At 40.4% G+C, this 87,575-nt stretch carries 68 protein-coding genes and 1 tRNA gene (1 of these 69 cut by a window edge); 41 read left to right on the forward strand and 28 right to left on the reverse strand.

Going from position 1 to position 87,575, the window contains the following annotated elements; all coding sequences use genetic code 11:
- From BCU68_RS09365 to BCU68_RS09415, 11 genes are all read left to right on the forward strand, one after another.
- On the forward strand, nt 1-674 hold the 3' portion of the coding sequence (locus BCU68_RS09365; protein WP_102564507.1) for a carbohydrate porin. The gene continues 610 nt to the left of window position 1, outside the view; only the last 674 of its 1,284 coding nucleotides appear in the window; the start codon falls outside the window, past its left edge; it ends in the stop codon at nt 672-674.
- A 137-nt stretch (nt 675-811) separates the two neighbouring features.
- The gene (locus BCU68_RS09370) at nt 812-2,812 is read left to right on the forward strand and encodes a methyl-accepting chemotaxis protein (protein ID WP_102564508.1); all 2,001 of its coding nucleotides are present in this window, start codon (nt 812-814) and stop codon (nt 2,810-2,812) included.
- Nucleotides 2,813-3,033: 221 nt separating this feature from the next.
- On the forward strand, nt 3,034-4,041 hold the full coding sequence (locus tag BCU68_RS09375; protein ID WP_102564509.1) for a LacI family DNA-binding transcriptional regulator: 1,008 nt from the start codon (nt 3,034-3,036) through the stop codon (nt 4,039-4,041).
- Between the two features lie 18 nt (nt 4,042-4,059).
- On the forward strand, nt 4,060-5,307 hold the full coding sequence (locus tag BCU68_RS09380) for an extracellular solute-binding protein (RefSeq protein WP_102564510.1): 1,248 nt from the start codon (nt 4,060-4,062) through the stop codon (nt 5,305-5,307).
- A gap of 63 nt (nt 5,308-5,370) precedes the next feature.
- Nucleotides 5,371-6,360 (forward strand): sugar ABC transporter permease, encoded by a 990-nt coding sequence (locus tag BCU68_RS09385; protein WP_102564511.1) that lies wholly within the window; start codon nt 5,371-5,373, stop codon nt 6,358-6,360.
- Between the two features lies 1 nt (nt 6,361).
- A complete protein-coding gene (locus BCU68_RS09390; RefSeq protein WP_102564512.1) occupies nt 6,362-7,255 on the forward strand; it encodes a carbohydrate ABC transporter permease in 894 nt (297 codons plus the stop codon).
- A 14-nt stretch (nt 7,256-7,269) separates the two neighbouring features.
- Nucleotides 7,270-8,619 (forward strand): GH1 family beta-glucosidase, encoded by a 1,350-nt coding sequence (locus tag BCU68_RS09395; protein WP_102564513.1) that lies wholly within the window; start codon nt 7,270-7,272, stop codon nt 8,617-8,619.
- Complete coding sequence (gene ugpC, locus BCU68_RS09400) at nt 8,619-9,710, forward strand: sn-glycerol-3-phosphate ABC transporter ATP-binding protein UgpC (RefSeq protein WP_102564514.1); 1,092 nt, start codon at nt 8,619-8,621, stop codon at nt 9,708-9,710. Before BCU68_RS09395 ends, ugpC begins: the two co-directional genes overlap by 1 nt.
- A gap of 65 nt (nt 9,711-9,775) precedes the next feature.
- Nucleotides 9,776-12,190, forward strand: a complete 2,415-nt coding sequence (locus BCU68_RS09405; protein ID WP_102564515.1) for a glycosyl transferase — start codon at nt 9,776-9,778, stop codon at nt 12,188-12,190.
- A gap of 112 nt (nt 12,191-12,302) precedes the next feature.
- Complete coding sequence (locus BCU68_RS09410; RefSeq protein ID WP_102564516.1) at nt 12,303-15,383, forward strand: GH116 family glycosyl hydrolase; 3,081 nt, start codon at nt 12,303-12,305, stop codon at nt 15,381-15,383.
- Between the two features lie 150 nt (nt 15,384-15,533).
- Nucleotides 15,534-16,556: a LacI family DNA-binding transcriptional regulator gene (locus BCU68_RS09415; RefSeq protein ID WP_102564517.1), complete on the forward strand. Its 1,023-nt coding sequence runs from the start codon at nt 15,534-15,536 to the stop codon at nt 16,554-16,556.
- Nucleotides 16,557-16,681: 125 nt separating this feature from the next.
- Here BCU68_RS09415 and BCU68_RS09420 read toward each other — a convergent pair whose 3' ends face one another.
- The 5 genes from BCU68_RS09420 to BCU68_RS17220 all read right to left on the reverse strand — a co-directional run bounded on the left by BCU68_RS09420 (nt 16,682) and on the right by BCU68_RS17220 (nt 20,983).
- Nucleotides 16,682-16,933, reverse strand: a complete 252-nt coding sequence (locus tag BCU68_RS09420; protein WP_102564518.1) for a hypothetical protein — start codon at nt 16,931-16,933, stop codon at nt 16,682-16,684.
- A gap of 43 nt (nt 16,934-16,976) precedes the next feature.
- A complete protein-coding gene (locus BCU68_RS09425; protein WP_102564519.1) occupies nt 16,977-18,170 on the reverse strand; it encodes an MFS transporter in 1,194 nt (397 codons plus the stop codon).
- A gap of 185 nt (nt 18,171-18,355) precedes the next feature.
- Entirely contained in the window at nt 18,356-19,012 is a 657-nt protein-coding gene (locus BCU68_RS09430; RefSeq protein WP_102564520.1) for a nitroreductase family protein, read from the reverse strand.
- A gap of 132 nt (nt 19,013-19,144) precedes the next feature.
- The gene (locus BCU68_RS09435) at nt 19,145-19,909 is read right to left on the reverse strand and encodes a hypothetical protein (RefSeq protein WP_102564521.1); all 765 of its coding nucleotides are present in this window, start codon (nt 19,907-19,909) and stop codon (nt 19,145-19,147) included.
- 207 nt (nt 19,910-20,116) lie between these two features.
- Nucleotides 20,117-20,983, reverse strand: a complete 867-nt coding sequence (locus BCU68_RS17220) for a WYL domain-containing protein (protein WP_102564522.1) — start codon at nt 20,981-20,983, stop codon at nt 20,117-20,119.
- 275 nt (nt 20,984-21,258) lie between these two features.
- Here BCU68_RS17220 and BCU68_RS09445 point away from each other — a divergent pair, with 275 nt between their 5' ends.
- From BCU68_RS09445 to BCU68_RS09460, 4 genes are all read left to right on the forward strand, one after another.
- Nucleotides 21,259-25,026 (forward strand): ATP-binding protein, encoded by a 3,768-nt coding sequence (locus tag BCU68_RS09445; protein WP_102564523.1) that lies wholly within the window; start codon nt 21,259-21,261, stop codon nt 25,024-25,026.
- The gene (locus BCU68_RS09450) at nt 25,023-25,664 is read left to right on the forward strand and encodes a hypothetical protein (protein ID WP_102564524.1); all 642 of its coding nucleotides are present in this window, start codon (nt 25,023-25,025) and stop codon (nt 25,662-25,664) included. The genes BCU68_RS09445 and BCU68_RS09450 overlap by 4 nt, the downstream gene beginning before the upstream one ends.
- On the forward strand, nt 25,665-26,903 hold the full coding sequence (locus BCU68_RS09455; RefSeq protein WP_102564525.1) for a hypothetical protein: 1,239 nt from the start codon (nt 25,665-25,667) through the stop codon (nt 26,901-26,903). It begins immediately after the preceding gene.
- 230 nt (nt 26,904-27,133) lie between these two features.
- Nucleotides 27,134-27,763: a hypothetical protein gene (locus BCU68_RS09460; RefSeq protein WP_102564526.1), complete on the forward strand. Its 630-nt coding sequence runs from the start codon at nt 27,134-27,136 to the stop codon at nt 27,761-27,763.
- 122 nt (nt 27,764-27,885) lie between these two features.
- On the opposite strand, the gene gcvP is transcribed toward BCU68_RS09460, so the two are convergent.
- Nucleotides 27,886-30,765: an aminomethyl-transferring glycine dehydrogenase gene (gcvP, locus tag BCU68_RS09465; RefSeq protein WP_102564527.1), complete on the reverse strand. Its 2,880-nt coding sequence runs from the start codon at nt 30,763-30,765 to the stop codon at nt 27,886-27,888.
- Nucleotides 30,766-30,769: 4 nt separating this feature from the next.
- Nucleotides 30,770-31,150, reverse strand: a complete 381-nt coding sequence (gene gcvH, locus BCU68_RS09470) for a glycine cleavage system protein GcvH (protein ID WP_102564528.1) — start codon at nt 31,148-31,150, stop codon at nt 30,770-30,772.
- 267 nt (nt 31,151-31,417) lie between these two features.
- Between gcvH and BCU68_RS09475 the strand changes: the two genes are divergently transcribed.
- The 6 genes from BCU68_RS09475 to gnd all read left to right on the forward strand — a co-directional run bounded on the left by BCU68_RS09475 (nt 31,418) and on the right by gnd (nt 37,720).
- Nucleotides 31,418-32,041, forward strand: a complete 624-nt coding sequence (locus BCU68_RS09475) for an XRE family transcriptional regulator (RefSeq protein ID WP_102564529.1) — start codon at nt 31,418-31,420, stop codon at nt 32,039-32,041.
- A gap of 208 nt (nt 32,042-32,249) precedes the next feature.
- Nucleotides 32,250-33,380, forward strand: coding sequence for a glycine cleavage system aminomethyltransferase GcvT (gene gcvT / locus BCU68_RS09480; protein WP_102564530.1), 1,131 nt, complete (start codon nt 32,250-32,252; stop codon nt 33,378-33,380).
- Nucleotides 33,381-33,476: 96 nt separating this feature from the next.
- Nucleotides 33,477-33,815, forward strand: coding sequence for a 50S ribosome-binding protein YggL (locus BCU68_RS09485; RefSeq protein ID WP_102564531.1), 339 nt, complete (start codon nt 33,477-33,479; stop codon nt 33,813-33,815).
- A 225-nt stretch (nt 33,816-34,040) separates the two neighbouring features.
- Nucleotides 34,041-35,543, forward strand: coding sequence for a glucose-6-phosphate dehydrogenase (zwf, locus tag BCU68_RS09490; RefSeq protein ID WP_102564532.1), 1,503 nt, complete (start codon nt 34,041-34,043; stop codon nt 35,541-35,543).
- 4 nt (nt 35,544-35,547) lie between these two features.
- Complete coding sequence (pgl, locus tag BCU68_RS09495) at nt 35,548-36,270, forward strand: 6-phosphogluconolactonase (RefSeq protein ID WP_102564533.1); 723 nt, start codon at nt 35,548-35,550, stop codon at nt 36,268-36,270.
- A 1-nt stretch (nt 36,271) separates the two neighbouring features.
- The gene (gnd, locus tag BCU68_RS09500; protein ID WP_102564534.1) at nt 36,272-37,720 is read left to right on the forward strand and encodes a decarboxylating NADP(+)-dependent phosphogluconate dehydrogenase; all 1,449 of its coding nucleotides are present in this window, start codon (nt 36,272-36,274) and stop codon (nt 37,718-37,720) included.
- A gap of 93 nt (nt 37,721-37,813) precedes the next feature.
- Here the strand turns inward: gnd and BCU68_RS09505 are convergent, their stop codons facing one another.
- The 3 genes from BCU68_RS09505 to BCU68_RS09515 form a co-directional block, all read right to left on the reverse strand.
- A complete protein-coding gene (locus BCU68_RS09505; protein WP_102564535.1) occupies nt 37,814-38,263 on the reverse strand; it encodes an exoribonuclease R in 450 nt (149 codons plus the stop codon).
- Between the two features lie 190 nt (nt 38,264-38,453).
- Nucleotides 38,454-40,502, reverse strand: a complete 2,049-nt coding sequence (locus BCU68_RS09510) for a metallophosphoesterase (RefSeq protein WP_102564536.1) — start codon at nt 40,500-40,502, stop codon at nt 38,454-38,456.
- Between the two features lie 281 nt (nt 40,503-40,783).
- Nucleotides 40,784-42,154, reverse strand: a complete 1,371-nt coding sequence (locus BCU68_RS09515) for an endonuclease/exonuclease/phosphatase family protein (RefSeq protein WP_102564537.1) — start codon at nt 42,152-42,154, stop codon at nt 40,784-40,786.
- A gap of 340 nt (nt 42,155-42,494) precedes the next feature.
- Between BCU68_RS09515 and BCU68_RS09520 the strand changes: the two genes are divergently transcribed.
- From BCU68_RS09520 to BCU68_RS09545, 6 genes are all read left to right on the forward strand, one after another.
- Nucleotides 42,495-43,253: a RecX family transcriptional regulator gene (locus tag BCU68_RS09520; RefSeq protein ID WP_102564578.1), complete on the forward strand. Its 759-nt coding sequence runs from the start codon at nt 42,495-42,497 to the stop codon at nt 43,251-43,253.
- A 95-nt stretch (nt 43,254-43,348) separates the two neighbouring features.
- Nucleotides 43,349-44,749: a TolC family protein gene (locus BCU68_RS09525; protein WP_102564538.1), complete on the forward strand. Its 1,401-nt coding sequence runs from the start codon at nt 43,349-43,351 to the stop codon at nt 44,747-44,749.
- Nucleotides 44,749-45,942, forward strand: a complete 1,194-nt coding sequence (locus BCU68_RS09530; RefSeq protein ID WP_102564539.1) for an efflux RND transporter periplasmic adaptor subunit — start codon at nt 44,749-44,751, stop codon at nt 45,940-45,942. The genes BCU68_RS09525 and BCU68_RS09530 overlap by 1 nt, the downstream gene beginning before the upstream one ends.
- Nucleotide 45,943: 1 nt before the next feature.
- Entirely contained in the window at nt 45,944-49,129 is a 3,186-nt protein-coding gene (locus tag BCU68_RS09535; RefSeq protein WP_102564540.1) for an efflux RND transporter permease subunit, read from the forward strand.
- Nucleotides 49,130-49,169: 40 nt separating this feature from the next.
- Nucleotides 49,170-49,847: a response regulator transcription factor gene (locus BCU68_RS09540; protein ID WP_102564541.1), complete on the forward strand. Its 678-nt coding sequence runs from the start codon at nt 49,170-49,172 to the stop codon at nt 49,845-49,847.
- 3 nt (nt 49,848-49,850) lie between these two features.
- Nucleotides 49,851-51,113 carry a HAMP domain-containing sensor histidine kinase gene (locus BCU68_RS09545; RefSeq protein WP_102564542.1) on the forward strand — a complete coding sequence of 421 codons (1,263 nt, stop codon included), beginning with the start codon at nt 49,851-49,853 and terminating at the stop codon, nt 51,111-51,113.
- 34 nt (nt 51,114-51,147) lie between these two features.
- Here the strand turns inward: BCU68_RS09545 and BCU68_RS09550 are convergent, their stop codons facing one another.
- Entirely contained in the window at nt 51,148-51,672 is a 525-nt protein-coding gene (locus BCU68_RS09550; protein ID WP_102564543.1) for a metal-dependent hydrolase, read from the reverse strand.
- A gap of 254 nt (nt 51,673-51,926) precedes the next feature.
- Between BCU68_RS09550 and BCU68_RS09555 the strand changes: the two genes are divergently transcribed.
- Entirely contained in the window at nt 51,927-53,156 is a 1,230-nt protein-coding gene (locus BCU68_RS09555) for a M20/M25/M40 family metallo-hydrolase (protein ID WP_102564544.1), read from the forward strand.
- 138 nt (nt 53,157-53,294) lie between these two features.
- Here BCU68_RS09555 and BCU68_RS09560 read toward each other — a convergent pair whose 3' ends face one another.
- The 5 genes from BCU68_RS09560 to BCU68_RS09580 all read right to left on the reverse strand — a co-directional run bounded on the left by BCU68_RS09560 (nt 53,295) and on the right by BCU68_RS09580 (nt 59,301).
- Nucleotides 53,295-54,494 (reverse strand): multidrug effflux MFS transporter, encoded by a 1,200-nt coding sequence (locus BCU68_RS09560; protein WP_102564579.1) that lies wholly within the window; start codon nt 54,492-54,494, stop codon nt 53,295-53,297.
- A gap of 199 nt (nt 54,495-54,693) precedes the next feature.
- Entirely contained in the window at nt 54,694-56,253 is a 1,560-nt protein-coding gene (locus BCU68_RS09565; RefSeq protein WP_241901330.1) for a carboxylesterase family protein, read from the reverse strand.
- Between the two features lie 36 nt (nt 56,254-56,289).
- Nucleotides 56,290-56,508 carry a DUF2798 domain-containing protein gene (locus BCU68_RS09570; protein WP_102564545.1) on the reverse strand — a complete coding sequence of 73 codons (219 nt, stop codon included), beginning with the start codon at nt 56,506-56,508 and terminating at the stop codon, nt 56,290-56,292.
- 313 nt (nt 56,509-56,821) lie between these two features.
- Nucleotides 56,822-57,751: an aminoimidazole riboside kinase gene (locus tag BCU68_RS09575; RefSeq protein WP_102564546.1), complete on the reverse strand. Its 930-nt coding sequence runs from the start codon at nt 57,749-57,751 to the stop codon at nt 56,822-56,824.
- Nucleotides 57,752-57,855: 104 nt separating this feature from the next.
- Nucleotides 57,856-59,301: a sucrose-specific PTS transporter subunit IIBC gene (locus BCU68_RS09580; RefSeq protein WP_102564547.1), complete on the reverse strand. Its 1,446-nt coding sequence runs from the start codon at nt 59,299-59,301 to the stop codon at nt 57,856-57,858.
- Nucleotides 59,302-59,509: 208 nt separating this feature from the next.
- On the opposite strand from BCU68_RS09580, the gene BCU68_RS09585 reads away from it, so the two are divergent.
- From BCU68_RS09585 to BCU68_RS09605, 5 genes are all read left to right on the forward strand, one after another.
- On the forward strand, nt 59,510-60,496 hold the full coding sequence (locus BCU68_RS09585; protein ID WP_102564548.1) for a LacI family DNA-binding transcriptional regulator: 987 nt from the start codon (nt 59,510-59,512) through the stop codon (nt 60,494-60,496).
- Nucleotides 60,497-60,673: 177 nt separating this feature from the next.
- Nucleotides 60,674-62,290, forward strand: a complete 1,617-nt coding sequence (locus tag BCU68_RS09590) for a glycoside hydrolase family 32 protein (protein WP_102564581.1) — start codon at nt 60,674-60,676, stop codon at nt 62,288-62,290.
- Nucleotides 62,291-62,760: 470 nt separating this feature from the next.
- On the forward strand, nt 62,761-64,152 hold the full coding sequence (locus BCU68_RS09595) for a carbohydrate porin (protein ID WP_102564549.1): 1,392 nt from the start codon (nt 62,761-62,763) through the stop codon (nt 64,150-64,152).
- A 175-nt stretch (nt 64,153-64,327) separates the two neighbouring features.
- Nucleotides 64,328-64,759 (forward strand): copper resistance protein NlpE N-terminal domain-containing protein, encoded by a 432-nt coding sequence (locus BCU68_RS09600; RefSeq protein ID WP_102564550.1) that lies wholly within the window; start codon nt 64,328-64,330, stop codon nt 64,757-64,759.
- A gap of 269 nt (nt 64,760-65,028) precedes the next feature.
- A complete protein-coding gene (locus BCU68_RS09605) occupies nt 65,029-66,633 on the forward strand; it encodes a BCCT family transporter (RefSeq protein ID WP_102564551.1) in 1,605 nt (534 codons plus the stop codon).
- A 219-nt stretch (nt 66,634-66,852) separates the two neighbouring features.
- On the opposite strand, the gene BCU68_RS09610 is transcribed toward BCU68_RS09605, so the two are convergent.
- Nucleotides 66,853-66,943, reverse strand: a tRNA-Ser gene (locus tag BCU68_RS09610).
- A gap of 322 nt (nt 66,944-67,265) precedes the next feature.
- Between BCU68_RS09610 and BCU68_RS09615 the strand changes: the two genes are divergently transcribed.
- A complete protein-coding gene (locus tag BCU68_RS09615; RefSeq protein WP_102564552.1) occupies nt 67,266-67,949 on the forward strand; it encodes a MaoC family dehydratase in 684 nt (227 codons plus the stop codon).
- 60 nt (nt 67,950-68,009) lie between these two features.
- Here the strand turns inward: BCU68_RS09615 and BCU68_RS09620 are convergent, their stop codons facing one another.
- Complete coding sequence (locus tag BCU68_RS09620) at nt 68,010-68,831, reverse strand: phosphate ABC transporter substrate-binding protein (RefSeq protein ID WP_102564553.1); 822 nt, start codon at nt 68,829-68,831, stop codon at nt 68,010-68,012.
- Nucleotides 68,832-68,966: 135 nt separating this feature from the next.
- Here BCU68_RS09620 and BCU68_RS09625 point away from each other — a divergent pair, with 135 nt between their 5' ends.
- Nucleotides 68,967-69,308 (forward strand): DUF3024 domain-containing protein, encoded by a 342-nt coding sequence (locus BCU68_RS09625; RefSeq protein WP_102564554.1) that lies wholly within the window; start codon nt 68,967-68,969, stop codon nt 69,306-69,308.
- Between the two features lie 100 nt (nt 69,309-69,408).
- On the opposite strand, the gene rnb is transcribed toward BCU68_RS09625, so the two are convergent.
- Nucleotides 69,409-71,415 (reverse strand): exoribonuclease II, encoded by a 2,007-nt coding sequence (rnb, locus tag BCU68_RS09630; protein ID WP_102564555.1) that lies wholly within the window; start codon nt 71,413-71,415, stop codon nt 69,409-69,411.
- A gap of 386 nt (nt 71,416-71,801) precedes the next feature.
- Between rnb and BCU68_RS09635 the strand changes: the two genes are divergently transcribed.
- Together BCU68_RS09635 and BCU68_RS09640 are read left to right on the forward strand one after the other, a co-directional pair.
- A complete protein-coding gene (locus BCU68_RS09635; protein WP_102564556.1) occupies nt 71,802-73,763 on the forward strand; it encodes a DEAD/DEAH box helicase in 1,962 nt (653 codons plus the stop codon).
- A 231-nt stretch (nt 73,764-73,994) separates the two neighbouring features.
- Nucleotides 73,995-76,391: an EAL domain-containing protein gene (locus tag BCU68_RS09640; protein ID WP_102564557.1), complete on the forward strand. Its 2,397-nt coding sequence runs from the start codon at nt 73,995-73,997 to the stop codon at nt 76,389-76,391.
- An 88-nt stretch (nt 76,392-76,479) separates the two neighbouring features.
- Here BCU68_RS09640 and BCU68_RS17035 read toward each other — a convergent pair whose 3' ends face one another.
- The gene (locus BCU68_RS17035) at nt 76,480-76,722 is read right to left on the reverse strand and encodes a hypothetical protein (RefSeq protein WP_102564558.1); all 243 of its coding nucleotides are present in this window, start codon (nt 76,720-76,722) and stop codon (nt 76,480-76,482) included.
- A 362-nt stretch (nt 76,723-77,084) separates the two neighbouring features.
- Here BCU68_RS17035 and BCU68_RS09650 point away from each other — a divergent pair, with 362 nt between their 5' ends.
- Nucleotides 77,085-77,765 carry a hypothetical protein gene (locus BCU68_RS09650; protein ID WP_102564559.1) on the forward strand — a complete coding sequence of 227 codons (681 nt, stop codon included), beginning with the start codon at nt 77,085-77,087 and terminating at the stop codon, nt 77,763-77,765.
- A 51-nt stretch (nt 77,766-77,816) separates the two neighbouring features.
- Here BCU68_RS09650 and BCU68_RS09655 read toward each other — a convergent pair whose 3' ends face one another.
- From BCU68_RS09655 to napF, 6 genes are all read right to left on the reverse strand, one after another.
- The gene (locus BCU68_RS09655; protein ID WP_102564560.1) at nt 77,817-77,951 is read right to left on the reverse strand and encodes a TIGR02808 family protein; all 135 of its coding nucleotides are present in this window, start codon (nt 77,949-77,951) and stop codon (nt 77,817-77,819) included.
- Between the two features lie 13 nt (nt 77,952-77,964).
- Nucleotides 77,965-78,540, reverse strand: coding sequence for a NapC/NirT family cytochrome c (locus tag BCU68_RS09660; protein ID WP_102564561.1), 576 nt, complete (start codon nt 78,538-78,540; stop codon nt 77,965-77,967).
- A 30-nt stretch (nt 78,541-78,570) separates the two neighbouring features.
- Nucleotides 78,571-79,035, reverse strand: a complete 465-nt coding sequence (locus tag BCU68_RS09665) for a nitrate reductase cytochrome c-type subunit (RefSeq protein ID WP_102564562.1) — start codon at nt 79,033-79,035, stop codon at nt 78,571-78,573.
- 87 nt (nt 79,036-79,122) lie between these two features.
- A complete protein-coding gene (gene napA, locus BCU68_RS09670) occupies nt 79,123-81,612 on the reverse strand; it encodes a periplasmic nitrate reductase subunit alpha (protein ID WP_102564563.1) in 2,490 nt (829 codons plus the stop codon).
- A complete protein-coding gene (locus tag BCU68_RS09675) occupies nt 81,609-81,914 on the reverse strand; it encodes a chaperone NapD (RefSeq protein ID WP_102564564.1) in 306 nt (101 codons plus the stop codon). Before BCU68_RS09675 ends, napA begins: the two co-directional genes overlap by 4 nt.
- Before the next feature lie 79 nt (nt 81,915-81,993).
- A complete protein-coding gene (gene napF / locus BCU68_RS09680; RefSeq protein ID WP_102564565.1) occupies nt 81,994-82,470 on the reverse strand; it encodes a ferredoxin-type protein NapF in 477 nt (158 codons plus the stop codon).
- A 256-nt stretch (nt 82,471-82,726) separates the two neighbouring features.
- On the opposite strand from napF, the gene narQ reads away from it, so the two are divergent.
- Together narQ and BCU68_RS09690 are read left to right on the forward strand one after the other, a co-directional pair.
- Nucleotides 82,727-84,433, forward strand: coding sequence for a nitrate/nitrite two-component system sensor histidine kinase NarQ (gene narQ / locus BCU68_RS09685; protein WP_241901341.1), 1,707 nt, complete (start codon nt 82,727-82,729; stop codon nt 84,431-84,433).
- Between the two features lies 1 nt (nt 84,434).
- The gene (locus BCU68_RS09690; protein WP_102564566.1) at nt 84,435-85,067 is read left to right on the forward strand and encodes a response regulator; all 633 of its coding nucleotides are present in this window, start codon (nt 84,435-84,437) and stop codon (nt 85,065-85,067) included.
- A gap of 100 nt (nt 85,068-85,167) precedes the next feature.
- Here BCU68_RS09690 and BCU68_RS09695 read toward each other — a convergent pair whose 3' ends face one another.
- A complete protein-coding gene (locus BCU68_RS09695) occupies nt 85,168-86,295 on the reverse strand; it encodes a fatty acid desaturase (RefSeq protein ID WP_102564567.1) in 1,128 nt (375 codons plus the stop codon).
- 185 nt (nt 86,296-86,480) lie between these two features.
- Between BCU68_RS09695 and BCU68_RS09700 the strand changes: the two genes are divergently transcribed.
- On the forward strand, nt 86,481-87,017 hold the full coding sequence (locus tag BCU68_RS09700; RefSeq protein ID WP_102564568.1) for a GNAT family N-acetyltransferase: 537 nt from the start codon (nt 86,481-86,483) through the stop codon (nt 87,015-87,017).
- 35 nt (nt 87,018-87,052) lie between these two features.
- On the opposite strand, the gene BCU68_RS09705 is transcribed toward BCU68_RS09700, so the two are convergent.
- A complete protein-coding gene (locus BCU68_RS09705) occupies nt 87,053-87,256 on the reverse strand; it encodes a hypothetical protein (protein WP_102564569.1) in 204 nt (67 codons plus the stop codon).
- Nucleotides 87,257-87,575: the final 319 nt, after the last annotated feature.

Below are 87,575 nucleotides of genomic sequence, written 5' to 3' on the forward strand. Positions count from 1 at the left end.
TGGGGTTTGTTGGTGCGGTTGATTCTGAAGATGGCGCGCTTGGTAATGATAGCGGTCGATACGCAGTCACGGCAAAACTGCATGGCATCAATGCTGGTATTGGTAATTTAGATTTTTATGCTAACTATGGTTTTGCGTCTGATGAAGCGGATGCAGAGGTTGTCGATAATACAGCATGGTTAGTCGGTGCAAAGCTAGGCTTAGGATCTTCAAATAATCTTGTTCTAAAATACGGTGATGATGCTGATAGCTCAGTGTTTGAGCTTAGAGATGATTACCAAACATTCTATGCCAGTATTGAGGGTGGTTATGCAGCGAGCGATCAGTTCATTATTGATTACTTAATTTCTTACAAAGATAACTCATCAGATGCTACAGATTTTACTGATAATAGTGAATATGCCGTTATCGTACGCCCACAATACCAATGGGATGATGTGCATTCTACTTGGTTAGAAGCTGGCTACGGTATGGTCGATTTTGATGATGATAGTGAAGAAAATGCTTGGAAAGTAACGCTATCACAAAATGTTTCACTAGGTGGCTTACCGTGGAGTCGCCCAATGGTTCGCTTCTACGCAACGGTTGGTGATAAAGAAGTGAAAGGTGCAGGTAAAAAAGCGGAAACGTTTGATACCGCTTCATTTGGTGCAATGTTTGAAGCGTGGTGGTAATCACCTCGTTTAGTTAATTAGCTGGCCATATATTGGCTCTCAAAGGCAGATTGTGAGAGCCACTTTAAAGATATAGTTTTAACTCCATTGTTGGGCACGTAATTAGTGCCCATTTTTTAAATATTATTGGTGCATTTATGAGTTTAACATCTCTTGTTTCTCGCGTGTATTTAGGTTTCTCTTTACTAATACTGACCATAATAAGCGCGTCATGGTTCTCTATTTATACCAATCAAGAAATTAACGCTCGCATTAATATAATAACTCAGCAATCCACACCATTAATGATTAAATCGGCAGAGCTTAATATCGCTTTGTTGAATATTAATAGAAGTCTCACCCCTTATTTTTCTGCAATATATGTTGATGAATTAGATGCGTACCAAAGTGATATAAACGCAGCTATCAGTGTATATCAGCAACAATTAGATTGGTTTGTTTCTGCTAATTATCAAGCAGAAAGAAATGGTTTAGTTTCCAATACTTCCGCTTCAAGTAACAAGATAGTGACAAAAATCGAGGAACTTTATTCACAAAATTACCAATACCTCGATACCAAAGATTTTAGCCAATATTCACAATCACAATTTCAGCTATTGGCTGGGCAATTAAATGAAAATCTTATTACCGCCTTATCAAGATCGTCAACGACAGCAGAGCAACAGGTTATTGAAGCCGTACTTGCACAAATGAGCTTATTACTTGCCGAAGCCAATGAAGCTTTTGCATTACAAGACATGATGGAATTACGCAGTATCACCCGCCGCTTTGAGAGTCGTCGTGAACGCCTAGATGCTGCTATTACGACATTTAAACTACAAGTTCCAACCACGTACTCTCGTGTTGAAAATTTAATGACGCGTTTACTTAATGAAATATATGAAGACAACGGGGCTGTCGCACTTCATCTGAACACGCAGGAGCAAGCTGAAACCTTGGTGCTTTCTAGAGCGGAGTTTGAAACTTACATCGATCAAACTTTATTAACCATTGATGCTTTGGCCGATAACGCAGTGGCAATGTCTGAACAGTTAGCTTTAGAATCCACACAGCAAGCGGAACATGCACGTATTGGGGTGATTACTATTGCTTTATTATCTGTTTTATTTGCCACCTTAGTTGGTATGCACATCGCTAGAATGATCCGAACACCAAGTCAACTACTTGAAAATGCACTAGAAAAGGTTGCTAATAAAGATTTATCGTCATGCGTTAATTACAAAATAAATAATGAATTTGGTCGTGTTGCTAAGAAAGTTAATTTAGTGATAGATCATCTTTCCTACATGCTTAAAGAGTTGATTCAGTCATCGACCGCGCTCAATAAAGCCTCTTTAGATAACCAATCCATTAGTGAAGCCTTAAGCTCTGATATCGATCAGCAGACGGCTCAAACCATTCAGGTTGCAGCCGCAATGGAGCAGATCGAATTATCAATCACAGAGATAGCCACATCGACCAATGAGACATTAAGTATCGTCACTCAAGCGGTAGAAAGTTCTAATTCTGGTCAAGTGAGTATGAACGATAATATTGAACTCGTTGAACAGCTATCTGAAAAGCTGTCATTTTCAACGAAAACCATCCATCAACTTGAGCAAGAAAGTAGCAGTATAGAATCGATTCTAGATGTTATCGCTGGAATTTCAGATCAAACCAACTTATTAGCGCTAAATGCCGCCATTGAAGCTGCACGAGCCGGTGAGCAAGGGCGAGGGTTCTCAGTGGTAGCCGATGAAGTTCGCGTTCTAGCAGCAAAAACCAATGCATCAACACAAGAAATTCAACACAAGATTAATCAACTTCAACACAGCTCAAACCTTGCAGTTGTCCAGGTCAATGAATGCGTTAATTTCATGAAAGATTGCATTGTGCAGTCAGGGCATGTGAACGATTCATTAGCTTCTGTACATGACTTGTTAGGTCAAGTGGAAAGTCGCACGCACCAAATAGCCTCTGCAACGACAGAACAACAGTCAGTATCTCAAGAGGTTACAGCCAATATTAGCGGCTTACATACGCTTGCGGTGCGTAATACCGAACGGGCAAAAGAGTTGGCTAGCCATAGTCAAAGCTTAGAGGTCATGGCAGAGCACCAAGCAAAATTAAGTGGTCAGTTTCAGTTAGTCAAAGCGTAGTTTCGAATAGAAAACAGGCATTTCATGAAACTGATATGAAATTGTTTCATGGTGTAGATGAGAAATTGTAGCTAAGCGCAATATTTAGTGATTTATCATTTTTAGTTATTTTTCGGTGTGACGATTATCACGCAAAGCAGTCGGTAAATATTGAATAATACCTATATGAAAGCGATTTCAAAAATTGATTATGGGTTGGCAATAAATTATTGAGGTTTTGTGTGGCGACAATAAAGGATGTATCAGAAAGCGCAGGTGTTTCCCAAGCGACAGTATCAAGAGTGATTAATGGTACGACCCGAGTGAGCCACGACAAAAAAATTAAAGTGGAAAAAGCGATAAAAGATTTAGGTTATCGCCCGAACTCAATTGCACAGGCATTGGCATCTAGTCGCACTGGCAGCATTGGTATTATTGTTCCAGAACTTGGTGGTCCTTTTTACTCTGGAATTTTGCATTGTATTGAAGAGCAGCTACGTCGCTTTGGTTATCACGTTGTTGTTACTGCTGGGGCGAATACAGAGCAAGCACAAAAAGAATCGGTTGAGTTTTTACTAGGTCGTCGTGTCGATGCACTGATATTACATGCTCAGCAGTTAACCGATGATTATTTAATTGGTTTAGAAGATTCAGGAATGCCTGTGGTTTTGGTTAACCGCTTTATTCCTGAAATGATCACGAGCTGTATTGAAATCGATAATGAATTAGGTGGCAGGTTAGCCGCGCAGTATCTGCTTCAGATGGGGCATACCAAGATAGCTTGCATTACCGGACCACTTGATAAATCAGATGCTCGTGGACGATTACAAGGTTACAGAAAAGCATTAGAAGAAGCAGGGATTGACTACGATGAATCTCTGATTTCAGAAGCGGGCTTTACCGAAGAAAGCGGAGTCAGTGCGATGAAGAAGCTCTTACGCAGACAGTGTCAGTTTACCGCTGTTTTTGCTTCTAATGATCATATGGCATTTGGCGCCTTTGAGGTATTAAAAGACGCAGGCTACTCCGTACCTGAAGATGTCTCTCTGATTGGTTTTGATGACATTATTTTTGCTCGTTATTTAACACCAGGGCTGACAACGATTAATTTTCCAATAGAACAAATGAGTATAGAAGCAGTACAGCTCACGATACAAAAACTTAATAAGAATAAACGCGATGTGAATTTCAAACTAACCCCTTCACTTATTGTGAGAAATTCAGTTAAGAACCTACACCATACCCTATAAAAATTTTAAGGACAAAAAATGAAATTTAAGACTTTAGCGTTAACTAGCGCTGTTGCTTTAGGACTCGCAACCACGGCACAAGCAGCCAATAACTCTGAGATTCGTTTCGATGGTTTCCCTGACTTTGATAGTAGTTTAAAGGTATTGCTACCAGATTTCGAAAAAGAGACAGGTATAAAAGTGGATTACCTGATGAATAACCATGGTGATCACCATACTAAGTTGACAACTAACCTAGCAACAGGCTCAGGTGCTGGTGACGTTATTGTTGTTGATGTGGAAAAAATTGGTCCTTTCGTTGCTTCTGGTGGTCTGGTCAATTTATCTGAAAAATATGGTGCAGATAAATACGCAGAGAAATTTGCACCTTATGCATGGGCTCAAGGTAAAGGCGCTGATGGTGGTGTTTATGGTATGCCTGTCGATCTAGGTCCTGGTGTTATGTATTACCGTACTGATGTATTTGAAAAAGCGGGTGTTGATCTTGATGAAGCAATCAAAGATTGGGACTCTTACATCAAAGCTGGTGAAGCGCTGAAAAAACAGAACGTACAACTTATTGCTTCCGCCGCTGATGTCGCGCAAGCCATTATTTTCACAACGGTACCTGAAGGTGAAGGTCTTTACTTTGATGCCGATGGCAATTCAGTCGTGACATCTGAGCGTTTTGTGCATGCATTCACGGTAGCAAAAGAGATTCGTGATAAAGGCTTAGATGCTCGTATTACCGCTTGGTCAAACGAATGGTATGAAGGTTTCCGCACCGGTTCATTTGCAACTCAACTTTCTGGTGCTTGGCTACTTGGTCACCTAAATAACTGGATTGCTCCTGAGACAAAAGGCAAATGGCGAGTATCAAACTTACCTGATGGTATTTACGGAAGCTGGGGTGGTTCTTTCCTTTCAATCCCAACGCAGTCTGATAACCCAGATGAAGCTTGGAAGCTAATTGAATACATGACAACCGATCGTGAAGTGCAACTTAAGCACTTTGAAACCATCGCAGCATTCCCTGCCAATATCGACACTTACAACGATGATCTTTTCCAAGAGGAAGTTGAATTCCTTGGTGGTCAAAAAGCACGTTTAGTCTTTGCTGAAGTAGCGAAAAATATTAAACCAGTCTCTCCAGCACGAGGCGATCATGTTGCTCGCTCTATTGTGTTAGAAAACGCGTTAATGGAAGTACTTGATGAAGGTAAAGACATTAAAACAGCACTGGCTGAAGCAGAGCGCCTAATTAAGCGCCGTACACGTAATTATTAATAATAAGCTGTAATTTATTTGGGTAGGGGGGGCGAGTCTCCCCCTAGTTAAGAGGTCGTTACTATGAGTCAAGCATCAAGTGAAGTAATGCAGGCAACTTATGGGCAGCGTTTTTTTTCTTTCATTAATTTGAAAGCGCTTACACCGTATAGTTTCTTGTTACCATTTTTGGTTATTTTTTCAGTTTTTGGGATTTTCCCTTTATTGTTTTCAGTTTATCTATCCTTTCACGAGTGGAACCCTGTAGAGGGGATGGGTGCAATGAAATTTGTAGGTTTTGATAACTACTCGATTGCATTAACGGACCCATGGTTGTGGCGTTCACTTAAAAATACATTGTGGCTAGCGGTGACATCAGGTGTTGCACAGCACTTAGTGGCGATTCCTGTTGCGTATATTTTGGTATCAATGGGTGATCGTTTCCGTCATTGGTTAACGTCTGCATATTTCTTACCATTTATTACTTCAACCGTTGCGGCATCGTTAATCTTCTTCAACATGTATTCACCAGGCTCGGGAATCATTAACCAAACCTTGATAGCACTAGCAGATAGCTCTTTATTTGGTTGGGCATTCTCTTGGGTTAATGACTACCAACCAATACGTTGGTTAGATGATGCGACATTAATTAAGCCTTCTATCGCAATCATGATTTTCTGGAAGTACACCGGTTTTAATATCGTACTTTACACCACAGGTTTAATGACGATACCGAAAGATATTCTTGAAGCTGCTCGTATGGATGGTGCTAACGCTTTCCGTCGATTCTGGAATATTTCATTGCCAATGATTCGTCCATTTATCTTCTTTGCTATCACAATGACGATTATTGGTAACTTGCAGTTGTTTGAAGAACCATTTGTCTTAACGCGTGGCAGTGGCGGTACAGGTCAAGCTGGTCTTACGATTTCAATGTACCTATATAAAGTCGGTTGGGAGTGGTTAGAGATGGGCACTGCATCAGCAATCTCATGGTTATTATTTGCACTTATCGCCAGCTGTACATTAATTCAATTCTTATTCTTTGGTAAGAAAGGGCTAGGGGAACAATAAGATGTCGACAACAACGAATACAAATACCTCGCCATTGAGTGCCTTAGTGCCAAGCGATCGTATGATACATATTTTGACTAAAATCGCGATGGTGATGTTGGGCATATTGCTTATCATTTCAGCCATTATTACCGTCTTTCCATTTATTTGGTCAGCACTGCTTTCAACCCGTGATCGTTCAGAAATTTTTGGTACCGGCATTAGCTTTGCGATTGGCGATAGTTTAATGATCAACTACGCAAAGCTGCTTGAAATCATGCCGTTTTGGAAAGCAATGTTTAACTCTATTTACGTTGCATTCCTAGGCACCACGATTTCACTGCTGTTTTGTAGTATGGGTGGTTATGCTTTTGCGGTCTTTAAGTTTAGAGGCAAAAACGTTCTGTTTGGTATGTTAGTTGGTTCGATGGCTATTCCACCAGTACTGAGTCTAATTCCATACTTCATGATCGTTAAGTTCTTAGGTCTACTGGATAATCATATTGCGGTTTGGCTTCCATTCACGACGACGCCATTTGGTATCTTCTTGATGCGCCAACATGTTATTGCTTCTATTCCTAAAGAGTTATTGGAAGCGGCAAAACTTGATGGTGCTGGTGAGTTTAGAACTTACTGGAGTGTTGTGTTACCTCTGATGAAACCAGCGCTAGCGACACTGGCAATTGTACAGTTCGTTTTCTTCTGGAATATGTTCATGCAGCCGTTAGTGGTACTGAATAACCCTGATAATTATGTCATTACTCAAGCATTGCGTAGTGTTCAAGGGATCCCGAATACGCCTTGGGGTGCAGTAATGCTAGGTACGACAATTTCAATCCTTCCACTTGTTATTACTTATCTATTTGCCTCAAAGCAGATGATCAGTGGCTTAACATCTGGTGCAGTAAAAGGTTAGGTTAGAGGCATTATATGAATAAATACCAATTACCAACCGGTTCAAAGTTACTAGAGAAAGACTTTGTGTTTGGTGTTGCTACCTCTTCCTATCAAATTGAAGGTGGAGTCGAAGAAGGCGGTCGCACGCCTTCTATCTGGGATACATTTTGTAAAGTCCCAGGTGCGGTTCAAAATGGTGATCATGGTGATGTCGCTTGTGACCATTACCACCTATGGAAACAAGATATAGAAATGATCCAAGGGTTAGGTGTTGATGCTTACCGCTTGTCGATTGCTTGGCCACGCATCATGCCAGAAGACGGTGTTGTTAATCGTGAAGGACTAAAGTTTTATGAGCAAATTATTGATGAATGTCATGCTCGAGGAATGAAAGTTTACGTCACGTTATATCACTGGGACTTACCTCAATACTTGGAAAACAAAGGTGGTTGGTTAAATCGTGAAACCGCTTACAAGTTCGCCAATTATGCTGAGGTTGTTAGCGCTTACTTTGGTGACAAAATTGACGTTTATACCACGTTAAATGAACCTTTTGTTTCCGCTTTTCTAGGTTATCGTTGGGGGGAGCATGCTCCGGGTATTCGTGGTGAGAAAGAGGGCTTCTTAGCTGCGCACCACCTAATGCTTGGACATGGTCTGGCAATGCCAATATTGCGCAATAATGCACCGAAAGCTAAGCATGGTGTGGTCTTTAATGCCTCCCCTGCTTATGCACTGACTGAGCAAGATCAAGGTGCGGCGGATTACTGTGATGCTGAGAATTACCAGTGGTTTATTGACCCAGTATTAAAAGGTCAGTACCCACAACTGGTCCTTGATCGCCAGCAAGCGAATTTACCGATGATTTTAGTGGATGACTTAGCGATCATAAGTGCTCCAGTCGACTATATAGGCATTAATTACTACTCACGTAATGTCGCTCGTTATAACGAACAAGGTGATATTGAGGCAGTTAAACAAACGCAAGCGGAACATACCCATATTGGTTGGGAGATTTATCCGCAAGGTTTAACCGATCTATTGATTCGTTTGAATCAGCGTTACGAAAATTTACCACCGATTTACATTACTGAAAATGGTTCAGCTGGCAACGATCAATGTATAGATGGTCAAGTCATGGATGAACAGCGTGTTCGCTATTTTCAAGGACACTTAAACGCATTACATAATGCCATTGAAGCCGGCGTCAGAGTTGATGGCTATTTTGCCTGGAGCTTAATGGATAATTTTGAATGGGCGTATGGCTACGAACAGCGTTTTGGCATTGTACATGTCGATTACCACACCCAAAAACGAACGTTAAAACAGAGTGCAATTGCTTATCAAAATATGCTGCAAGCGCGTGCTGAGGAGAATAAATAATGGCTAAAGTAGAATTTAAAAACATCAAGAAATCATTCGGTGATGTAGAGGTAGTAAAAGAGTTTGATTTTACCGTTGAAGATGGTGAGTTTGTCGTATTCCTTGGCCCATCGGGTTGTGGTAAATCGACCACATTGCGCATGCTAGCTGGTCTTGAAAGCATCACTTCTGGTGATATCTACGTTGGTGGCAAATTGATGAACAAGATTGATGCCAAAGATCGTGATCTAGCCATGGTGTTCCAAAGCTACGCACTATATCCACATATGACGGTATACGAAAACATCGCCTTCGCTCTAAAGCTTAAAGGTATGCCAAAAGCCGAAATTGATGTTGAAGTATTAAAAGCGGCAAAAATGCTAGAGCTCGATCCACTACTTGATCGTAAACCTAAAGAGTTATCTGGTGGTCAACGTCAACGTGTTGCGATGGGGCGTGCAATGGTCCGCACACCGAAAGTTTTCTTATTTGATGAACCACTATCAAACCTTGATGCTAAGTTACGTGGCGTGATGCGCGAAGAGATCAAACAACTTCACCGCGAACTTAAAACCACCACCATTTATGTAACGCACGATCAAATTGAAGCGATGACACTTGCTGACCGTATCGTTATTTTGAAAGATGGCTATGTGGCTCAAGTCGGCTCACCAACGGATGTATTCCAACGTCCAGCGAATAAGTTCGTGGCTCAGTTTATTGGTAACCCATCAATGAATATGCTTGAAGCAAAATTAATTGATAAAGAAGGTGAATTCTTTGTTGAGCTAGGTGATGTGCATATTCCACTCCCTGAGCGCTTTAAAGCACATGCATCGAAAAACGTAGCATTACACTTTGGTGTTCGTCCAACCGATATCCACCTTCGTGCTCAGCATGTCGATCACGACCGAGTTTTAGCATTCCCTGTGAACATTAAAGATAAAGAACTGCTCGGCGCGAGTATTTTGCTAAAAACAGAAATTGGTGGTCAACCGCTTATGGTTGAAACTCAAGCAACAGAAGTGGAAGAAGACACCCTAACTTTGTATCTCGATCTGGATGCTTTCCACCTATTTGATGCGCTAAGCGAGAACTCTCTAGCAAGCTAACTCAGCCTTTACTCTATTAATTTTTATTCAGCTCCTTCCGTATATGGGAGGGGCTAGGGATAGTGATGATGAAATTTGGATATTTTGACGATAATAATAAAGAATACGTAGCAACGACACCATGTACGCCGATCAAATGGTGTAACTATGTTGGTACGCTTGACTTTGGCGGCATTGTAGATAGCAATGGTGGTGTGCTTTTGTGCAAAGGTGATCCGGCTCTAAACCGTATTACTAAATACATAGCACAGTTACCAAACTCTGACTTTAAAGGTTCGACTCTATATTTAAAGGTGCGTGATGAAGCAGGCAATGTTGAGGTGTTTTCGCCTTTCTTTACGCCAACGCTCAAGCCATTAGATAAGTTCGAAAATCACACAGGGCTTTCTTATACCACTATACTTGCTGAAGCTTATGGTGTTCGTTGTGAAGCGACCTTCTTTGTGCCAAAAGCAGATAAAGTGCTGCTACAAGATGTCAAAATCACTAATATCTCAGACAAAAAACTGCACATTGATGTGGTTCCTGTGTATGAATTTACTCACTTTGATGCCTTAAAGCAGCTACTAAATGCGGACTGGGTGCCTCAAACCATGACTTTAAAAGCGCATCAGCAAGAGTCCGGTCATACGGTACTTGAGCAATATGCCTTTATGAAGCGTGATTATGCGGTGAACTTGATGACAGCCGATCGCCCAGCCACCTCATTTGATGGCGATCGTCAGTCGTTTTTAGGTAATTTAGGCTACGGCAGTTGGGCAGCACCAGAAGCACTTAACAATGACGAGCTTGGAAATACGGAATGTTTACGTGGCGATAATATTGGTGCGTTGAACTTACGTCTTGGTTGGGTTGAGCCCGAGCAAACAGAACGTACGATCATTCAACTGACCCAAGACGATAATCTAGCATCTGCAGAACCTATGATGGCGAAATATCGCGATCACAGCATTGTTGATAGCGCATTTGCTGAGTTATCTGAGCGCTGGGATAGCTATTTAGACGCTGTTCAAGTTGAAACGCCAGATCCTGCCATGAACTCAATGTTGAATATTCATAACCCTCGCCAATGTCACACCACGAAAAACTGGTCACGTTACTTGTCATTATATCAGTTAGGTTATGGCGCTCGTGGTATCGGTTTCCGTGACTCTTCGCAGGATACATTGGGCGTTATTACTCACATGCCTGAAGAAGCACGTGAGTTCATCGAGCGCTTACTTTCCGTTCAAAATACTGATGGTTCAGCCATGCACCAGTTCTTCCCATCAACGATGGAAGCTAATGCTGGTGACTCGCGTGAAGAAGAAGACCGCCCTGATTACTATGGTGACGATCACCTGTGGATCATTTATGCCGTTACCCAATACGTAAAAGAAACCGGTAATGCCGAGTTTTTGAATAAAGCGATCCCTTTCTATCAAAAAGATAAAAATGGTAACCCTATTGAGTATGCCAGCGTGTGGGAGCACTTGTGTCGTTCAATCGCTTTTACTTATAACAATACTGGTACACATGGGCTGCCGTTACTGGGTTTTGCCGATTGGAATGACACGGTAAACCTGCCAACAGGCGCGGAATCCATGATGGTTGCAAGCATGTACGGTAAAGCGTTACTGGATATGCTTGATTTATGTGAGTTACGTGGTGATGTTGCTCTGTCTACTCAGTTTAAATCTCAGTACGAACAGATGCAAAGTACCGTGAACGAGTGCGGTTGGGATGGTGAATGGTTTGTGCGCTATTTTGATGAGAAAGGCACACCAATTGGTTCTCATACTAATGAGCAGGGACAAATTTACACGAACGGTCAAAGTTGGCCGGTAATCTCTGGTTTTGCTACTCAAGAGCGAGCCACGCAAGCATTAGACTCTGTCTACAACAAATTAAATACGGCTAATGGTATTAAGCTATCGACGCCAGGTTACAACGGTTTCGATCCAAACTTAGGTGGCGTTTCGACTTACCCACCAGGAGCGAAAGAAAATGGGGGTATTTTCCTTCACTCTAACCCTTGGGTCATGATCGCAGAGGCGAAAATGGGCAATGGTGAACGTGCATACGAATACTATCGTCAAATTAACCCAGCGTCTAAAAACGATGATATCGATACGTTTGAATCAGAGCCTTATTGCTACCCGCAAAACATCTTAGGTGATGAGCATAAACAATTTGGTTTGGGTCGCAATGCATGGCTATCAGGCACATCATCTTGGACGTATGTTGCAGGTACACAATGGATTTTAGGTGTACGCCCTGAAATTGATGGCTTGCTTGTCGACCCTTGTATCCCAAGTGACTGGCCTGAGTTTAAAGTACGTCGTCAGTTCCGCGGTGCAACCTATCATATCCATGTAACTAACCCTGATAACGTCTCTAAAGGTGTCGTGAAAATGACCGTTGATGGTGAAGTGATTGAGGGCAATAAAGCGCCAGTATTCACTTCAGGTGAACACACTATTGCTGTTGTTCTTGGCTAAAAGAAATGCATAAGAGGCGCTTGGTGCGCCTCTTATTTCATCAAATTAAGCGTGATTAAGATTTTTTCAGATATTAACAAGCAAATTAAAATATTCAATATCGGTGACTACTATGAATAATGGAATTCCATACACAAGTTATAAAGGTTGTGCTAAGTCACTTTGTTCGAAAGGTGATGCAATAGAATTTATACAACCTTGGTATACTCCAATATCAACAACCCCTGAAAATACTGGTATGGCAGTTGGTGGGATTGGGAGCGCATTTACGTTAACACCAAATGGTGATACTCCTAATTTCAGTTTTATTCCTGGAATTTTTATTGATAATGAAAGCTCTGATATCCAGTTAAATGATTTTTATATTTCTCGAGCCTATCTTCCTTGTATTAAGCGCCTTGAAATCGCTAATATTGCCGAGATCAAACAGTTTTCAACTTATTACCCAGCGATATTTTCTGGGCAGGTAATTAGTGATATTGCCGATGAAAGTGTACTCGATGTTATTAAAGCGAGTATTCAATCGGGGCAATTCTATATTGATAATGCCGATAATTTTAAGCGATGGAACGTCGACTTTTCGGACAAAACTCAAGAATTAATTCTTAATAACCCACATTCGGTCGATACTCTATTGCTGGTGGCGATTGAGTTTTTTGATGGGCTATTAATTAATAACTCCACAGAATCAATGAGTTTAGTTGCTAATAGGAAAGGGAATATTCAGTCAGTCAGTTCTGATAACATTGACTATCGTGCCTTATATCCAATGGCTGAATATCAATACCACTGCTTTGACTCGGTAAACGTGTCGCGAAAAGTAGTGTCACCGATAGTTAAAGATGATAAGCATCTCTGCTCTTTGCCTATGCACTGGAATCATTTTGAACTGGAAAATAGCTCCGATACCACACAGGTCATTACGCTGGTTCAACCGTTAACTAATTTACTCGGTGCAACTTATCAAAAAGGGCGAGATGGTGTTCAAGATTCAGCATGCCATTTAACTTTAAACCCAATTTCTCAGCATCACAAACCAATAAAAATATCCGATGATCAATGTCTATTTTCAGGTGTTAGTTTAGCGACTCAATCACCGTATGCGAGTGATATTGAAGGTGAGATGGTTTACGGTGTTCAAGCTAATAGTACCCTGATCAGAAACGGTAAAATTTCTATTACGACTAAACCGATGACTTATACCACTAAGGTTGAGAAACAGGTGATTCATGCACTCAATACTGGGCGAACGAGTCAGTGGTTTGAGCGTGGGATTTACAGTGGGCGCGAAAGTTTGAGCGCTTTAGTGTGTGTGAAGGTGGAGCTTGATCCTCAAGAAAAAATAGAACTACGTTTTGCCCAAGTCATGGACCACGCAAAGATTCTACTTAATGGTTGGCAGTCTAATAAAGCCTATTGCCAGTATTACCAACAGCAGCAGCGAGCTGAAGCAATTTTAGAAAATACACTGCCTCAACTTTCTGTTATAGAAGAAAAAATAGTAAAGCAGCAACAGGATTTTTTAGTAGAAACAACGAAGAATATTAGCGATGAAAGTATGGCGCTGCACTTTGCGACAACAGCAATGAATACTTTGTCATTCCTCTCAGAAGCGACGGTATGGGATGTTGAAGATAAGTTCTTAGTGAAAGAGTGTGTCGATTACCCATTCTTTAATTCACTTGATGTTTACTTTTATGGCTCATTCTCTCTAATGTATTTGCTACCAGAGCTTGATGGCTGTGTGATGAAAGAGTTTGCTAAAGCGATTTTAGCCGCAGACAACACTAAGCGTCGATATTGGGAATATGAAGATAAGCCTTATGCAGAGCTTGTCGATAAAAAATACGAAGGTATCCGTGCTGCTCGTGGGGCAGTCATACATGATTTAGGCAGTCCATTTGATATACAGCCAGACGCCTACAGTTGGCATAATGTTAAAGAATGGAAAGATCTAGCGCCAAAATATATTTTAATGGTTTACCGTCATTATCATCTAACGGGTGATCTTGATGTTGTAAAAGCATGTTGGCCAGCAGTACAAGAGAGCATTGAATTTCTCTCACAGCTCATTGAGGAAGGGGATACACTTCCACTCACTCGCGGTACGGATGATACGTTTGATAACTTATCTTCACATGGTATTTCTATCTATTGCGGCAGCTTGTGGGCAGCAGGTTTGAAAGCCGCTGGTGAAATCGCTTTGCTTGTGGATGAGTGTAGTGTGGCAGATCAATACCAAGAGGCATCACGAGCAGCGCTTGAAACGGTAGAAGAGAGCTTGTGGGATGAAGAGCGAGGGTACTACCATTTCTTTATGACACCAGTGCAAGCTAAGCACCTGACAGGGCACAGCTATGAAGCATTAGAGCACCTAGGTTTAGTGCTTACTGGTGATCAAGTCAGTGATAAAAATGCGCTCAACCGCTACCTAAACAGTGCTGCTCAAGATGGTGATATATCCAAAGCCGATATTCGAGTACAAATGAAAAAAGATCTGGTTGAGCTTGCCCCTGGCGCATTCACTGCCGAGTTTTCAGATCTTGTTCATGACTCCGATAATAGCTTTGGCGATGCATTGTTAGCGGATACTTATCTGAAGTTGGTTGGCTTAGAGGGTTTATTTAGCCACGAACGAATCACGCGCAGCTTAGCCTACACCTATCATTATAATTTTGAAGTTAATAGCCCTAAGCTAGGTGTCGCCAATATGACCTTAGCGGATGGATCACCTCATGATGCATTTCAAGCGCAAGATGTTTGGATTGGTGTGCAATACAGCGTAGCAACAGCGATGAAGCTAGCTGGAGAACAAGAGCAAGCAGAAGTATTAATGGGCACGTTATACACGGCATTGTACGAATATGCCAAGATCCCATTTGCCGCTCCAGAAGGGTTTAATTGCTCTGTTGCCATTGATAGTCATTCTTTGACGCAAGAGTTTGGGATCACGATTGAGCAAAGTTTACGTTGGTTAAATTTATTGAAATCATCACAGTGTTTATTGAGTGATGGGCGTGTGAATCCTCACTTTCCAACTTGTATTGATGAGTTTAGTCAGCGGGTAGGAGGTGTTGTAGGTCGAGCTTATTTAGCCGATTTACATGTGTGGGTACAAAGTATTGGTCTTAAATATACGGCAGGCAGATACTTTAGACCTGGGATGATTTTCTCATATGTATATAACATTTAAGTACAAGCTGTAACAATGCTCAGAAGATGGAACTGCACACCGCTGTAGTTTCATCTTCATGTCTCAGTTTAGTTATAGATGAATTGAGAATAGATCAACATTACTATACTTTTTCACGTAAATAATGGAACTATCTGGAATGCTTCTCTAATGACGAATAAAACAAAATCTCCTACGGTTTATGACGTTGCAAAACTAGCAGGTGTTTCACCAAGTACGGTATCACGTTTTTTAAATAGAACAACGTATGTATCTGATGATAAAAGCCAAAATATTGAGCATGCGATTAAAACACTCGGTTACAAGCCGAACTATTCAATGCAGCAAGGTGCTAATCGTCGCTCAATGACAATTGGTGTTTTGATCCAGCATCCTGATAGCCCTTATACCAGTCGCATTCTTAATGACATGGAAAAAACCTTAATCGCTCAAGGTTACTCTTTGGTGATCGCTACGGGTCACTGGCAAAAGAATTTAGAGGTTCATGCACTGGAATATTTAGCAAAATCGAATGTTGATGGTGTCATTATTGTCACAGGTAATATCACCAATGAAGAGATAACAAAATACGCAAAAAACATTCCCGTCGTTGCCGTTGGCTATAACATAACAGGCGAGAAAATATGTTCGATTAATATTGATAATGAGCTAGGTGGCTACATGGCAACATTGCACCTTTTACAACAAGGTCATTGTAATATTGCCCATATTAAAGGCTTATCCACTCAACCTGATTCAGGTGCTCGTTTTGAGGGTTACAAAAAAGCCTTACAGGAAGCTGGTATTAAAATCTTACCGAAACTGATTAAACAAGGGGATTTTAGTAGTGAAGTTGGCTATGAAAAAACGATTGAATTAATTGACTCTAAAGTGCACTTCTCTGCGCTATTTGCTGCCAATGATCAAACCGCTTATGGGGCGATGAAAGCATTAAGAGATAGAGGCTATCGAGTTCCAGAAGATGTATCCGTTATCGGCTTTGATGATTTGCCCACTTCTGAATATATGACACCGGCACTGACAACGCTGCGCCAACCCATTGAAGAAATAGGCACGATGTGTTCGAAATCGATGATGAACCTATTAAATAATGAAAATAATGAAACACGTATACCACCAATCGAGTTGGTTGTACGAGGTTCTACAGCATCACAATTTCGTAAATTAAGTTAATGACTCGTTCTATTGATGGTCACTGATATTAAAAGCGCTTAGAAATAGACATGGATAGTTATTCCTAAGCGCAGCTTTAAACACACTAAAGTTAAACCGCTAATCAATACAACCGTTATTTCTTTTTAGTCACTTTGTTGTGATAGTCGTATTAAATCAGCGGGCAAGTAGTGCTCGGCTTCTTGTCCTTTAGCGATACAATCAATCACTTTTAGCCCTTTCATATCACCAAACTCTGTCTTTAAGTAGGCTCTAAAGGCTTGTTCATTTGGCCACTTTCCGCGCACCATATACCCATCATCTTGATTAAAATCTTCAGTTTCAAAAAATGAAAAGTCCGTCATACCAATATTATGGCAATACAAAACAAGATACATAGCTATCCTCTAAGGTAAAAATATGAATAAGCGTTTTTTCATCTTATAGCTCAATTTTTCTATCTCTTGCCGCAAGAGTCGCAAATACAGTACAAGCGAGCGCAATAGTTGCAATAATTAAAATGGGTATGAGCCATGACTCTGTTTGAGTGTGCATTTTACCAATCAGTGTTGGTCCCGTTGCTGCTAATGCATAACCTATCCCTTGTGACATACCAGATAAAGAAGCGGCCTGACCACTATTTGACGTTCTTAAGCCAATAAATGAGAGGACAATAATAAAAGTAGAGCAGTTGGCTAACCCAAATAGTCCCACCCAAAAGATGGCATAGCTAGGAAGTAGAAGTAGACCGACAAGCCCAATAAAGACCCCAGAGGCACAAATAGCGACTAACCGTTGTTGGTTATTGGTTCGCGCTAATATTGGCAGCAATAATAGGCCAGGGATCATGGTTGAGAATTGTAAAAAGCCATAAATATAGCCAGCATCAATTTCACTATAGCCAAGATCGTTGAGAATTTTTGGTAACCAACCTGCGAAAGAGTAGAAGGTAAATGAGTTCAAACCCAGTGCAAGCGTGACCTGCCAAGCGATGCTATTTTTCAGCAAGGCTTTCATTGATACTGTTTTTTCTTCAGGGCGGTTTACCGCAACTTTTGAAGGGCGCTTAGTTATTCTAGGTAACCAGATACTTAGAGCTAAAATGGGCAAGAGTAAGTTGATCAGTAGCGCTAATTGCCAGCCAGATAAGGTAAAAATAGTGAGTTCAGAAAAAGGCACCATTAAACTTGAACTGAAGGTAGAACCAGCACCCATCGTAAAGATATAAAGTGAAGTGACCGTTGCAATGCGTGCCGGGAAAGTCAACTTCACGACGACAGGTAGCAAGACATTACCAATCGCGATACCGATGCCAATTAGGATGGTTCCTATATAAAGAGCAGGTAAGAGCCCCGATGAGCGTAGCACAATACCAGTAGTGATCATCAATAGCGCAACTACCAAGCTTGGTTCTAAGCCAATACGTTGTGATATTTTGCTGACGATGGGTGAAAAAATAGCAAAAGTAATCAGAGGTAGAGCCGTTAAAAAGCCGGCAGCAGAGGCGTTTAAATCAAAATAATCCATTATCTGTGTTAGCACTGGCGCTAAACTGGTAAATGGAGCCCTAAGATTGAGTGCTAAAAATAAAATGCCCAAAAAGACAATGATGTTGATACGAAGAGAACGGCTCATATGTGGTTCTTTTTAGACTTTAGTGAATGAGTATCTAGCGTACAGGGCATTGATATGAGATACAATTTTAAATGGTATCCTTTCTTTGTTAATACACTGCCTTAGCTGAACTGGTAACGCGATGAATGATAGAATGTGCATTGGAAAGGAGAGGTTATTTAAGTGCTAAATAACCTCATGGATATCTACAGAATTGTTAAGACTTGCTCACGATCTAAGCGTGATTTTGGTAAAGCAGCGTTATAATCTTCAGTCGGGTGGTGATAACCGATAGCAAGAGCAACATCGCATTGGTAGCCTGCTAGCTCTTCAGCAAATACTTGACCAATCAGTTCACTATCAATACCTTCCATCGTTGTCGAATCGATATTAAGACGAGCTAAGGTATGCAGTATATTGCCAAGTGCGATGTAGGTTTGTGCTTTTGTCCATGCTGCAGTATTCCCTTCAGGACCTGTATTTTGTTCAGCAAAGGCAAACCCTCCAAATGCGGCTTCACGGTTTTCAGGGGCAATACGACCATCTTCAATCCCTTTATCGACAACAAGCGCATAATCTTCGCGTGTGTAGGCTGTATTATGGGCAAAAAGTATAATATGTGATGCGGCCATAATGTGCGGCTGATTAAATTGGTGTTTATTAGCAAAAGTGGCATCCATGCGTTTTTTTGCTGCATCGCTTTCGATAACAATAAACTTCCATGGTTGTGAGTTTATTGAGGATGCCGATAAACGCAGCGCTTCATAAATCACCTCAAGATCTTCACTAGCGATCTTTTTTGATGGGTCATAGCGTTTAGCGGTATAGCGCTGTTTAAGATCTTGAATAATAGGGTGGTCCATAACTTAATTCCTTGTTTTTACGATGCGAGTGACAGTGATGATAAACAATAGTCACCGTGGATCAAAGTAGGTTGAATTAAAACTGAGATTTAAGGTTAGACCCCCATATATAGTAAAACTAGAGTCTAATAATTAATTTAAAGCAGCCCCACCAAATACCACAAGTGTATTTTCTAACTCTATCGTAGTCGCTAACTGGTATCCGAAAGGCATTTCTTTTATAGTAAGAATTCCAGTGGAGTGTTCATCTGTTGCACAATTAGATGATAAAACTTGAATATCATAAATACTCTGCTCTGAACTACTAAGACCAGAGTCTGAAGCAACAGCGGTTACATTGCACCCTGTGGTATTATAGTTTTGAATTGTAAATTTACGATCACCTAAGTACTCATATGAAGCAGAACTACTACCATGGTCTGTGTAGTTCATATTAAGCAAGGTATGATCATTTTTTGTATCTTCAGTAGGAAAATACATAAAAAGGTCAGATAGATTGATGTTAAGTTCAGGAATACTGAATTTGAATGGTAGAATTTCTCCGAAATCACCACCAGTTCGTGGAATGCTTAGTGTTGCAGCAAACTTTTGTGTTCTAGATGAATCATGAAGATATAACTCATGATCGATTGCGCCGCCTTCATTAGAAACAACAGTATATCCAGTTAAACCCAATAACGAATCTCCACTATGACCCACAATCATCGTACCGTTCTTTGTTAGCGTTACGCTGAACGGAAAATCACTATTTTCTACATATAGGCCATAATCACTACGGGTAGAGTTGCCACCTTCAGTTCCATCACTTGAACTGCTACCACAACCAACCAATGTTGTTGCTAAAAACATCATAGTTGCATATTTTGATTTAATTTTCATTCCTTTGCCTACTTCCATTTAAAATCAATAGTTTAACAGTAAACTTTACTATTGCTAAATTAAAAGTCTCTCGTTCTGTAACAGTATGTAAATTCTGGAGTGTTACTGACAAAAAATAGACAAACCAGGGGCTGTCGGTAACATTAGTACTTCTAGAATGAAGTTTTCCGCAGATTTCAATACTAGGTGCTTGCCACCCTAAATAGTCAAGATCAGTGATTTGATTTATCGGCTTCCCGTTATAAAGCCAGGCACTAAAGCCTGAATAGAATCTATATTTTCTAGCTCGTGCCTATTCATCAACTGCAAGTTGAAAGCATGTGGTGGCAAAGAAACATCGGGCGTGCAGTCTACGTGAAGATCATTGAGCACGTAGCCAGCTAACGCTTCGTTGATTGTAATGTTTCGCACATATTGACCTTCCATACCAAGATCAATGGCTAAGTCATTTCTATTTTCATGCTTAGAGTGAGGTGCAACACTTAGGACGACATCACGGTTCCAAAGAGAATCGTCCTTTATAGTCATGTCGTATGAGCTGTCAGTTTGCTCAGCCTTAAGAATTCGACTGATTCTAAAGCAAAGGAATTTACGTCTTTTACTATCCCAAGCACGGATGTGCCAAGCCCCGAGTCCTTTGAATATAGAATGAGGCGTAAGAGTTCTAGTTACGGTGCTAGTAGAGGAGCTGTACAGGACAGAAATACAGTGTTTATTCAGGATCGATCTTGTGACTTGAGAGACGATATCAATTGATAGCGAATCTAACACTGTCGAGAAGCTGCTTACGCCATAAGTTGTTACTGGAATTGAGTTTAGCTCCTGACCCCACGCGATTAACCTCAGGGCGGCTTCTGGGTCATGCTCAAAAGCAGGACTAAACGATCCTGACCTTATATATGCTCGTAGGCTGTCGTTGAAAATAGTGTTTTCGGGAAAACGTTTCTTGTAAGCGTTAAAAGAGCGGCTTGCTGTAGCAACGGCAATATCACCGTGCTGAATAAGGTCGGAACGATTCACTTTCCCAAAGAAGCAAAGATAGAAATCAATAAGCCTTAGTCGTTTTATTTGTGGAGATTCAACACAACGCACAATGATTACCCTTATCAAAATGAACTGTACTAATTTACTCTAACGAATCATTTGATACCAGTGTAATATGGCATCTGTTGATTATTTGACCACTAGTAGGCACGTTACACTCGGCTCTTATGGGTGTTGAGGTATTTCTCTTTTTAAATGTGTTTTTTAACTCTGGTGGAAACTGGAAGCACAAATAACGGACTCATTTAATGGCCGCCGAGCCAATAAGTTTGTTGCAAATCATTCACTAGCCGAGGGGTTGAGAATATCTCTACCACACTGTAATGAAAGAAATAAATAAAACTGAAACGAAAAGTTCAAAATTACTAGGAATAGTTCTTTTTCACTCATTTATCCCAGGGAAGTTATTCAAGGTCAAAGCTATTGGGCATAGCAACAATACAGGTGATAACGGGGCTGGCAAGTCAACTTTATTAAGCTTATTACCCGCGTTCTATGGAGCCGATCCAAGTAAGCTGGTGGATAGACAAGCGGATAAAGTTTCCTTTGTTGATTACTATTTGCCGACCCCGAAATCTGTCATCGTTTTCGAATATGAAAAGCTTGGTGAGAAAAAGTGCTCTGTAATGTATAGGAATGGCTCCAGTGTCGCTTATCGATTTTTGACAGGAACCGCTGAACAATTGTTTTCTCAGCATTTGTACGACGAGCTAATTAAGCAAGGAAGTGAAACTCGAACATGGCTTAAAAACCTTGTGTCTCAGTCAATGTCAGTAAGTTCGCAAATTGAAACTAGTGTCGATTACCGCTCAGTAATTCTAAACAATAAAAAGCGTTTGGTCCAAAGACGTAGTGCGGGTAAAAACTTAGTTGCAATCGCCCATGAGTACTCGTTGTGTTCTGCGAGCCATAACATGAATCATATCGACATTTTGACGGCGACAATGATGCGCCACAAGAAAATGTTGAGTCGTTTTAAGACGATGATTGTGGACTGTTTCTTGAACAATACATCGATGGACGATGTTCCATATAAGAAAGAGTATATCAACCTAGCAAATAGCCTAGATGTGTTTGTTCAACTAGACATTAAAAAGGGCAAGTTCGATGAAGCAGTTGCAAGTAAAGACAGCCTTTATGAGTACATCAAGCAACTAAACTCCTATCGAGCTCAAATCGCTTTTTATCTGCGTCAACTGGCATTAAATGACACTCAGTTGTCAGATAAGGTTCGTTCGCAGAAGGAGTTGCACGGCTCTCTGGTCAGTGAGAGGAAAGATAGACTTCAAAAGCTTGATGCTGAGTTAAGCATCCATCGGACTGAGTTTGAAAGGAAATCCAAAGTAGTTGATGCTATTTACAATAAGCGTGACAAGTACGAGAACGAGGATGATATTTTAGGGAAAATCACGCTTTACAATAGTTTGAGTGACTTGCTGAAGGAAGCGGAATCTGCAAAGAAACATTACGACAACTTACTGGAAGACGTAGAAACAGAAGAAAGTACGTTTACCAGTCAGGTACAAAAACTGGAACTCGAATGTGCTGATTTCCGCTCCCGTAAGCAACAAGAAATCAATAGCATACTTAAAAATAAGGAAGAGATACTCGAGCAAAAAACCGACCGTTTAGAGGCGATGCAGAGTGACCTCAACCTTCAAAAGAAAAAGTTGCAAGATGAGTTCGATGACCAGTCTGAAAAGATAAGACAAGAACAATTTCGACTTGCAACTCTAGAAGGGCAATCCCTAGAGTTCACACCAGAACAAAAAGGCGAATTACGCAGTCTGGAAAGTGATCTTGAGAGTAAGCGTGAAAAACTTAATGCTTCTCAAAATGCAGTAATTCATTTGAATGAGCAGCTACGTCAGGCAGAGAAAAATCATGAGAGCAGTCTTTCTACTTACCACGAATGTACTAGCGAATTAAAAAAAATTTCAGATGAAATAGCTTGTGTAAGTCGTACATTGTTGCCTGCAAAAGGATCGCTCAACGAGTACTTAGATCAAAAAGTGCCTGATTGGCGCGGCAATATAGGCAAAGTAATTACTCCTAGTTTGTTAAATGCGAAAAACTTGAAACCATTTTTCGACCCAGAAGCTACGGAGTCGATTTTTGGTCTCCATTTAGATCTGGATTTAATCACACTTCCTGATTTCTGCCTGAGTGAAGAGAAGCTTTCAGAGCGATTGGATACTCTAAAAATCAAGGAGTCAGAAGTAGAAGTTCGGCAAGGTAAAGCGAAGAGTAGAGCCAAAAGTGATGAGCAAGAAGCAGATAGGCTTCAAAAAGAAATAAAAATTCAAAGTCAAAGAACAATAGTCTTTGAGGAAGAACAGAACAAGCTCAATCTCCTAAAGGATCAAAAGATTGTCCAGTTTGAAAGTGATGCTGAAAGTCGAACATCCGAAGTTAAGAAACAGAAAAGCGTACTAGAGTCGCAATTTTTCGCCATCAAGTCTGAGCTGAAAGAAAAACTTGAAAACGAAGAACAGCGCCATCAACAGGAGCGTGTTCAGGTAAAAGCAAATTTCGACTATCGTTTGTCAGAAGAAGACGCGAAAAAAATTGCTATTGATGATCTGATTAAAAATAAAGAAAAGATAACTTCAGACAGAGTTAGTGACTACAAGTTAGCGTTCAACCAGGCGTTGATGAATAAAGGAGTGGATCCAGTCAGCATCGAAAGAGCCAAGTTCAAGTGGGAATCCCTCGAACGCCAATGTGAGGAAATAAAAACATTTCAAGCTTTAATTATCGACTACCACACTTGGCTCGAAGCAGAATGGAAATATATTGATACTTATAGTTCTGAGAAGCTGGATTTAGAGCGACAGATCGCGAGAGGAGTTGCAAAGAGAAACGATTATGAAAAATCGGTGGGCAGAAAAATCGATGACGTAGCGACTTCAATTAAATTGGATGAACAGGAGCTAATTTCAGTCAAGGAGGCTATAGGGCAGCTTACAACTTGTACCAATAACTTGGAAAAAGCAGTCGATGAATCAGATTTAGCTAGCTTAGAAGATGTATCTGTAGATTTAGAGTTTCATTCTGTTGAGCATGCCGTAAGTCTAGTGACAGACAAAATAACTGCTATTAACACGCTCAAGAAAGAAATCGTTAGTAAAGTAAAAGATGTAAGTAACACAATCTTAGGACTGGATGACAACAATGAAATAAAAATGATGTGGGAACAGATGCGCTCTGCGACCATGACGAAGCTTTCAGAAAACTATGACTATGCTATTAACTACGATAGCCCTCAATTTTCCCTTGCTTGCTTGGGAGACCTTGAAGAGCTTGTCCTTAACGTGATTCCAGATGTTAGGGACGTTAAAATTGAAGCTCTTCGTTCAATTTCGACTCAGGTTTCTAACTACCACCAAACCCTTAAACAGGTGAATAGTAAAGTAGATTCAGTTTCAACCACTCTGGATAAGTCGATTGAAACAGGCAATCCTTTTCCTGCTATCGACAGCATACACATTAAGCTATCAAGCAAGATCCATACTTTTGATCTTTGGAAAGACCTCAATCTCTTTAGTGTCGAGTTGGATAGATGGTCTGGCGAAACCTTAAGAGGTCTACCTTCCAAAGCGTTTCTTGCTTCTTTCAAGCAATTGTTGGCTTCATTTAAAGAGGCTCAGATATCTAAAAACCTAGAGTCTTTGGTCGAGATGGAGATAACGATTGTTGAGAATGGACGCCCAGCGGTGGTTCGAAATGATGAAGATTTGGAAAAGGTCGGCTCCGAAGGGATTTCCAAACTAGCTATTATCGTCGTTTTCTGTGGAATGACTCGATTCTTGTGCCAGGATGAAGACGTTGTTATTCACTGGCCACTAGATGAATTAGGGAAAATCTCTATTTCTAACCTGGCTATTTTATTCGACATGATGGCTCAAAAAGGTATTTGCTTGTTCACTGCTCAGCCAGATCTGCATCCAGCCACTTACAAATACTTCGCGACTAAAAATCACATAGTGAAGAATGTAGGTGTTAAATCATTTATTGGTGGACGTAGAAACAAAGTCAATCCATTGCTTTCTGAGTTGAAGCAAAATCAGTCTATAGAGGTAGTTGAATGAATAAGTTCGAATCGGTTTTCCGACTGCTCATGAGTAAAAAAGTGATCTGTGAGTATGCGACTCCTATTGAGTACACATATTTATCCGATACCAGAAATCGAAGTGACATGAACCAATACTTGTCTCGAATAAGTATGACAACAGTCAAAACACAAGACGGGCTAGGTTTTTACTGTGGATACGAGAACATAGATAACACACGTAAGAAAAACGAAGTTATCAAAGACTTTGAAGTTTTTTCGCAGACAATGGAAGGGATAATCGCTTGGCTAAAGCTAGCCCGAAATATTGACTCAGACTCAAGACCTATAATGGCTGGTGGGAAGCTATCGGAATCAGAGTTACTCGCAGCAATAGAGGAAAGTAACTCTCTTCAAAATCAGCTTGATCATATTGCACATAAACTAAAAAGAGCTCATAAAAGCAAAGAGAGTAAAACGAAGCTGAGGTCGATCTTAGATTACCTTGTCCAAGAAGGATACTTTGTATCTCCATCTTCAACTGGTTCTCTTTTTATTGCTACAGCGAAATGGTCGCTACTTTATGAGACTTTGGAGTTTATCGCTACTAATGAAGGGATGCTGGAAATTGAAGCTGATGCTGAAAACCAACTAGATACTCAAATGGGGTTAATTTAGATGTCTCGACAAGTAGAGTCAAAAGAAGCTGTACGAGCTCTAAGTAATCATACTGAGGCGGTCGACGAGGCTTGCTATGAGCAAGCTGGGGTACTTCATCATAGTGAAAGCAATAAGGCTGCAATCGCTGCGCTTACAAAGCATCAGTTAGCGTATAACTTAGATGATGAGTATGGAGTCCAAATCCATTCATCTGTTAAACGTTTACTGGATAGGGTGACTAGCCGTTATAGGTTTAGGGAACGTCATGGTGAGTTTTCTAATCAGATTGAAAACTTGGACTATGCCGTTAATAGTTACCGACGAGTTAAGGGTTTCAATGATGATAAAAAACAAAACTATTTAGATGAAATTCGAGAGATAACCGTCGAGATAAATGACGCCTTAGTAGAGACTGTGTCTTCTTTTCATAGGATCGTTGCGGATGAATTTAGCATGGTCACGGACGTCGATGACAAAATTCGACAAATCGGTCGATGCAAGCGTGAGATCGGTAGAATCAATGATATCTTCGAGCACTTAAGTGTAAAAAAGCTTAGGGAGTGGGTACAAACTGATATTCATCTTGAAAGAATCCTTCTTAAGGTACTTAAATCTAAAATCGATCTAGCATTGAAGGATTTAAATGTATCAAACAAAAAAATGGTCGATATGTTGGCAAAGCTTCAGGGAGATAAGAAATCGTCCAAGCTTAATCGTATTATTGATGTTTTTGCAATTAAGTTCCAAGATGACAAAACCTTCTCTCCATCCGTAGATTCAATTGAATGCTTGCCTGACTGCTTGTCTCAGATTTCGGAAACGGAAGTACGAGCCTATGGAAATACTAATAGTGAGATCCAAGCTGATGACTTAATCGATTTGGCAGTAAGGGCTCTTGTTAGCGGTGAGCGGAAGAAAGGTAAAGCTTCAGATTTAAACAGTATCGAAGTCACGGATGTTCGTGAAGATGAGGAAGAGTTTGAACTAAACGAGGTAGATGAAGCGCTAGAGTTAATGTTTGAGGCAATAAAAACCAACCCAAATATTCTCCCTCTATCTGCTGCGCAAAGTTATACATTGTTTGATCTTGATGTAGAACTAGAGGACTGGCTTTTACTGGTCGATGGGTACATTAGTGCGCAAAAAGTCGGTTTGAAGAGCATTGTCCAAATTAAGGAAGAAAGAGAAGTCGTATTACCTTATGACGGTAATGTGATAATTAGTGATATTGTTTTTGAAACAATCGGAGGTGCTTAATGATGCTATCTCTATCGCTAATTAATGCGGCTAAGAGGATTGTTGTTAATTCGAGAGAGAGGATACCTGCCAACAAGTCCAATACTGAAGTTTGCAGGCTCGTAGAAGTCGGGACTGTTAGTGGCAATTCAATGCTTTTATCTCGTTCAGAATTAAGGGAAATTGAAACGTATTTTACTTCGACATTGGGACAAAACCTTCTGACCTTTCAACAGAGTAGCAACTCTCGGATGGATACTGCACGGCCTGGTATTAGCGAGAAGTCAGCAAAAGGTGGTGTGTTTCAGCAACTCATTAGCTTAGCTGGTAATGTGAATATCCCTTTAAAGAACCAGCCAGATGTACCAAAAGAAACTAGGTATGTAGTTTCTGTAGAGTTGGATGATTTAGATTTCCAGCGTTTTAGCCGTGTGCTGATTATTGAAAATGGTGAACTTATTGTTCAATGGAGAGATGTCGTACACTCTTTACCTGAGGAATGGCAATCCGCAGTGCTCGTCTACCGTGGTCACGGAAAGAACCAAAAAGACCTGCCGATTCTGATTGAATGCTTTGACAGCAATGAAGTTAAGGTGGGTTTTTTCTATGATTACGATTCTGCTGGCTTAGATATGGTTGAGCAGCTAAGCAATGATAAACACCATTGGATTGTCCCTGTCCAAAATATGGAGTTGTTTAAAGGCATTAATAAGTCAGATGAATTTTTGAAGCAACTAAAGCAGCTTGATAGCGTCAAAAAAAGATCTGTGCCTGTATCAATACGAGAGCATTTGTACTATATAGAGACTAATTCATTAGCTATAACCCAAGAGCATTTGATCAATAATCGCTGCTCGCTAGTAACCTGTAATCTTAAGTAACTACTATGTAGAAGCTTAGTCAAATAAAAAGGCGAACCCAATGGTTCGCCTTTTGTGATACCAGTTAGTTTCCAATTCAGTTATCGGTTTCCAACTTAGTTATCTGTGATCATTAAAACATCTTACTCTGTGTATGAATCAATACTTGGGCAACTGCAGATTAAATTGCGATCGCCATAGACGTTATCAACTCGGTTTACTGTTGGCCAGTATTTTGCCATTTTTGTGGCTGGAGATGGGAAACAAGCGAGTTCGCGTGAATAAGGGCGATCCCATTCTTCACTTGCAAGATCAACTTGAGTATGAGGTGCGTTAACCAATGGATTATTCTCCAAAGACCACACTCCTTCTTTAACCGCTTTTGTTTCTTCACGAATGGCGATCATCGCTTCACAGAAACGATTCAACTCTTCTAAATCTTCCGATTCCGTTGGTTCAATCATCAGTGTGCCAGCAACAGGGAAAGACATCGTTGGAGCATGGAAGCCATAATCCATTAAACGCTTAGCAATATCTTCTTCGCTAATCCCCGTTTCATCTTTGATTGGGCGAATATCGATAATGCACTCATGAGCCACACGACCATTCGTACCACGATATAAAATAGGGTAGTGAGGACGTAAGCGCTCCATTACGTAGTTAGCGTTAAGGATGGCAACTTCGGTCGCTTTTGTTAACCCAGATTCTCCCATCATCGCAATGTAGGCCCATGAAATAGGTAGAATTGAGGCACTGCCTAAGTCAGCTGCAGAGATGGCAAAGTCAGAACCTTCAACACCATTTTCAATGTGACCAGGTAGGAAAGGAGCAAGGTGAGATTTAACACCAATTGGTCCCATACCTGGACCACCACCACCATGAGGAATACAGAATGTTTTGTGTAAGTTAAGGTGGGAAACATCAGAACCAATGAAGCCTGGGCTAGTTAAGCCAACTTGAGCATTCATATTAGCGCCATCAAGATAAACTTGACCTCCCGCTTCATGCACCATTTCACAAACAGTTTTTACCTGCTCTTCAAATACACCATGCGTTGAAGGGTAGGTGATCATGATGCTTGATAGCACCTCTTTATGCTTTTCAATCTTAGCGGCAAGATCGTTGATATCAATGTTGCCATTATCGTCACATTTTACTACAACGACTTTCATTGACACCATTGAGGCTGTCGCTGGATTCGTACCATGTGCTGAGCTAGGAATTAAACACACATTACGCTGTGCTTCGCCACGACTTGCATGGTAGCGTTGAATCGCGATTAAGCCAGCATACTCTCCTGATGCGCCAGAGTTAGGTTGTAATGAAAAATCATCATAACCAGTAATTTCACATAGCTTTTGCTTAAGATCTTGCGCGAGTACCGTGTAACCTGCCGCTTGCTCAAGAGGTGCAAAAGGATGCAAGGCACCAAACTCTGGCCAACTCACAGGGATCATTTCAGCCACAGCGTTGAGCTTCATGGTGCAACTTCCCAGCGGGATCATGCCGTGTGTTAATGAAAAGTCTTTATTTTCCAACTGCTTTAAATAACGCATCATTTGAGTTTCACTATGATGAGTATTAAAAACAGGGTGAGTTAAAAAGCGAGAAGTACGGCGACAACTTTCAGGAATCGCAGCAAATTCATTGCTAGCAATTTCAGCAGAGAGGTCAGTTATCGACAGTTCCACATCAAAAATAGCAAAGAGTTCTGCTATATCAGCTTCAGTGGTGGTTTCATCAAGACTGATACCGATTTGGTTGTCGAGCAAGCGTAAATTAATATTGGCTTGCTGAGCTTTATCAAAGTAAGTGTCAGTTTGTTGATTTGTATTGATAGTCACAGTATCAAAAAAGCTATTATGCGCCAGTTCATAGCCCGATTTTGTCAGACCAGCAGCAAGGATAGCGGTGAAGTGATGCGTGCGACGAGCAATGGTTTTCAAGCCTTCTTCACCATGGTATACGGCAAAGAAAGACGCCATATTGGCAAGTAAGGCTTGTGCCGTACAGATGTTGGATGTGGCTTTTTCACGACGAATATGTTGTTCACGCGTTTGCATTGCCATGCGAAGTGCTTGATTGCCTTTTGAATCAATCGATACCCCAATCACTCGACCTGGCATCGTACGCTTGTTTTTTTCGCGTGTTGCCATAAATGCAGCATGTGGACCGCCATAGCCCATCGGTACGCCAAAACGCTGTGATGAACCAATGACAACATCAGCGCCCATTTCACCCGCAGGTTTTAATAAAGCACTCGCTAAAAGATCCGTTGCAACGGTAACCAATGTTTTATTGGCTTGAGCGGCAGCAATGAGTTCGCTGATATCACGCACTTCACCGGTTGTTCCTGGGTATTGGATTAACGCACCAAAGACATCGTGAGAAGGCAGGGTGTCAGGCGCATCAATGACGACATCAAAACCAATATATTTGGCACGGGTCTTAATAACTTCAATCGTTTGTGGGTGAACATCATTAGCGACAAAAAAGGACTTACTTTTACTTTTTCCTGCACGCTTACATAAGGTCATTGCCTCAGCCGCTGCCGTTGCTTCATCTAACAAAGAAGCATTGGCAATATCCATCTTAGTGAGATCGATAACCATCTGCTGGAAATTCAGTAAGGCTTCTAAGCGACCTTGAGATATTTCAGGTTGGTAAGGCGTATATGCCGTGTACCAACCTGGGTTTTCAAACACATTTCGTAAAATGACATTGGGCGTGAAGGTGTTGTAGTACCCCTGACCAATGAAAGTGCGTTTGATTTGGTTTTGGTTGGCAAAACCTCTCATTGCACTAAGCATATCCGCTTCACTTTTTGGTTCAGCAAGAGACAATGGTTGCTCTAAACGAATTTGTGCTGGTAACGTCTCTTCAACCAGATCATGCAAACTTGTTGCGTTAATCGCCGCTAACATTTGTTGCTGATCGAAAGAGTTAGGTCCGTTATGACGATCAACAAACTCATGTTGGGTAGATAAGGTGCTAAGTAGTGATTGTGGTTGAAGTTGGCTCATAATATTACTCTTCCTCAATGCTGCTAAAGTACTCTTCTGCATCTTTAAGATCGTTCAATTCTGCAGAGTCACTCAGTTTTACTTTAACAATCCAACCACCTTCATAAGGTTCTTCATTGATAAGCTCTGGGCTATCTTCAAGCTCTTCGTTAATTTCGATAATCTCGCCAGTAACCGGTGCATAGATATCTGAAGCGGCTTTAACGGATTCAACAAGTGAGAAACTTTCACCTGCTTCAATTTCGTCATCGACATCAGGTAAGTCAACAAACACTACATCGCCAAGCATTTGTTGCGCATGCTCTGAAATACCGATCGTGACGGTACCGTCTCCATTGTCTTTGATCCATTCGTGGCTTTCTGCGAATTTAAGTGTGTTATCCATGAGCTAATCTCCAAAACTTTCATCAACAATTGATTGAACTAAATATATCGCCTTAACTCTAGCAAACGATTGCTAAAGGGGGTGGGCGTAAATCACATGCTGATAACATAGCGGCTGATATATAAACAATCAATAAAAAGTTTCCAATAAGAAACAATTTCTCTATTTTTACTGCTAAGTCACACTTTATGCACTTTCCTCGCTTTAATCTTAACGGTTATTTATGTAACAATGCAAAAATCAGAGTGCTATTGCCGTGAGGGATATATGTCAAAAGGCATCGATCAACCAGTATCATCTTTTCAATTAATTAAAGAGATGGGCGATCAAAATATAAAACCATTAAAACTGGGTGAGAAAATTAAAGAGATCCGCACCCAGTTAGGATTGACGTTAGAAGAAGCAAGTCAACGTACGGGGCTTGCTCGCTCAACCTTAAGTAAAATTGAGAATGAGCAGACATCGCCTACCTTCCAAGTCATGCAAAAACTGGCGCTGGGTTTAGAAATAAACATGCCACAACTATTTGATCCCCCAGTTAAAACCGCAGCTGTGGGGCGCAGAGACCTTACCCAGAAAGGAGAGGGTAAGCCACATCCGACTCCAACTTATGAGCATGAACTACTTGCAACCGCATTATCGAACAAGCGCATGATGCCGTTTAAAACTCGTGTGCATGCTCGCGATTTTAAAGAGTATGAAGGTTGGGTAAGGCATGATGGTGAGGAATTCCTGCTAGTATTATCTGGAGAAATCCTCTTTTATTCAGAATTTTATGAGCCAATTAATATGAATGAAGGTGACAGTGTTTATTATGATGCCAATATGGGGCATGCGCTTGTTTCTGTCAGTTCTGAAGATGCACACATATTGTGGGTCACCGCGAAATAAGTGAATAGATATTTTGCTCAATTCATTTTCTTTAAACGAAACCTCTAACCTATGCAGCCTGTTTTTCGCCCTTTATTATGTGTAACACTTGTTAATTTGGCGAAAAAAGGGCAGGCTTGTTTCTTATAGTGGATTTGACGATGTAGTGTCAACACCAGCCAAGGTTGCTCATTCGAGAGCAAGACTCAATAGTGAAATGGAGAACACAATGATTCAACAACTCGATCAAGATCTGCTGCAGACACCTTTGCATGCTCTGCATATTGAAGCGGGCGCAAAAATGGTGCCTTTTGCGGGTTATTCCATGCCGGTTCAATACCCTTTAGGTGTAAAGAAAGAGCATTTACACTGCCGATCGTCTGCTGGATTATTTGATGTTTCACACATGGGGCAACTGCGTCTTCATGGAGAGGAAGCAGCAAAGGCATTAGAGACCTTAGTACCTGTTGATATTGTTGACCTTCCTGTTGGTAAGCAGCGTTATGCATTTTTTACCAATCCACAAGGCGGAATACGCGATGATTTAATGGTTGCTAACCTTGGTGATCACCTTTTTGTGGTGGTGAATGCCGCTTGTAAGGCGCAGGACATTGCCCATCTACAGTTTAACCTACCTGCAGGCGTAGCCGTTGAAGTGGTTGAAAATAGAGCGTTACTTGCTTTGCAGGGACCAAAAGCGGCTGAGGTTTTAGCTCGCTTACACCCAGCAGTACAAGATATGGTTTTCATGGATGTTAAAACACTGAATATTGCCGGTGTTGAATGCATTGTTAGTCGTAGTGGCTATACCGGTGAAGATGGCTATGAAATTTCAGTACCCGAAGAGCATGCAGCATCAGTAGCTTGTCAGTTAACGGATTTCGATGAGGTTGAGTGGATTGGATTAGGAGCTCGTGATTCATTGCGCTTAGAGTGTGGATTATGCTTATACGGTCATGATTTAGATGAGACAACAACACCGGTTGAGGCGAGCCTTTTATGGGCAATCAGCCCTGTGCGTCGTGCTGGTGGAGAAAGAGAAGGTGGCTTCCCAGGTGCTGATGTCATTTTAAATCAGATTATGACTAAAGAAGTCGCTCGTAAGCGTGTCGGTCTGGTGGGTCAAACCAAAGCTCCTGTTCGTGAAGGTGTCGAGTTATTTGATGCACAAGATAATAAGGTTGGCGTCGTGACCAGTGGAACCGCAGGCCCAACGGCTGGAAAACCAGTATCAATGGCTTATGTTCATACCGATTTCGCAGCACTAGGCAGTGAAGTATTTGCTTTGGTTCGAGGCAAAAAACTGCCAATGGTCGTTGAAAAAATGCCATTTGTTGCTCAGCGTTATTATCGTGGTTAGTCGCTTTTCATCACGACTTCATGCCTAAAATAGTTGGGAGATGTCTCAATTAGGTGTATAACGTAGGTGAATTAGAACAAAGTTAGCGAGAAAACAATGAAACTAGAAAAGTTAGAAAATAAAAACCGTCGTATTCGTAAGAAATTATTCTTAGGTGAATTTGCAATTTTAGGCTTCGAAATTAGCTGTAAAACATCCATTACTGATTTCGCTCAATACGATACCTTTGTTGATGATTTCATTGATTATATCGATAGCATTGGTCTGTGCTTTGGTGGTGGTGGCTTAGAGCTTTTTGAAGGTTTCCTATGTTCAATCGAACGCTACCGCTCTGCGACAGAAGAAGAGAAGCAACAAGTTTTAACATGGTTAGAGAACCGTGAAGAAGTACAAAGCGTAACCGTAAGTGAACTGGTTGACGCAAATTACTTCTAATGAAATTTATCAGTAATTATTGATGTAACTTATCAATAAAGAAAAAGGCAGTTTAGATTTTCGTCTAAACTGCCTTTTTTTGTTTAAAATCCAATCAATTTAAGGTGTTACCTATTAGTCTGATAGGTAATATCGAATATCGCAAAAAACCATAAATGGTACTATTCTCTATTATCAGCAGCACAGATTATAACTGCAGCGTTCTGTTTTTTATGGGAATATAATATGGTTAAGCCAGAAAATAATACGATTGTTATTTTTGGAGCGTCAGGCGATTTGACTCACCGAAAATTAATACCCGCTCTATACCATTTATACGCAAATGGACTTCTTCCTGATGATTTCGCAATCATTGGTGTTAGCCGTACAGTTTACAGCGATATCGACTTTCGAAGCTACTTAAAAACAGCATTAATTAAAAGTGAAAAAGTAGTTGAAGAGACCCTCGAAAGGTTTTGTAACCATCTATATTATCAAGCATTGAACACCTCAGACTCGGCAGAATATGCTCAATTAAAAGTTCGTTTAGAAGTGTTAGGTGAAAAACACAATACGCAAGGTAATACTGTTTACTATATGGCGACACCACCAAGTTTGTACGGTGTTATTCCTGAATGTTTAGGTGCGCATGGTTTAAACAGTGAAGCTCATGGATGGAAAAACCTGATAGTAGAAAAACCATTTGGCTATGATCTTGCCTCTGCGAATGAGCTCGATGAGCGTATTCATGCGCATTTCTCAGAGAAACAAATCTATCGTATCGATCATTATCTTGGTAAAGAAACGGTACAAAACTTACTCGTTTTTCGCTTTGCTAATGGCATGTTTGAGCCACTTTGGAATCGCAACTTCATTGATTATGTCGAAATTACAGCCGCTGAATCACTAGGCGTTGAAGAGCGTGGTGGTTATTACGATGGCGCAGGTGCGGTTCGTGATATGTTCCAAAACCATTTACTGCAAGTACTCGCAATGGTGGGTATGGAATCACCTGCCGCAATCAATGCAGATTCGATTCGCGATGAAGTCGTTAAAGTCATGCAAAGTTTCCAACCACTTTCCGAGCAAGATCTGCAGAAAAATCTAGTGCTAGGTCAATATACCGATTCGACAGTAAGAGGTGAGCATTTCCCTGGTTACCGTGAAGAAAATGGTGTAGCGGATGATTCTCGTACTGAAACTTACGTCGGTCTTAAAATGTTTATTCAGAATTGGCGTTGGAACGGTGTGCCATTTTACGTGCGCACGGGGAAACGGCTGCCAACTCGCGTAACGGAAGTTGTTATTCATTTTAAACAAACCCCTCACCCAGTCTTTGGTAAAAATGCACCAGAGAATAAGCTTATTATCCGCATTCAACCAGATGAGGGTATCTTGATGAGCTTTGGTCTTAAAAAACCAGGAGCGGGCTTCGAAGCAGAAGAAGTGTCGATGGATTTTCATTATGGCGATTTGGCTGAAACGAACATGCTAACGGCCTATGAGCGTTTAATCCTTGATTGTATGAAAGGCGATGCGACGCTCTTTGCTCGTAGCGATGCAGTGAAAGCATGTTGGCGATTTGTTCAGCCAATTTTAGACTACAAAGCACAGCCTGAGCACCTTTTTGGTTATGCCGCTGGAACATGGGGACCAAAAGAAGCCGATGAGCTGATCAATAGCGATCAACAACGTCAATGGCGCTTCCCGTGTAAGAACTTAACCAACACTGATTATTGCGAGTTATAAGCCAATGAAATTTCATGTATTTGAAACGCCAGAGTTCGTTGTCGACTCTTTAGCTCAAACCATGTTGGAGTTGAGTCAGCAAGAGCACCCTGTACATATCTCACTTTCAGGTGGCAGTACCCCAAAGCTGTTATTTAAACGGCTCGCTCAAGCACCATTTGCAGAGCAGGTAGTCTGGTCTAACTTACATTTTTGGTGGGGAGATGAACGTTGTGTTGCGCCGACTCACCCAGAAAGTAATTTTGGTGAAGCGAATGAATTGCTATTTAAACATATCGCACTCCCTGTAGAGAACATTCATCGTATCCGTGGTGAAGATGACCCTCAAAAAGAAGTAGAACGTTTTGCACAAGAGATGCAACGAGTTGTCCCACAAAGTCATGGGTTACCTAAATTTGATTGGATCTTACTTGGTATGGGAACCGATGGGCATACCGCATCACTTTTCCCTCATCAAACGGATTTTGCTGATCCTTCGTTGGCAATTATTGCGAGACATCCAGACAGTCAACAGCAACGCATTTCGAAAACAGCGGGTGTGATTGAAAATGCTGAACGTATTACTTATTTAGTTTTAGGTGAGAGTAAAGCAAGTGTGATCCAAGAAATTCATGACAAGCCTGCAGGAGAACTACCATACCCTGCAGCAAAAGTTCAGGCCAAGTTCGGTCATACACAGTGGTTTTTAGATGCTGCTGCGGCAAAAGAATTAGTGAAAGGAGAGTAAAATGAAAGGTGATATTGGTGTAATTGGTTTGGCTGTAATGGGGCAAAATCTGATTTTAAACATGAATGATCATGGATTTAAAGTCGTTGCATTTAACCGAACGGTTGCCAAAGTGGACGAGTTCCTAGCAGGGCCTGCACAAGGAACAAATATTATCGGCGCTTCTTCACTAGAAGATCTGGTTGCTAAGCTTGAATCTCCTCGCAAAGTCATGTTGATGGTGCGAGCAGGTGAAGTAGTTGATCACTTTATCGATAGCTTAGTGCCATTGCTTGATAAAGGTGACATCATTATTGATGGAGGTAATTCTAACTACCCAGACACTAACCGCCGTGTTGCTGATCTTGAAGCAAAAGGTATTCACTTTGTGGGCACCGGCGTTTCTGGTGGTGAAGAAGGTGCACGTTTTGGCCCTTCAATCATGCCAGGCGGTTCGCCAGAAGCGTGGGCGCATGTTAAGCCTATATTCCAAGCGATTTCAGCGAAAACAGAGCAAGGTGAAGCGTGTTGTGATTGGGTTGGTAAAGATGGTTCCGGTCACTTTGTTAAAATGGTCCATAATGGCATTGAATATGGCGACATGCAGCTAATTAGTGAAGCCTACCACTTTATGAAAGAGGGTTTAGGTCTGTCTTATGATGAGATGCAAGCCATTTTTGCAGAATGGAACTCAACGGAATTAAATAGTTACCTTGTTGAAATTACAGCGGATATTTTAGGTTATCGCGATGAAGACGGTGAGCCACTGTTAGAGAAAATATTAGACACTGCAGGTCAAAAGGGTACGGGTAAATGGACAGGGATTAATGCCTTAGATTTAGGGATACCTCTAACCTTAATTACCGAATCGGTTTTTGCGCGTTGTCTTTCAGCGATTAAAGATCAACGTATCGAAGCGGAACAACTATTTGCTAAAACTATCCAGCCTATTTCAGGAGATAAAAAAGAGTGGGTTGATGCGCTACGTCAGGCCTTACTCGCATCGAAAATTATCTCTTATGCGCAAGGCTTTATGCTTATCCGTGAAGCCTCAGAAGAGAATAACTGGTCATTGAACTACGGTAATGTCGCATTGATGTGGCGTGGTGGTTGTATTATACGTAGTGCTTTCTTAGGCAACATCCGTGATGCATACGATGCAAACCCTGATGTTCAATTCTTAGGCTCTGATCCATATTTCAAAGATATCTTAGCCGAGAGTTTACCAGCATGGCGTAAAGTAGCATCGAAAGCGATGGAAGTTGGATTACCAATGCCAACCATGACTTCAGCCCTGACTTTCCTTGATGGCTATACGACAGCACGCTTACCGGCCAATATGATCCAAGCACAACGAGATTACTTTGGTGCCCATACTTATGAGCGTCTAGATAAACCTCGTGGACAATTCTTCCATACTAACTGGACGGGAACCGGTGGTGATACGGCTTCTACCACGTATGATGTTTAATACATAACCGTTCGATCAAAAAGGCCTCAAGCTATCTCTGTATTTTTAATGAATAAAATAGAGGTGAACTTGAGGTCTTTATATATCAGTAAATTAAGCTTCTTTATCACTTAACTCTGCGTAGTAATGCAACAATTCCGTTAACTCTTTTACCCAGCCTAATGCGCTATTTGGCATGTTTTGCACAATCACTTCAACTTTTTCACAGTGCTGTTCTAGTGTGATCGCTTCTTCTAAATTGAAAGAAATAGAGTAGAAGTGCCATAGCAGTAGACGCGTCATACGTTGAATATTTTGCTGTGAATTATCCGATTGTGAAAATGCTAAAGGAATTTCACTAATCGCAATTGCCGTCATGCGTAACAAAGCATCGAACTTTACCGATTGCATTCTTTCTGCGCTATCAACTTCTTCTTGGTCAAAGGTAAAAAGCTCTGTCATCGTCTCTTCAGGCACTAAACGATGGATCATACGCAAGCTAAATTCTTCGAGCTCATGACGAGGCATGGTAAGTAAGCAGTTTAAAGTATAGTCACGTAGCATAGTATTCTCAGAACAATAAAAGGTCGGCTAGTTTACTCTTTAATCGTGATCTTGAATAGATCGCCGATGGATTCTTGTTTTATGATTTTGAGTGGTATGAGGGTCATTACTTAGTCAAACTTGTGGAGTCGTCGATCAAAAAAGCCCTGAGTCATTGCTGGCTCAGGGCTCAATAATTAATACTTAGTAATTAAAATAGCTTGTTACCAGCCATATCTTCAATCGTATTTGCTTTAAGATCGATATAGAAGTGATCAGCAGGCTGAGCATTGCTAAATTGATGATAGATACGAGCTAATGCGGCAAAACGGGTATGTAGAACGTGTAAATTAACATCTGCTAGTTGCATTCCGCCACCGCTTGATGGGTTTGCATTAACGTAATCGCTAGCCCAATCAATATTTTCAAGGTCGCCATCTGCATCGTTATGCTTAAATAGTTCCATCGCAATCTTAATTGGAACTAGGATTTGGTAATCGACATCTTGGAATGCAAGTTCATCACCATTACGTTGATAAAGCGTCGCTAAACAAATTTGTTCAAAGCCAACTTGCATCATTTGCTTACGCTCAAGCAGGAACCCACTGATGTGAGCTTCAATTGTCTCTAATGCTTGCTCTGCTTCATCTTTGTGACCTAGGCTATCCATTAAAGTGATAATCTCGTCATTCGTTGCTTCAGCGGTCATTGCTGGTAGTAGTTGCTGAACTTCACTCTGGGTTAGGTTGCTTTCAAACGCGGATAGCATCATTAACCAATATAGTGGTGTTTGCAGTTCAAATAACTGAGTAATATCAGCACCCCAGCCAGCTTTTAGTCGCATGTGCATTAAGACATCAAGGTGACGGAACATAAAGTCACGGTAATCTGTTGCTTCAAGCATTTTTTCCCATTGCACATCAGCGCCGACCCACTCACGGTGTGATTTTTCATTCTCGTAGTATGGGAATAAAGCATCAAAATCATTCACGTGCTCAAGAGTTTTCGTTTCAACTTCAAATAGTGAAGATGAATGGCAAGTCACGACTTTATAAGAAGGAGTATAGGCAGCAAGAGATGGCGCTTGAATATTAATTAATGTATCGCCATTGTCGTTGCTATGTACTGCCGTATCGTTTACGTGAATATGACCACCAAAGTGCAGTTTTACACCCGTTGCAATAACTTGCTCAGCGGTATCATGAGAAGGTACACGTGTGTTGTTGTACGAACCATCGTTGAAGACGTAGTAGAAGTCATTCGCACTGTTGTTCAGGTACTCAGTAGCAGGGTAGTGACTGAATACAACGAGAGTTTTGCCTTCTTGCTCAGCACGAGCGGTAACATCAGCAAGCCATTCCATAACTTGAGGCTTATATTTCTTACCTTCTTCCCAACCAACAGAGGCATGGCTCCAGTCGCTACCATCAGCATTAGGGAAGTAAATATTCATATCAACAGAAACAATCCATAGACCTTTTACTGGTTCAGCTAGGTATGAAGAGTCTGGACACCAGAAAGATTCATTTGTGTCATCTTTAGTGATATATAAGCCGCGGTCTTCGTATAGATCGCTCGCCCATGGCGTTTCGTAGTGAACGTAGCTAGGCTTGTTTTGGAATCCATATTGACCTAAAAGATCAAACATTTCTTTATAGCCTGATCCCCACATACCTTGGGTTACATGTTGACCGATCACGACATTGTTTGGTGTGAAGCCTCGGTTTTCATCACTGGTTACTTCGATACTAGCACCGTTAGCGTCAAGGAAACGTTTGCTTTCGTTGCGACCAAAAGGACGAACAGGGTCGTGGTTGCCATTAGTTAGGAAAAACTCAAAGCCATATTTTTCAATGTAAGGTTCAACGACACGGTTAAAACCTTTTAGTGTGTCCATTTGGCCTTCATCAGAGAAGTCACCTAATAGACAGATATATTTAACGCCTTGCTCACCAAGTTCTTCTAGTGCAGAGATGAAAGCGAAGTAGTTCTCGTTGAACATACGAGTTGATTCACAAGAGTCTTGTAAGCTACGAATTGTAACTTCAGCGTTATGCTTACCGAACTCAAAATCTCCGAAAATATCATGAAAATGAACATCAGCAAGCATGGCAACTTGAACGCCAGAAATATCCACGTACTCATCATCGCTTGAGCTGCTATTACAAGCTGTTAATAGTGGACCTGCCGCCGCAACGGTAGCAACTTTTGCTGAGCCGCTCAAAAAAGAACGACGAGAAATAGCCTTGTTCATTGTCATCTTGTTACTCCTTAAAAAATTCAAGGCTAAAGTAGTCGGCAAAGATGACAGAAAATGTAGATTCTTATTTCAAAAATATTAACTTACATAAGTATCTATTTTTATTGCATAGGTAGTAACTGATAGATTACATTTTTTAATGAGGTGTTAACTAAATTCAAAGGGGTTTGAGAATTTGAGTAGTAAATAGTGAAAGAAAGCCTCAAAGAGAAATGAGGCTTTTATTGGAGAGAATTTGTTTTTCTTAGTGCAGTCGTTCTATTTTTTCACTAAAAAGAGGATTAGAACTGTGCTTTAATCCAAACCATACGGTGGTCAGAGGAGATCTCTTTCTCATTACCCCAGTTGCCAACTCGCTCATCGTTAAACAGCATACGACCTTCTTCATAAGAAGCAGACCAGTAGACACCAGAATCAACGATATTTAGAGTTGCAGATGGCATTGCATAGTCAACAGCAAGCCCAAACGTAGACGTTACACGGTTTGGTAGTGGGTGAGATGATGCATTATCTGTTGCATCTTCAGCAGCACCGTAGCTGGTTGGGTATAGGTCACCATTCATTACAGCTTGGTTCAGTAGTGGATCGTTATGCAGTTCTTGCATTACTTCTGTGATACCGTCGCCATCAAGTGGATCTAAGTTAAGATCACCCATAATGACAAAGTTTGAGTCAGTTGCTAGACCGCCAGTTTTACCTGCATCATCATAGATGAACTCTTTACCTTGTACATATTGGTGCCAGAACTCAACTTCAGCGGCGTTCTGTTCTTTGTTTTTACCAAGGTCAAATACAGGTGGTGTCGGGTGAGACATTAATAAATGTACGACTTCGTTGCCATTTTGAGTTGGGATAATAATAGGTGCATCAACGTGGTTTTTTGAAGATAGACGAATTTCTTCCCAATTTTTAGCAGTATACCACTCATCGCCACAAGCCATACCATCAGGAATTTGTAGTGAGCCATCACAAACAGTAATGGTTGGATTAGTCGAACCTTCTAGATCTTTCCACTTAAATTCTTGGAATGTACGAGTGTTCGCAGAATCAATTTCATATTTTGACGCCAGTGCGAAAGCGTATTGACCGTGATAAAAGCCAAAGCCCCATGCATCGTCAGGCAGTGCAATTTCACCATCTCTATTTAGGTCAAGATCACTTAGTAAGCCTGTATTGGTTGAGTAAGACTCAAAGTAAGGGTATTGAATTGGCTCTAAGTTCGCTTCACCGTTTGCGCCATCAATACTTTGTGATACCGATAAATAGTTATCTTGAAAGCCTTTTAGGGCCTCTTTATCTTCACCAGTACCGTCGTTATTGAATTCAGCCATCATTAGAACATCAGGGCGGTTCTTTTGAAGAATTGCCGCTACATTACGAATTTGAATGATTTTTTCAGCTAATTCAGTATCACTGTCACTAAGCTCAATACTGTCATCTAAATAAGCCGTTACTAACTCAGTTTGCTCTTCTGGTGCAACTTGCATCTCTGCAACTAAAGCTTCAAAGGTAAAACGATCAAAAGAAAGATTATAAGTAGCGATCTTTACCTCTGTTGGTTGAACTTCTACATATTCTGTATCGGTTGTATTACAACCAGCTAAAAGTGCAGAACTGATCAGTAGAGCTAGAGGAGTTTTAAAAGATTTCATAACGTTAACGCATCCTTGATTAAATTCGCGCAAATCATAGTGTTATAACGAAATAATAAAAGTGATCTAGATCACGTAAACGATTGCATAATCTTACTGTTACATGAAATTTTTGTGATGTAGGGTGTTTTGTGGCTTTTTACTTGTTTGTAAATCAATCAAATATATGTGACTGTAATGATTGTGATTGTTTAATAATGAAGAGTGATTATTACAAGCGCTTAATAAATTTATATAATTAAGATGAAATGCGATATTGATAAATCACAAATTAAAGTGAAGGTGAGATTTGTATACGGACAAAAACAAAATCAAAAAAGCGACCAGTATCGATAATGTCATGAACTCTGCAATGTGGCATCTAGGTCAACGAGATCTCACCGAAAGTGAATTACTGATAAAGCTGCGTGCCAAGACAGATAACGAGGCGTGGATTGCTGAAGTATTAGAAAAATTACGTGGTTTTGGCTATCTAAAGAGTGACAGTGAGTTTGCAACAAGATTTGCTGAACGAGCATTCTCGAGTGACTATGGTTCTGGATACATTTTAGAAAAATTAAAGAAGAAAGGACTGAATGATACCTTGATACGTGACTCACTCAATAAGGTAAAGCATGAATTGTACATTGACGAACAATCGATGCTGATCCGCTATATCAACGAAACTTATCAGAGTTTTACTATGAGCAAGGAGAAGCTGATTGCGACGTTGCAAAAAAGAGGTTTTAGTTACTCTGAAATTAATGCCGCGATTAGTCAACACACTTGCTGCGATGAACTTCAGTCTAAATTGGAAATTAAAGCAGCGAAAGCCGATCTCGAAAAAGAAGTGTTGAAATACGTGCGTAAAGGCAAAGGAATGACGGTTATCCGCCAAGAACTGCGTCAGCGTAAAATTGATATCACTGATCTTGATGCTTTAGTCGAGAAGCTCATTAATGCTGAAGAGATTGATTTTTATTCCGCCTGTTTAGCGCAACTAGAAAAAAAACCATACGATCTAAAAGTTCACAAAGAGCGCAGTAAAGCTTATGCGATGCTAAGTCGTAAAGGCTACTCATCGGATGAAATTAATTTTGCTTTGAGTGAGTTGGAATAATAATCGTTTTGTCATCAGCAAATACACCGTTCTTAACCCCTTCTTAACCGCACCACTGTTACTTTGTCGCCAACATTGTTTGAGGCAGAGTAACTATGACATTTCGATATTCCATTCTTTCTTTAGTGCTTACCGGCCTTATGGGGTGCGCGAGTCAATCAGAACTTAATATGATTGAAAGCGCAGAGAATAGTGGCGTACAAACCAATCAGCAACTGATCGAGCAATTAATTGCCCAGCACCAGTTAAACGATAAGACAACACGTCAAGCCACTTCTTTAATACCGCCTGTTCGCTTGACTGATTTAGTATCTATTTCAGAGCTCAATCAATATCTTGACCTGGCTTTAGCCAATAGCCCGACCATTCAACAAAGTCTGTTGGCTTTAAAAGTCGCCTACGCTCAGCAAGGGGTAACCCGTTCTGATGGTCTGCCAACGGTGGAGGCAGGATTGTCTGCAGAAACGAACAAAGATAATAGTGAAAGCTATAGCGCTGATCTTACTGTGAGTTGGGAGCTAGATTTGTGGCAAAAGATAGCGGATAGCAGTGCAGCAGCAGAAAAAGACATTGCGATTTCCTATGCCAATTATCAAGGTACGAAAGATCTGATTGCTGCTAATACAATGCGAGCATGGTTAAGCATTAGTTTACATCAGCAGTTACTTGACATTGAGCAGCGTCGATTAGTCATTCTACAAAATAATGAAGCTTTGGTGCTTGAGCGTTATCAAGCCGGCTTAGGCAGTCTAGAAGATTTAGATAATGCCAAATCCACGACTGCGACCACGCAAGCAACCGTTGCTGCCTATCAAGAAAATGTTGCACAAAGCCAGCGAAGCTTAACCCTACTGACAGGGCAGTGGCAGCAAGATGCACAATTGCCTAGTGTTTCAATGACCTTCCCAGAAGTGCTTAACCCGTTAGATGGTTTGGCAGAACAAAACTTACAAGGCCGACCTGATTTACAGCAAGCATTTTATAGTATTGAAGCCGAATCACTGCGAACGGATGCAGCTTACAAAGCTATGTTGCCATCCATAAGCTTATCGGCAAGCTTGCAAGATATAGCAGAAACACCGAGCGAAGCACTTTTTACCAACCCACTATGGAGTGTTCTTGGCAGTTTATCGGCACCACTATTCCAAGGTGGAAAATTGAAATCACAAGCTGAAATAGCCGAACTGACCATGGCACAAAGCTATTGGCTTTATCAAGAAACGCTCCTTAATGCGGTCAACGAAGTCGAGAACGCAGCAGGGCAGGAGTATGCCTTAGATAAACAGCAGCAACACTTAATCACAGCGATCAAAAGTGCTAAGCGCAGTTTTGTCAGTTATGAGCAAAAGTACCGACAAGGATTGGTCGATATTTTTGACCTCTTAACCGTGCAGCAGCAAGTGTATGATCTTGAAGCTCAATTAACCAATACCACTTACCAAAGACTGATTAACCGAATTGATTTAGGCCTCGCGCTTGGCTTAGGAGTATCTTAATGAAAAAGAATATTATTACACTAGCAATTACCTTAGCCGCCGCGGGTTCTATATTTATGGCTGTGGGTTACAACGGATTGCAAATTGCCCATGCTGGTGATGAGTCTAATAAAAACGCCCCAGTCGTTACTCCAACGGTTGAGCACATCGCACCAAATAAAGCGCAGATTTTGCCCGCTCAACGAGTTGCCATTCAAGTGACTCAAGCTGCGAACTACCATGCTCAAGTGGAGGGTTATGGTGAAACTAAGGCACACTATGAACTTGATTTTACCAGTGAAGTCAGCGGTCGAGTGATGTCGTTACATTCAGCGTTTGCCGAAGGGAATATTATTCAGCAAGGGGATGTCATCGCTGAACTGGATAATACCACTTATCAACAAGCGGTTACCCAAGCGCAAGCTGATGTGGCAACTGCACGCTTAGCGTATCTAGAAGAGCAGCGAGAAGGAGAGCAAGCGAAGTCTGAATGGCAACGTTCGGGTTTGAGTGGAGAGCCGAGTTCGCCATTGGTTTTACGAGAGCCACAACTAGCGAATGCCAAAGCCAATTTAAGTAATGCACAGCAAACCTTGATCAAAGCAGAGAAAGATCTGGCAGATACGAAATTACGTGCCCCTTTTGATGCTTTAGTGGTTAGCCGTAGTGTTCAGCCCGGAAGTTACCTGCAAGCTGGTGGGGCAATTGCAACCTTATACAGCATTGACCAAGTCGAAATTGCAATTCCACTGTCCGATCAGCAATGGAGCAACTTACCGCAATGGAATGACAGCAGTGATTGGCAAGTGGCGTTAACCAATAGTGCTGGTGATCAGAATTGGATTGGGCAGGTTGATCGCACCTATCAACATGTCACACAAAGTAGCCGCCAGCGTTCATTGGTCGTTGTGGTTGAGAAGCCATTAGAGCAAGCAGCCCCCCTTTATCCTGGGACTTTTGTTCAAGCGTCGCTACAAGGAAAAGAGTTAGAAAACTTATGGGAAATACCGGCATCTGCTTTATCTCAACAGGGCGAAGTCTGGACAGTTGACAGTAATAATGAGCTGCAAAAATCCTCTGCAACGGTTCAATTTAAAAATAATGGCAGTCTTTTTATTCGTCCTACAGCAGAGAATGACAAGGTGCAAGTGGTGAAAAGACCATTAAGTACATTCCTAGCTGGGATGAAAGCGACACCGGTAGAGGAAGATTAAAATGAGCCATACAAAGAGTAAACATACTGGTGTGATAGCTTGGTTCGCCAATAACTCCGTTGCTGCTAACTTGCTCATGGTTGGTATGATTGTCGTTGGCTTATTATCGGTAAACTCACTGCGTAAAGAGGCTTTTCCTAGCTTTGAACCCGATGTGGTTACCGTTTCTGTCAATTATGATAGTGGCGATCCGATACAGGCAGAAGAGGGGATCTCTATCAAGATAGAGGATGCGCTCGAGACAGTACCAGGCATTAAACGCATCACATCGACATCCAGCTCATCAGGTAGCCATGTATCGATTGAAAAAGAGACGAATTACTCACTGGATGCGCTGCTTAATGATGTAAAAACAAAAGTCGATGCGATTAATAATTTGCCGACACAAGCAGATAAACCGGTCATCGATAAAGCACGTATGCAAGATCATGCGTTATGGGTTCAGTTGTACGGTGATGCCGATCGTCATACTTTACAAAACCTTGCTGAACAATTGAAATCGGACCTACTGGCTAAAGATGCAATTCATGATCTTGAAATCAAAGCCAAAATCGATCCTATGGTTTCCGTTGAAGTTAATGAAGCCAAACTGCAAGCTTATGGGTTAACACTTTCTGATATCTCAAGCGTCATTAATGCAGAGTCATCAACCAATATTGCCACAAGCTTACGTAATGGTGAAAAAACAGTCTGGCTTAAAGTATCAGAGCAAGCTTATGAAATTGAAGACTTCAAAGCGATTGTTGTGTTAACAGATGGCACTGGTAGCCAAATTACATTAGGTGATATTGCTAACGTTGAAGATGGTTTTGCTGAAGATACATTCAGCCTATCTCGCTATAACCAACAAAGTGCGATGGGCATTCAAATCTTGATGGATGAGAACAGCGATGTTGTGCAAATTGTCGATCAAGCCCAACAAGTGGTGGAGCAGTGGCGCGACTCAAATCTTCTACCAAGCAATATTGAATTAGAAACGTGGTATGACCAAAGTACGCTAATTAAAGATCGTTTAAATCTAATTGTTAAGAATGCTGTAACAGGCATTGCACTGGTCTTCATTGTTTTAGCACTATTTTTAAATATTCGCGTTGCATTTTGGGTTGCTGCGAGCTTGCCATTTGTTTTCTGCGGTACGTTATTTTTCATGACCGATTCCTTTTTAGGGCTAACGATCAATGAAATGACAACCTTTGGCTTCATCATGGCATTGGGTATCGTGGTGGATGATGCGGTTGTGGTGGGGGAAAGTATTTACTCAACCAGACGTAAACAAGGCGACACAATAGATAGTACGATTAAAGGCACACATAAAGTTGCAGCACCCACCATATTTGGTGTGTTGACGACCGTCGTGGCTTTCCTTTCTATTGCCAGTATTGATGGCAAAATGGGGCAGGTTTACGCACAATTTGCCGCGGTTGTTGCCGTTTGCTTGCTGTTATCTTTGGTTGAATCTAAGTTAATTTTACCTTCTCACCTTGCGCACGTTAATACGCAAAGAAGTGAGAAAAAAGGCATTTGGGCATACATACAGCAAGGCGCAGATAATGGCTTAGAGTGGTTTAATCAACGCGTCTATACCAAGGTAATAGAGCAAGCTCTGAAATTTCGCTACGCTGTCGTGATGTTATTTGTCTCGTTATTTATTTTAGTGGTAGGTATGCCAATGACGGGGGCGGTACGTGTCGGTTTCTTCCCAGAAATTGTCGGTGATACCGTTGTGGCTGATATTCGTATGTATAACGATACCAGCTTTGGTCAAACGCAAACGAACTTATTAGATCTTGAATCTTATGCTGTTCAAGTCGATGAGCAACTACGAGAAAAATACCAGGTTGATGGTGACTCTTTGATCTCTAGCATTCAAGTTATTGCTGATGAAGATAAATCAGGTTCATTGACCATTGAGCTAACGAATGACACCGCCTACAGTTCCAAAGAGTTTGCTGACTCATTACGAACGCTTGCTAGTAATATGGAAGGGGTTAAAAAACTCAAAGTGCTTTCATCGAAAGAGATGATGGATAACTTTAAGGTTGAACTGAAATCAAGTGATACACAAACGCTTGAACAGGCTGGTAATGGCTTAAAAGCGCAATTGCAAACCATTGAGGGTGTGAGTGGTATTGATGACAACCTTGATCTTGGTGAACCACAATATCGCTTTGAGTTGACCAGTCAAGGGCGCGCTCTGGGTATGGATACCGCTTTACTTTCAGAGCAGGTATTGCAGTCTTTTGGTGGTGATATAGTGCAGCGTTTTCAACGTGGCAAAGATGAAGTGAAGGTGCGAGTTCGTTACCCAGAAAGTGATCGCCAAACTTTAGCGGATATTAAGCAATCAAGCGTTAGAACCTCAGATGGAACCGTTGTATCGTTAAGCTCGGTGGCCAAGGTCTATTCTGACTATCAACAATCGGAAATCACCCGAATCGACAGTTTAAGAGCGGTTTATATTACGGCATCGGTTGATAAAACAATGATTGCATCCAATGAGTTGGTCGCGCAGTTAGAGAGGGAGTTTATTCCGCAATTGCTTGAGGATTATCCGAGCCTGAAAGTTGATTTCGCTGGTGAAGCCGAGCAGCAAAAAGAGTCAACCGATTCCATGGAGTCGACATTTGCACTTGCGCTTATTCTGATCTTTGCTTTATTAGCAATACCGTTAAAATCTTATATTCAGCCTTTGATTATTATGACCGCGATTCCTTTTGGTATTGTTGGTGCGATTTTAGGTCACTGGTGGAATGATTTAACGATTAGTATTTTATCGCTAAACGGAATCCTTGCATTAAGTGGTGTCGTTGTGAATGACAGTTTGCTGCTAGTGTCGCGCTTTAATGAATTGGTACGCAATAGAAAAATGGATGTAAAAGAGGCGATTATTGATGCTTGTACTGGTCGCTTACGTGCCGTATTGCTGACATCGATTACGACTTTTGCTGGCTTAGCGCCTTTACTTAGTGAAACCTCAATGCAGGCTCAATTTTTAATTCCAGCAGCAGCGGCATTAGGTTACGGTATTTTGTTTGCAACCGTCATCACATTGATTTTAACGCCGTCATTATTATTGATTCAATGTGAGATTCAGCAAGGATTAGCTTCACTGAAACATCGCTTATTATCAAGCAAGACAGCAGAGCAGAAAATGATCGAAGATCTGGCAACATCGTCTTCAATCTAAGAGAAATAATCATTTAGCCATTAACCCAGAGGTAATTATCATGGAAGCGCTGCAACTATTATTAGTCGAAGATGATATTGATTTAGCAACCGCGGTGATTGATTACCTCTCACTTGAGGGAATAGAGTGCGACCATGCAATGAATGGTGTGTCGGGGTTATCTTTGATAGAGCAAAATGCTTATCATGCCGTGATTTTAGATTTGAATTTGCCGAAGATGAGTGGCTTAGACGTTTGCGCTAAATTAAGGGAGCAAGGGATTGACGTTCCTATCTTAATGCTCACAGCCAGAGATACACTAGAGGATAAACTGGCCGGTTTTGCGAAAGGGGCGGATGATTACTTGATTAAACCTTTTGCCATGGAAGAGTTGATAGTTAGGGTCCAAGTGTTGTCACGTCGTCGCAGTGGGCAAGTAACGACATTGGTAATTAGTGATCTAGAGTTGGATCTTGTTGCTCAACAAGTGAGTCGTGAAGGGCAAGAGTTAAAACTATCACCGATTGGGATGAAGATATTAGAAACCTTAATGCGAGCTAGTCCCAATATTGTATCAAGGGATAAATTGATCCAAAGTGTTTGGGGCAGTGAGCAACCAGATAGCAATAGTTTAAAAGTACACATGTTTAACTTACGCAAGATTCTTGATAGCGGTTTCGATGATAAGTTAGTGCATACCATTACTGGGCGTGGCTTCGTTTTAAAAAGTGGGGCTTAGAGGATGAAACTACAACCAAGTTTAAAGCTGTATGTTATCGGTGGAATACTCTTTACTGGTATCGCTTCTATTTTGGCCATGTCTGCTATTGGCGTTAGTTTTTTTTTCTTAGGTATGGATGTGGCAATGACGGGCTCTATCCAAAACCAAGCCTATCATACCGATGTTGAAGATGGTCACCCCTTTCATTTGAGTGATTTAACCATTGCCAGTCGTTGGCAAGATTTACCCGTCATTATTCAAGACAACTTTGATGAAACGTTGTTAGTCGATAATGAAATGTCAAAAACCTTTGATAGATTACCGATATTCACTATGCCTAAGCAAGGGTTGTTTGTGATCAGAATGTCACACGATAATGACGTTCGCTACGCTTCTATTATTCTCAATGAGAAGACTAACTTTGCCTTCGAAAAAGGCGAGCTACCGCATTTCTTTTATATTATCTTTTTAGCCATCGCCATCATTGTCTTATTTGCATCCGTGATCTTTTTTATCCTACGGCGGGTAACTGTGCCTGTTGAGCGATTAAAAAATTGGGCTAAGTCACTTGATAAAGAAAAATTGCAACAGCCTGCCCCTAGCTTTCATTATAGTGAGTTAGATACGCTCGCCATTATCATTCAATCAAGTTTACAAGATGTACAAGCCGGCCTTGATAGAGAGCAACAGTTTCTCGGTTATGCAAGCCATGAATTGCGCACACCGATTGCAGTGATACGCACCAATGCAGAGCTATTGCGTAAAATGGTTGAAAAAGGCATTAGTACTGACAAGCAAATAGCCGTTATTGATCGGATTGAAAGATCAGGGTTAACAATGACGGATCTAACGGAAACCTTGTTATGGTTAAATCGCAATCAAGATAAAGTAGTGCAAGAAAGGCAGCTATGCTTAGGCGATCTAGCACAACAAATTAATCAAGAAGTGCAATACTTATTGACTGGTAAAGCTGTTGAAGTGGCTATCTCGACGGATCACTCACTCCATCACTTACCTGAACCGCTTTGTCGCATTATTATCACTAACCTTATTCGTAACGCATTTCAGCATACACAACAGGGTAAGGTGGTGATTAAGCAAGTAGAGCGAAAACTGACGATTACCAATATTGATCAGTTTGGATCGGGAGAGGAATCAAATTTAGGCTTTGGATTAGGGCTTGAATTAACGGCAAAACTCGTGAACCAATATGGTTGGCATTACCATAATCAAGCCATTGAAGGAGGACGTTACGTCGAGCTCTCTTTTGATCGCAATGAATAAACCGCTTTGGATATCGAGTCGATGTTTTGTACGGCTACAGATGGTTTAAGGCTCTGATCACTTGTGGGTATAAGCTCATTATTACTTCGTTGTCTCTGCCGTATAACCAAACCGTAAATGCACATAAAGTCCACGTTGTGCAGTTCTCTAAAAATGAGTTTGATGCCGGTGTTAATGGCACTCTAAATTTAATGGTAATCGGCCATAAGAAATTCACACCAGATTTAGTACAAGCATCACCAATTAAATGCATGACGAAACCGAATGTTAACGAACAAGCGAAGTTAAAGTTAAATTGCGAGGCGAGATAAAAAACACCTGCGGCAGCGAATAAAGAGTGCACTGCGCCTCTATGCCCAAACATCTTTTGAATGGGGACGGATATAAAGGGAAAGATCCGGCCTAATGTTGAAGTGCGACAATCAAGGTCGGGTAATAAAGTGCCTACCATAGCAATCAGTAAACCGGTTGGAATGTCCATCCAAGTCCACGATTCAAAATAGTGGTGGCAAATCAAATATGCCGAGCCAGTTGTTAGTTGATGGTTAATTCCTTTCATGTAGCACGCAAATAAAACCTATGTATAAAAAGACAGTAGATAATACAGGATAATCATCTGATGTCTTGACTAACTGCATATCTTTCGCCTTGAAAGGTTAATCGTTGTGCTATTTGTTGTTTTTATCATCTGGCTATTGGTCTGCGTGGTCATTTTTATCGAATGAATGAAAATATTTCTCATAATTGCTTGAAGTTCGCTGTAGCACTCATTAACGTAACCATAATAATTAATAAACGAATATCGAGTAATTCATGACCACACAAAGTAATAATGGCGAGAAAGCGCAAGTTTGGACAACGCCAATGGCTCAAGATCAATTTGATTTTATGTCAAAGGTATTAGCATCTCCTTCACCAATTGGATTTGAAGCGGCAATGAGTTATGGCGTGATCAAGCCTGAGTTTGAATCTTTCATGCCACAAGGATGGGGTATTCACCAGTTTAAATCGAATGCGAGCATCGTGTTTGATTCTCACCCAGGTCGTGATGATTTAACCAGCGTAATGATTGTTGGTCATGCTGATAAAATTCGCATGCAAGTACGCAAAATCGATAATGATGGCAAGGTGTGGATTAACACAGACTCGTTTTTACCAACGACGTTAATTGGTCATGAAGTTAAAGTCTTCTGCCAAAATCCTGAAAAGCTTGGTACTTACAAAGTCATTGAAGGCTGTACCGTTGAAGCGTTAGGTGCGATTCACTTCTCTAGCCCTGCGCAAAGAACCGGTGAGCAAGGTATTAAGCCAGACTCTATCTACCTAGAGCTACATATGCATGGTGATAAGCGTAAAGAGCAAGTTGAAGCTCTTGGTTTACGTGCGGGTGACCCAATTCTACTTGATCGCCCAATCAAGCGTGGTGTGGCTTCTGATACGTTCTACGGTGCTTACCTAGATAATGGTTTGGGTTGTTTCTCTGTGGTAGAGATTGCGCGTAAATTAGCGGCCGAAAACCTAGATAACGTACGTGTACTATACACGATCGCAACGCATGAAGAGATTGGTCGTTTTGGTTCAACACAAATTGTTGGTGAGTTAAAGCCTGACATTTTGATTGCTACCGACGTTAACCATGACTATGAAGCTGCACCAGGTATTGGTAGCCGTAATATGAATCCATTAAAAATGGGTGAAGGCTTTACTATGGGCCGTGGTTCTGTTGCTTCTGAGTTTTTAGTTCAAACACTGGAAGCTGTATGTCGTGACAACGAAATCCCTTACCAAATTGACTTCTCAGGTCGTGATATGGGTACTGATGGCATGGCCGCTGCACTTGCGGGTGTTGATAGTGCTGCAATTACCATTGGCTACCCAATCCGTAATATGCACACTTCATCGGAATCCGCTCATACTGGTGATCTATTAGCATCAATTGAAGCAATCACTGAGTTACTGCGCCACTTCAATGGTTTAAATGAAGGAACAGGCCTAACTCGTGATGACCTTAAAAATAGCCACATCCGTTTAGATAACCTTTAATTGTAAAGGCTATCGTTGCAATAGATGTAGTTGAAACGTACGCATAAAACTAAAAGCCCCCCATATTTACTTGCGAGTAATATGGAGGGCTTTTTTGTATTTGTTACAGCGAAGCTACTTTTTACAATTGCTATAAAGCTATTTAACCAGTTTATCCGTCACAAAAGAGCGGTTTCTTACTAGGAGCCATAACCCACCACCGATTAACCCTACCACTAGTTGAAGTATGCCTAGGTTAGTAATTAAAGATTCTGGGCGAATAGAGACGAGCACCATTCCTAATGAACCACATGCCATACCTGAGAATTGAATTAATGCGACTGCAGAACCTGTGTCTTTATCTTGTTGATCAAGCATTAAGTTAGTGCCAGGTACACGCATTGTTATTACCATTAACGTTGCGACTGCTGCTGTTAATGCAAAAATCCAAGGTGACATTTCAGCGAGCGTTATTGTTAGTACACCAGCGGTTGCAAGTAAAGCGAAGCACAGCGTAATAATTGTTTGAACCGACACACGACGAGACAGCTTCATATAAATGGTTGGACCAAAAGAAGCACATAGAGCATTAAAAGCAAATGCGTAGCTAAATTGCTGCTCAGTTAACCCAAATCCATTAATGTAGATATAAGAACCTGCGGCTAGGAATGCCATCATTGCAATTGGTACAATCGAAAAAATTACCAGTAAAGTCACGAATTGGGGATTCTTTAAAACCACACCAAGGCGAGTCCAAGAGTGCAAAATAGAGCCGTTGTATTTAGTTTCAAGGGTCTCTTCATAGCAAAAAGCTAATATTGAAGCAAAAGAACCAAACACCGCGAGAGTAACAAACATCATTCGCCAAGATGCTATCTGCAGTAAAAAAGCACCAAGAACAGGGGCGATCATCGGAGCGATAATTACCAACGACATGATCGTAGCCATGATCTTTTGACGTTCACGACCATCATATAAATCTTTAACAATAGCCGTGGCAACAACAGTAATAGCACTGCCAGCAAACGCTTGTATAACACGAGCAAGAATGAGCTGTTCAATACTACCAGCCATTGAACAGAAGATGCTGGCGATCATATAACCGGCAAGACCTGTGATTAAAATAGGCTTTCGACCAAATTTCTCACTGAGTGGTCCCCAGAACAATAAGCCCATGGCATAGGTAATAAAGTAACTACTCAGTGTTAGGTTTACCATTGCTTGATCGGTATTAAAGATGTCGACCATCTGAGGCAGGGCAGGTAGGTACAGGTCAATCGTCAATGGTGGAAATGCACTAATGATGACAAGGAAAAATAATGTGCCTTTTGTACCTAATATAGATTGTGCTTTTTTCAAGAGTGTATTTCCAAAGGTTGATAAACGGTGACTATTTAAAGAGCGCTGTAATGTTAAAGCAATGTATTCCCAGCGCAATAGTTATATTCTACTGGGAGTATATTACATCAAGTACCGTCAATGATTTGTTACCCTAACTTGCTGGTGGTTTATGACTATTGAGTGCAAGTTAGGATAACAGTGTGATCATTCAGCTTCACTAGTAATCGTATTTAGCCCATAGCTTGCGAGTTGCTTTACCTGGGTCATTGATTTGCTCGGATAAATTATTAAACTGCATTGTTGGGCGAGTATCTAATGTATAGGGTGTCCAACTTACCGTGCCAAACTTCGCAAATTGGATCCACTCATTATGCATTGTATCAGCGAGAGACTGAGGAGGCTCAGTGCCCACAAACCCTTTTGCTTCATCACTCTTAATTGTGTTAAATACAAAAGGAACATCAACAAAGTGTGCAGCACCTAGTCGACCGCCAAAGGCTGGTGAAAACCATGAAAAATTAAAATGCCAAACTTCATTCCCATTATTTAATAAATGCTCAGCAATATGAACAGCAGGCATTCTAAATGTGTAATCAGATTGAATATTCACAAATATATCACCAATAGAAGCCTCTTTATTTTGCTGATTATAAGCAGCTAGGGGGTTACCATTTAATGATAAATCCTTCAAGAAGAGATCGGTTTGCTCTTTAGTGACACGATCGATTGCGCCACTAGGAACTTGATATAATCGTGCTTCCTGATCGGTACTACCAACAATAACGGGAACTTTCGATGCATGGTTAGCTAGATTTTTCATCGGTGATCCTGTGATGATGTTATTATCAACCACAGGTAGGAATGCAGTACCACCCCATGAAATCATTCCCCAGTCATCACGGTTTTGTATTGTCTTACCCATATCAATGACAGTTGAGACCAGTTCAGGGAAAGGCACACTTGCTATCCCGTCTGTTGTTGCTGCTACCCCTAACTGTTGCGCAAAGTTCAGTGTTATTCTTTCCGCTTCTTGTTTCGTTAAAGATTCCATTGGTGGGCTTTGCATGATCGCTCGGTGGAACAAGCCGTCAGCTTTTTCAGTACCAAGTAAAATGGCAATACTTTCAGCTCCAGCCGACTGACCAAATAGAGTCACGTTGTCTGGATCGCCACCAAACTCGGCAATATGATCTTGTATCCACTCTAGCGCCATAATTTGGTCTAGGATCCCACGGTTGTCCGGGGCATTTTTAAAGTGCATAAAGCCATCGACGCCAACACGATAATTAATCGTCACCACAATGACATCATTTTGGGCAAAACTCGTTCCGTTATATACCTCTTCACCAGCATCTTCACGGATGAATGCTCCGCCAGGAATCCATGCCATGACTGGTCGTTTTTCTATAGCGGCAGATGAATTTTCAGGTATCCAAATATTCAAAGTCAGATCACCCGGAGCGCCAACTAACTCAACGTTACGGCCACGACTCGGTTGAGGGACAGGTAAGCCGATGTTGGTTGCATCAAGCGTGTTATCCCATTTTCCATAAGTTTGCGGAGCTTTAAAACGAAGTTCAGAAGTGAATGGGTTTTTTGCATAAGGAATATCATAAAATGCAGTGACACTGTCTTGAGTTGTGCCGACTACTTTTCCTAAAGAGAGGTTAAGTTCATTAGTTGTCATTGCTGAAGCTGATGGATTCACACCTAAGCAAACGAGTAACCCAACAAGTAAAGCCGTAATTTTTGTCTGTGCAGCATTAAAATATGACATAGCAATCTCGATTGTATTTTTATTTAGTACGTGTTTTTATGCGGTAAGTTTAATAGCAGCTTTGAAAGCAATTTTGCTCACAAATAAAGAAAGGATAAACGCGATAGGCCAAGCGACAATGAAATGGCTCATCCATACTTCTAACCAGACAGCAGAAAAGCCGAGTTCAAGAAAGCTGAAAATGCCGGTCATTAAAAATGCCATCATAAGAGAGATAAGTGCTTGAGCGGTAATTAGGGTTTGTTTCTTTTGCATGAGGTACATCCAATTTATGGATGGTGCGCGAAAAAAAGATATGCAGCACCACCCTGTTTAATCAAGGTTAGTGCCGTGGGTTTGCAAGTTGCAACTTCATCTCGCAGAGGCGAGGACTGGAATAACCTAACCAGCCTAAAATCTTTTCGACAGTGAATATTAATTTTTACTTGAGTAATAATCAAGCACTTTTATCCAGGTTACTTACACTTTTATCACTAGACTATGAGCCCTCGTCCATTTCCAATACAATAGAATATGAGGATAGGGCTCAAGGTTTAACATTCAACAAAATAAGCTAGCCGTTATTCAATTAGCTGTTATTTAAATAGTTGCTTAGTTGGTTATTATTTGGAAGCGCTGTCATTGCTCCTTTAGCTGTCGTGGCTAAAGCACCGCAGGCATTTGCTTGCGTCACAATACCAGTTAACGTTTCTAGCTCCAGCCAATTGTCGGTTGTAGAAAGACCATTTAATAGCCCACCAACGAACGCATCACCCGCTCCAGTGGTATCAATGGCATTAACCGCTTTTCCCGTTACGAGTTGCTGAATTTTATCCACAATCACTAATGCGCCTTTCTTACCTTGGGTTATGATAATCAAGGGAATTGTAAATTGTTGGTTTAGCCACGTTATTGCAGCATCAATGTTATCTTGGTTGGTGAGATAGAATAGTTCATCATCTGAAAACTTAACGACATCTGCTATGGCAATCGTTTCTAAAACGACAGGTTTCATTTCACTAAGATCAGACCATACATCATCGCGTAGGTTAGGGTCGAAAGAGACATAGCCACCAGCGGCTTTCATTGCTTTCATCGCATTGATTGTCGTTGAGCGAGAGGGTTCATTTGCTAAAGCAATAGAGCAAACATGAAGCCATTCACCCTGGCTAAATGATGGCACATCGTTTGGTTCTAAAAACTGGTCCGCACTTGGTAGCACCATAAATGTAAAGCTGCGTTCACCATTTTCGTCCAGATCAACCACAACAGTCGAGGTACGATGCTTTTTATCGAGCAACATATTTTGTGTATTAACCCCTTCCTTAGTTAATACTTCTTTCATAAACTTACCAAGAGGATCAAAACCAACACGACCAAAAAAGGCAACCTCTCCACCAAGCCTTGCAACACCAACGGCGACATTTGCTGGCGCACCACCTGGGCATTTTAAATAGGTATTATCACCATCTGGAATGAGATCAATAACAGCGTCACCAGTGACCCATACTTTAGCCATTTTATTTCCCTTTCTTTTCTATACTTGCTATTTATCTTTTGATTCTGTGGCACTGTGACGCCACAGAATCTGATGAGATAAGCGTTAAATTAACTCAAATTATATTAAGCGGTTTCTGCTGTTAGTTTGGTTTGTTTTAGTTGGTAGTATTTTCCAAGGATAACAGTAGCAGAGAAAGCAACGGCAAAAGAGATCGCCATGCCAGTGATATAAAGACCAACCTTATCAGGGGTGATAGAAATAATGCCAGGCAAACCAGCAGCGCCAAGAGCTTGTGCTTTTACCTTAAAAAAGCTAATAAATGCACTGGCAACGGCAGCACCGATAATAGCAGCGATAAATGGGTAGCGTAGTTTTAAGTTAACACCAAATAGTGCTGGCTCGGTAATGCCAAGCAATGCGGTTACACCTGATGGCATTGCAACCCCTTTCATTTTATTGTCTTTAGTGGTTAAGCCGACAGCGAGAGCTGATGCTCCCTGTGCAATATTTGACATTGCTGCGATTGGGAAAATAAAGCTGCCACCCGTTACGGCAATATTGGTTAATAGTTGAGTCTCAATGGCAATGAAACTGTGGTGCATACCGGTAATAACAAACGGAGCATAAATAAATCCAAAAACAGCACCGCCAATGAAGCCTGCAGATTCGTATAGCCAAGTTAAGCCATCACCAAGCAAGAAGCCTAGGTCGCGTGTAAATGGACCAACAACAGTAAAGGTGATAACACCTGTAATAAAAATGGCCAGCATAGGCGTGAGCAGGTTATCTAATATCGATGGGATAACCTTACGTAGATTTTGCTCTACCTTAGCCAGAATAAATGCAGAAACTAAAACAGGCAATACTGAGCCTTGATAGCCGACTTTCTGGATTTCAAAGCCAAAGATGTTCCAAGCCGGGATATCACCGGTAATGGAAGCGCTGCCAAATCCCCAGCCGTTAAGTAAGTCAGGGTGAACCATCAACATACCTAATGCCGCACCAAGGTAGGGATTGCCACCGAATTTCTTGGATGCCGAAAAAGCGAGTAAAATAGGAAGATAAACAAAAGGAGCATTCGCAAATGTATTAATCATTGCTGCAAGATCAGCTAAACCTGGATTAGCATCAATAAGGGATTGCCCCTCAAGAAATAAGCCATTAGCTGTCAGTAGATTAAATACCCCCATTAAAAGGCCGCCAGCAACGATAGCAGGAATAATAGGTACAAAAATATCGGATAAACCTTTAACGGCGCGTTGGATTATATTTTGTTTATTCGCACCGACCGAAGCGACATCTTTTGTCGACATTTCTGTCATATTTGTGAGTTTAGCCAACTCGGCATGGACTTGATTAACAATACCTGAGCCAAAAATAACTTGGTATTGACCAGCAACTTTAAATTGTCCTTTTACACCTTCTAAAGATTCGATTTCTTTTTCATCAACAAGTGATTCATCTTTAAGTGCTAAGCGCAGGCGTGTTGCACAGTGTGCTAGTGCTTCTATATTTTCTTTACCACCTAGGGCAGTAAGTAATTTTTTAGTAACAGCGGGGTAGTTCATAACCAGCTCCAATTAGTAGGGTATGCAATGCTTTGGGAACGTTTGCAAGGTTGATATTGATGTAATTTAATAAATAGTCAAAAGATTAAGCTGAATAGTGTGAAAATGATCATGTTTAGGTGGTAGGAATCATTATTTATGAGAAGAAGATCGATGCTATGCTATTTACATAGTAATTTTTCGCAAACCATCCCAAAAAGGAAAGCTTATGGCTAGCTTGCATGATGTAGCAAAACTCGCAGGCGTCTCAAAATCGACGGTTTCAAGAGTGATTAATAATGAATATGGCGTAAAAAATTCGACGAAAATTAAAGTTGAGAAAGCGGTTAAAGAGTGTGGGTATGTCGTTAACCAAATCGCAAAAGACCTAAAATCTCAAAAAACAAATTTGGTCGGTGTCATTGTTCCACGCATGGCCTCAAATGCAACAGCGCAAGGTGTTGATGGCTTGAGTGCAGTTTTTGAGAATCGCAATAAGCATGTGTTACTTGCTAATAGTCAGATGAATCATAGTAAAGAGATTGAATTTATTAACATTTTTAATCAAAAAAGAGTTGAGGGGATTCTTCTTTATGCGACGCATTTAGACCAAGATATTTTAAATGCAATCGCTCTATCTAAAGCGCCAGTCGTTCTAGTTGGTCAAGATGGTTCACTGCATAATATCCCTAGTGTTATCCATGATGATTTTCGTGTAGGTTTTGAAGCAGGCAATCGACTAGTAAAAGCGGGTTGTAAACATATTGGTTTTATTGGGGTTGATAATGATGATTTAGCCGTTGATGGTCTTCGTTATCAGGGGTTAGAACAAGCACTAAGCCAGCATGGGGCGTCAGCCGAATTTCATTGTCATGGTAATTTTTCCATTGAATCTGGTTATGAACAGATGTGCAAAATTTTGGATAGCAATACCACTGTTGATGGTGTTTTTGCTGCTACAGACCGTATGGCATTGGGTGCAATTAAAGCAATACAACAATATGGAAAGCAGGCAGGTGAAGAGATCAAGGTGCTGGGAGTGGGTAATGATGAACTCGGTAAGATCGCTACACCAGGTTTATCTACGTTCAATTATACTTTTGATTATGCTGGAGAAAGTGCAGCAAACTTATTGCTTGAGTTGATTGATGGCAAGACAAATGTAATGAGTAAACTGGTTCTCGGTTTTCAATCAGTCGAACGTGAAACCTGTTAATTGATGTAACAATGAAGTTCTATCTGTTGAGAAGTTCTCATAATCTGAGAACTTTTTTGTGCTCTCTCTCAAGTTTTTACTTTCGTTTATGGTCAAACCTGTTCTTTCAATTGTCATTTATATTTTAATCAATTAGCATTGCAATCGTTCCCAGTTATGGATTGAAGTGAGATGTTTATGTTGAACAGTATAGTAAAGTGTTGTGGTGGTTTGAAAAATCTTACTCGCGTGTTAATCGCTGATGCTAAGTTGATATTTGAAATTCATGATGACAGATTATTGCAACTTGATGGTTCTGAGGTTTCATTTGGTGATGTGTTAGGTAAAGTGCAGGTTATTTACCCACTCCCAGAAAAGTTATCGCCGAGAACTTTACTTGCTATAGGTAATGAGATTAAAAACAACCAGCATACTCTATTAACGGCTGTTCAAGATCCTATTACCTGTGTGCACCGTCCTAATTGGCATGTCTCTCCTCCACAAGGGTTACTCAATGATCCAAATGGCTTTATTTTTCATAATGGTCAATACCACTTATTTTATCAATGGTCGCCTTTTACCTGTACACATAAAGATAAATATTGGGCGCATTTAACAAGTACCAACCTTATTGATTGGCATTGGCAGCCTGTTGCTTTAACGCCTTCTGATTGGTTTGACTCCCATGGTGTCTTCTCCGGTCATGCTCTAACGGTAGGCGATGAGCTATGGCTGTATTATACCGGTAATAGTCGTATTGGTTCTGAACGTGTTAGACAAACAACACAATGTCTAGCTATCTCAAAAGATGGCATTAATTTTGAGAAACAAGGTCCTGTAATCAATAGCCCAGCCCCTATGGTTACAGAGCATATGCGAGATCCTAAAATTATTCGTGAAAAAGATCAGTGGCTGATGTTGTTAGGTGCCCAGAGAGAAGATATGCAGGGTAGATTAGCCGCTTACACTTCCAAAGATTTACGCACTTGGCAATTCGATAAATTATATGGAGATGAACTCGGTGATTTCGGTTATATGTGGGAATGCCCAGATATATTTGATCTTGGCGGGCAGACCTGGGTTGTTATTGGTCCACAAGGCATTGAATCAAAGAGCCTTCATTCTACAGTACCACATCATAATCGAATCGCGAAGGCGACGAGAAAAGGTATCGAAGAACTCGAACTCGATGAATTACAGCCATTAGATTATGGTTTTGATTTTTATGCGCCACAAACGTTATTGACTCCAGATGGGCGCCGTATTATGAGTGCTTGGATGGGCTTGCCTGATGAAATCGATCATCCAAGTAAAGGGTGGGTGCACCAATTGACCGCACTAAGAGAGTTAACTTATGTAGACGGTCAACTATTGCAATGGCCTATTGCTGATATCGCAGGGTTATATGTTTCGGAGCAGGAGATTGAGCTCGATGCAAACAGAGTTGATATAGAGACGAAGTCATTTGATTTGTCATTAACGATGGAGTGGGGGCAAACTTTGCACCTCTTTGAAAATCAGCATCAACATTGCAAAATAGAGCTCGATAAAGAGACGCAAACACTTTTCTTGGATAGAACGCAGACTTTAGTCAACGATGGCGACTTGATACGAGAATTACCGCTATCAAGCCCAGTCGTTTCATTACGAATCCTTGCTGATACTTCATCGCTTGAGATCTTTGTTAATGGTGGCGAACAAGTTTTATCAGCACGGATATTTACCAATGAAGATGCAACATGTTTATCACTAGATGGTGGGTGTGTAGCAGCAAAAATTAATAAGATTCATTGTGCTGTTAACCCTTTTGCTTAACCATAGTTTAGGTTTTCAAAGTCCCTGAACAGTGTGATTTTTTATCAACGCTTATCATGATGCCGCTTTCAATCGATATATTGAAAGCGGCATTTTTTTTACTTATTGAGTGATTTTTAGTGTTACTTCTTATATCAATATTTTTTAACTACAAGTGGTCATGTAAAAATATTGTGATTCCTTTAACAAATAATACGCTTCATTGGGATCGTTACCATAAATGAATGTATAGTCATTTCAGCTTAAAGATTCAGTGCTTGGTCTTTAAGCTATAAATACCAACTTGGAGTTTATTTTGTATGGTTTAATTTCCATAAATCGAATTTCAACCCTACATCTATTCACTTAACGCTATGGGAACGTTCTCTTAGTTGGTTGTTGAGAATGGCAGTAATAAGCCATTTATTGATGTTTGAAATCTAGTTTTAGATAACTTTTTTATTAATTGAATATAAAAAATGGAATTGAAAATGAGAAAAAATATTTTACCTGTAGTGATCTCTTTAGCCGTTATTTACCCTACGATTACATTGGCTGATGTTAGCGTCGAGAAGTTAGAGCAAAAGATAGCCGATCTTGAGTTAAGACTTGAGAAAACGGAACAGCTCGCTATTACAGCAGAAGAGAAGTCATCCGCTTTTGAGTTTCATGGTTATGCTCGTTCAGGTCTATTAATTGATAATAACTTAAATGGTGCGTCAGTCGTCTCCGGACCTTATATGACTCCAGCAGGGACACTTGGCGGTGCAATCGGGCGTTTAGGTGTGGAAGATGACCACTATGTTGAAATGTACCTTGATCACTTAACTAAAAAAGACAATGGATCTTGGTCTAAATATAGAGTGCTACTAGCTGATGGAACTGAGACGAATAATGATTGGACTTCAGATGAAACCTCACTCAATGTGCGCCAGGTTTATGCTGAAATAGGTAATCTCGAATCATTTACTGGTGCGTTTGAACATGCTTCTATTTGGGCTGGCAAACGTGCAGACCGTGATAACTTTGACATCCATTTTTTAGACTCAGATATTGTGGTTATTGCGGGGACTGGTGCTGGTATTTATGATGTACAGTTTACCGATGACTGGCGTGCTAACTTTTCTATCTATGGGCGAGATTTTGGTACGGCGGAAAGTTCATCATCAGATATAGAAAACTACGTTGTAACGATGAACAACTACATGGGTCAGTGGCAATTGATGCTAAATGGCATGATGGCTGCTGATAATGAGGAAAGAGACAGTGGTTTAGAGTCACCAACGACTCGAGCAGAAAGCGGTTATCATGCCATGCTTGCTTATCATGGTAATAGCTTTTACGGCAGTGAAGGTGGTTTCTCCAAAGCCGGTATATTAGTAGGTCATGGCTTAGGTGCAGAACTTAAACTTATTGGTGCTGATGGCGAGTTAAATGAAGATGCGAAAGCGGTACGAATGTTCACTTATGGTGTCACTCGTTTTGCTGGGAATTGGCGTTTTGCACCGTCATTTTTAGGTGAATATAGCCAAGACCGAATTAAAGAAAATGATGAGTTTTTATGGGCAACCGTCAATGTTCGACTAGCACAAGAGTTAACTCAAAATTTCGAAATGGTGTATGAGGGTTCATATCAATACATGGATCTGGATAACAGCATAGAGCAAGCTGATGGTAGTTTTTATAAAGTGACCGTTGCTCCTACGTTTAAATTAGATACTGCGGCGGGATTCTTTGAACGACCAGAGTTAAGGTTTGCTATTTCTTATGTTGATTGGAGTCAAGATTTGGATGATTTCTCAGTCAGTCTAAAGAGTGATGCTAATACTATAGGTGCTGGTGGTGAGGTTATGTTTGCTCTACAGATGGAAACATGGTTCTAATTTGTTATAAAAAGAAGTCATTACCCCCACTTTATTGATTTCTAATACTGAATTAAAGAGTCATCGCAGGCCTGATTGTGATGGCTCTTTTTGTTATTTATATGGTTAAAACTAGCCGATAACATGACCTTATTCTAAGCTGTAGCTAAGGTATCCAAATACTTAGGAAATATTCATGAATAAGAAACCCCTTATTGCTCTTATGTCTGTTGTTGCGCTGGCGGCTTGCCAAGATCAAAAAGTAGAAAGCCCCCAACCGGCAGAACAACCAGTAATGGCAGACTCAGCTCATAGTGCTCGTACTGCTCTGGATTGGAATGGTATTTATAAAGGCAGTGTCCCTTGTTCTGATTGTGCTGGAACGAATCTACTTCTCGAACTGAAAATGGATGGTCAATATTCGTTAGGTCGTAGCTACATGGATAAAATGAGTGCGATGGTCATGGAAGAGGGAGAGTTCACCTGGAATGATGCTGGCAATGCAGTTCAAGTTGGTGAGTACCGCTTCTTTGTCGCTGAGAATCAACTATTTTTAGTAGCGAGTGATGAGCAGCGCTTGGTTGATGATGATGGTGAACCATACACATTAAGCAAAGATATGATGTAGTTGCTAAATATAAACCTTATTAATCGAAGGGTGGCTAAATGTTGCCCTTTTTTGTTGTTTTTATTTAATTATGGTGAGAATTCTGTAGATGAAGGTCGCCTAGGTCAAAGCATGGCATTTGACTTTCTATTAATATCCATCTCTTGGGATTGCGCTAGAAGCTATCATTCAGCGCTTAAGGTGCTTTATGATGTAACTAGCTAATCATGCAGTAATTAGATATGGAGTGTCTTTATATTCATTTCGGTGAGTATATGAACATATAATATATGAGTTTTAAGTCTAAAACGTACAGTATTGATTCTACAGATTATCAAGTAGGTCAAGATAACATTAGTAAATGGGGCATGGATGTCCACAACACTGTTTTTATCGCTTCAATCAGTTTATCTCTTCTCTTCATTGTCACTCTTCTCGCACTTTCTCCTGCAGATGCCAAAGCAGCTATTGATTTTGTTAAAGCGGCCGTCTTATCCAATTTCGACTTCCTTTTTATGTGGGGAGCAAACCTATTTTTAATATTTGCGATTATTTTAGCTTTTTCGCCTTTAGGTAAGATCCGTTTAGGTGGTGATAGTGCAACCACCGATTATTCAACGTCATCATGGATTGCAATGCTCTTCGCTGCCGGTATGGGGATCGGGCTGATCTTCTGGGGTGTAGCAGAGCCAACAGCATTCTTTACCAACTGGTTTGGAACACCTTTAAATGCTGAACCTTATACCGAAGCTGGGCGTGAATTAGCATTAGGCGCAACGGTTTTCCACTGGGGTCTACATGCATGGGCTATTTATGGTATGACGGCGCTATGCTTGGCTTACTTTGTTTATAATAAAGGCCTGCCGCTTTCAATGCGTTCTGTTTTTTACCCATTACTAGGCGATAGAGTCTGGGGTAAGGCAGGGGATGCCATTGATATACTAACGGTATTGGTTACTTTATTTGGCCTAGCAACATCACTTGGCTTGGGCGGTTCACAAGCAGCAAGTGGTATTAGCCATGTTTTCGGTCTAGAAAATACCATCTACTTGCAGCAATTTGTTATTGTTTTAATTATGGGCTTAGCGATTATTTCTGTGCTGCGTGGTATGGATGGTGGTGTTAAGTTTTTAAGTAATCTGAATATGATTATTGCATTTGTCTTCCTTGGTTTTATTGCCGTTTTGAACTTTACAACTGTACTTGATTCGTTGGTTACTGCAGTGACAGGTTATGTGAAAAATATCATTCCACTGAGCCAAGTATCAGATCGTGAAGATTCAACTTGGTTACATGGCTGGACTATATTCTATTGGGCGTGGTGGGTTGCGTACGCGCCATTCTTCGGTATGTTTGTTGCTCGTATTTCGAAAGGACGTACTGTACGTGAGTTCCTTCTTTGCGTCTTAATTATCCCAACGTTGGTGACGGCGGCTTGGATGTCTATCTTTGGTGGTGTTGCTATTGAGCAGGTGATATCTAAAGTGGGCCAGTTAGGTCTAGATCAAGGTATTACCGATGTCTCTATTAGCCTATTTCATATGCTCGATGCTTATCCTTTAGGGGATGTGTTATCTGTTATTGCCGTTGCACTTATTATCGTTTTCTTTGTGACAACGTTAGATTCAGGTTCAATTGTGATTGATTGCATGACAGCAGGCGGTAAATTAGAAGTGCCGGTTAAGCAAAAAGTTGTCTGGGCTGTTATTTCTGGCGCTATTGCTATGGTGATGTTGTGGATAGGTGGAACAGATTCGATTCAAGCACTGCAATCTATCACTATCATTGCAGCACTACCTTTCACGGTTATTTTGTTATTTGGCTGCATTAGCTTGCTAAAAGGGCTGTTAACCGAATGTGGACAACCAAAGCTAGCGGCTAAACAAGTACGTTAATCACCGTTTCCGCTATACATAATATTGTCGACTCCCTTATTAAGCGCTTTCTTGTTTGAAAGTGTTTGAGGGAGTTTTTTATGTGTAAATAATGTGTAATACACGCTTGAAGGCAGTTTTAATAGATACATATGTATCACCCTTATATAGTAGGTGATTTCTCTATCTGCCAGATACGAAAAAGCCCTTGAAAATCAAGGGCTTGATGCGTAAAGAATGTGGTGGAGGGATAGGGATTTGAACCCTAGAACCGCTATTAACGGTTGCCGGTTTTCAAGACCGGTGCTTTCGACCACTCAGCCATCCCTCCGATGGCGCTTATAATAGATAGACTGACGTTTTTTGTAAAGAGTTAATTTGAAAATAAAAATCGTTCGTTGGGTTTTTGTTCAAAGTGGTGCTTTTTAGAGCGGTCTAAGTGTTGGGAAATGGCCTGATATCGGGGTAAATACGTATTTTAGGCGCTGGGAAGGGAATTAATAAAATAATGTTTTATTAATTAACCGGTTGATTTTTATCGGTTAAGCTGCTTTCGGTCAACACGTGTATGCTCGAAAGTATTTGCAGCTTAGTATGAACTGGTCCAAAATTGCTCTGTTATAAATATTTAATTAGTCAACCTGAGGTGAGCGATGAAAGTCACTAATCCATTTAAACATCTAAGCCAGTCTTCAATAGTATCACAGCAAAATGAGCCTATGCATTGGATGACTCCATCTTTGCGCGGCTACTGGGGTGAACTGATGGCTAAGACTCAGGGCAAGACTATTTTTCCTCGCATGCGTGATTTACAAGCACCAGTCGTAGAAAAAGAAGCAGCACCAGTTCAACCTGTGATTGTATTAAAACCAGAAGCACAAGCTCTATATGAAGAGTTACAGTTTCAAGTGGGTGAAGTGATGCACATTGGTGACTGGCTATCGGTTGATCAAGAGCGTATTGATAAATTTGCTGAAGTAACGCAAGACATGCAATGGATCCATACCGATCCAGAAAGAGCAGAAGCCGAGTCACCTTTTAAGACGACCATTGCTCACGGCTTTTTAACCTTAGCATTGCTACCAAAGTTGACGGATAGCGTTGATCCTGAAAATCCGCTTTTTCCAACGGCAAAAATGGTAGTGAATTTAGGTCTTAATAAAGTGCGTTTTCCCTATCCTGTAAAATCAGGCTGTAACTTGAGAGCGAAAAGTACCTTATTAAAAGTCACACCAATTAAAAAAGGGTTAGAAATCGAGCGTGAAATACGTATCGAAATCGAGGGCATTCGCCGTCCTGGTTGTATTGCCGTTTCAGTGATCCAACTGCATTTCTAAATCGGTTTCCATTAAATTTGATGAAAAAGAGAGAGCTAATCACAGCTCTCTCTTTTTTTGCTATTTATTTTTTACAGGAATATAGCCGTATTCAGTAATGAGTTGACGCCCAGTGTCAGAGCTTAAGAATTTGATAAACCCTTTGCTGTCATCATTTAGTTTGTCTTTCTTATTGATCAATAAGAATGGACGAGATAACTCATACTTACCTGAAGAGATATTCTCAGCAGTCGGAGCAATCCCTTCAAAGGTTATTGCTTTAACAGATTGGTCGATAGAACCTGTAGAGATAAAACCAATAGCGTGAGGGTTATGGTTAACAATGGTTTTTACCATGCTGTTACTGTTAACAACTAAGTTTGTTGGGTCGATATTTGAAACAAGGCGATTGTTAATGATCTTCGTAAGACCTAATAAGCTTTCAAAGCTGTAACGAGAACCTGACGATGCTTCACGTGTCACAACGGCAATTGGTTTATCTTTGCCACCTACTTCTTTCCAGTTTTTGATATCGCCTTTATAAATGCTAAATAGTTGCTCTCTAGAGAGGTTAGTAATGGTATTTGATACATTAGCAACAACAGCTAGACCATCAAAGGCAATTGGGAATGCTTCCATTTCTTCTGTCAGTTCACGCTCAGTTAGATAGCGTGAGCTCATACCAATATCAACGATATCTTTTTCCACTAGAGTAATGCCAGCAGTAGAACCAATACCTTGTACAGCAATGTAAGGCTCAGGTTTTTGTTGATTATAAGCTTCTGCAAGAACATCCATAACGCGTGCAACAGATGTTGAGCCTGCAATATTAATATCTTTAGCTGCGGCAGTAGGAATAGAGATGGCTAAAGCTAATAAGCTAGCCAGAGTAACTCGTAACATAAAAACTCCAAAAATTATAAGACTGCGAATATCATATGTCGATTAGGTTACACTTTTGTGAAAGAAGAAGAATGACATGAATTCACTTTATCTTCTAAACTAAATGCAAAGGATGTGAGCTCTGTGGAGAGTATTATGATAACGAACATAAGGCATAATCGATTAATGAAGCTGGCGGATGATCTGTGTATTAACCGCAACCAGAACCACCCAGTAGAATTAGGTAAGTCACTTTTTGAGCCTTACCCAGAAGGTGTTGAGTTTTTAAAAGCGCACTATTTGCTTGATTCAGTACATAGTGAGTATACCAAGCCAATAGCAAGGCTAGTACATGACATCGTAGATGAAACTTGGCTTTTATGGTTTGTTGATGAAAAAGAGGAGTGGGTTGTCTATCCTTATCTTAACCAGCCAGCGTCATTAGAAGTGCTATTGACCGAAATCAAGTATGACCCACAAGGTCTGATATGGGGTTAAATTAAACTTATGGTTGATCTTATCTATAAATAAAAAAGCGCTATTCGAATAAACGATAGCGCTTTAGTTTTAGTAAAAGTAAACAAGAACGAGTTTTACATTAAGCTTGCTCGTTGCTATCTGTTTCGTTCATTTCTTTTAAATCAGCAAAAACTTCACTAGGCTTAGCGATGATGTTACGACTTTCTTGATTGACTTCGTTAAGTACCACTTCAAGCGTATCACCAAGGCGATAAACCACTTCTTTATCGATTGATAGTGTTCCGTTCTCACCATTACATTCAATACGTTCTTTATTATCTAAAACAAGAGAACCAGGAATGAAGGCTGCTGCACCGTTTGCAACCAAGCGAACACGCATACCAGCACGGTTTATATCGAAAATTTCTGCGACAAAGCGAGTTTCTTTCTTTGGTTCATCACATAAAGTACGTGCGTATAACCAATCGCCAACATTGCGCTCCGCCATATTGTGGTGACGACGGTGCAGAGCAAGTTCTTCACCAACGGTATCATCAGGTAATTGAATTGGCGCTTTACCTAAGATGTGAGCTTTAAGCATGCGGTGGTTGATCATATCACCATATTTACGGATAGGAGAGGTCCAAGTCGCGTAAATATCGAGTCCCATAGCGTAATGTGGTAGTGGCTGATTATTCACTTCACTGTATGCTTGGCACTTTCGAATGCGATTATCATAATATGGCGTTTCAAGAGAACCTAACCAGCGGCGTAAAGCTGCAAAGCCTTCAACGGTTGCAAGTTCTTCCTCAGTGAATTGATGTTCTGAAATAGGGTTAACTAACTCTAAGACATCTTTAATCTTTTCAGCTTTGAAACCTGAGTGACAGTTGAATACACCGGTATTGAAGTGCTGCTTTAAGATGGTACCCGCACAAATATTTGCGGTAATCATTGACTCTTCAACAAGACGGTTAGCAGAGCGGCGCATATCAGCATGAATAGCCACAACATCATTGTCTTCACTCAACTCGAAACGATAATCTGGTCGATCAGGGAATACAACCGCATTCTCTTTACGCCATTTAGCACGAGCTTTAGAGAAGTCATAAAGGTCGTTGACTACCGTTGCGATTTCTTCCGTTGGTTGCCATTGCTCTGATTGACCGGTTTCTAAGAAATCAGAAACATGCTCATAAGCAAGGCGAGCATGAGATTTGATGTTTGCTGCGTAGAATTTAATATCATCGCCAATGATGCCATCTTTACTTACTGTTACGTCACAGCAAATTGTTGGGCGAATTTCATCTTCTTTTAATGAACATAAATCATCAGCAAGTTCACGAGGTAGCATTGGAATATTGCGACCTGGCAAGTAGATGGTAAAACCACGTTCGCGAGCCACTTTATCCATATCATCTTCAGGAGAGATATAAGCGGTTGGATCAGCAATGGCGATAGTAAGGGCAAAGTCACCGTTATCTTTTTTCTTCGCAAATAACGCATCATCCATATCTTTGGTGCTTTCACCATCAATAGTAACAAAAGGCGTTGCTGTCATATCAACACGCTCTAGATCAGCGTCGTCGTTAATTTGCCAGTTATCAATACCAGCTGGTTCGCTATTTGGAAGATCGTTTTGCGCTAGTGTTACCCACCAAGGTGCAATTTTATCATTAGCATCGGTGATTTTTTTAGAAATTTGCGCTTGAAAGCCAGCGTCGCCATTTAAAGGGTGCTGAACAATATGAGCAACAACCCAATCGCCTTCATTAAGCGTTTCAGGGTTTACCCCTTTTTTCGCTTTGGCTTTTAGTTGTAGCCTTTTAAGTTGTGGATGGTCAGGGATAACATGCAGGCGCTTTTTGATAAATTGAACACGAGCAATGAACCGAGTAACACCTTGTTCGATGAGTTTCTCTGGTTCGGCAAATTCACGTTCGTTTTCAGTGCGAATAATAGCGACGACCTTATCACCATGCATGCATTTCTTCATGATTGGTGGCGGGATAAAGTAGCTATTTTTATTATCCACTTCCAAAAAACCAAAGCCTTTTTCAGTAGCTTTAATCGTACCTTCTTTCTTAGGTAGCGTTTCTTGGATCTGTTGTTTGAGCTGTGCGAGTAAAGGATTATCTTGAAACATCGTTACTTATCTGACTAATGTGATTGATCACACTATAATCATTGCGAGAGGGGATTGCTACTTAAAGCCGCAATTGAAAGAAAGATTTTCCTAGACCATAAGAATGTGTTTTTAATTCTTATGGTTATGAATACGGCGTTTTATGTCGATAAGATGAACATTTTATTTCTTTTTAAGAAAAATTTGTGATGAGTTTCAATTTTTTCTGGCTTTTTTTATGTATTTAAGGAATAATCCGCCTCCCTTAGACGTCCCTAATGGCTTGATGCGTTTTTTTACTGCATTCGCAACTGAACGGAATCAGTATCTAACTGGATATTGAATCAGTATTGGAATTGGTTAGAGCACATGGGACCTTTTGTTTTCTTATATATAGTGGGATCCCAATGCAAGATTCTGTAACTCAAGACTCTGTAATTCAATTTAATGAATTAGCTCTTAACGACAACATCCTTTCTGCTCTAGATAGCATGGGTTTTGTTTCTCCAACACCTATTCAAGCAGCTGCTATTCCTCTTCTTCTTGAGGGACGTGATGCACTAGGTAAAGCACAGACAGGTACTGGTAAAACAGCCGCTTTCTCTTTACCTCTGCTAAACAAAATTAATCTTAACCAACATAAACCACAAGCAATCATCATGGCTCCTACACGTGAGCTAGCGATTCAAGTTGCTGCGGAAATCAAAAACTTAGGTCGTGATGTTAAAGGCCTTAAAGTAATTGAAATTTATGGTGGTGCTTCAATTGTTGACCAAATGCGTGCTCTAAGCCGTGGTGCTCACATTGTTGTTGGTACTCCAGGTCGTGTTAAAGATCTACTTACTCGTGATCGTCTACACCTAGATGAAGCTCACACATTCGTACTTGATGAAGCTGACGAAATGTTAAAAATGGGCTTTGTTGATGATGTAACTTGGATTCTAGAAAAAGCACCTGAAACCGCTCAGCGTGTACTTTTCTCTGCAACTATGCCACCAATGGTTAAAACGATTGTTGATCGTTACCTACGTAACCCTGCGCGCGTTGACGTTGCTGGTACTAACCACACAGTTGATAAAGTTGCTCAAAACTACTGGGTAGTGAAAGGCGTAGAGAAAGATGAAGCAATGTCTCGTCTTCTTGAAACTGAAGAAACTGATGCATCTATCGTTTTCGTTCGTACTCGTCAAGATACAGAGCGTCTAGCTGATTGGTTATCTGCTCGTGGCTTTAAAGCAGCGGCACTTCACGGTGATATTCCTCAGTCTCTACGTGAGCGTACTGTTGATCACATCAAAAAAGGTGTAATCGACATCCTAGTTGCAACCGACGTTGTTGCTCGTGGCCTTGATGTTCCACGTATTACACACGTATTCAACTACGATATCCCGTTTGATGTTGAATCATACATCCACCGTATCGGTCGTACAGGTCGTGCTGGACGTAAAGGTAAAGCGATCCTTCTTGTTCGCACAAACCAAATCCGCATGCTACGTACAATTGAACGTGTAACTAAATCTCAAATGGAAGAAATTCAACTTCCAGAGCGCGATGTAGTTGCAGCTTCTCGTCTAACTAAGCTTGGTACTGAGCTTGAGCTAGATAAAGAAAGCACAGCACTAACAAACTTTGTTGAGCTAGTTGAAAAACTACAAGCATCACTAGAAATCGATTCTACGACTCTAGCGGCTATGCTTCTTAAGCGTCAACAAGGTAAGCAACCATTATTCTACACTGGTCCTGATCCAATGATCGCTGCTATTGAGCGTGATAAAAACCGTCGCAAAGAGCGTCGTGAGAACCCTCGCGATAGCCGTGATGGCGGTCGTGATGGTGGTCGTGACTTCGGTGGTAACACTGCTGATTGGGATACTTACCAACTTCAAGTTGGCCGTGAGCAAGGTGTTCAAGTTAAAGATATCGTTGGCGCACTAGCAAACGAGCTTGGCTTAACTAAAGGTTCTATCGGTGCTATCAAGCTAGACCAAGGTCAAACTTACGTACAGCTACCAAAAGCAATGAACTCTGATACTGCTGGTAAACTAAGCAAGCTACGCATCCGTCAAAAAGATGTAGGTGCAGTTGTTGTTGATTTCACTGACTTCAGCCGTCCACCTCGCCGTGATGGTGGTCAACGCCGTGATGGTGGTGGTTACCGTGGCAACCGTGAAGGTGGTCAACAGCGTCGTGAAGGCGGCGGTTACCGTGGCAACCGTGAAGGTGGTCGTGGTTCTCGTGAAGGTGGCAATGGTAATGGCGAACGTCGTTTCGATCGTAACCGTGGCGGTGACAACCGTGGTAACTACCGTGGCGAACGTGGTCATGGTAACAGCAGTGCTCCTTCTCGCGATCGTCGCTCTGAAGGTTAATCTTACAAAGTAAGAGAGTGAATTTTAAAGCCGAGCATTATGCTCGGCTTTTTTGTATCTAGAATTAGAGGTTGGGATAAAGTAGATCTAGCCACAATATAAATTATGCCTTTTGTTGCACATTAGTGAGGCTGAATAATATTCTAGGCTATAATTAAGTTAAATCTGCGGCTTATCGTAACTGCAAGCTAAGGTAAGTTATCGCATTATAACGAGTATAATGGGCTTAGTATGACACCGATTAATGATAAACAGCTGGTATTATCACTCCGGATACTTCCTGGTGTGGTTACGTTAGTTATGCTTTTTATTATTATTATGATATTGGTGCTAGAGAGCAAAAACCGTCAAAAAAGCTTTCTTGCTTATGTTGATCAGGACCATAAAGGAAGAGTAGAGCAATTTCTTGAGCAGCAAGTAACAAGTATTGTTCAGCAAATTGACTATGAAGGGAGTCAGGCAGAAGAAAGACTGAAAGGGCAGTTAAAGGAAGGTGTAGGGTATAAGTTTGATCTTATCAATCGATTGTATAAAGAAGATAAAACCCGAACAGAGAATCAAGTAAAAGAAAAAGTAATGAGCTACTTCTCTAGCATTAGCTTTGATTCCGCCGATTCTGAATATATTATTCTTGATCTTAACGAAGAGAATAATATGTTCTCTAGCCATCTTTTTGAGAGGATAAGTAAGAATTTAATCTTCGAAAATGAGTTTTATCATGTGTGGAATACTGATAACGATAATAAAAAAGTTATGGGCTATTTTAAATATTTTTCTCCATATAACTGGTTGATAATAAAGTATGAACCACTGAGTAACACTTATAATAGAGCTCAAAATAATCTGTTAAAGTGGATAAGCACAATTAGATTTGATAAAAGTCGTTATATTTTTGTTATGGATGAATCTGGCACCATATTATCACATTTAAAACCAAGTGAAATAGGCACTAAACAACCAGAACTACTTCATCAAATAAAAGAAGGCGTCGTTCATAATAAGCATGATGCATATATATCCTACACGACAAAATTCTCTAACAACCCTATCTATTATACAAAGAAGATATCATATGTGCAGCATTATATGCCTTGGGGCTGGTATATCGCATCTGGTGTTGATGAAAGTGAATTTCTCGATTATTTTTCAAACCAAGGGGATATGATTAATTCATATAATAATGAACAAATAAAAAACTTATCAATTCTTTTTGTATTATTAGCATTTAGTGTCTTTGGTCTGTCTTTTTTAGCCTGTCACTTCCTTAAAAAACGCTTATCAAATTATCAACTAAGTTGTAGTGAATATTTAGAAAAAATCAATAATACCAACCAAAGACTAAATCACTTGGCAACACACGACTCTTTAACCGGGATATTAAATAGAGATCGTTTGTACACCATACTTGATGAATCATTGTCGATAACGCGTCGTAAGACCGATAAATTGGCTGTTATCTTTGTTGCAGTGAATGAGTATGAGAAAATTAATGATAAATATGGTCATGATGTGGGGGGCAAGGTTCTACGCACGATCAGTCATAAATTGGAATCTGTACTTGATAGTAACCAAATTATCGCTCGCTTTGAATCTAGTCAGTTTGTTATTCTCATCCCACAACTACTTGATAAGAAAGATTTAGATGATATTATTGATAACATCACTAACTCATTTAATTCTAGATTGAGTATTGATAATCTGTATTTAAAAGTAAATTGCTGTTTAGGGATCGCGATTTACCCAGAACATGGCTTATCATCAAAACAGCTAATACTTAATGCAAGTACAGTGCTCTATCGAAATCGTTCTTTTAATAAAAACCAACTTGTTTCTATTTTTGATGAAAGTATTAGACATGAAATTGAACGTGAATATCAAATTGAAGATAAACTTAAAAGTGCTCTAGATAACAACGAGATTAGCATTGCGTATCAGCCTCAACTTGATGCGAAAACTGGTAATATAAAGGGTATTGAGGCTTTAGCGCGCTGGAAAAATGAAAGTTTAGGAAATGTTCGACCTGATGAATTTATTGGCGTAGCAGAAAAATCAGGCTTAATTTCCTCTCTTGGTTTATATATATTTAAAACTGCTTGCCAAGAAATGCTCCTGATGTCTAAGGAGGTGCCTTTACTACAAACGATATCAATAAACATATCACCTGTTCAACTTAATACACCCAACTTTGTCGCAGATTTAATGACGATAATAAAAGAAGTAGGGATTGATACACAATCTATTATTTTAGAAATAACAGAAAATGTTTTCATCGATGATGTAGACTATGTAAGACCAATCTTAATTGAACTTAGAAACAAAGGCTTTGGCTTATCTCTGGATGATTTTGGAACTGGTTACTCATCACTGAAATACTTAAACCACTTACCAATAACAGAGATTAAAATAGACAAAGTATTTATTTGTAAAATATCACTGTCTGAACAAAATGAAAGTTTGGTGAAGAACATTATTAATATTGGGATCTCAAATAATATTCAAGTAGTCGCAGAAGGAGTAGAAACCGAAGAACAAAAAAATCAGCTAACACTTTATGGATGTGATTTGCTTCAAGGTTACTATTATAGTAAGCCAATTTCTAAAACATCAATTATAGAAAACTACCAATAGTAGGGCCCTAATATCAAATAAGAGGTATTAGAAAACCGATAAAAATATCGGCTTTTAATCTAAGCTCTGCAAATAATCAGTTAAGAAATTAATGGGTTCTTAATTGAGATATTTGAAAACACCCTGTCTTTTGATTTATTCTGAACGATAGAGCATGTGAATGATAATCAACACCATCATTCCAAATTGTCTCACCAAAAATCTTACATAGAGTAAGATCATTGACTGATCCAAATTTTTCGACGTGTTCAATAACAGACACTAACTTATGCTTAAGTTCAGCCGGTAAATCTTCTTTCATCCCATGAATTGAAGCTATAGATTTATGCATATTAACTAGCCAATTATTCTTTATTTATTAAGTAATATGAACAGCCATAGTAAACAAAAACCTAATATTTGTAAACTATTTTTGTGACTCAGGTCTCACTTGGTTTGCTATTCGCTTATAAAGCAACCGTTTCGCTTTGTTTTTTTTCTATAAATCATACAAATACATCAGGATTAAAGCGATTTATGTACAGCTTATGTAAACTAATGTCGCGTTATTAAAGAGGTTTGGCTTTTTAACAGATTCAATTGTCTGATGATTAACTAAGGAAATTGTTTTTAATTTTGGTTAGCTATTTTAATAGGATCGAGTTCAAGTACAATGGATCTTCTGCAAAACGAATCGCTAGAAGGTAGTATACAATGAAAAAGGGAATGTTAATTTTACTGATTCTGACAATCTTGATTGGTGGAGGGTATTATTACATGCAAAGCCGTAGCAGTACGGAAGTACTACCAGAGCCGGCTTTAGAGTCAGTGGTTGACGAGCAAGTTAATCATACAACCGTGCAACAGTCAGAGCATCCAGAGCCTATTTTCCCTGTTATTTACTATGTTGCTGATGAGGTTGCGCATGTTTATCTACAGCCACAGAATGGTTCGCAAAGTAATCGAGTTTTATACCAAGGTGATGATATCTTAGTGTATGAAATTGATGGTGATTGGCTGCGTATCTCTGATTATATGGTCTATCAGGAAGGTCAAGATGCGGTGGCTGATTGGGTATACAAAAAGTCATTTAGCCTTGTAAAGCCAGTGTTGAGCGGTGATGAGCACGATCAAACGATAGCTTCCTATATCTCCCGTTCCGATGACATAAAACTTTATGAAGCGCAGTTTATTGAAGCAACAAAGCAACTGTTTGATAAGAAAATCTGTCATCCAAGTGACTTAGTTGAGCTCGGAGGGTGGGTTAAATCTTTACAGGTTCAAAGTACATCAGCCTATTTTATTTACTGTCGTGGAATGAACCTTGAGGATAAGATTTATTTAGATATTAAAACAGGCCAGCTTTTTGATTATCAGAAATTACGTATTAATTAAAAAAGGCCACTTAGAATTAACTAAGTGGCCTGAAAGTTGACTGATTTTTTGTTAAATATTCTTATCTTTACCTAATGAAAGGGCAAAAATACAAATAGCAGCAACAGCAGTAAAACCAGCTAAAATAATGACCGGCATTGCACTATATCCTAGGACATGCCAAAAAATGTATTCAAATGTGCTCATTGTTGTTTGCTCCTTATTGCCAACCTTCAATACCACTCATGTCAGGAAGCTTATGGGCAATCCCTTTGTGACAATCAACACATGTCTTTTCTCCAGAAGCAAGTGCTGTGGAGTGTTGTTTAACACTGCGTGGTCCTTGTTCTGAGAAATCCATGTATTCGAACTCATGACAGTTACGACATTCCTGAGAATTATTCTCTTTCATACGATGCCATTCACGATTTGCTAAATGACCACGACGAGCTTGAAATTTTTCTTCAGTACCGATTGTCCCCATAGCATGAGCAACTAATTCTTTAGATGCTTGGACTTTACGAACAATTTTATCCGTCCAGTTATGTGGTACGTGACAATCAGAGCAGATAGCACGAACGCCAGAACGGTTTGAGTAGTGAATTGTTTCTTGGATTTCTTTTACAATAGGAGCGTGACAACCAGAACAGAACTCTTCTGTATTGGTGGCTTCCATACCAGTGTTAAACGCACCCCAGAAAAGTAAACCGCCCGCAAACCCCATAAATAAAACAATACCTGCAGCTGCTTTACTTGGCGTTTTCAGTCTGGTCCAAAACGCTTTTAATAATTTCATTTATAGCCTCTCTTATTTTTTTGGCTACGCTTAACGCAATGAGTCAACAGGTGTAAATTCGTTTTCAACCAGTGGTGCAGCATCAGCTTGTGGAACGTGACATTGCAGGCAGAAATAACGACGAGGTGAAACATCAGACAAAACTTGATCTTCACGGTTCATGTAGTGAGTTACACTTACTTTTGTTGCACCCATTTCTTTCGCATTTTTCCAGCTATGACATGCTAAACATTTATTGGCATTTAGTGACACTTCGTAGTTGCGAATGCTATGTGGTATGAGTGGTGGTTGGTAAACATAATCGCTACTAATGGTTTTATTATCATTAGGATAAGTTTTAAAACTATCAGCGGCACGTGTTGTTTCTAGTTCAGTAATACCGCGTAGTGAGTGTACACCACCAATTCCGCCAGGGTTGCTTGCCATTTCCTCAGCATATACAGCACCTGTGATCAATGCACTGACAGATAGAAGGGCAATAATCAGTTTTTTCATGTTAAGTTCTCCGCCTTAAGGCTTATTCATTGATTAGGCTACTTAACGTATTTGTTAGTAGCCTTTATCCGCAGTTCTATTCGCTAATTAAGATATCTTGGTGATCTTAACTGGACACTTCTTGAAATCCGTCTGTTTTGATAGCGGATCAGTGGCATCTAGAATCAACTTATTGATTAGAATACGAGCGTCAAAGAATGGAACAAAGACTAAGCCTTCTGGTGGACGGTTGCGACCGCGAGTTTCCACGCGCACGCGAACTTCACCACGTTTATTAGACATTAGTACTTCATCGCCACGGCGTAGACCACGTGCTTTTGCATCAGCAGGGTGCAGGTAGCACAGTGCATCAGGAACCGCTTTATACAGTTCAGGAACACGGCGAGTCATAGTGCCTGTGTGCCAGTGTTCTAATACACGACCAGTACATAGCCACATATCGAACTCTTCGTTTGGTACTTCAGGTGGTGCTTCGTATGGCGCTGAGATAATAAACGCTTTACCATCAGGTCTGCCATAGAATTCAAACCCAGCACCTTCTGTTACGTATGGGTCATGACCTTCTACATATCGCCATAGTGTCTCTTTACCATCAACAACAGGCCAGCGTAAACCGCGAACATTATGGTATGTGTCGTAAGGGGCTAAATCATGACCATGACCACGACCAAACTCAGCGTACTCTTCAAACAGACCTTTTTGTACGTAGAAGCCTTGCGCTTGCGCATCATCATTGAGTTCTTGAGCTTCTGAAAGCGGGAATTTATCAACTTGGTCATTCTTAAATAGAATGTCATACATTGTTTTACCACGCATTTCTGGTGCTTTTGCTAGTAGTTCTTCATCCCATACTTCTTCAATATTGAAGCGTTTTGTGAACTCCATGATTTGCCATAGATCTGACTTAGAGTCACCAACGGTTTTAACTTGTTGGTACCAAGCTTGAGTACGTCGCTCGGCATTACCATAAGCCCCTTCTTTTTCTACCCACATTGCAGTAGGAAGGATCAAGTCGGCCGCTTGTGTTGTTGCTGTTGGGTAAGGGTCAGAACATACGATAAAGTTTTCTGGGTTACGGTAACCAGGAAGACGCTCATTATTGATGTTTGGACCAGCTTGCATATTATTGGTACACATTACCCAGTAGGCATTAAGTACACCATCGTTAAGCATGCGGTCTTGTTGAACGGCATGGAAACCCACTTTGGCTGGGATCGTCCCTTCAGGCAGTTTCCAAATCTTTTCGGCAATCTTACGGTGCTTTGGATTCGCAACGACCATATCGGCAGGAAGACGGTGGGCAAAAGTACCAACTTCACGAGCAGTACCACATGCTGATGGTTGACCGGTTAGTGAGAATGGGCTGTTACCTGGCGTTGAGATTTTACCAGTAAGTAAGTGTAGGTTATACACTAGGCTATTCATCCATACACCACGCGTATGTTGGTTCATACCCATAGTCCATAGTGACATTACTTTTGTTTTTGGATCGGCATATTGCTTAGCAAGAGTAATTAACTTCTCTTGTGGAACGCCTGATATCTCAGATGCTTTTTCAACGGTATATGGCGCAACTGACGCTTTATATTCATCGAAGCTGATTGCACTCATATCACCAGAGTTTGGATTTGCTGCTTTTACTTGTAGTGGGTCATCATCACGAAGACCATAACCAATATCAGTTGCAGCTTGTTTGAAGTGCGTATGCTTGTTTACAAAATCCCAATTTACCGCATCGTTCTCAATGATGTAATTTGCGATGAAGTTAGCAATAGCAAGATCAGATTGTGGCTCAAAAATATAACCTTCATCAGCAAGTTCAAATGAACGGTGTGTGTACGTGGATAGTACATTTACCTTTACATGTGGATGGCTCAAACGACGGTCAGTGATACGGGTCCATAGTACAGGGTGCATTTCTGCCATGTTTGATCCCCATAGTACGAAAGAATCAGCATGCTCAAAGTCATCGTAACAACCCATAGGCTCATCTAAGCCGAATGAACGCATGAAGCCAACTACAGCGGAAGCCATACAGTGACGTGCGTTCGGGTCGATATTATTCGAACGGAAACCTGCTTTCATCATTTTCGATGCAGCGTAGCCTTCCATAACTGTCCATTGACCTGAACCAAACATACCGACGCTTGTTGGTCCTTTTGCTTTTAATGCTTCTTTCCACTTTTCAGCCATAGTATCGAAAGCGACATCCCATGACACAGGAGCAAAGTCGCCATCTTTATCAAACTTGCCATCTTTCATGCGCAGTAATGGTGTTTCAAGACGATCTTTACCATACATGATTTTAGAGAGGAAGTAGCCTTTGATACAGTTTAGACCTTTGTTTACTGGCGCTTTTGGGTCACCTTGTGTTGCCACAATACGACCATTTTGGGTACCAACAAGAACAGAACAACCTGTACCACAGAAACGACAAGGCGCTTTGTCCCATTTAATTTTTGTTTCGTCTGAGCTTGCGATCAGGTTAGTTGCTGTTACTGGCAATGTTACACCGGCAACGGCAGCGGCTGATGCGGCTGCATTTGCTTTCACAAACGCGCGTCTTGTCATTTTCATACTTCACCCTCTATTTGGGAATCTTTAGTTCCAGTGTCTATTGCTATGTCATCCAAGTTACTTTCAATCTGATGATAAACTAAAGCAGTGTTTAGGACATTTGGTAGATTATTGATTGCATCAATGGTATCAGTTACATACCCTTGGTTTTCAGTTTCAAGTACAACGATAATTTTCCCTTCAGGACTATCCCCGTAGATCTCTGCATTTTTAAATGCGGTAATACTTAATTTGGTTTGGTCTAAGTGCTCTGGTGTCACATGCACTACTAAACTTGATATATGCACTTCATTTAGTGCCATAATATTCTCTCAATATCGTTATTCATCTCAGTTCTGCGCTCTTAACCATACAATTATAGTCACCGCACAGAATTTATGGTTAATTACTAACCGTTATAGCCGTGGTTGGACAAACTGAAACGCATGCCCCACAGCCAGTACAATCGTTGGTAGTGATACTTGGTTGAGCGACTTGACCTAAAGATAAGGTAAATTTAATAGCCATTGAGTCACAGGCTTCACCACAGGTTCGACACTCAACATTCTTAGTCGCTAAGCATGCTTGACTAATTTTTGCTTTTGCAGACCATGGTTCTTCATCTTTTGGATTGAAGATAGGTTCAGGGCAAGCATCGGCACAGCGATAGCAAAAAGTGCATTCATCAAGCGTAAAATCAATGGTTGGAAAGCCACCATCACCCTGAACAATAATTTGCGTATCGCATTGGCTAATACACTTACCGCAACGCGTGCAATCTTCTGTAAAGGTTTGCGGGGTACTTATCCAAGGTAGTCGCGCCAAACGACTATCCGTTTTATTCCTGGAGAATAATCTTCGTTTGGATAAATCAACCACTCGCGAATTCCTCAAATGTAAATATTGCAGCCTATTTTGTAAGTATAGTTAAAATACTCATTAATAATTCTTCATTTATGAACACACAAATTGTAGTTTTAGAAATATTTACATAAATACCTATAAAGGGTTAATTGAAGGGCTTATTGTTTAAGATCAATAAATGCCAAAGCGGAGAATCACATATTTATAGGGTTTAACTAGAGACTATGCAAAAATGATGAGCAGTGAACCACGAGTCATAGGAGATATTTTGTTGATTAAAAGCACAAACTCAGTCACTGGCACAATTGCCAAATCGTTACTGCATATTTTACTGCTTTCCATTGCGACCACAGCATTTGCTATTATCACTTTATCATCCAGTTTAGATGACGCTGAAGCGGTTAATGTCTCTGGCTCAATGCGTATGCAAAGCTATCGATTAGCTCATGATATTCAAAGTAAATCAGTAAACTTTAATGACCATATTCGTCAGTTTGAAGCCTCGTTATATTCCCGATCTATGAAAAGCCAGCAAGCATGGTTTGTTCCCAATAGTATTACTCAAGATTACTACCGTATTATTGTCCGTTGGCACCAGTTAAAAGAGGTATTAGCCAGCGATAATCCAGAAGAATACTTAGATTTAGTTCAGAGTTTTGTTGCTCAAATTGATGATTTTGTACTTAAGCTGCAGCAGTTCTCAGAGCAAAAATTGATCGTTCTTGGTTGTGTAGGGGGGATGGGTTTAGGTGGAATTTTATTGATCTCAATTTTTGTTGTTAGTTTTGTGCGTCGTGAAGTGGTTCGACCATTAAATGCATTAATGCTAGCAAGTCAGCAAATAAAAAATCGAGAGTTTGATGTGGATCTGCCAGCAACTAGTACTAATGAAATGGGAGTGTTAACCCGAATGTTTAATACTATGGCAACCGATCTAGGTAAAATGTATCGAGGATTAGAGCTTGCTGTCGATGAAAAAACACACAAGCTACAACATGTAAACCAGTCACTCAAAGTTCTTTATCAGTGTTCGCAAGAACTCACGGTATCACGAATTAGTCAGGATAATTTTCAAGCAATATTAAAACACATCATCAGTATTGATGGCATGAAAGCGGTAAGCTTAGAGATCACAGAAATTGCAGGGAAAACGCTTATTTTGCATGAAGGTGAAAATGGGGAAGTTCTTAATCACCAAATGATCCTGCAGTTAGATGGACAACCTTTAGGCTACTTATATTTTGAATGTGGTCCGTCAGCGCCAGATTCCGCTTTGATGGGTAATTTCGTGCAGATCCTTTCGCGAGCGATTTATTATAATCAAGCACAGAAAAAAGCAGAACAGCTGATGATAATGGAAGAACGTGCCACTATCGCACGCGAATTGCATGACTCATTAGCGCAATCTTTATCATATTTAAAAATTCAAATGGCATTATTGAAACGAATGATGTCAAAATTACCAGAGCAAAAACATAAGGAAGCGGCTAACCAGATTGTTGCTGACATTGAGTCTGGTTTAACGGATGCTTATACGCAATTAAGAGAGCTATTAACGACCTTTAGACTCACTATTAAAGAAGGCAATTTTGGTCAAGCGGTAGATGAAATGTTGAGTCAGTTAAGTGAGCAGACTGAAACTAAAATCAAGTTATATAACAACCTATCTTCTGTAGAATTGGACGCCCATCAGCAGGTACATCTACTACAATTGATCAGAGAAGCAACAATCAATGCGATAAAACATGCTCAAGCTAATAATATCAATGTGTATTGTGATGAGAGTAACGATGAAGTTACGGTAAGTATTGAAGATGATGGTGTTGGTTTTGATACGAAAGTAGATAAAATCAATCATTATGGTATGACTATTATGCAAGAAAGAGCAGCGCGTTTGAATGGTCACTTGATCGTTGAAACTGAAGAAGGTGCTGGTTGTACAGTTATTTTAAAGTATAAAAATATAAAGGAAGTCTAATTTGTCGATATGTAGAGTAATGCTTGTTGATGATCATCCATTAATGAGAAGAGGAATTAGCCAACTCTTAAATTTCGAGGATGATTTTGACGTTGTTGCAGAAGCGAGTAATGGTGCTGATGCTATTGCTATCGCTCATGAAAAAGATCCCGATTTAATTTTGCTAGATCTGAATATGAAAGGCATGTCTGGGCTTGATACATTGAAAGCGTTACGCACCGATGGATCTCAAGCGCACATTGTAATATTGACAGTATCAGATAGTTCACTCGATATTGAGATGATTGTGAAAGCGGGTGCCGATGGTTACTTGCTTAAAGATACTGAACCCGATGAACTGGTGACACTTCTAAAACAAGCTCATAACGGCAACAAAGCATACAGTCGAGTGGTTGCAGAGTATTTGGTTGACCGTATTAATAAAGATGATGTGTTTGATGCGTTAACGGATAGAGAAACACAGATTTTACAAGAAGTAGCGAAAGGGTATCGTAATAAAGAAGTCGCTGATCATTTATTTATCTCAGAATCAACGGTTAAAGTTCATATGAAGAGCTTACTAAAGAAACTGAAAGTCTCATCACGAACCGCTGCGACGATATTGTACTTAGAGCGTTATGGTGAAATTAAATAAGCACTGTTGAGCGGTACAATAAACAAAGGGCATATACCTCCTACTGCAAAGAAGAAGCGTTATAAGCCCTTTATTTTTATTCTATTAGCATAGAAAAACGCTAAATATATTGTGCGACCATGGAGCTCCAACGCTGTCTTTGTTGTTGAAAGCGTACTTCGATCTGCTGGTGGCGTACCTTCAGCAATGCATGCTCATAACGTTTAACCGCATCTTCTTTTTTTATTTCGAGTAATTGCTTCTTAACGGCGTAGTACTCATTCATTTCATCGACAAGTAAATCAAACTCTAACTGAAGTTTATCAATAATTTGTTTATGATTCGGGCGGTTTAGCACTTTATCTTCAACAGTTTTAAAAGACATTTGTGCTCTAGCTTTCTCTATTTTCTGTGGAGAGGTAACACGAAGGTTGGATGTTAACCCTAACCAGGAGCAAGCTTTAATTAACCATTTTGTTGGATCGTATTGCCACCAATCAATGCCATTGCGGTAATCATTTTCAAAAATATGATGAAAATTATGATAACCCTCACCGAAAGTAAATAGAGCTAAAATACCATTATCTCGTGCAGTATTTTTATCGGTATAGGGTTGCTTACCCCAGATATGAGCCAGTGAATTTATAAAGAAAGTCGTATGGTGGTTTAAGACTAAACGTACAGCACCAACCATTAAAATCATTCCCCAAATATCTCCGTAGATAATACCTAGAGCAATAGGGACACCAAAGTTCATTAGTAGTGCAAGTGGGACATAGTACTTATGTTGCCAAACTACAATATTATCGCGCTTTAAATCTCGGCAGTTGGTGTAATCTTGGTCGGCACTTTCATTGTAATTACGTAGCATCCAACCAATGTGAGAGAACCAAAATCCTCGTTTAGCACAGTAGGGATCCTTGTCATGATCATCGACGTGTTTATGGTGAATACGATGATCAGAAGACCAGTGCAGTGCGCTGTTTTGTAATGCAAAAGCACCGCCTAGGGCAAAAATAAATCGTAATGATGGGTGTGAGTTAAACGTTTTGTGTGACCATAGTCGATGGTAGCCAGCAGTTATTGAAAGATTACAAAAGCTAAAACAAATGAATAGCCATAGCCAGTGCTCTATACCATAGCCATACGTCATACCATACCAAGGAGCAACGATAACGGCTAAAAATAGACTAAAAGAAAAAATAAACACATTAAACTTAAGTAAACGAGGTTTTTCCTGCAGTTCCATGACGCTGTTAATCCTATGTTAGAAATTAAAATTATTGAGCTTACACCTGTAAGCTACAATATCAGCGTACACGTGTAAGTCAAATGACAAATTGTAAAATTGTGCTCAATCACTTTTGCTTTCATTCTTAGTGTGTTTAGTATTAAATGGTATCAACCCAGATTGTAAGGAATAAGGATCGATTAATGGAATTAAGGGTTGCGGAGTATAAAGATTATGAGCGGATTGCTCGTTTACATACTCAAAGTTGGCAGCAACACTATCAGGGGTTGCTTGATAGTGATTATTTAAAAAATGATGCGTTAATGGATCATCGCATCATTTGGCAAACACGTCTTACGAATCCACCTTTTAATCAGCATGTACTAGTGATTGAGGAGGGGGATGTCTTATGTGGTTTTATCTGTGCATTTGGTCATCATGATTTTGAGCGTGGGACTATGATTGATGCCTTACATATAGATGCTCGTTACCGAGGGCAAGGTTTAGGCATTAAGCTCGTTAATAAAGTAGCAGATTGGGTAGAGCATTATTTTGCTGAAACGGGAATCTATCTGCAAGTTATCACTGGTAACCAGCAAGCTATTGGTTTTTATGATCATTTGGGTGGGGTTCAAGCGTCACAAAGGGTATGGAGATCACCTTGTGGGCGTGAGTTAGAAGAGTTAATTTATGTTTGGCCTTCATCTCAACTTTTACAAAAGACGAATCGAATAAGTTAAAGATTTAGTCGTCACTTTTTAACATGATAGTTAGGCTATTTAGTTATCGTTGGTGCTGCAATAACGTTCAATAACATCGTTAGCTCATCATTCGATAAAATATCAGTGGTGCTGAATCTACCTTGCTTTTTAGCTTCTATCATTTCTAACTGTTGTAGATAAGAGAGCAGCTCTTGCCGTTGTTTGGAAGAGAGGCTATCTACTGTTTTTACTAAATTCCATTTCATCTCATCATTCATAGTTATTGTCATTATAAATAGAATACGTATTTATAGAGTATATGAAACTAGGTGTTTTTCAATGAGGTTTGATGCTTTAGAAACTCATTATTTGCTAAGTCTAAGAATTGATACAGATTAAATAATTAAGTAAAAAAACCGAGGTTATAAAATGTGTCGTTTACACTGACAAACATTTTAAAAACTCTCGGTTTTTCACATTACTTTCCTCAAAGGAGCAAAGTAATTAAAAGATTAAGCGAGTAATTCTTTTGCTGTATTTACTACATTCTCAGTAGTAAAACCAAACATTTTGAATAACTCACCAGCCGGTGCTGAT

The organism is Vibrio sp. 10N.286.49.B3 (assembly GCF_002873395.1).
In the GTDB taxonomy this organism is placed as follows: Bacteria; Pseudomonadota; Gammaproteobacteria; order Enterobacterales; family Vibrionaceae; genus Vibrio.

Coding starts and splice junctions, on each gene's coding strand:
- BCU68_RS09370 (WP_102564508.1), top strand. CDS start 812: ATGAGTTTAACATCTCTTGTTTCTCGCGTGTATTTAGGTTTCTCTTTA.
- BCU68_RS09380 (WP_102564510.1), top strand. CDS start 4,060: ATGAAATTTAAGACTTTAGCGTTAACTAGCGCTGTTGCTTTAGGACTC.
- BCU68_RS09385 (WP_102564511.1), top strand. CDS start 5,371: ATGAGTCAAGCATCAAGTGAAGTAATGCAGGCAACTTATGGGCAGCGT.
- BCU68_RS09390 (WP_102564512.1), top strand. CDS start 6,362: ATGTCGACAACAACGAATACAAATACCTCGCCATTGAGTGCCTTAGTG.
- BCU68_RS09395 (WP_102564513.1), top strand. CDS start 7,270: ATGAATAAATACCAATTACCAACCGGTTCAAAGTTACTAGAGAAAGAC.
- ugpC (WP_102564514.1), top strand. CDS start 8,619: ATGGCTAAAGTAGAATTTAAAAACATCAAGAAATCATTCGGTGATGTA.
- BCU68_RS09405 (WP_102564515.1), top strand. CDS start 9,776: ATGATGAAATTTGGATATTTTGACGATAATAATAAAGAATACGTAGCA.
- BCU68_RS09410 (WP_102564516.1), top strand. CDS start 12,303: ATGAATAATGGAATTCCATACACAAGTTATAAAGGTTGTGCTAAGTCA.
- BCU68_RS09415 (WP_102564517.1), top strand. CDS start 15,534: ATGACGAATAAAACAAAATCTCCTACGGTTTATGACGTTGCAAAACTA.
- BCU68_RS09420 (WP_102564518.1), bottom strand. CDS start 16,933: ATGTATCTTGTTTTGTATTGCCATAATATTGGTATGACGGACTTTTCA.
- BCU68_RS09425 (WP_102564519.1), bottom strand. CDS start 18,170: ATGAGCCGTTCTCTTCGTATCAACATCATTGTCTTTTTGGGCATTTTA.
- BCU68_RS09430 (WP_102564520.1), bottom strand. CDS start 19,012: ATGGACCACCCTATTATTCAAGATCTTAAACAGCGCTATACCGCTAAA.
- BCU68_RS09435 (WP_102564521.1), bottom strand. CDS start 19,909: ATGGAAGTAGGCAAAGGAATGAAAATTAAATCAAAATATGCAACTATG.
- BCU68_RS09445 (WP_102564523.1), top strand. CDS start 21,259: ATGAAAGAAATAAATAAAACTGAAACGAAAAGTTCAAAATTACTAGGA.
- BCU68_RS09450 (WP_102564524.1), top strand. CDS start 25,023: ATGAATAAGTTCGAATCGGTTTTCCGACTGCTCATGAGTAAAAAAGTG.
- BCU68_RS09455 (WP_102564525.1), top strand. CDS start 25,665: ATGTCTCGACAAGTAGAGTCAAAAGAAGCTGTACGAGCTCTAAGTAAT.
- BCU68_RS09460 (WP_102564526.1), top strand. CDS start 27,134: ATGGATACTGCACGGCCTGGTATTAGCGAGAAGTCAGCAAAAGGTGGT.
- gcvP (WP_102564527.1), bottom strand. CDS start 30,765: ATGAGCCAACTTCAACCACAATCACTACTTAGCACCTTATCTACCCAA.
- gcvH (WP_102564528.1), bottom strand. CDS start 31,150: ATGGATAACACACTTAAATTCGCAGAAAGCCACGAATGGATCAAAGAC.
- BCU68_RS09475 (WP_102564529.1), top strand. CDS start 31,418: ATGTCAAAAGGCATCGATCAACCAGTATCATCTTTTCAATTAATTAAA.
- gcvT (WP_102564530.1), top strand. CDS start 32,250: ATGATTCAACAACTCGATCAAGATCTGCTGCAGACACCTTTGCATGCT.
- BCU68_RS09485 (WP_102564531.1), top strand. CDS start 33,477: ATGAAACTAGAAAAGTTAGAAAATAAAAACCGTCGTATTCGTAAGAAA.
- zwf (WP_102564532.1), top strand. CDS start 34,041: ATGGTTAAGCCAGAAAATAATACGATTGTTATTTTTGGAGCGTCAGGC.
- pgl (WP_102564533.1), top strand. CDS start 35,548: ATGAAATTTCATGTATTTGAAACGCCAGAGTTCGTTGTCGACTCTTTA.
- gnd (WP_102564534.1), top strand. CDS start 36,272: ATGAAAGGTGATATTGGTGTAATTGGTTTGGCTGTAATGGGGCAAAAT.
- BCU68_RS09505 (WP_102564535.1), bottom strand. CDS start 38,263: ATGCTACGTGACTATACTTTAAACTGCTTACTTACCATGCCTCGTCAT.
- BCU68_RS09510 (WP_102564536.1), bottom strand. CDS start 40,502: ATGACAATGAACAAGGCTATTTCTCGTCGTTCTTTTTTGAGCGGCTCA.
- BCU68_RS09515 (WP_102564537.1), bottom strand. CDS start 42,154: ATGAAATCTTTTAAAACTCCTCTAGCTCTACTGATCAGTTCTGCACTT.
- BCU68_RS09520 (WP_102564578.1), top strand. CDS start 42,495: ATGAACTCTGCAATGTGGCATCTAGGTCAACGAGATCTCACCGAAAGT.
- BCU68_RS09525 (WP_102564538.1), top strand. CDS start 43,349: ATGACATTTCGATATTCCATTCTTTCTTTAGTGCTTACCGGCCTTATG.
- BCU68_RS09530 (WP_102564539.1), top strand. CDS start 44,749: ATGAAAAAGAATATTATTACACTAGCAATTACCTTAGCCGCCGCGGGT.
- BCU68_RS09535 (WP_102564540.1), top strand. CDS start 45,944: ATGAGCCATACAAAGAGTAAACATACTGGTGTGATAGCTTGGTTCGCC.
- BCU68_RS09540 (WP_102564541.1), top strand. CDS start 49,170: ATGGAAGCGCTGCAACTATTATTAGTCGAAGATGATATTGATTTAGCA.
- BCU68_RS09545 (WP_102564542.1), top strand. CDS start 49,851: ATGAAACTACAACCAAGTTTAAAGCTGTATGTTATCGGTGGAATACTC.
- BCU68_RS09550 (WP_102564543.1), bottom strand. CDS start 51,672: ATGAAAGGAATTAACCATCAACTAACAACTGGCTCGGCATATTTGATT.
- BCU68_RS09555 (WP_102564544.1), top strand. CDS start 51,927: ATGACCACACAAAGTAATAATGGCGAGAAAGCGCAAGTTTGGACAACG.
- BCU68_RS09565 (WP_241901330.1), bottom strand. CDS start 56,253: ATGTCATATTTTAATGCTGCACAGACAAAAATTACGGCTTTACTTGTT.
- BCU68_RS09570 (WP_102564545.1), bottom strand. CDS start 56,508: ATGCAAAAGAAACAAACCCTAATTACCGCTCAAGCACTTATCTCTCTT.
- BCU68_RS09575 (WP_102564546.1), bottom strand. CDS start 57,751: ATGGCTAAAGTATGGGTCACTGGTGACGCTGTTATTGATCTCATTCCA.
- BCU68_RS09580 (WP_102564547.1), bottom strand. CDS start 59,301: ATGAACTACCCCGCTGTTACTAAAAAATTACTTACTGCCCTAGGTGGT.
- BCU68_RS09585 (WP_102564548.1), top strand. CDS start 59,510: ATGGCTAGCTTGCATGATGTAGCAAAACTCGCAGGCGTCTCAAAATCG.
- BCU68_RS09590 (WP_102564581.1), top strand. CDS start 60,674: ATGTTGAACAGTATAGTAAAGTGTTGTGGTGGTTTGAAAAATCTTACT.
- BCU68_RS09595 (WP_102564549.1), top strand. CDS start 62,761: ATGAGAAAAAATATTTTACCTGTAGTGATCTCTTTAGCCGTTATTTAC.
- BCU68_RS09600 (WP_102564550.1), top strand. CDS start 64,328: ATGAATAAGAAACCCCTTATTGCTCTTATGTCTGTTGTTGCGCTGGCG.
- BCU68_RS09605 (WP_102564551.1), top strand. CDS start 65,029: ATGAGTTTTAAGTCTAAAACGTACAGTATTGATTCTACAGATTATCAA.
- BCU68_RS09615 (WP_102564552.1), top strand. CDS start 67,266: ATGAAAGTCACTAATCCATTTAAACATCTAAGCCAGTCTTCAATAGTA.
- BCU68_RS09620 (WP_102564553.1), bottom strand. CDS start 68,831: ATGTTACGAGTTACTCTGGCTAGCTTATTAGCTTTAGCCATCTCTATT.
- BCU68_RS09625 (WP_102564554.1), top strand. CDS start 68,967: ATGATAACGAACATAAGGCATAATCGATTAATGAAGCTGGCGGATGAT.
- rnb (WP_102564555.1), bottom strand. CDS start 71,415: ATGTTTCAAGATAATCCTTTACTCGCACAGCTCAAACAACAGATCCAA.
- BCU68_RS09635 (WP_102564556.1), top strand. CDS start 71,802: ATGCAAGATTCTGTAACTCAAGACTCTGTAATTCAATTTAATGAATTA.
- BCU68_RS09640 (WP_102564557.1), top strand. CDS start 73,995: ATGACACCGATTAATGATAAACAGCTGGTATTATCACTCCGGATACTT.
- BCU68_RS17035 (WP_102564558.1), bottom strand. CDS start 76,722: ATGCATAAATCTATAGCTTCAATTCATGGGATGAAAGAAGATTTACCG.
- BCU68_RS09650 (WP_102564559.1), top strand. CDS start 77,085: ATGAAAAAGGGAATGTTAATTTTACTGATTCTGACAATCTTGATTGGT.
- BCU68_RS09655 (WP_102564560.1), bottom strand. CDS start 77,951: ATGAGCACATTTGAATACATTTTTTGGCATGTCCTAGGATATAGTGCA.
- BCU68_RS09660 (WP_102564561.1), bottom strand. CDS start 78,540: ATGAAATTATTAAAAGCGTTTTGGACCAGACTGAAAACGCCAAGTAAA.
- BCU68_RS09665 (WP_102564562.1), bottom strand. CDS start 79,035: ATGAAAAAACTGATTATTGCCCTTCTATCTGTCAGTGCATTGATCACA.
- napA (WP_102564563.1), bottom strand. CDS start 81,612: ATGAAAATGACAAGACGCGCGTTTGTGAAAGCAAATGCAGCCGCATCA.
- BCU68_RS09675 (WP_102564564.1), bottom strand. CDS start 81,914: ATGGCACTAAATGAAGTGCATATATCAAGTTTAGTAGTGCATGTGACA.
- BCU68_RS09695 (WP_102564567.1), bottom strand. CDS start 86,295: ATGGAACTGCAGGAAAAACCTCGTTTACTTAAGTTTAATGTGTTTATT.
- BCU68_RS09700 (WP_102564568.1), top strand. CDS start 86,481: ATGGAATTAAGGGTTGCGGAGTATAAAGATTATGAGCGGATTGCTCGT.
- BCU68_RS09705 (WP_102564569.1), bottom strand. CDS start 87,256: ATGAATGATGAGATGAAATGGAATTTAGTAAAAACAGTAGATAGCCTC.